This window comes from Shewanella sp. 10N.286.52.A9, assembly GCF_041468985.1.
Classification (GTDB): domain Bacteria; phylum Pseudomonadota; class Gammaproteobacteria; order Enterobacterales; family Shewanellaceae; genus Shewanella; species Shewanella japonica.
On record NZ_JBFRJQ010000014.1, the window covers coordinates 1 to 94,033 of the forward strand.

Here is a 94,033-nt window from a genome sequence, read left to right on the forward strand (position 1 = left end):
ATTAAAGTTTTTTGAGACTAGGTCTCGGCTCAATGAATTCTGATTACATTATGCAGACTCGGAAGAATCTACATCCTGTTTGTTACATATTGCTATGAACACTCATCGTTACATTGATAATAATTTTGATTGCTGCATTCTTTACAAGAAAGAAGTCAGCAATTTCGATTAACTCAACACCTGTGAGTGTCCACACAGATTTACTTGTTTGATTGTTAAAGAGCGTGATATCAATTTTTCAGATATCGCCGTAAGACGCTAGGTCGTTGGCTTGAGGAGGCGTATTCTACACTTCCCGTTGTTGGCGTCAAGCGTTTTTTAAACTAATTTAAAAACTCTTTTCTGCCCGTTAATTAGTAAGTTTAAAAACCGTTCCAATTAACCCTGATACGTTGAGCCTGTTGGCCTGTCGCCGTGTCAGTGGATGCGCATTATAGGGAGATTCTGAATCAGCGCAAGGGCTTTTTTAAAGATTATTCACTTTTACTGTTCGCTTGCTGAGAATTTAAACTAATCAGCTATTTTTTATGCTTTTTTAGCAGCAAACATGGCCTTTTAGCCCTTATACTTAAGCTAATTACATTTATTAGGGATTTTTATATGTTTAGCTCAATTCGTTCTTACCAAGGAATCCACCCTAAATTGGCAGATAATGTCTATATAGATAGTGCAGCTGTTATCGTTGGTGATATTACTCTCGATCATGATGCGAGTATTTGGCCAATGGTCGCCGCGCGTGGTGATGTGAATATAATTAAAATAGGTAAGCGTAGTAATGTTCAAGATGGCAGTGTTTTACATGTAACGCGAAAATCACCAACAAACCCGGAAGGTAATCCACTGTTAATAGGTGATGATGTCACTATTGGTCATAAAGCAATGCTTCATGGTTGTACCGTTGGAAACCGTGTGCTGGTAGGAATGGGAGCTATTATTCTTGATGGAGCCATCATTGAGGATGATGTGATATTAGGTGCTGGGTCATTAGTTCCACCAGGTAAAGTATTACAAAGTGGCTTTTTATATGTTGGCAGTCCTTGTAAACAGGTACGCCCATTAACTGAAAAAGAATTGGCATTCTTACCACAGTCAGCAGATAACTATGTCAGATTGAAAAATGAATACTTGGTCGATTTACAACAATCGAGTTAAACAGATTCTATGTTCATGTCATTATAGTTGAATCATACCTTGCTCATCGAATGCTTCAGATTCGATGAGCTCTTCTGCTAAATCTTCAATGTCGAATCTGATTTGCTCGAAAGCAGCAAGCGCTTGCTGGCTATTTTCAATCTTTATTGCTGCCAGTTTCTCAATGGTTTCAGCCTTAATCATACAAGTAACATTCATACCTTGTACCTGTGCCACAAGTGATAATTTCTGTTGTGCATCGTGCCAGTCAACAATATCAGTAAAGAGGATACTTTGATTCATCGTTATCAGCCTTATGATAATTGAGTCCGCAAAACTTGATGCACAGCTTGAGTCGATGGCATCACGCCGCGCCAAATATTAAAACTGTGTGCAGCTTGTCCAACTAACATACCGAGACCATCTGCTACTTTATTTGCACCTTGAGATAGCGCCCAGTGATTAAAGAGCGTCACCTCAGCACCATAAGACATGTCATAGCATTGAGTGTTAGAGTCTATAATGCATGACGGTAACTTGATTAGCTCTCCGGCGAGTCCCGCTGAAGTTGAATTAATAATTAGATCAAAGGATGTGGCTAACTCTTCAATCGGTTTAGCATTAACATTTCCAAACAAATTAAATAAGTCTGCTAGTTTTTGAGCTTTACTATATGTACGGTTACATATCGTTAATCTGACACCTGCTTGTAATAAAGGCTTTATGCAACCTCTCGCTGCGCCACCTGCACCGACAAGCAAAACCTGCTGATTGGCAATATCACCAAAGTGCTGAATAACATCAGTCACTAACCCAACCCCATCTGTATTATCGCCTCGTATTTTGCCGCTGGGTAAATAGATGAGTGTATTGACTGCACCTGCAAGTTTGGCTAACTCACTTAATTCATCACAAGCAGCATAAGCTTGCTCTTTAAAAGGTGCGGTAACATTCGCACCTTTACCGCCATTAGCAAAAAAAGCCATTAATGATTGAGAGAATTGATCGACAGGTGCAAGAATGGCTTGATAGCTAATTGCTTGCTGAGTTTGTTTTGCAAACTCAGTATGTATAAATGGCGACTTACTTTGTGCGATTGGATTGCCAAATACAGCATACTTATCGATCATTAATATTCTCTCTTTCATTAACTCGTTTGGTTTATCTCATGTACCACTACTTAGTATAAGCTTGTGGCATTGAGGATTTTGTCATATAGCGATCACGCAATACATCTTGACGGCTTTCAGTACTTTGCTCTTCACCGCCAATCCACATTTTTTCAATATGGCTACTGTATTCAAACGGATCGCCGCTCCAAAGCACCATGTCAGCAGGCATACCGACAGCAATACGCCCCGCTTCTAAGTGGAATGTATCTGCAACATTACTGGTTATCGCTGCCATAGCATCATCGTAATTCATGCCATTAGCAACCGCATTACCTGCGCTGTAACGTAATGCATAGTTATTGTGAGCATCACCCGGAGTGGCTAACACGACTTTGACGCCAGCTTTACTCAATTTGCCAGCGTTATCCAGTGAATTATGCAAAGAATCAAAACTTTCAGGTAAGTTTCGCATTGCATCCATAACCACAGGGATTTTGGCTTTAGCAATTTCATCTGCAAGTAACACAGCGTCAGCTGCTTGCAGTAATACTAAATCGATATTAAAACGCTGCTTGAGTTTAATCAGCTGCAAAATATCACTACCGCGATCGGCATAAGCAATAACAGGTTTGTCACCACTTAACACTGCATTGATGATTAACGCTTCTTTGCTTGGGGTTTTATCGGCGTCTTTATCAGATTTAGCGAGCGCTTTCTGACCTTCTTCTAATTTATTAATCAGATTCTGCATACCAATGATACGAGAGCCTTCGTGTTTTGCGCCTAATGACACAAACAAGGCTTGTTCAGTAGCGACAACACTGTCCCACTCACCGGTGAGAGTGACTTCAATTGTTTGCCCAGAAAATATGGTTTCACCGCCACCAGGAGCGACGATATTACGTGTTATGCCACCTTTTCGGGCGAATGGAATTGCAACACTTTTAGGGTTAAACGCTAAACTTGGATCAAACGTCATGTCAGCCGCTTTGTCATTAGTGTCTCGGGTCATTTTTTCCTGACCCACTTCGACTAAACCAAGCGGGTTCATCGCTCCAATAAAGCCAGGGGTTAAGATACCGCCTTTGGCATCGATAATAATATCTGCATTTACCACATCTGGGTTTAACTGGATGATTTTACCATCTTCTATAATGACAGAGGCATTGCTAAGCACACCCTGCTCAGTTGAGGTATAAATCTTGGCGTTGGTCACGGCAAGGGTATCGGCTTGTACTAACGCAGGCAGTAATCCAGCAAGCATTGAGATAGCAACGAGTGAATAATTAAAATGTTTCAATGTTTTGCTCCTTATTGTTGGCCTAGCATAAAGTCACTTTTTGCACGGTACGCATCATCTTGACGGTCAAATACCTTGGCGCCATCGATAAATACTTTATCGGCTTGAGCGTAAACACTGAATGGATTGCCATTCCAAATGACAACATCGGCATTTTTGCCGGCTTCCAGTGAACCGGTTTTATCTGCAATTCCTAATGATTTAGCCGCATTTGAGGTGATCCAGCTAATAACATGCTCTTCTGTTAAGTTGAAACCATGCTGATTGGCGCTATACATGATTTTCGCTGTCTCTTGATTAAGACGTTGAATAGTGGTGCTTGAGTCAGAGTGCACTACCGCACACGAATTTTTGACAGCATCGACCATGGCAACGTTTTCAACGATCATGTCGTTAGCTTCCATTTTAAAGCCCCACCAATCAGGCCACATCGCAGCACAGTTACCATTCTCTGCCAGTAAATCGGCAATCTTGTAACCTTCAATTGCATGATGGAATGTACCTGAGTGGTAGTTAAATTCTTTACCTAAATCCACCATCATTGCCATTTCTTCTGCTTTATAACAATGGTTATGGATTAGGATTTCTCCTTCTAACACGCCTTTTAACGTGTCATAAGTTAAATCACGTTCAGGGGCTTTAGGGTTTAAACCTGCAGCATAATCGGCTTCGTATTTATCCCATGCTAGCTTATATTCAGTCGCCTCAATAAAGGCTTGGCGGTAACCAGCCATATTGCCCATACGCGTCATTGGTGCAACAGTTTGCTTTCTGCCGTACGCGCCTTTGGGGTTTTCGCCACAAGCCATTTTTAAACCATAAGGAGCATCAGGAAACTTCATTCCTTGCATCGTGGTAGATGGCGTGTTTTTAAGTGTCACCCCACGACCACCAATTAAGTTCGCTGAGCCGGGTAAAATCTGAAGCGTGGTCACACCGCCTTCCCGAGCACGGTTAAAGGCAGGGTCTTGCGGCCAAACGCTGTGCTCAGCCCAAACTTCTGCAGTATTAGGGTTAGTCACCTCATTGCCATCACTATGAGCGTCGGCACTTGGGCTTGGGTATACCCCTAAATGTGAATGCACATCAATAATACCTGGGGTAATCCACATATCGGTTGCATCAATAACAGTTGCGCCAGCAACTAACTCATCGGCAATGTTAGTACCAACAGCTTTAATCTTACCATCCACCATTAATACATTTGCTTGTTCAAGCTTTTCGCCTTTACCTGTTAATACTGTCGCATTAGTGAGTAACGTGGCACTGCGGGGCAAGGTTTGATATGTGCTTGGGTATGGATTTTTGTTAATCGTGACTTGAGGATCTTGCTTTTGGGTTTGATTACACCCAAGTAAAGCAACTGACACTGCAATGACCGTCATGGACGGCGCAAATTTGGACATGTTTTACTCCCTGTTATTATTGTTATTAACCGACAGGGTATAATTTAACGAGGTTAAGCAGGGAAATACAGCCAATGCTTGATAAGATTTGTAGCAAAACATTAACAAAGTGTTACTTTTCGAATCATTCATACATACTGTCAGGTAAGAAATCTCGCTATAATCCAAAACTACTTTACTTAGCAAAGCTTAATAATGAATTGGTTTAAAAAACTTTTTGCCAGCAAACCACAAGCTGGTGATAGAGAACCATCGCAGTCGAATGCCTACGATCTTATTGGCGGCGAAAAAACAATCCGCTTGATTGCCCATTATTTTTATCAACAAATGCAGCAACGACCAGATACTCAGTCATTGCTGAGCATCCATCACGCACCTATTGCTGATTCAGAACAAAAACTATTTGAGTTTCTCAGCGGCTGGTTAGGCGGACCTCAGTTATATCAACAAAAGTACGGTCACCCAGCGTTAAGAGCTAGGCACATGCCGTTTGCCATTGATCAAGCGATGGTTGAACAATGGCTTACCTGTATGGAACAAGCCATTATCAAGGCAATAAAAAAGCCTGAACATCAACAAGTGATATTTCAGGCTATTTCAACTCTAGCTAACAACATGCGTAATAAAAACTAACTTTCGAGTTGTAACCAATCTTGTGGTTTAAGGTAGCGTTCGTACAATTCAGCCTCTTGCGAATCTTCTTCTGGCGTAAAGCCATACTCCCAACGCACCAGTGGTGGCATCGACATCAATATCGATTCGGTGCGACCACCAGTTTGCAAACCAAACAAGGTACCTCGGTCATATACTAAATTGAACTCAACATAGCGCCCACGGCGGTATAGCTGAAACTGGCGTTCATCATCGTTATATTCAAGTTCTTTATTTCGCTCGACAATAGGCGCATAAGCCGTTAAGAAACCACTGCCTACCGCTTGCATAAAGTCAAAGCTCTTTTCAAAGCCAGGCTCGTTTAGATCATCAAAAAATAATCCGCCAACACCGCGAGTTTCATTTCGGTGTGGTAAGAAAAAGTACTCGTCACACCATTTCTTATATTTTGGATAGACATCTTCACCAAATGGTGCGCAGATATCTGCCGCTGCTTGATGCCAAGAAACCACATCTTCTTCAAATGGGTAATATGGTGTTAAATCAAATCCTCCACCAAACCACCAAACAGGATCGGCACCTTCTTTATGGGCAATAAAGAAACGTACATTTGCATGCGTCGTCGGAATAAACGGATTATTAGGGTGAATGACTAACGATACCCCCATGGCCTCAAAACTGCGTCCAGCTAACTCAGGGCGATGTGCTGTCGCTGAAGCAGGCATGGCCGCTCCCATAACATGAGAGAAGTTTACTCCAGCTTGCTCAAACACTTTACCTTTAATTAATACTCTACTGGTGCCGCCACCGCCTTCAGCACGCTCCCATGACTCGGCTTGAAAAGTTGCTTTACCATCCAAGGCTTCAAGGCCTTCACAAATGCTTGCTTGAAGTGATAATAAATAATGTTTTACTACTGAGGCATCAGGTAGTGCCATATCAAAATCCTTATTGTCCATTACGTAATATTTTACCACTACGGGCATCAATAATTGTCGAAGGCTGGCGTTGTGAACCTAATTCACCCACGACCAGCGCTGTAATATCGTTAGAGAAAGTATGCTCAATTTCAGCAGCTGACATCGCAGGATCATGACCTGCAATATTGGCACTGCTTGATACAAAAGGCTTGTTAACGGTATCGCATAAAGCTCTGACTACTGGGTGCGAAGAAACACGAACAGCAATGGAATCAAATTGACCGCAAAGTAATTTACTAACGCCTGGCTTTATTGGCATCACAAAGGTAAATGGCCCAGGCCATTTACTGAAAGCAAACTCTAGTTGGGCAGTGGTTAACTGTGACTCATCGATATAAGGTGCTAACTGTTGAAAGTCACTGGCAACCAGAATCAAGCCTTTTTGCCAAGGACGCTGTTTAATATCGAGGAGCTTTTGAATGGCATTAAGATTATCAGGATCGCAACCTAAGCCGTAAACAGCTTCTGTTGGATAGGCAATAACCCCACCTTGGGTATACACTTCAGCGACTTCAGATGCGTTCAACAGCTGCATAAAAAACCTTTAACCTATATAAATTAAAGACAAATTATACAGACTCTGCAGATATGAACAATTGCTGATATACGATTATGGTGAAGCAACGAGTTTACTTATGGCAACCCCAAAAGAGACTTCCCGCCGTTATATAGGCCGTTTATATTTACAACTTTTTTGTGGACATTCTAATCGGCTACCTGCGGCGCCTTTGCGCTCAACAAGTATTCCAAAGTCACACTCTGGACAGGTTTCATTATGAGGAGGATAGTTCACTAGGTATTTGCATTTAGGGTACGTATTACAAGCAAAGAAGGTTTTACCATAACGACTTGTTCGAGACTCTAAGTGACCTTTTTTACAATGAGGACAGCTAATCACTTCCGCTTCTGCATCATGATCATGTTTTTCGATATGTTTACACTCAGGGTAATTAGTACAACCGATAAAAATCCCGAATCGACCTGATTTGACAGCAAGTTCACAGCCACACTCAGGGCATTCTGAACCTTCGATGACCTGAGTTTCAATAGATTCATGTTGCACTAATGGTCGAGTAAAATCACATGTCGGATAATTATTACAACCAACAAAGCCACCATGTTTACTGTTTTTAACTGATAATTCGCAGCCACACTTAGGGCAGAGTTCAAACTCTTTTTCTAAAGCATGTTCATGCACAGTAAATAATTGTTGATCAATTTTAGACATGTCGCTCTCAACTCAAACCATAACTGCAAAAGAAAACTGCAGTCATAAGGCTATGATATAAATAACTCTCAAGACTAGTGTAGCAAATATCAAGATCAAAAAAGGAGGCTATGCCTCCCTTTTCATCACTTGGTCAAAACAATCGACTATTTAAGAGTGTAATCGGCCATCTGGCTGCTCAAAAATAAGATCTTCCATTTGCTCATAAGCGGATTCATTCCCAGGCACATTAAATAGCACCATCAGAACAACCCATTTTAAATCTTCTAAAATCAAGCTCGTTTCATCAAGCGCCATCACTCGGTCAATCACCATCTCACGAGTCTCAACACTCAATACTTGGATTTGTTCTAAGAACAATAAAAAGCCTCGGCTTTCAACATCCAGTTTTGCCATTTCATCTTTTGTGTATATACGAAATGACTGTTGAGCATGATTACACAAGTAAGGCTTATCGCTTTCTTGCAAATCAGCTAAACGTTCTAACCACGATAAGGCTTTTAAAATATCAGCCTGATGGAACCCTGCTCGAGTTAGCTCTTTGGTAAGTTCATCTTCGTCAACTAATAGCTCAACTTCACTGTGAACATAGTTCTCAAAAAGATACATGAGGATATCAAACATGGTTATCTCCTCTCTAGTCTGACGTAACCACCAGGCACTTGCGCAACCCAGCCCTGCAATTCAAGTTCAAGCATTTCAACTAACACCAGATCTATCGACTTCCCGCTATGCTCAACTACCGAATCTAAACTGGTAGTCTCATAACCTACACTAGCTAACAGCGTAGAAAATGGCAAATTTGTTGTATTATCTTCTATATGGTGACGATTAGCGACATCTTCAAGGTGAAAGCTGATCATTGTGGACAATTCTTCAACAACATCAGCCGCACATTCAACCAATTTAGCCCCATTCTTTAACAAATCATGACAACCTTGACTGTATCCACCAGCCACTGAGCCTGGCACTGCAAACACTTCTCGGTTCTGCTCCATCGCCAGCCTAGCGGTAATAAGTGAGCCACTTTTACGCGTTGCCTCAACCACAATTGACCCTAATGATAAACCACTAATAATTCGATTACGTTTAGGAAAGTTTCCTGCAAACGGACCTATATTTGGCCAATACTCACTTATTACACAACCAGAATCTTGTATTTGGTGATACAAATTACTGTGCCTTTTGGGGTAAATGCATTCTACCCCAGTGCCCAATACAGCCACCGTTACGCCTTGATGCCCTAGCGCCGCTTTATGAGCGGCGCCATCAATCCCTGTTGCCATACCGCTTGTAATAGAAAAGCCTAGACTTACAAGCTCACCAGCAAGTGAATTGGCAATGTTTAATCCACCTACTGATGCATTTCGACTGCCAACCATGCCAATAGATGGCAACAGCAAACTTTCTAACTGACCTTTCACAAAAAGCACTGAGGGAGGATCTGAGATTTGCTTCAGTAATGCAGGATATTCCGGATCGGAAAGACACAGGATATGGTGGTTGGAGGATTGTTGCTGCCAATCCAGCGCGGCATCAACTTTATCAAAGTCTATCTGACATTGTGAAAGCAGCTTTGCCGATAGCGGCAAAGACTGCTTTTCGAACTCTAAACGTTGTCTTAATTCCTCAACATCCATTTGAGTTAATAATTGTTGAATCCGGGCGGGTCCTAGCCCGGATACTGCACAAACAACTAGCCAATCGACCAGCTTTTCAGAGATTTATTCGCCTCGTAAATCCGTTGTTTTTGGTGTAATTAACTTGTCGTCAATGCGAATAGGACGTTCATTTGCAACAATAATAGCCATACTGGTTTTTTCAAACACTTTGAAAACCATTAATTTGCCGTGGTAAACATCTGGCATGGTGTAAACGTCTTCATCTGAAACTTTCGCTTTTAAACTATCGTATGCGCTACGCTCCAGCGTTGATACAGGTAAGCCATCACCATTAATGACGATTTGCTCGCCATTGCGATATATCGCAAACACATGGCCTGTTTCAATGCTGTCTTGCTCACCTTTGTCTAAGTAAACAATATCCAACTTTCCGACTTCACGAATGTCCTTTTCTATAGCAATGACATTTGCTGGTACACCTTCTGGCGCAGCCTTAGGAATAAAATAAGCAGACATCAAGGCTTCATCTTCTACAGGCGCAACTTTAAAGCCAGCTTTTGATTCACGAAAATTACTCAACAGCTGAACCTTAGAAATGTTGCCAGACTCAGTCACACGACCACTTGCCGTTAAAATGATTTCTTGGCCCAAAGTATCACTGGTTTCCTTATCAAGAAACTCACGCCCCTCTTGATATACAGCTAACTTTTGCCCTACGGGTAAATTCGCATTGATATATACAATATCATTCATCACATGGTGACGAGAATTTCTCTCACCATCTAAAATCATTGGTAAGCCTTCAAACCACTCAGGATCGACAACGCGGTTTTGTACCAAATAAGGTTGAATGAGTGAAAGGTCAATCGCAGGGATCGGGCCACCTTTTGAACTAATACGCCCTTCTGGACCTTTTTTGATATGCTGTTTATGTACCAAGCGAGGTTGACCATCGATAAAGACAAGAGTCAGTCGATCACCTGGATAAATAAGATGTGGGTTAGCAATCTGCGGGTTAGCGCCCCATAATTTAGGCCAGCGCCAAGGGTCCTCTAGGAAAAATGCCGAGATATCCCAAAGAGTGTCACCTTTCTTAACGATGTAAGAATCGGGGTGCCCAGATTTTAATGTTAATGTATCTGCATTAACAAACAGTGTACTAAGTAACAAAAACGCGAGTAAAAATATCCGTTTCATGGTTCATTCCATGTGTTTAGCTCTTTATTAGAGCTTTTGCTGTTATTGATGGTCAGTAAGGATTAAAATTAACCCATTAACTTAGCCAGTATAGCTAACTGGCTGAAATTTGACAGACTTGTTAAGAGTTTATATATGCCATTATTAAAAGTTTTACGTTTTCCAGATGAAAGATTACGCACTGTAGCCAAGCCTGTCACCGATTTTGGTGACGCTCTACAGACTCAAATAGATAACATGCTTGAAACAATGTACGAAGAAAAAGGCATTGGTTTAGCAGCAACCCAAGTTGATTTCCACCAGCAATTAATTGTGATGGATTTACAAGACGATGTTGAACGCCCAACCATTTTCATTAATCCTGAAATCGTAGCGAAAAGCGGCGACTTTACTAATGAAGAAGGCTGTTTATCGGTACCTGGTGTTTACGCCAAAGTTGACCGTGCTGAATTTGTAACATTAAAAGCATTAGATCGTCACGGTGAAGAGTTCACTGTTGAAGCTGATGACCTGTTCGCTATTTGTCTGCAACATGAAATGGATCACTTACAAGGCAAACTATTTGTAGATTACTTGTCTAAAATGAAACGTGATCGCATTAAGAAAAAGCTTGAAAAAGAAGCGCGTTTAGCAGCTAAAGAAGCATAGGACTCCATTTGAAACCGTTAAATATTATCTTTGCTGGTACGCCAGACTTTGCCGCATTGCATCTGCAAGCACTCATTAATTCTGAGCATAATGTCATTGCAGTCTATTCTCAGCCGGACAGACCTGCTGGGCGAGGGAAAAAGTTACAAGCAAGTCCTGTAAAACAGCTTGCCGTAGCTAACAACATTCCTGTTTTTCAACCAGCATCATTACGTAAAGAAGACGCTCAAGCAGAATTAGCGTCGCTTAACGCCGATATCATGGTCGTGGTTGCTTATGGTTTGATCTTACCCAAGATAGTATTAGATACGCCTAAACTAGGTTGTATTAACGTTCATGGCTCCATCCTACCTCGTTGGCGTGGTGCAGCACCTATTCAACGAGCTTTGTGGGCAGGTGACACTGAAACAGGTGTCACGATTATGCAGATGGACATCGGCTTAGATACGGGTGACATGTTATTAAAAACTTCGCTACCAATCGAAGATACTGACACTTCAGCCACTTTATACAGCAAACTTGCAGAGCAAGGTCCTCAAGCCTTAGTTCAAGCTTTAGTCGGTATCAGTGATGGTTCGATTACCGCTGAGAAACAAGATGAAGCATTAGCTAATTACGCAGAAAAGCTATCAAAAGAAGAAGCGCAGATTGATTGGCGTAAACCCGCCAAACAATTATGGCAAGAAATTCGTGCTTTTAACCCTTGGCCAGCAAGCCACTTCACTCATCAAGGCAATACGATAAAAGTTTGGCAGGCTCAATATACACTTGATAACGTTGCTGCAGAACCTGGCACCATTATCGACAGCACTAAACAAGGTATTACCGTTGCTACAGGTGAAGGAAGTCTGCAACTACAAGTCATGCAACTACCTGGGAAAAAACAAATGCCTGTCGCGGACATTTTAAATTCTCGTGCTGATTGGTTTAGCCAAGGCACTTGCTTTATTTGTCCTGAAGATAAAACAGAGGCAGCACAATAATGAATGTGAGAGCGCTAGCGGCAAAAGCCATTTTTAACGTACTAGAAAAAGGCATTTCATTATCGGTTGCCCTACCAGAGCAACAGCAGCATTTACAAAATGGCAAAGATAAAGCCTTATTGGCAGAACTTTGTTATGGCGTAATGCGCCAACTTCCTCAGCTAGATAAATGTGTTAGTGACTGCTTAAGTAAACCCTTTAAGGGAAAACAGCGTGTATTGCACCAGCTGTTATTGGTTGGTTGTTACCAGCTTTACTTTACTCGTATTCCTGCTCATGCAGCCATTTCAGAAACCGCTGAAGCCTGTCGTCAAATGAAGTTTGATGGTCTGGTTAAAGTCATTAATGGCGTGTTACGTAATATTCAGCGTAAAGAGGCACCCTTAAATACAGATAACGACACATTAAAGTACAACACGCCAGCATGGTTTATTAAGCGCCTTAAAAGTGCCTACCCAGATAATTGGGCGGATATTATTGAGCAAAGCCACCAGCGCCCACCTATGTGGCTTCGCAATAACCAATTATCTCAAACTCGTGAAGAATATTTAGCACGATTAGCAGAGCAAGATATTGAAGCAACAGCTGGTGATAGTGATGACGCCATTTTGCTAGCAAGTCCAAAAGATGTCATGCAACTACCGAACTTTGCTGATGGCGCTGCATCGGTGCAAGACGGCGCAGCACAGTGGGCAGCAACCTTACTCGCACCAAAAGCCAATGAACTCATTCTTGATGCTTGTGCAGCCCCTGGCGGTAAAACCTGTCATACCCTAGAGTGCGAACCAAGTATTTCTATGGTTGCCGTCGACTTTGACGCAAAACGTCTCGAGCGAGTGCAACAAAATCTAGACAGACTGCAATTAAAAGCGCAAGTTATTCATGGTGATGCTGCAAATATTGACAGTTGGTGGTCAGGTGAGAAGTTTGATCGTATTTTATTAGATGCCCCTTGCTCAGCAACAGGGGTTATCCGTCGTCATCCTGATATTAAGTGGCTACGTAAAAATGCAGATATTGAAGAATTAGCACTATTACAGCAACAGATTATTGATCATTGTTGGAAGTGGCTAAAACCTGGCGGCACCATGCTATATGCCACCTGCTCTATCTTGCCTCAAGAAAATCGTCAGCAAATAGAACAGTTTTTACAACGTACACCAGATGCAACGCTTGATCCGATTGCACAACAGCCATCTGCAGATGATATCGGCTGGCAGATTTTACCAGGACAAAACAATATGGACGGTTTTTATTACGCCCGTTTGATTAAAGCGATTTAAGCGTGTTATAGCAGGGATACCAGCACAGTAATGAAGATTATTATTTTAGGCGCAGGACAAGTCGGCGGTACCCTAGCCGAGAACCTTGTCGGTGAGAATAACGATATTACCCTTGTTGATAATGACCGTACTCGAGTTAAATATTTACAAGATAAGTTCGACTTACAAACGGTTATTGGCCACGGTGCTCACCCGAGCACCTTGAAAAAGGCCGGCGCAGAAGATGCTGATATGCTCATTGCTGTGACCAATAGTGATGAATGCAATATGGCAGCTTGTCATATTGCCTACAGCTTATTTGGTACCCCTACTAAAATCGCTCGTATCCGCTCAGAAGCCTATTTAGACCTTCAAGAAAAGCTCTTCATTAATACCGAAGTTAAAGGCAGTGATACCAAAACACGTGGTGGATTTGTCATTGATGAACTGATTGCACCAGAGCAACTCGTCACAGCTTATATTGAACGTTTGGTGCAGTACCCTGGAGCGCTACAAGTCCTTGAGTTTGCGAAAGGTAAGCTTAGCTTAGTTGCCGTAAAAGCCTATTACGGCGGTCCGTTAGTGGGGAATGCCCTTGCAGCTTTACGCGAACACATGCCGAATATTGATACCCGAGTTGCGGCTATTTTCCGCAAAGGCAAAGCGATCATGCCACGAGGTACCACGATTATCGAAGCCGATGACGAAGTGTTTTTTGTCGCCGACACTCGACATGTCCGTGCCGTGATGAGCGAAATGCAAAAGCTGGATAACTCTTACCGCAATATCATGATTGCTGGTGGCGGTAATATTGGTTTAGGCCTAGCTAAACGTTTACAAAAAAATCATTCGGTAAAACTGATTGAACACAGTCTAGAGCGAGCAGAAAGCTTATCCGAGAAACTTGAAAACTGCACAGTATTCAATGGTGATGCCTCTGATCAAGAGCTACTCCTTGAAGAACATATTGATCAAACCGATGTGTTTATTGCCGTCACCAATGATGATGAAGCCAATATCATGTCGGCACTATTAGCAAAACGAATGGGCGCCAAAAAAGTCATGGTGCTTATTCAGCGTGAAGCCTATGTTGATATCGTTCAAGAAGCGAATATCGATATTGCCATCTCGCCACAACAAACCACCATTTCAGCCTTACTAACCCATATTCGTCAAGGCGACATTTGTAATGTGTATTCATTACGCCGTGGTGCTGCAGAAGCAATTGAAGCAATTGCTCATGGTAACTCATCAACCTCTAAAGTTGTCGGCAAGCAAATCAGCGATATCAAACTGCCACCCGGAACGACCATTGGCGCGATTGTGCGTAATGATGAAGTGATCATGGGCCACGATAAAACCATCATTGAAGAAGGAGATCATGTGATTTTATTCTTAGTGAATAAAAAATTCATTGGCGATGTAGAAAAGCTATTCCAACCGAGTGCGTTTTTCTTTTAACAGCCCATGCTGAATATTAAGCCGCTACTCTTTGTTGTTGGCATATTCCTGTCGATTCTCACCGGCTTTATGCTGGTGCCAATGGCTTTTGCATTGTTTTATCATGAAGAAACCATCGGCGACTTTATGATGTCCGGGTTATTTACTGGCCTAATCGCCATTTTGTGTATTCAAAGTGGCCACAGTAAAAAAATCAACCTCAACATTCGTGATATGTTCTTTTTAACCACAGTCACATGGTTAATTGTCAGTTTGTTTGCCGCCTTACCTTTTACCCTTTATCACGGCATAAACTATACCGATGCCTTTTTTGAAACCATGTCAGGTATCACCACTACTGGCTCAACCGTATTATCCGGTCTTGATGACATGGACCACAGCATTTTAATTTGGCGTTCGCTCTTGCAGTGGCTTGGGGGGATAGGCTTTATTGTTATGGCGGTGGCCATTTTGCCGTTTTTAAATGTCGGTGGTATGCGATTATTTCGCACTGAATCATCAGACTGGGGCGATAAAGCGACACCCCGTACTCAACACATGGCAAAACACCTATTCAAGGTTTATCTTGTGCTCACCGTTATATGTGCAATGGCATATCACACATCAGGAATGCACTGGTTTGAAGCCATTAACCATGCCATGACAACGCTTTCTACTGGCGGCTATTCCACATCAGATAGTTCGATGTCTTCATTTTCAGCTTCCGCGCACTGGATTGCGGTGGTCTTTATGGCGGCTGGGGGGTTGCCTTTACTAATGTTTGTTCAATCCCTACAGCAACGGTCGATGAAAATTTGGGATGATGAACAAGTAAAAGGGTTCCTTAAATTTATTAGCTTTGTTTCTGTTAGCTTAGGTACTTGGCTTTGGTTTAGCGCCGATATGCCTTATTTAGATGCATTAAGATTAGCCAGCTTTAATGTGGTTTCAGTGGTCACCACAACGGGTTATGGGTTAACTGATTACCAAGCTTGGGGCGCCGTTGCCAGTTTAACTTTTTTGTTTTTAATGTTTGTCGGTAGTTGCTCAGGCTCCACCTCGGGCGGAATAAAAATATTTCGCTTTCAAATCTCTCTTAAAGTAATGTATCAACAGCTTACACAGCAGTTTCATCCTCAAGCAGTCATTAAAAAACGCTATAACAAACGCACCATAGATAACGATATTATTCGCTCTATTATGGCATTTATAATGTTGTTTTTTCTGGTAATACTCTTATTAGCGATTACATTAGTGCTTTCAGGGTTAGATGCCGTAACCAGTATTACAGGCGCAATCACAGCAGTCACTAATGTCGGCCCAGGCCTTGGCCCTGTTATTGGGCCTGCGGGTAACTTTTCAAGCCTACCAGATATCGCTAAGTGGGCATTAGCATTTGGCATGCTTTTAGGCCGTTTAGAAATTATCACGGTAGCAGTGTTATTCGCCCCTAAGTTTTGGCGCTACTGATTAGTGTAAAGCCAATAAAAAACTTAATCTTTATTGAGGCTTTAAAGTCACGGTTGCCGTGTTATTCGCTCCTGAGTTTGGCGCGACTGATTAATATAGAAGCCAATAAAAACAACTTAGTCTCCATTAAGACTTTAAGTCACGGTTGCCGTGTTATTCGCTCCTGAGTTTGGCGCTACTGATTAGTGTTAAGCCAATAAAAAGAACTTAATCTTTATTGAGGCTTTAAAGTCACAGTTGCCGTGTTATTCGCTCCTGATTTTTGGCGCTTCTCATTAGTATAAAGCCAATAAAAAAGCCTTAATTTTCATTAAGGCTTTAGAGTTTCATGACTCAATGTTAACTGACCGCCTCGCTAGCAATCAAACTGACAATATGGTCACCATAGACTTTGACATCATCCCAATCTGTATAATCAATCACACTTGTCGGATCTGTTGGTCCATCGGTCATCTTCATGATTAGGCGAATCGCCAAACTGTCGTACCAAGTCCATGAAGGGTAATTGACTTTGCCAGGGATGATTTTCACATCTTGTGGTTTCCAAGGTGAAAGTTCCATGAACTTTTGTAGGTATTTGTTGTTTTCAGGAATGCGTTTTTCAGGCTTACGCGCCACTACGTTTACACAGAAAAAACTGTTCGGCTTGCTACTTAGCTCAGTTTGATAACGACTAACAAATTCAAATACCGACTTATGATATGAACCATAAAGCACACAAGCACCAAGTGCGATTGCATCATAGCTATTCCAATCAATATCAGCATGATTATTATCAAGAATATTAACGACATCGCACTGATGACCACTCAGAACAATTTGCTCAGCTATCGCGCGACTGATTTGGGCTGTATGCCCGCCTCTTGAGTAATAAATCACTAATGTTTTTGCCATTTGCACACCGATTGTTGCTCTATTGGAATATTATTGTGGCAAAAAAAGGCGATTCAATCGTGCTCTTTGATCACAAATTAGAAACGTCTCATATAATTGAATGATAAAATTGAGATCTCGGTTAGCCAGCAGTATGATGCTAATGGTGTATCCATTTTACAAAAACATATGTGAGTAGCAGGTAGATAAATGTCTGAAAATATTGATGTAGATTCAATGCTAGGCAATGCCGAGATGGCAGCTAAATGGCTTAAAGCAATTGCCAATCCATATCGTTTAATGATTTTGTGTTTGTTGCTGGATAAAGAGTTAAGCGTGACAGAGCTTAATGAAACCGTGCCACTAAGCCAATCAGCCTTATCACAGCATTTAGCCGTCATTCGGGCTCAAGACTTAGTCAACACACGCAAAAGCTCTCAAAATGTCTATTACACTCTAAAAAACGCTGAAGTTACTGAGGTGATTTCCATTTTACACCGCTTGTATTGCGCCAAATAACACAACTCACAATGCAGGCTATTTCGGCACGCTTACTTGAGTGCTAAAAAGCCTTTTGCGAACTCATCGACCTTATTCCAATCCGTAAATTCATAGGTGCCAGAGGTATCTGTGGGGCCTTTGGTCATCCACATGATGAACCGAATCATAACTCTATCGATAGTGCGGTATTTAGGGTAATCGATTTTCCCAGCAAATACCTCTAACAACTTAGGCTGCCATTTGGTAAGCGTTAGGAATTTTTGCATATAAGGATTGGTGTCAGGAGTATTTTTTTCAGGTTTACGCGCCACAAAATTGACCGTGAAAAAGCCACTTTTAGCTTGCTCAAGTTCGGTTTGATACTGAGTAATAAATTCAAATAACTGCGGGCGATGCTTACCATAGCGAATACTCGCCCCAATTAATATCTTGTCAAAATCAGCGAGTCTGCCAGCCTGAGAAAGCGCATTGGCTTGAGCTAATGATACAAGTTCAACCTGTTCCCCAGCATTAACGACAACAGCCTTGATCGCTTCACAAATAGCACGAGTTTGACCGTCCACAGTGGAATAGATTATCAGATTGTTCGACATGTTTTTCCCTGTCATTGGTGCGGTAAACCTAGTTCTTCCAGAATGTAGGCGTAAATAAGACTAGTAAAGTAAACACTTCCAGCCGCCCAAATAGCATTGCTAAAACCAATACCCATTTAGCGCCATCGGTAACACTCGCATAGTTACTCGCCACATCCCCCAAACCAGGTCCCAAATTATTGATACTCGCTGCCGTTGCACTAAATGCAGTAATGGCGTCCATATCCATTGCCATCAACAACACCATACAAATAACAAACACCAACGCATAAGCAGAGAAGAATCCCCACACCGCATCGACTACCCTATCAGGTAATGCTGACTTTCCTATTCGAATTGAATACATTGCCTTTGGGTGGATTAAGCGCTTCATTTCACGAGATCCCTGAAGCAACAATAAAACAAAACGAATGACTTTCATCCCGCCACCAGTAGAACCGGCACATCCGCCAATAAAGCTTGAGAAGATTAATAAGATAGGCAGAAATAAAGGCCAGGAATGAAAGCTCTCAGTGCCAAACCCTGCTGTGGTCGAGATAGACACCACTTGGAAGAAGGCATAATCTAAGGTTTGTTCTGGCGTGTCATAAATGCCAGAGCTATATAAGGTAGCAAAACAAATTGCTGTTAGTGTCAGCTGAATACCAATTAACGCTTTAAACTCAGCATCTCGAAAATAAACTTTAAAATTAATCCCTCGCCAGCTAAAAGCGGCAAAGTGCAAACTAAAGTTCACTGCAGCAATCAATAAGAAAACAGCACAAATTACGTTAATTAATGGGCTATCAAAGTAGCCAATACTGGCATCGTGAGTTGAGAACCCGCCAATCGCAATGGTCGAAAATGAATGACAAATGGCATCAAACGCCCCCATACCAGCAAAATAAAATGCTGTTGCACAAGCAACGGTAAGCAGCAGGTAGATGTACCATAATGCTTTAGCTGTTTCTGCAATTCTGGGTTTCATTTTACTGTCTTTTACAGGGCCTGGAATTTCAGCTTTATACAGCTGCATCCCACCAATTCCGAGTAAGGGCAAAATCGCGACAGCCAGTACAATGATACCCATGCCGCCCATCCATTGTAGTAGGTGCCGGTAGAATAAAATGGCTTTAGGCAAGTCATCAAGTCCCACAATCACGGTGGCACCTGTTGTTGTTAGTGCAGAAAAAGACTCAAAGAAGCTATCAGTCCAACTAAGATTAGGTTCGGTTGAAAATATAAAGGGCAGCGCCCCAATTGACCCCAGTACCGTCCAAAACATCACAACAATCAAAAAGCCTTCACGAGTACGCAAATCCCCTTTTTGTCTGCGGTTGGGGTACCACAATAAAAACCCGAGAAATAAACTCACGCAAAATGCCTGAATAAAAGCAGTACCGCCACCATCTTTATAAAGAATGGCAACCAATGCTGGCGGCAACATAGTGATAGAAAATAATCCCATCAATAGGCCGGTTATTCTAATAATTGTTTTATATTGCATGGATTACTTTTGCACTAGTTTGCATAGTATTGGTTCTTAATTGCACTTATTATTCTGCTGGTAACGTTATATTCTGGCATACTTTTTAGCCCCATCAAACGTTAAACTTTGCTTTAAGCTGACCTTGGGTTTGTGTCGCTAATTCGCGATTAAACTCTTGATGAAAAACTTTGGCGATTTCAAACTCAATTTCAATCTCTGCCAAAAATGATTTATTGATGATCACCCCATCAAATTGATTTATCAGGTATTCAATATTATTGAGTTGCGAGTAACTGCAGATTAATGATGACCGGTAACGAATGTATTTGGTTTCGGTAGTTAGCTGGGTTAACCCCGATTTAATGCCGGAAGAATAAGCTCTAACCAATCCACCAACACCTAGCTTGGTTCCACCAAAATACCGAATAACAACCGCGCCTATTTCACCAATATCTGAACCTTGAAGCGTTGCTAACATAGGTCTACCAGCACTGCCTGCAGGTTCACCGTCATCACTACTGCCAATAGCAATGCTGTTAGAAGGATCAGCTGCCACATACGCATAACAATAATGGTTAGCACCAGGGTATTGCGCCCTGAGGTTAGTGAGTGCACACTTAAGCGCTATTTCACTACTGCAATGAAATAGTACAGTAATGAAACGGCTATGCTTTATATCTTCTTCAATCGTTAATGTTTGATTGGGAATTAAGTATTGTTCAGTCAACCAGTCCAAGCTCTCGAGTCATATTTTCATTACGGTCTTGGTGAACAATAACATTATCTTCAATTCGAATACCGCCGAATGGTCGCAATTCATCAATCGTATTCCAATTTACATGAGTATGGCGTTGATCGTTTTTTAGCTCCGCCAATAATGAATCAATAATGTAGATCCCCGGTTCAATGGTGAATACTTGGTTCGCTGCAATCTCACGAGTACAACGCAAAAATGGATGGCCTTCGGGAGTAGGAATATGAGTGCCACGCTCATCATGGGAAAAGCCGCCCATATCATGAACTTGAAGCCCTAACATATGCCCCAATCCATGAGGGAAAAACACATTGGTTATGCCTTGTTCCACAAGACCTTGAGCGTCACCCGATGCAATATCAAATTGCAGCATTAATTCAGCTAATTTGGCATGCGTGGTTAAATGAAGGTCGGTGTACTTAACCCCCGGCTTCATCATATCGACAATGGCTAACTGCATCTTATTCATTTCTACTATCAATTCGTAAAAGCGGTTTTTCTCAAATGAATAAGTACGCGTAATATCTGACGCATAACCATTATAGTTAGCACCCGCATCAATTAAAAAAGACAACCTAGGCGATGGAATTTGATGCTCAAGCGCAGTGTAATGCAAAATCGCAGCATTTTGGTTTAGCGCGACAATATTGCTATAAGGCACTTCATTTTCAGTTTGGCCAATCGCAGACAAATATTGCTGCTGGATTTCAAACTCACTACCGCCATTATAAAAAGCATTTTTTGCCGCTAAATGCCCTTTTACTGCAATCTGGTTAGCACGGCGTAAACACTCCAATTCATACTGGGTTTTATCGGCACGGTGGTAATGCAGATAATTAAGTACAGAATCAGGATTACGACGACTCATCCCCAACACTTCAGCTACATCAAGATGCTCGCCTAAATAGGCCCAGTCAGCAATATTGTTTGGCAATAACTCAGCAACCCTATCGGCTTTGGTTAATAATTTAATATCAAAATGCTCTGCCCAAAAATCAGTCGGCTCGTCACTTACTTTGTGCCAAAAATCCACGGGGCGATAAAAAATCAGCGTTGGTTTATCTATGCCATTGGCCACAACCCAACAGTTAGGATTATCTAAAATGGGCACCCAAGCCTTAAATTGTGGGTTCACTTTAAACGGGTAGCTTAAGTCATCTAAAAACTGACGATGAGCTTGGCCAGAATGTATCACTAACCCCGCGAGGTTTTCGCGACTAACAATCTCGGCAACCCGACGATTTAATTCTGCAATGTGAGCATGATAAAAATTAGCTAGCTGATCCATTTTGGCTATCCCTGTGATGTTATTTTTCTTGTTTGACAACTTGTGAAGTGTATCACAAAGGACAAAATGGCCTCTAGCAGATAAATATTTAAACGGACGTTTAAATTGGGTGTTGTAATTTATTTCATTTCGTCGCACACTGTTTGGCAACTGGTCAAATGATGGCCGTCGCTGCTGTGAAACAAAGCTAGATAACAACACAGTAATTGTGATGTGGAAGTCGCTTTTAGCAAAAAGGAAGCAAGCAATGATCTACCAAAGTCCTACAATTCAAGTAGAGTTATTAGAGGATAACATTGCCAAGTTGTGCTTTAACGCACCAGGCTCGGTAAACAAATTCGATAAAGAAACTCTTTCTTCATTAGATGCAGCTCTTGAGAGCATTAAACAAGATGCTAGCATCCAAGGTTTATTACTCACATCAGGTAAAAGTACCTTTATTGTCGGTGCAGATATCACTGAGTTTTTAGGGTTATTCAAACTGGATGACGCCACATTACTTAGCTGGGTTGAACAAGCCAGTGCCGTGTTTGATAAACTAGAAGATCTACCGTTCCCAACAGCATCTGCAGTTAACGGGTTTGCACTTGGTGGTGGTTGTGAAGCCATACTTGCTACTGATTTGCGTATTGCTGACACCAATGCTCGTATTGGTTTACCAGAAACCAAACTTGGGTTAATTCCTGGCTTTGGTGGCACTGTGCGCTTACCACGTGTAATCGGTGCAGATAACGCTCTTGAGTGGATCACCACAGGTAAAGATCAACGCCCAGACGCAGCTTTGAAAGTTGGCGCCGTTGACGCCGTTGTAGCACCCGAGAATTTAGAGGCAGCAGCGCTTCAAATGCTAAAAGACGCTATTGCCGAAAAGTTAGATTGGCAGTCTCGTCGTAACCGCAAACTAAAACCACTGACCTTACCAAAAGTTGAAGCGATGATGTCATTCGCAACAGCAAAAGGCATGGTATTTAAAGTGGCAGGTAAACACTATCCTGCACCTATGATGGCTGTTAGTGTCATAGAGCAAGCTGCAACACTTTATCGCGCAGAAGCATTGAAGGTTGAAAACCAAGCCTTTATCAAGCTAGCGAAAACTGAAGTAGCCACTGCGTTAATTGGTATATTCTTAAATGACCAGTTAGTTAAAGGCAAAGCAAAGAAAGCAGGCAAACTGGCTAAAAACGTCGACAGTGCCGCTGTACTTGGCGCTGGTATTATGGGCGGTGGTATTGCTTACCAAAGTGCCAGTAAAGGTACGCCTATCGTCATGAAAGATATTGCCCAACCTGCACTTGATTTAGGACTCGGCGAAGCCGCTAAATTGTTAACTGCTCAGGTTAAACGTGGCCGCTCTACTCCAGCTAAAATGGCTGCAGTATTAAACAACATCACTCCAGCTTTAGATTACGCACCAATTAAAGATGCTGACGTCGTTGTTGAAGCTGTTGTTGAACATCCAAAAGTAAAAGCGTCAGTATTAGCAGAAGTAGAAGGACACGTAGCAGACGATGCCATCATCGCCTCAAACACTTCTACAATTTCAATAAACTTACTGGCTAAAAGCATGAAGAAACCTGAACGTTTCTGTGGCATGCACTTCTTCAACCCTGTGCACAAAATGCCATTGGTTGAAGTTATTCGTGGTGAAAACAGCTCTGAAGAAACCATTGCTTCTGTCGTCGCTTACGCCAGCAAAATGGGTAAAACCCCGATTGTCGTTAATGACTGCCCAGGTTTCTTCGTTAACCGTGTGTTATTCCCTTACTTTGCAGGGTTCAGTGGCTTACTCGCTGACGGTGCTGACTTTGCCAAAGTAGATAAAGTCATGGAGAAACAGTTTGGCTGGCCAATGGGCCCTGCTTACTTGCTTGACGTTGTCGGTTTAGATACAGGACATCATGCACAAGCAGTCATGGCTGAAGGCTTCCCAGATCGCATGGGTAAGAATGGTAAAGATGCTATCGATATCATGTTTGAAAGCCAACGTTTTGGCCAGAAGAACACTAAAGGTTTCTACTCTTACTCTGTTGACCGTCGCGGAAAACCGAAAAAAGATTTAGATCCAACAAGCTACGAGTTGCTTGGTAAAGAATTTGGTGAACTAAAAGACTTTGAAACTGATGAGATTATCGCACGCTGTATGATCCCAATGGTTATCGAAACGGTTCGCTGTTTAGAAGAAGGCATTATTGCTTCTCCAGCTGAAGGCGATATGGGCTTAGTTTACGGTATTGGTTTCCCACCATTCAGAGGTGGTGTATTCCGTTACTTAGACACAATGGGTGTTGCTAATTTTGTTGCTATGGCAGATAAATTTGCGCACTTAGGTGGCCTATATCAAGTGACTGATGCAATGCGTGAGCTTGCAGCCAATAACGGCACTTACTACCCAGCAGCCTAATAAGCAGTAAAGGAATATCATCATGAAAAACGCTGTAATCGTCGACTGCATTCGTACTCCAATGGGCCGTTCAAAGGCTGGAGTATTCAGGAATGTACGTGCAGAAACCCTTTCTGCAGAACTAATGAAATCACTATTAAGCCGCAACAGCCAGCTTGACCCGAACGAGATCGAAGATGTCATTTGGGGTTGTGTGCAACAAACATTGGAGCAAGGCTTCAATATTGCACGTAATGCTGCCTTATTAGCTGGCATACCTAAAACAGCAGGAGCTGTAACGGTGAATCGTTTATGTGGTTCATCAATGGATGCGCTACATCAAGCTGCACGTGCCATCATGACGGGCCAAGGCGATACCTTTATCGTAGGTGGTGTTGAGCATATGGGTCACGTACCAATGAACCACGGTGTTGACTTCCATCCTGGCCTTGCGAGCAATGTAGCTAAAGCCTCAGGCATGATGGGCTTAACAGCTGAAATGCTTGGCAAAATGCATGGAATTACTCGTGAGCAACAAGATGCATTTGCTGTGCGTTCACATCAACGTGCACACGCAGCAACGGTTGAAGGTCGATTTGACAATGAAATTGTGCCAATTGAAGGTCATGATGCTAATGGCGCTTTGATTAAAGTAAGCCACGATGAAGTCATCCGTCCAGAAACTTCACTTGAGTCCTTATCAGGTTTACGCCCAGCTTTTGATCCAGCTAACGGAACAGTAACAGCGGGTACTTCTTCAGCCTTATCTGATGGCGCTTCTGCAATGTTAGTTATGGAAGAAGAAAAAGCTAAAGCGTTAGGTTTGCCTATTCGTGCTCGTATCCGTTCAATGGCTGTTGCAGGTTGTGATGCAGCAATCATGGGTTACGGTCCTGTTCCTGCAACTAAAAAAGCGCTTAAGCGTGCAGGTTTGACTGTAGATGATATGGATGTAATTGAGCTAAATGAAGCATTCGCTGCTCAGTCTCTTCCATGTGTTAAAGACTTAGGTCTAACCGATGTGGTTGACGAGAAAGTTAACTTAAACGGCGGCGCAATTGCATTAGGTCACCCATTAGGTTGTTCAGGTACTCGTATCTCAACGACTTTGATTAACTTGATGGAAGCTAAAGATGCGAAATATGGTCTTGCAACTATGTGTATTGGTTTAGGCCAAGGCATCGCAACAATTTTTGAGCGCGTTGAAAGCTAACCTCTGCTGATATAATAATTGTGTAAAAAGCCGTACTTTGAACAGAAGTACGGCTTTTTTTATTGCCAGCACGACACGTGTTCCACGTGGAACAATGGGTACTAGTTCACGATTTACTAATAAAGCTAAGGTTAAGCCCTTGCAACAGTAACTCAGCAGAGTAAAATTAGCGCAATTATTGTTAGTCTGTCGTATATAAGAGTGGGTATGAGCGAAATATTTTCAACAGCGCAGCATCATTTAGATGCGTTAGGTTTACGTTGTCCTGAGCCTGTCATGATGATCCGTAAGACAGTCCGTAAAATGGCTGAAGGTGAAACATTACTTATTACCGCTGACGACCCAGCAACAACCAGAGATATTCCAAGTTTTTGTGAGTTTATGGATCACACTCTTATTGCAAGTGACACAAATCAGACACCTTATAAATATATGATCAGAAAAGGACTTTAATCATGTCTACACTACAAGCTATCGCATACAAAACAGTAAAAAAAGGCCCAATGAAGCCCGTTTTTTGCGCAAATGTGAGTTTGCTTCGTGGTGTAGAGAATGATGTCTTTGGTCGGCCAAGCAAGCGCCAAGTAACTGTAATGTCGATAGAGCAATGGAAAACGGCATGCCAAGAAATCAACGTTAATTTAGACTGGCTTACCCGTCGAGCTAATCTATTAATTGATGGTCATGAATTTAGTGCTGCCGATGTAGGTAAAACCATTTCGATTGGTGAGCACGTTTCTCTAGTTATAACTGGTGAAACCGATCCATGCGCTAAAATGGAAATAGCTCAGCCCGGTTTAGAACAAGCCTTGTCACCACACTGGCGCGGCGGAGTAACTTGCAAGGTCGTTACGGAAGGATTAATTCAAACAGAAGATCCTGTGGTCATTGCTTAACGGGTTCAGCTGTAATGTATTTTTGATAATTGGTACATGATCACCGCACTTAACCTGCGGTTTTCGATTTTATAAAAAACCAAAATCATATTAACCAGTTTAGTAAGCTTACTTATACTTATTCCCCTCCATTTATTCTTTATACATAATGAGTTAACTAACCGTATTCAAACATGTTTACGCAAATTCGTTTTGTTACTCTTTAAACATTTTTTTACCGTTATCACCATTAATACCCCCGACTTTCTGCAAACTTATTTCAATCAAATACTCAGCTTTTTCTGTCATCAATTGAAACAGAATAAATGTTTAGTTCTTGCTTAATTTATGCGATAAATATCATCAGTTTTATAACTCGCAAACAACACTTGATTGATAAAAGTGTAACTCCGATCAATAACGATAATCATAATAATGGATTGTGCATGTTTACCTCAAAAATAAAACCATTGTATACCGCTATTGCAATTAGTCTGGCCAGTGCATCACTTGCAGTTAATGCATCAGAAGATACAGCTAAATGGCAAGTTAATGCGCCAGAAAATGCCCCGCTTGAAAAAGTAAAAATTGATGTTACTGAAGGTACTTGGATGAACGTCAGTGTGTCTCCTGACGGAAAAACCATCGTGTTCGATTTACTTGGCGATATTTATCAAATGCCAATTTCTGGTGGAGAAGCCAAGAAAATAGTTTCAGGTATCGCTTGGCAAATGCAGCCAGTGTATAGCCCTGATGGTAAATCAATTGCCTTTACATCTGATGAAGATGGTGGTGACAACATTTGGGTAATGGATGCAGACGGTAGTAATCCACGCCCTGTTACGTCAGAAACCTTTCGTTTATTAAACAGCCCAGCATGGAGCCCTGACTCGCAATATTTAGTTGCTCGAAAGCACTTTACCGCTAGTCGTAGTTTGGGGGCCGGTGAAGTATGGATGTACCACGTTGCCGGTGGTGAAGGTGTTAAGTTAACTGAACGCCCTAATGATCAAAAAGACTTAGGCGAGCCAGCATACTCTCCTGATGGTCGCTATATCTATTTCAGTCAAGATGCTACCCCAGGCAAAACATTCCACTACTCAAAAGATTCGGTAAAGGGCATTTATAAAATTAAGCGCTACGATACTCAAACCGGTGATATTGAAGTATTAATTGAAGGCACTGGTGGCGCAATTAGACCGACTCCAAGCCCAGATGGTACCAAACTGGCTTACATTAAGCGTGACGGTTTTCAATCTACATTATATTTATTAGATTTAAAGTCAGGTGAGCACACTAAGTTATACGACAATCTCGATCGTGATATGCAAGAAACTTGGGCAATTCATGGTGTTTACCCAACAATGTCATGGACTCAAGATAATGAAGAAATCGTATTCTGGGCTAAAGGTAAAATCAATAAACTGAGCATTGATGATAAGGAAGTAAAGAATATTCCTTTTACGGTCAAAACTGAATTAGATGTTCAGCCTTCAGTTCGTTTTACACAAAACTTAGACCAAGACAATTTCGACGTAAAAATGTTACGAATGGCACAAGTTTCTCCTAATGGTGAGAAAGTGGTGTTCGAAGCTTTAGGGAAATTGTGGATCCGTGATATTGAAGACGGTAAACAAAAACGCTTAACTCGCCTAGACGACGATATTAATGAGTTATTCCCGCAGTGGTCAAGAGATGGCAAAAATATCGTGTTTACCACTTGGAATGATCAAGACCAAGGAACGGTGAGCATTGTCAGCGCTAAAGGCGGAAGAAGTAAAACGCTGACAAAAGAGCCTGGTAAGTATGTTGAACCGACCTTTTCTCCAGATGGTAAAGTCGTTGTGTACCGCAAAGCTAAAGGTGGTTATGTCACGCCTCGTACTTGGTCTCAAGAGCCAGGCTTGTATAAAGTCGACTTAAAGAAAAAGAATAATGTTAAAATTACAGCTAATGGGTACCAACCACAATTTGGCAGCGATAATAATCGTGTATTCTTTATGGATCACGGTGAAACACCTGAATTCGCATCAATCAGCTTAGATGGTTTCGAAAAACGTACCCATTACACCAGTGAGCATGCAACAGAATTTAGAGTATCGCCTAACGGCGAACACTTAGCATTTGCAGAACGTTTTCGTGTATATGTCACCCCTTTTGCAAAACACGGTGAAACAGTACGTATTAGCCCTAAAGCGACTAACTTACCTGTCACACAACTTAGTACTCGGGCTGGTGAAAGTATCAGTTGGAACGCAGATAATAGTGAACTTTATTGGACTCTTGGCCCTGAACTTTATCAAGCAAAAGTCGATACCCAATACGCCAAAACTGATGATGAAAGCAAACCAACTGTAACCTCAATTGGTTTCACTCAAAAAGCAGATGTTCCACGTGGAACAGTCGCTTTTGTCGGTGGCAAAATTATCACTATGGAAAATGATGAAGTCATAGACAATGGCGTTGTTATCGTTAAAGACAACAAAATTGTGACTGTTGGTGATGCAAAGACAAATATTCCAAGTGGCGCTCAAGTGATCGATATTAAGGGCAAAACATTAATGCCTGGCTTATTTGATGCTCACGCTCACGGTTCTCAAGCTGATGATGAAATCATTCCACAACAAAACTGGCAACTTTACTCAGGTCTTTCGCTAGGTGTCACCGCAATACATGACCCATCGAATGACACAACAGAAATATTTGCTGCATCTGAACAACAAAAAGCAGGCAATATTGTAGGGCCACGAATTTTCTCTACAGGTACTATTTTATATGGTGCAAATGCACCAGGTTATACCTCGCACGTAGACTCGTTAGATGATGCGAAATTTCATTTAGAGCGTCTGAAAAAAGTTGGCGCTTTCAGTGTTAAAAGCTATAACCAACCTCGTCGTAATCAACGTCAGCAAGTAATCCAAGCTGCACGTGAATTAGAAATGATGGTGGTGCCTGAAGGTGGTAGTTTATTACAGCATAACTTATCGATGATTGCTGATGGTCACACAACGATTGAACATTCATTACCAACAGGTTCAATTTACAGTGACATCAAGCAATTCTGGGGGCAAACAGAAGTGGCTTATACCCCGACACTTGTTGTTGCTTACGGCGGAATATCAGGTGAACATTACTGGTATGACAAAACTGACGTATGGGCTCATCCCCGTCTAAGTATGTATGTACCTAGTGATATTTTGAATGCTCGATCTATGCGACGCACCAAGGCACCAGATGCGCATTACAATCATTTCAATGTTGCTCGCGTAGCAAATGAGCTAAATGATATTGGTATCCAGCCAAATATTGGAGCACACGGTCAACGCGAAGGTTTAGCTGCACATTGGGAAATGTGGATGTTCGCTCAAGGCGGTATGAGCAATATGGATGTACTTAAAACAGCAACCATCAACCCTGCCAAAACCTTTGGAATGGATCATCAACTTGGTTCGATTAAAGCCGGTAAATTGGCAGATATCATCGTTATTGATGGCGACCCTTTAACCGACATTAGAGTCACAGACAAAGTCACTTATACCATGGCGAATGGCAAGCTTTACAACTCAGAAACCATGAATCTGTTAAATGGTGATGAACAAGAACGTAAACCGTTTTTCTTTGAAGACACAAAGTAAGTACGTTATGTCATAAAAAAGGGATGTTCCACGTGGAACATCCCTTTTTAATTTCGGCAACAACAATAATTAGTTATTTTCCATAACGAAAACAATCTGTTGTATGGTCGCTGACCATTCCTACCGCTTGCATGAAAGCATAACAAATTGTTGGGCCAACAAAGTTAAAGCCTAATTTTTTTAATGCTTTTGACATAGCTTCTGATTCTGGCGTTTGCGCAGGCACGTCTGACATAGATCTAAAATGATTCACTTTAGGTTGTCCACCGACAAAGTCCCATAGGAATGTTGAAAAATCATTGCCAGATTCGACGAAAGCTAAATAGGCTTTAGCATTTCGAATAATTGAATTTACTTTTAAACGATTTCTAACAATCCCTGGATTTAACAGCAGTTGTTCTACTTTCTCGTCGTCAAAAGTAGCAATAATCTTAGGGTCAAAATTGGCAAATAATACTTGGTAATTATGCTGTTTTTTTAAAATAGTGATCCAAGATAACCCTGCCTGTTGACCATCAAGACATAGCTTTTCAAAAAGCTCAATAGGATCATAAACAGGCCTTCCCCAAACATTGTCGTGATAGTCAACATAAAGCGGATCATCACTCAACCAAGCACAACGTTTTAAATCCATTTATAAGGCCCTTTTAAATTTTTAATCTCTACGTTAAAAAATAACCTACATATGCCTTAATCTACAAGGTATAATCAAAACCATTTTCTATTTTTAGCCTCAACCAGTAGATAAGCGGACATGACGACGAAACACGACGTAAAGACATTCCAGGGCTTCATTATGACCCTGCAGGAATACTGGGCGCAGCAAGGTTGCGCAATCGTTCAACCATTGGACATGGAAGTGGGTGCCGGAACATTCCACCCAATGACATTTTTACGTTCATTAGGCCCAGAGCCAATGAGCAGTGCTTATGTGCAACCATGTCGCCGACCTACCGATGGCCGTTACGGTGAAAACCCTAACCGTCTGCAGCATTATTACCAATACCAAGTCGTGCTAAAGCCTTCTCCGAGTAATATCCAAGAATTATACCTTGGCTCTTTAGAAGCTCTAGGCGTTGATATGGGCGTTCATGACGTTCGTTTTGTTGAAGATAACTGGGAATCACCAACTCTTGGTGCTTGGGGCCTTGGTTGGGAAGTATGGCTAAACGGCATGGAAGTATCACAATTTACTTACTTCCAGCAAGTAGGCGGCCTAGAGTGTAAACCTGTCACGGGCGAAATTACTTACGGTTTAGAACGTCTAGCAATGTACATTCAAGAAGTAGACAGTGTTTACGATCTTGTTTGGACTGACGGCCCTATGGGCAAAGTCATGTACGGCGATATCTTCCACCAAAATGAAGTTGAACAATCTACATATAACTTCGAACATGCTGATGTTGAAGTCTTATTTAAGCAGTTTGAAGATTGTGAAGCGGCTTGCCAGAAATTATTAGCATTAGAAAAGCCACTACCGCTACCTGCTTATGAACAAGTGATGAAGGCCTCACACGCATTTAACTTACTTGATGCTCGCCACGCTATCTCAGTAACTGAACGCCAACGTTATATTTTGCGTGTTCGTACTATGGCTAAAGGTGTTGCAGAATCTTATTATCAAGCACGTGAAGCGCTTGGTTTCCCAATGTGTAAGTAGAGGTAGAATAATGAACGTTGAAAACTTACTCATTGAAGTGGGTACAGAAGAATTACCACCAAAGGCATTACGTAAATTAGCAGAGTCATTTCTCGCTAATTTCACCGAGGAACTAACCAAGGCAGAGTTAGCGTTTACCAATGCAACTTGGTATGCAGCCCCTCGCCGTTTGGCAATTAGTGTTGAACAACTTGCTGTTGCGCAAGCTGACAAAGTGGTTGAGAAACGCGGCCCTGCCGTCGCTCAAGCATTTGATGCTGAAGGAAACCCAACGAAAGCCGCTATGGGGTGGGCTCGTGGTAACGGCATTACTGTTGAACAAGCTGACCGTCTTAAAACAGACAAAGGCGAATGGTTATTACACCAAGCTAAAGTGGTTGGTGTTGAAACCAAGTCTTTAATTGCTGCAATGGCACAAAAGTCATTAGATAAATTACCTATCCCTAAGCCAATGCGTTGGGGTAGTAATACAACACAATTTATCCGCCCAGTTCATACTGTCACCATGCTGTTAGGTGATGAACTCGTTCCAGGTGAATTGTTAGGTATCGAATCAGCTCGCACTATTCGTGGTCATCGTTTCATGGGTGTTGATACTTTTGAGCTAGAACACGCTGATAACTACCTCACGCAATTAGAAACTGAAGGTAAAGTCTTAGCTGATTACCAACGTCGTAAGGATATCATCAAGCTAAATGCTGAAGCTGCCGCAAAAGAGATTGGCGGTATTGCTGAACTTGAAGATGATTTACTTGAAGAAGTCACCGCATTGGTTGAATGGCCTGTTGTGTTAACAGCAAGCTTTGAAGAAAAATTCTTAGATGTCCCAGCTGAAGCCTTGGTTTACACCATGAAAGGCGACCAGAAATACTTCCCAGTATTTGATGATGCAGGTCAGTTGTTGCCTAACTTTATCTTCGTAACTAACATCGAATCTAAAGATCCTCAGCAGATTATTTCAGGTAACGAAAAAGTAGTTCGTCCTCGCCTTGCTGATGCAGAGTTCTTCTTTGAAACAGATAAAAAAGAGTCATTAGAAACGCGTTTAGCCAGCTTAGAGTCTGTTGTTTTCCAAAAACAATTAGGCACGATTAAAGCCCGTGTTGAGCGTATTTCTGCAATGGCTGGCTATATTGCCACCAGCATAGGTGCAAACAGTGAAGAGGCCGCTCGCGCAGGTCTACTATCAAAGTCTGACTTGATGACGAACATGGTAATGGAGTTTACCGACCTTCAAGGCACTATGGGCATGCATTACGCCCGCTTAGATGGCGAAACAGAAGCTGTCGCAGTTGCCTTAGCAGAGCAATACAAGCCTAAGTTCTCTGGCGATACTGTACCAACGGCACCGATTTCAATCTGTGTTGCGCTGGCAGAAAAGCTAGATACGCTAGTCGGTATTTTTGGTATTGGCCAAGCACCGAAAGGCGCAGCGGATCCATTTGCACTTCGTCGTGCTGCTATTGGTATTTTACGTCTTTGCTTAGAGAACAACTTACCGTTAGATTTAGTTGACTTGATTGCTAAAGCTAAAGAGTTACACGGTGAAAACCTCACTAATGACAAGGTATCAGAGCAGGTTCTTGAGTTCTTTATGGGCCGTTTCCGTGCATGGTATCAAGATCAAGGCGTGAGTGTTGACGTGATCCTAGCTGTTCTCGCACGTAAACCAACCGCACCGGCAGATTTTGAAAGTCGCATCAAAGCTGTGGCTCACTTTAGAACCCTAGAGCAAGCGTCAGCGCTTGCGGCAGCGAACAAGCGTGTATCGAATATCTTGGCTAAGGTTGAAGGAGAAATCCCAACCAATATCGATTCAAGCCTATTAGTCGAAAGTGCTGAAAAAGCATTAGCTGATAAACTGACTGAGCTTCAGCCACAGCTGGCACCATTATTTGCAGCAGCAAACTACCAAGAAGCGCTCGCATTATTGGCGAGTCTACGTGAAAGCGTTGATACCTTCTTCGAAGATGTAATGGTTATGGCAGATGATGCAGCACTTAAGAATAACCGTTTAGCACTTCTTAATAGTCTACGTGAGCAATTCTTACATGCCGCTGATATTTCATTATTACAATAATGATATCTGAGTCATCACAAAAAAACGCGCCTTAAGGCGCGTTTTTTTGTGGCTAACGTCAGTGTAGATTAAACGAAAATCCAACTAAAGTTACATTATAGAGTGATTAACTTTTGATGCAGTAACTCAAACTCATCATGGCTAATAGCGACTTGAGAAAGCAACTGCGACTGCGCCTGCTCTGTCAGCTTATCCACCTGTTTAAGCATCGAACATTCACTAATGATATTGGCACGCCATATAATCAAAGCCATGCTATCTGTTGGCTTGTGATGACAGTTAGCCAATTGGGTTAACGGCACTTCAAATTCAGCGGGTAATTGCCAATATTTAACAAGCAATGCGCTGAGTCCTAATGACTTGGTCGTCATGACTTGTTTGAACAATACCGAACTAGGCTGCTCACCAGGTTCAGCTTGTCGAAACGCTTCAATCATCATTTTAAAAATAGCTATTTTGCCAACATCATGTAGTAAGCCTAAAAAGAATGCCGTATCACCATCATGTTCTGCAAGTTCATTAGCCAAAAATGCAACCTGCATAGAGTGGCGCCAAATTTCAGCGCCAAAGCGTCTGAAATAAATAGGCTTAATGTTAATCATTTCCTTCATTAAGCTTGTTCGTACAAATAGTTGTAATTGGCTTAAACCAATCTGCACAACAGCTTGTTGCAAGCTGGTGATTTGCTTATCAGAGCGTTTGAAAGCACTCGAATTACACAGCTTCAATACTTCAATACTCAATACCGGATCTTGCTCTATCAGCAGAAGCAAAGCCTTGGTATCGACATCTGATTGGGCTATTTGTCTGTCTACTTCTGATAATCGACTAGGCAGTTTAAGCACCTTTTCAGCAATCGCTTGCGGCGCTGTAAAAGCCTGTTCAATTTTAGCCAGCACACTGCGTTCTAAGTCATTTGCCATTGCACCAGTATCTTGGCTACTTGATGGAAATAACAAACTATAAAACAGTGCACTAGCATCAAGAACACTTGTCGGCACGGCAACGGAGACTTGCTCAGAAGTTTGCTGATGACGAGCTTGTTTTGGCCTAGACGCAACTTGGGCATTAGCTGAACGTTTTAATAATACAGATTGTTGACTGTCTAATGATTTAGCCGCATTAACCTCTTGGGCCGGACGAACATTAAACAACTTATAAAATAGCTTTTTAAACATAACAAAATACCACTTAGACAGGTAACAACATTGGAAAAAGCAGATTTAAAAGGGTTAAAACTAAAAATGGGTGCCACTTGGCACCCATTTAATTTAACACAGACGCATTATACGTCTAGGTTAGCAACGTTTAATGCGTTGGTTTCAATAAAGTCACGACGAGGCTCAACTTGATCGCCCATCAAGGTCGTAAATAATTGATCCGCACCGACAGCATCTTCAATAGTCACTCGTAGCATACGACGAGTTTCAGGATCCATTGTGGTTTCCCACAACTGCTCAGGGTTCATCTCACCCAATCCTTTATAACGTTGAATGTATAAACCACGTTTCGCTTCAGACATCGTCCAATCAAGCGCTTCAATGAAGCTCTCAACTTCTTTCATGCGTTCACCACGCTTGATGTAACCACCTTCTTCAATCATACCGTCTAACGCTTTGCCTAATTTGGCAATAAGTGCGTAATCGTTAGATTGGAAGAAGTCGTAACTAAATAGGTAGTTAGTATCAATACCATGCTTACGGATCGTTAAGCTTGGTAAGTAAACTTGACGTTCTGGATCTAATACAGGTTCAATACTGTAAATCACACCGTCAGATTCAATTTCAATTAAGTCAGCGACGAATGCATCACACCACAGCTTCATTTGCCCTTCATCAGCAAGCATTTCATTACTAATGCCAGGATGATGGATCATACGATTGGTAATTGACTCTGGGTAGCGCTTAGCAAGACGCTCAATAATCGCTTCAACTTCACGGTACTGACTTACTAAACGCTCTAATGGTTCACCAGACATACCTGGCGCACCTGGCGCTGGATAAATATGAGTACCATCTAACGCTTGAGTCGTTAAATATTCTGTCAACGCAGGTTCATCTTTCAGGTATTGCTCTTGCTTACCTTTTTTCACTTTGAATAAAGGTGGTTGAGCAATGTAAATGTAACCACGTTCAATAAGCTCAGGCATTTGACGGAAGAAGAAGGTCAACAACAGCGTACGAATGTGCGAGCCGTCGACGTCAGCATCGGTCATGATGATGATGTTATGGTAGCGTGTTTTCTCAGGGTCATAATCGTCACGGCCAATACCACAACCTAATGCAGTAATCAGTGTGGCAACTTCCTGTGAAGATAACATTTTATCAAAGCGCGCTTTTTCAACGTTTAAGATTTTACCTTTAAGCGGAAGAATCGCTTGGTTTTTACGGTTACGTCCCTGCTTGGCTGAACCGCCAGCAGAGTCCCCTTCCACTATGTATATTTCAGAAAGACCAGGGTCTTTCTCTTGGCAATCTGCAAGTTTACCTGGCAGGCCACCTAAATCTAATGCGCCTTTACGACGAGTCATTTCACGGGCTTTACGAGCGGCTTCACGAGCTCGCGCGGCATCAACGATTTTGCCTACAATTAACTTAGCATCGACAGGGTTTTCTAATAGGTAGTCATTTAGCTGCTCACCCATTGTTTGTTCTACCGCGCCTTTCACTTCACTAGAAACCAACTTGTCTTTGGTTTGCGAGCTAAATTTAGGATCTGGCACTTTAACTGAAATAACCGCAGTCAAACCTTCACGAGCATCGTCACCCGTAGCATTGGTTTTGCCTTTTTTATTGAAGCCTTCTCGCTCCATGTAGTTATTTAAGTTACGTGTTAGTGCACCACGGAAACCCGCTAAGTGAGTACCACCATCACGTTGTGGAATGTTATTTGTGAAACAGAAAATGCTTTCTTGGTAACCATCGTTCCATTGCATTGCCACTTCAACAGTGATGCCATCTTCACGTTCTTGGGTAAAGTGGAAAACATCTTTGTTGATTGGGGTTTTGTTACGGTTTAGGTAATCAACGAATGCGCTGATACCACCATCGTATTTGAAGAACTCATTTCGCTCATCGCGTTCATCAACAAGACGAATACCAACACCTGAGTTTAAGAATGATAATTCACGCACACGTTTGGCAAGAATATCAAAATGGAACAGGGTATCAGAGAAGGTTTCTGGGCTAGGCCAAAAACGGATAGAGGTACCCGTTTTATCTGAATCACCGACAGGTGTGATAGGAGTTTCAGGTACGCCCATTGTATAAAACTGTTCGTAAATCTTACCATTACGACGAATGGTCATTTGCAGTTTTTCAGACAGTGCGTTTACTACCGACACACCTACACCGTGCAAGCCGCCTGATACTTTATAAGAGTTATCATCAAACTTACCACCAGCATGCAGTACCGTCATGATAACTTCAGCAGCAGAAACACCCTCTTCTTCATGAACCTCAACAGGAATACCACGGCCATCATCCTGTACTGACACAGAGCCATCAGCATGAATGGTAATAGTAATGTCATTACAGTGGCCAGCTAAGGCTTCATCGATAGAGTTATCGACCACTTCGAATACCATGTGATGAAGACCTGTACCATCGTCTGTATCACCGATGTACATCCCTGGTCTCTTACGAACTGCATCAAGGCCTTTTAATACCTTAATACTCGAAGAATCATAACTATTCTCTGACATATTTCTCTCTCGTTTTTATTCAACTACCGTGACTTGCCCATGTTCCACATGAAACATCTTACTTGGCGGGCTTGCCAGCGAATCGACTATTGCTACAGGATCAATCGCTGTGACAAAAATTTGTGCACCGGTTTCGGTTAACTGTTTTAGCAATAGTTGCCTATGTTGTGCATCCAACTCAGATGGAAGATCATCCACAAGGTAAATACTATGCTTGTTCTGTTGTTCTTGAAGCAACTTGCCTTGTGCAATGCGCAGTGCACAGACTAATAATTTTAACTGTCCTCGGGATAATGCATCCTGCACAGGTAAGTTGCCTACACGCAATCTCAAGTCCGCTTTATGCGGTCCACTACCCGTATTTCCCGAAGATAAATCTCTGTGATATTGAGTTTCGAGTAACTCAGCAAAATCCGTTTTGCTATCCCAGCCACGAGTAAAAGAAACCTTAATATCAACTCGTGGTAAAAACTCTCCGATTATACCCTTAAGTAGCTCATTTAACGAGTCTACATATTGATTTCGTATCGAAGTAACTTGTTCAGCATACCGCACCAATTCCTTATCCCAAAATTGAATTGTTGCATAAGAAGAACCATCTCTAAGGAGTTGATTTCTTTGCTTTAAAATCCGTCTTGTATTCACCCATGCTTGATAGAAACTCGCATCAGAGTGAAACGCGCCCCAATCGATAAATTGTCGACGAGCTTTTGGCCCTTCAAAAAGTAATGAAAAACTTTCTGGCGTGATAACTTGAATCGGTAAAGTTTCTGCCAAAACAGATAAACGCTTCACTTTATCGCCATCTAATTTGACATCAATTTCGCCATTGCGAAATCGTCTTAAGCCTAATTTCGCTTCACCGGTTTGCATCTCAAGTTGTGCAAATAAAGTAAGGTTATCCTGTTCAATATTGATCACTCTTTGAGATAAGTGACTACGAAACGAACGCCCCATGCCTAAAAAATAAATCGCCTCCAATATACTGGTTTTTCCACTGCCGTTTTCTCCATAAATCAAGTTTAATCCTGATTCAGGTTGCAATGACGCAGAAAGGATATTGCGAAAGTTGGCAATATTAAGACGGGCTAAACTCATGGGTGCTAATTTCTCAAACCTATGGTGATGCAGTAAAACTAAAAAAGGTGCCTTAATCTAGCACCTTTTTGGGTTCTAAAACGTCGTGAAACGTTATCTTACATTATAAACGCATAGGCATAACCACATACATTGAATCTTCTTCGACGTGGTTTTCTATTAATGCGCTTGAGTTTCCATCAATCAGCGTGATTCTGACATCATCACTGGCTAAATTGTTCAATACATCGAGTAAATAACTCACGTTAAATCCTATTTCTAGGTTGTCAGCATTGTATTCAACATCAATGATCTCTTCCGCTTCTTCTTGCTCTGGGTTATTCGCAGTTATACGTAATAATCCTGGTTCAAGCTGAATACGCACGCCACGAAACTTTTCATTGGATAAAATCGATGCACGTGTGAGCGCTTGTTTTAAATGATTACGGCTCGCCACCACAATTTTATCGCCGCCTTTTGGTAATACTCGGCGGTAATCAGGGAAACGTCCATCAACAAGCTTACTGGTAAATACAGCATTTTGCGTTGTTGCACGAATGGCGCTGTCACCAATAGCAATGGTAATTTCACTGTCTTCACTTTCAAGTAAGCGAGACATTTCAACCACACCTTTACGTGGCACGATGACTTGCTTTTCAGGAAGGCTAATGTCGATATTACGATGACTTAATGCTAGACGGTGTCCATCTGTCGCAATCGCTTTTAACGAGTTACCCGCAGTTTCAAAAAGTAAGCCATTTAAATAGTATCGAACATCTTGGTTCGCCATTGAGAACTGGGTCGAATCAATAATCGACTTCAATGTACCTTGTTTAAGACTAAACTCGATATCGGCTTCAAAGGCTTCAACATTGGGGTAATCACTTGCAGGTAAAGTCGCCAGTGAAAAACGACTACGACCAGAACGTAATAGCCACTTGTTATCTTGCTGCTCAATTTTGATTTCGACTTGTTCAGGAAGTGACTTGACGATATCGAGTAGCTTTTTAGCTGGCACGGTTGTTCGGCCAGTTTCAACTTCACCTTGAATAGCCGCTTGGCCAACAAGTTCTACTTCTAAATCAGTACCTGTAAGCTTAAGTGAGGACTCACTAACTTCGACAAGTAAATTTGATAAAATAGGTAAATTGTGGCGTCTTTCTACTGCACCACACACTAATTGAAGTGGTTTTAATAGGGCATCCCTATCAATTGAAAATTTCATTCGTCTCAATTTCCTGATATTAAGAAGATAATGTACGTATCAAGTTAGCATAATCTTCTTTAATGTCATGACTTTCTTCACGCAATTGGGCAATTTTTCTGCATGCGTGTAATACGGTAGTATGATCACGACCCCCAAAGGCGTCACCAATTTCAGGTAAACTTTGGTTTGTTAACTCTTTTGATAATGCCATAGCGACTTGACGAGGTCTCGCTACACTGCGAGAGCGACGTTTAGATAGCATATCAGCCATTTTAATTTTGTAATATTCAGCAACCGTTTTTTGAATATTATCTATGGTCACTAACTTTTCTTGTAGCGCGAGTAAATCACGTAATGCTTCACGGACAAAATCAATCGTAATTGGTCGGCCGGTGAAGTTAGCATTCGCAATAACACGATTTAACGCCCCTTCTAATTCACGCACATTTGAACGTAAACGTTTGGCAATGAAGAATGCCACTTCATCAGGCAAATTAATGCCGCTTTCCTGCGCTTTACGCATTAAAATCGCGACACGAGTTTCAAGCTCAGGTGGTTCGATAGCAACTGTTAAACCCCAACCAAAGCGTGATTTTAAGCGATCTTCAACCCCATCAATTTCTTTCGGGTATTTATCCGAAGTCAAAATGATCTGATGGTTACCCTCTAATAGTGCATTGAAGGTATGAAAGAATTCTTCTTGTGAACGATCTTTATTGGCAAAGAATTGAATATCATCAATAAAAAGCGCATCAACACTACGGTAATAACGTTTAAAGTCTTCAATAGCATTATTTTGTAGCGCTTTAACCATGTCTTGCACAAAGCGTTCTGAATGCATGTAGACCACTTTTGCATTGGGATTGTTTTTGATAATCCCGTTGCCTACAGCATGTAATAAATGGGTTTTACCTAAACCGGTGCCGCCATATAAAAATAACGGGTTATAAGCACCACCAGGATTTTCTGCCACTTGCAGTGCAGCAGCTTTACCTAATTGGTTTGATTTACCTTCAACGAAATTATCAAACTGATAAGTAGGATTGATATTACTGCGGTGGTTAGCATGCTCAACGGGTTCCGCTTGAGTGTTAAACGCAGTGCTAACACGTTGCTTAGTTTGTGTGCTTTGTGTTGGCCTAACTTCTGCTTTTACAGGCTCAGGCGCTCTCACTGCAGACGGGCGGCTACCAATATCAAAGCGCAGTTTAGGGGCGTTACCACCTAACTGTTCGGTAAAAAATTGATTAATGATATTGATGTACTTATCTCGAACCCAATCAAGTACAAAACGATTAGGTGCATAAAGTACCAAGGTATCGCCATCCATTTCAGCCTGTAACGGACGGATCCACATACTGAATTGCTGCGCAGAAAGTTCGTCTTGCAGCCTGCCGATACATTGTTGCCAAAGTGAAACCGCCACTTAATATTCCTTAATATCGTTTGTTGAAGGAGGGCTATTCTATCGTTAGATCTCAATGATCGCTATCGATAAAAAAAATTTTATCCCCAAGCAGATCATTGTATGTGGATATCTGTGATCTTTAAAGATCAAAAACGATCCAATTAATGTGATTTGTTCACAGATCCTGCTTTATTAACCGATCACTCTTGATCTATAATAGCCGCGCTTTGATCTGGTTAAACAGCCTTTGATCCACTACATATAGTGTTGGTACACAGAGTTATCCACACAGTATAGTGCATTTTTGATGTTTGCCTCAAAGTTAATTAGGTAAAAATTGTTCATATAGCCACTTTCCTTGTTGACGGTAGTGATTAAAGTGATTACAATTCGGCCTCTTTTTTGCCCTTACCTCTTATTTTAAGAATGTAAGGTTTATTAACTACTAAATATACGGATTGCCAAAATGAGTAAACGTACTTTTCAACCAAGCAACCTGAAGCGTAAGCGTTCTCACGGCTTCCGCGCACGTATGGCCACTGTAGGCGGCCGTAAAGTGATTGCACGTCGTCGTGCAAAAGGTCGCGCTCGTTTATCTGCTTAATCAGTAGATAACCATAGTGACTAGCTATGCTTTTACGCGGGAGTTACGTCTGTTAACTCCCGCGCAATTTAAATCTGTATTCTCAAATCCTATCAAAGCATCTTCTGCTGAAATAACTCTGCTCGCTGTACCTAATTCTGAACAACATCCTCGTATTGGATTAACAGTTGCAAAACGTTTTGTTAAAAATGCCAGTGATCGCAACCGAATTAAGCGAATAATCAGAACAAATTTCCGTTTAAATCAGCACGACATTCCAAATCTTGATATTGTTGTCTTGGTTAGAAATGGTGTGGTCGATATGGAAAATGCAGAATTACACAAGTTAACAGAGAAGTTATGGCGCAAGCTCAGTCGCCGTTACAATGGCTAGCCATTAAGGCTGTTCGTGGTTACCAACTTCTTATCAGCCCCATGCTGGGTCCTCGCTGTAGATTCAACCCAACGTGCTCTTATTATGCGATTGACGCAATAAAAACGCATGGAACAGTGAAAGGTTGTTGGCTTGCAGCGAAACGCATACTAAAATGTCACCCTTTACATCCCGGCGGAAGTGATCCCGTCCCCCCTAAAAATGACAGGTGTAACAAATAGGCTATGGAATCTCAACGCAATTTAATGCTTATCGCACTACTGTTTGTCAGTTTTTTACTTTGGCAAGCATGGCAAGACGATAAAGCACCGCAACCAGTCGCGACACAAACTACGGTTGCTCAAACGAATGATGTACCATCGCACAGCAATAGCGATGTACCCGATGCAGATTCAAGTATGCCTGTTCAATTACCGGCAACTCAAAATCTGATTGAAGTTAAAACCGATCAGTTAGACATTAAAATTGACCCAGTCGGCGGTGATATTGTTTATGCTGCTTTGGTTGACCATAAAGTTGAAATTGATAGTAATGACCCATTTGTTCTTTTAGAGCAAAATGGCGCATTCAACTATATTTCTCAAAGTGGTTTAATCGGTCGTGATGGTATTGATAGCAGTACTCACGGACGTGCACACTTCTCTGCAGAGTCAGAACTTTATCAACTAGCTGATGGTCAAGATACGTTATCTGTACCATTAAGTTATGTGGATGCAAATGGCGCAAGCTATACCAAAGTATTTACTTTCACCCGTGGCCAATTTGATGTGACTGTTGATTACAACGTAAACAACACCACTTCAGCGCCGCTTCAAATGCAAATGTACGGTCAAATTAAACAAACGGTACAAGCATCTGAAAGTAGCATGATGATGCCAACATACCGTGGTGCAGCATTCTCGACTCAAAGTGTACGCTATGAAAAATATGACTTTGAAGATATTGCTAAGAGTAACCTAAACCAACAAACATTAGGTGGTTGGGCAGCGATGCTTCAACATTACTTCGTGTCAGCTTGGGTACCACCAGCAAACGATTCAAATACTATCTTCTCTAGCATGAGTGCGGGTGGCCAAGCTAATATTGGTTTCCGCGGCGCAGTACATGATATTGCTCCTGGTGCACAACAAACGATTAGTGCTCAGTTCTTCGTTGGTCCTAAAGACCAAAAAGCACTTTCAGACATTTCTGAAACATTAAACTTAGTTGTTGATTACGGCTTCCTTTGGTGGTTAGCAATTCCTATCTACAAACTATTGATGTTCTTCCAGTCGATTGTCACTAACTGGGGTGTTGCAATTATCCTAATTACGCTTTCTGTACGTGGTATTTTATACCCACTTACAAAAGCGCAATACACTTCAATGGCTAAGATGCGTAACTTGCAGCCTAAGCTTGCAGAGTTAAAAGAACGCTTTGGTGATGACCGTCAGAAGATGGGTCAAGCAATGATGGAGTTGTACAAGAAAGAGAAAGTTAACCCGATGGGCGGCTGTCTTCCAATCTTGCTACAAATGCCAATTTTCATTGCACTATACTGGGTATTACTAGAAAGTTATGAGTTACGCCATGCGCCATTCATGCTTTGGATTGACGATTTATCGGTTCAAGATCCTTACTACGTATTGCCACTACTAATGGGTGTGTCTATGTGGTTAATGCAAAAAATGCAGCCAATGGCACCAACCATGGATCCAATGCAAGTAAAAATGATGCAATGGATGCCAGTTATCTTTACAGTATTCTTCCTATGGTTCCCATCAGGTCTAGTACTTTACTGGTTAGTCGGTAACTTAGTCGCAATCACACAACAAAAGATTATTTATGCAGGTCTTGAGAAAAAAGGCTTAAAATAAGTCATAGCTCAAACTGATATAATCTTTAAAGGCGGCTATTGAGCCGCCTTTTCATTTATTAAATTAAACAAAGGTTTTCCTCAATGACAGACACTATCGTGGCACAAGCAACCGCACCAGGTCGTGGCGGTGTAGGTATCATTCGTATTTCGGGTGATAAAGCCGCTGATGTAGCACAGCAGGTGTTAGGCCATTTACCTAAAACCCGTTATGCCGATTATTGCGATTTTAAAAATGCTGCTGGTGATGTTATTGACCAAGGAATTGCTTTGTTCTTTAAAGGGCCTAACTCCTTTACTGGTGAAGATGTATTAGAACTTCAAGGCCATGGTGGCCAAATCGTTTTAGACATGCTCATAAAGCGTGTAATGGAAGTGGATGGTCTTCGCATTGCTAAACCTGGTGAGTTTAGTGAGCAAGCCTTTATGAATGACAAGCTTGATTTAACCCAAGCTGAAGCTATCGCTGACTTAATTGATGCCACCAGCGAACAAGCCGCTAAAAGCGCCTTAAACTCGCTCCAAGGTGAGTTCTCAGATGAAGTACACCAACTTGTCGAACAAGTCACTAACTTGCGTTTATACGTCGAAGCAGCGATTGACTTCCCTGATGAAGAAGTCGACTTCTTATCTGATGGTAAAATTGCTAATTCACTTTATAACATCATCGACAAACTGGATTCAGTTCAAGCCAGTGCTAAACAAGGCTCGATTATCCGTGAAGGAATGAAAGTTGTCATTGCAGGACGTCCTAATGCGGGTAAATCTAGTCTGTTAAATGCTCTTGCTGGTAAAGAATCAGCCATTGTAACCGAAATTGCGGGTACCACACGTGATGTACTGCGTGAGCATATCCACTTAGATGGCATGCCATTGCATATTATCGATACTGCAGGCTTACGTGATACAGCCGATACGGTTGAAAAAATAGGTATCGAACGTGCTTGGGATGAAATAGCCACAGCAGACCGAGTGCTATTTATGGTTGATGGCACCACAACCACAGACGTAAATCCACATGAAATCTGGCCAGATTTTATCGACCGCCTCCCCGCTAAACTTGGCGTTACTGTGGTGCGAAATAAAGCCGACTTAACTGGTGAGCCTGTCATGACAACTGATGAGCACGGCTACAATGTTTACCGTATTTCAGCTAAGACAGGTTTAGGCGTTGAAGAACTTAAACAACACCTAAAATCCTTAATGGGTTATCAAAGTAACCTTGAAGGTGGTTTTATTGCCCGTCGTCGTCATTTAGAGGCATTAGATCTCGCTTCAAGCCATTTGCAATTAGGTAAAGAACAACTTGAAGTTTACTTGGCAGGCGAGTTACTTGCAGAAGAACTCCGTATGGCGCAAATGGCCTTATCAGAAATCACAGGTAAATTTACCTCCGATGATCTACTCGGTAAAATCTTCAGTTCATTCTGTATTGGTAAGTAACACAATATGTCAGCAAATAATGTCGTCGTTCTTGATTTCGAAACCACAGGTTTATCACCCGATAATGGTGATAGAGCCATTGAAATTGGTGCAGTAAAATTAGTAGATGGTGTCGTGGTTGACTCATTTCAAGAACTGATGAACCCAGGCCGACGGATAAATAGTTTCATTGAAAACTACACAGGAATTAGCAATCAAATGCTACAAACTGCTGATGATTGCGAAACGGTCATGGCACGCTTTGCAGACTTTATGGGCGACTTTAATCTCGTTGCCCATAACGCCAGCTTTGATAAGAAATTTTTAGACGCAGAGTTCAATAGGATAAATCATCAATACTCAGGTCAATTTGCTTGTTCTTTACTCTTGTCTCGTAGGATCAATCAAGATGCACCTAATCATAAACTGGGGACATTGGTTGATTATCATCAATTGCCAAATGATGGTGTTTTTCACCGAGCATTAGCAGATGCAACCATGACTGGTCATTTATGGCTCCATCAACTTGAAACTATCAAGCAATATAAACCTCAACAAGCGATCTCTTTTGAGCATATCCAGATGATAACAGGCATGCCAAAAGCTAAAGTTATCGCTTTTCTTAGCCAATAAAATAGTTATGCCGCAGATTGTTGTTGCGGCATTTTACTTAGCCAATCTTTAAATACAGTAAGCTTAGGTAATCGCTTGTCTGAATGGCCGAGCAATTGGGTAATAGCGTAGCAATATTGATAATATAAATTAGGATCAAGACCATCTTTACCCGCATCGTCAGTATTGATGATGGCGCCACGTAAATAATGAGTCACCAGTTCAGCTCGATTAAAACCAACAATCTTACCTATCTTATCAATCACATGGTGAAACCAAGCAAAATACTCATCATAGCGCTGCTGATACGCTTGCTGATATACCTCACTTGCATGGGATAAAATATCTTCATTTGGCATCACTCGTTCAATCACAAAACGTTGATTTACTAACGCATCATGTAAACGCCTGCATTGATGGAACAGAAACATATTGAGTGGATCTGCATAAGCTTGTTCATCAAGTTTTGCTTGGGCTAAGCAATGGTTTAAATCATCAATGGCCATAGCCACAATTAAATCAGCTTCATTGGGAAAATGGTTATACACAGTCCCTTTTGAAATTTGGCTAGCCTTTACTAAATGCGAACGACAAAGATCGAAGGTTTTATGTCCTTTTAAATAGCGCTGTGACACTTCAACTAAGTAATCACCTCGTTGTTGCCAGCTACTCATAATGCATCCCTTACTTTTCATCAATAATTTGTTATCACTTCACATTCGTACAATAACAAGCTTCTTACTTATTCGATATTAAGTAATACTGATACCACTATGAACAATTCCAATAGCCAATATTCCTAAAGATAATGCTAAAAATAGAATTGCTTGAAAGCTTTATTGCTGTGGCAGAAAATGGCAACTTATCAAAGGCTGCTGAACAAATTTGCCGCACTCAATCTGCATTAAGTTTGCAGATTAAAAAGCTTGAAGAAAGCGTTGGTCAACCACTGCTTATCCGTGATAACAAAGGGGTCACCTTGACAGAATCAGGTGTCACTTTGCTTAACTATGCTTATAAAATGATGCAGTTAAGTTCACAAGCTTTAGATGATTTAAAAGATGGCCAAAATCGAGAAATCATTCGATTAGGTGTTCCAACAGATTATATAAAACGATATTTAAGCAGCTGTTTATTAGAATTTATTCGTGAATTTACGCGAATTGAATTAGTGATTGATACTGACGTGAGCGGAAATTTATACAAACGCTTACAACAAGGTGAATTTGATGTCATCGTTGCAACTCATTGGCAAACACCGGCTAATGGAGAGTTGCTTTTTGAACGACGCTTTCATTGGGTAGCAGCCAAGAATGGTAATGCCCATAAACGCAGCGCTATTCCTATGGCACTGTACCCAGAAAATTGCCCAATTCGCGCACAAGTCTTTGCCAATCATCAATTAACAATGCGCTCGATCAATGTATTACTATCAACCCCGTCACCACAAGCATTGTGTATGGCCGTTGAAAACGATCTTACCATTGCCCCCATTGCTGAATTTCGGATCAGCGACAAAATGCAAATACTCGATCCCGTTGAGCATGGGCTGCCAATATTACCGGTATTCAACGAAGCACTTTATCTCAATCCTGATACCCAAACAGATGCTACCTTACAGTTAATTTCGTTGATTAAAGCCAATGTAGAAAACCTAGCACATCATAATGATGACAGTGAATAAGTGAACTCGCCTTGCTGAAGGTTCGATATCAAAGCATAAGTTGTACTTATTAATAAAACCTACAAATAAACCTCAATAAAAAACATAAAAAAAGCCCCTAAGATGATGAATTAGAGGCTTTGATTATCAGCAATTATCTTACCCAAAGGGGGAGGCAATTGATAAGCAACTGCTGACTTATCTGCTGTTATAAGTTAACTAAAACAATAAAGAACTACTCTTTATGTTTGTCGTATTTAAACGTGTGACAATCACTACAAATAGGCTTTTTCGCTTTATGTTCACCATGACACTCTTGACAAGGTAACTCTTTGCCATAATGCAAGTTATTATGTGGATTCTGCCACTTGTCTTCTTCACTACGCGCTGTTGTTTCAGCTAACTCATCAACATCATGACACTGCTGACAAGCTTGATCTGAAGGGAATTGTTTAATCCCCTGATCATGACAAGCTTTACAATCCTTACCAATCACTTCCTTATGATGGTCTCTGATTTCTACTGCTTGAACGCTGGCACTACTTAAACATAATAATCCCAATGCAAGCATTATCTTTAATGTGTTCATCAATAATTCCTCTTGTAAATTGGGTTACGCTTTCATCATGCTACGAGCAGCAGTCATTCCCATGACCATACACTCAGGAATAGAGCAACTTCCTAAGCGGCTTACACCATGGATACCACCACAGACTTCACCAGCAGCGTAAAGCCCTGGAATCGCAACACCCGTGAAGCTGTCTTTTACTTCTGCTTTGGTATTAATTTGAACGCCACCTTGGCAGTAATGCACTTTTGGCCATAAACGCACAACGGTAAAAGGCGCTTCAATATACTTACCTGCAGCCTTAGTCATATTTTTACCAAACTGCTTATCTTCACCAGATTTAACGTATTGGTTATATTCTTCAATTTGAGTTTTGAGTGCTTTTAGCGGCACATTAAAATGCGAAGCTAATTCCTCAACAGAGTCAAACTTCCACCCCACGTTGTACTTAATGACTTTTTTGGTATTAGGATGCTTTTTAGAATCTTTGTAGCTAGTGATTAAAATAGGTGGTAATGCATTTCCTTGTTCATCACGGCACGCAAGTTCAGCATCAGCTCGCGTTTTGCGGTCAGCAATTTCATCCATAAAACGTTGACCAGTTAAACGGTTAATCGCAATAGAATGAGGGAAGTTATAGATAGAATAGTTAGATACATAACCAAAACCACCTTCATCAGGTGACGCCCAAGGGCCAGACTGAATATGTGCTAAATGAACGGGGACGGCACCAAGGCGGAACATTTCATACATGCCTTCGCCTGTAGCACCTGGAGCATTGGTACAACCTACTTCAGAGGTTAACGTTGGATCTTGCGCCATACGCAGATTTACATTTTGAGCAAAACCTCCTGTCGCCATAATCACGCCACGTTTTGCACGGATATTAATCACTTTGCCTGGTTGATCTTCGCCAAAGTGATAGTTATCACGCATTTTAACGCCTAACACTTCACCTTTTTCGCCGACAAGGAAGCCTTCAAACTTAGAACGGTTATGGGTGTGCACACCCAATTCACGGCATTTATGTAACAAAGGTTGAGTAATACCAGCACCACAACTCACCGTTGTTTGGTAAGTTCGAGCAACCGAATGACCGCCGAGTTGCTGTAAATATGGATGATATTCAGACCCTGCATCAAAGGTCATTTGCAATGCTTCCATAGCATGCTCAGCAACATGGCGTAGTAAAGCTTCGTCAGCAATACCACGTCCAGCCGCTAATTGGTCTGCAACCATACGATCTACAGAATCATTAACGCCTTCTTTTGATTGCATTGGCGTACCTGGTGCAGCAAATAAACCACCATTAATGGCTGAGTTACCACCAAAATAGGACATTTTTTCAAAAATATGGACGTCCTTGGCACCCAATTTCGTCGCTTCAATTCCTGCTGCTAACCCTGCAAAGCCAGAACCAATAATGACGATTTCAATTTCTTTATCCCACTTAACACCGTCTGCTTTTTCAGAAACAGCCATCGCTGGAGCCACCATTGCAGCACCCGCTGCAACACCAAGCCCTGCGATAAATTTACGGCGTCCTAACAGATCTACATTACTCATAGGTCATCACCCTTTTTTTAAATTGACTCCTTCATCATAAAGATGGAATCAATTCCAAAAAGGGAATCAACCAAGGTTTACTTATATCTAAATAGGTAGATTTACAGAAATGAACCACAGCGCATATTTTAATCAAATATGGATGTGCGATAGCGATTTGGAATAGGTTCCAAATCGCTATCTCAAAGCAAGATGAATCAATAACACATTACAGATTACTGCTTAGGTAAACATTCAGTGAGTTTATCTACCAATAATCTGACTTTAGGAGATAGATGACGGTTTTGTGGATACAAAGCCCATATGCCTTCTTTTTCTTGTTGAAAAGATGCCAGTAGTACATTTAGCTTATTGTCAGCAATAGCCTGTTTAACGTAATAACCTGGTAATTGCACAATTCCCAGGCCTTTTAATGCCGCATCCAATAAACTAATACCGCTACTGCATTGCAGGTTCCCATGTACTTTTATACTTCTCGCCTTACCTAATTCATTAAAGTGCCAGTGAGATTGCGAGCCGATTAAACAATTATGCTGACTCAGTTCAGATAATGAATATGGCGCACCAAAGCGATTAATATACTCAGGTGCAGCACACACAAATTGCTCACGACTGGTTAGCCGCTTTGCCATCATACTAGAGTCAGGTAATCGGCCTAAGCGAATAGCCAAATCATAACCGCCCTCAACTAAATCTAATTGCCTGTTTGTTAATTCACAAATCACTTCGACATCAGGATATTGCTGCATATAGTCAGTCACAATCGGCATGATAAACTTCTCACCATAGGTCACTGGTGCAGTCAGCTTGATTAACCCTTGCGGTTTATTTTGCAGGCTACTGATGGCTCGCTCAGCTTCTTCGAGACCATCAATCACCTGCCTACAATGCCGATAAAAAACTTGCCCTTCTTCTGTCAGAGAGACTTTTCTGGTGGTACGGTAAAAAAGTTTAGTATTTAACCTATTTTCAATCTGACTAATTTGACGGCTAACTTGGGCTGTTGAAATAGACAAACGCTTACCAGCAGCAGTAAAACTGTCCGTTTCAGCTACTGCGACAAACTCATAAACCCCTTCCCATGGCAGCATTATTACTCACCTGTAAAAGTCATTTGTAATTTAAGCTTATTATCAACTGACAGAAAATAAATACAATAGATCTATCACTACAAAATCTCATCTACACTAAGTAGATTCAATTTAGTCGTTCATCTTTAATAAGGACAAACACAATGTCAGCACAATTTATTAAGTCTAAAGCCGCTGTTGCATGGGGACCAGGACAACCTTTATCAGTTGAAGAAGTTGATGTCATGTACCCAAAAGCGGGAGAAGTGATGGTAAAGATTATCGCTTCGGGTGTTTGTCATACTGACGCATTTACCCTATCAGGTGATGATCCAGAAGGTGTTTTCCCGGCAATTCTGGGCCATGAAGGTGGCGGGATTGTTGAAATGGTCGGTGAAGGAGTCACTAGCGTTAAAGTCGGTGACCATGTTATTCCTCTTTACACCGCTGAGTGTGGTAAATGTAAATTCTGTACATCAGGTAAAACCAACCTATGTAGCGCAGTACGTGAAACCCAAGGTAAAGGCTTAATGCCTGATGGTACTACTCGCTTTTATAAAGATGGTGAGCCAATTTTCCATTATATGGGTTGTTCAACATTCTCCGAGTACACCGTATTACCTGAAATCTCACTTGCAAAAGTGAATAAAGATGCGCCACTAGAAGAAGTCTGTTTATTAGGTTGTGGTGTCACTACAGGTATGGGCGCCGTACTTAATACCGCTAAGGTTCAAAAAGGCGATACCGTAGCCATATTTGGTTTAGGTGGCATTGGTTTATCAGCAATTATTGGCGCTACCATGGCTGGGGCTTCACGTATTATTGGTATTGACTTAAATGAATCTAAATTTGAGCTAGCTACTAAACTTGGCGCGACAGATTGCATTAACCCTAAAAACTACGATAAACCTATTCAAGATGTCATTGTAGAGCTAACCGACGGTGGTGTTGATTTCTCTTTCGAATGTATCGGTAACGTTAATGTGATGCGCAGTGCACTTGAGTGTTGTCATAAAGGTTGGGGAGAGTCTGTGATTATTGGTGTTGCTGGTGCAGGACAAGAAATCTCAACTCGTCCATTCCAGTTGGTGACAGGCCGAGTCTGGAAAGGCAGCGCATTTGGCGGTGTTAAAGGACGCAGTGAATTACCAGGCATTGTTGAGCAGTATCTAAATGGTGAGTTTAAATTAGATCACTTCATCACTCACACTATGGGGCTTGAAGGAATTAATGATGCTTTCGATTTAATGCACAGCGGAGAAAGTATTCGCTCTGTCATTCATTTCGACAAGTAAGCTCTGCGCAAATGTTATCCATTCAGAACGCTAACATATTCTGAATTGAACACCTTAAGACAACCATATGCCTTATCAGTTGATAAGGCATTTTCAAAAGAAGTGATAACAACATGACGTTAGAAAATGTCAGCAGTAATAAAGTTTTCGGTGGCTGGTTAAAGCAATATAACCATCATTCAGACACGGTAAATTGCCAAATGCGTTTTGCCATTTACTTACCACCACAAGCGGCAACTCAAAAAGTACCTGTGCTTTATTGGTTATCAGGTTTAACCTGCACCGATGAAAATGTTATGCAAAAATCAGGTATTCAACGAATAGCTGCGGAACTGGGTATTGCCATTGTGGCACCAGATACTAGCCCACGTGGTGAGAATATCGCAGACGACAGCGAAGGAGCTTATGATTTTGGTCTAGGCGCAGGTTTTTATGTCAATGCAACTCAAGCCCCTTTTAATACCCATTATCAAATGTATGACTACGTTGTGAACGAGTTGCCAGAACTCATTGAACAACACTTTCCTGTTTCTCAGCAGCGCAGCATAAGTGGTCACTCAATGGGCGGTCATGGTGCTATCAGTATCGGTCTTAAAAATCCGCAGCGTTATCAGTCAATCTCAGCATTCAGCCCGATTTGTAATCCTATTAATTGCCCTTGGGGACAAAAGGCTTTTACTGGTTATCTAGGTACAGATAAACAAGATTGGCTTGAATATGACAGCACGGAATTAATGAAGCTTACTCAAGCCGCTATTCCTATGCTGGTGGACCAAGGTAGCGATGATAATTTCTTAGCAGAGCAGTTAAAACCACAAGTATTAGTCGATGCAGCCAAAGAACAGGAATACCCTTTAACCCTGCGTATGCAAGAAGGCTACGATCATAGCTACTACTTCATTAGTAGTTTTATCGAAGACCATTTAAGGTTCCATGCAAAGTATTTATAAATAGAAAACGACAATGTTCAATGAGCCTTTACCTAAAAAAGAGGTCATTGTTCCATGTGAAACATAGTTAGAGTTTCAAAATAGAAATAACAGCCTTATAAAGATAGTAAAGCCTCAATGTGAATAACATTGAGGCTTTTATATAGGCAGTTACACGCATTGATAATGAAGAAAATAACTTGATAGAAAGACTAATTAACGCAATAACTCATCTTTGTCTCAGTCATTTTTCTGTTAAGTGCATTAGCCTTTAATGTCGCTAAAAGTGCAATAACCGAACATCCAAACATGATCAGCACCATGGGCCATAAAGCGTCTTTCAACAGTAATGCTGTTATACCACTAATAATTGCGCCGATGAAAAACTGCATAGCTCCCATTAACGCTGAAGCAGTACCTGCACTTCTACCAAAGTGCTTTAAAAAGCTTACACTTGCATTAGATATTGTCCCACCAGTCGCCGCCATACAGATAACAAAGCCAGAAACAGCAAACCATAGATTATTTGGCATAATCAAAATTGAACAGAACAAAACAAGTCCACCGAACACTTTTAACCCTAAAAATGCCAACAGCATTTGTTCAGCATCATAACGATTAAGCAAATAAGCATTTAAACGATTGATGATCACAACTCCCACAACATTAGCAATAAATAACCCTGAAAAGAGCGTTTCGCTAACACCAAACTTAACTAAATAAGCAAAAGGTGCATTGGTAATAAACGTGATTAATAGCGCATAAGAAAACACTTGTGCAATTAAATATCCCCGTGCAGGTTTGAACTTAAGAACACTTTTAAAGCTAGTACTAGGCATAGTATTACTAGCCTTTATATGCTTTGGCATAATAAAAAATGCACAGATTGCCACAAGGATTGCGAAAATTGCAGATGATAAGAAAATCCAATGCCAGCTGGATATTTTCATGATTAAGGTGCCAATGGCGGGAGCAATAGAAGGAGCTATCATCATAATTAGCATCACAAGTGAGAATACTTTCGCCGCTTCTTTTCCTTCTGCATTATCACGAATAGTTGCAGGAACAACAACAACAGCCATACCGCCACCAATTGATTGCAAGCAACGCCAAAGCCAAAAAAACGCCAGAGAATCGACTAAAGCCAACACTAAACTGCAAACACCAAACACCAGTAAACCTAATGACATAATTGGCTGACGGCCAAATTTATCAGATAGTGGTCCGCCAACTAACTGACCAATTGCCATCCCGAAAACATACATGCTGACGGTAATCGCAATCAAAGAAGTGTCGACATTGAAATCAGTTGCAATGATTGGAATCGCTGGCAGATAACTATCGATCGCGTATGGAGTCATCGCAAAAACAGCAGCAAGTAACAGAATTAAGCTTTTAGATATGGATTGTTGCATTTACACCTCTAAAGTACCTTTCCAGAAAGATACTAGCTAGATTTTACCTTTCTAGCAAGATATATTACTTGCAACACCCACTGATTAAATGAATAGATTTTGCCAAAACAGGAAAGTGTCGATAGCATTTTACAATCAACAAAAATTAATTGGCCTGAAGCATACGACCATATTTCTCCGTCGATTCTTAAATTGCTCAGAGCTCATCATCACATCAGAACAGATCTCGAAGAGCTATTAGGTCATTACCAAATACAAGGTGCAGACTTCGGTATTCTGGCAACCTTAAGAAGAAGTGGCGAGCCTTATTGTTTGTCACCAACCACCCTTTACCACTCTCTACTATTCAGTTCAGGCGGTTTAACAAAAGTCCTAAACAGGATGAAGCAAGCTGAGCTAATAGAAAGACTGGATAATCCTGACGACAAACGTAGTAAGCTGGTTAAGTTATCACCAATGGGAAAAGAACTGGTTGACGCTATCATCGTTGAACTTCATAAAAATGAACAAAAAAAATTAGCAATTTTGTCAGAAGATGAGATAAAACAGCTAGATATACTACTTAGTAAACTACTCTTGAGTTGGAATTAACACTCAACAGCAATAAAAAATGCCAGCTAAATGTTAGCTGGCATTTTATCTATTTCTATTCATTAATGATGATTTGTAGTCAATGACTTATTGGCAAGTTTAGCAAAGTAACGTTTAGATTCTGCCCTCACCTTTGGCGCAAGTAAAATAGCAGACGTCATCGTCGGAATAGCCATTAAGGCATATGCCGCATCAATAATATTAACAATTTCTTGAATACTTGCCGTTGCAGCAAATAAAATCGCACACAAGAAAAAGTACTGATATAAACGTAACCGTTGACGACCAAATAAAAATGCAAAGCACTGGCCACCATAAAATGCTTGAGTAAAAATGGTACTGATACTGAAGAACACCACACACAATATCAACAGATAAGGCCCTACTCCTGGCATTGTCATTTCAAAGGCTTGGGCAGATAAATTAACACCTTGTGCTTCACCTGTTTGCCAAACCCCAGAAATCAAAATTATCATTGCTGTTGCAGTACACACTAACAAAGTGTCAATGGCTGGACCAAGCATAGCGACAAGGCCTTCTTTAACAGGTTCATTGGTTCTCGCACTACCATGAGCCATTACTTCGGTACCAATACCCGCTTCATTTGAAAAAGCCGCACGACGAATGCCAATTAGCATAGTACCTAATATGCCGCCTCCAACTGAGTTTAATGAAAAAGCCTCTGTAAAAATTAATGCAAAGTAATGAGGTATTTCAGTTATATGAGTCGCAATAACATAAAAAGCACAGCTCATATAAATGAGGATCATCAATGGCACCACCTTTGATGCCACAGATGCAATACGTTTGATCCCGCCTAAAATAACGCTAGCAACAATCAGCATAACGACGATACCCAGTGATAAATCGATCCAAAAAGTAGATTCATTAGCTGGAAAATATCCTGGTTTTACAATTAGCCATTCACGAATAATCTGTACCAGTTGATTAGAGTTAAATAATGGAAAGTTACCCACTAGGCCTACAACACAAAAGAAAACTGCTAAAAAGTGCCACTTTTTAGATAACCCTTGAGTAATAATGTACATAGGGCCACCTTGTACATCGCCATTTTCATCTTTACCTCGATACATTATCGCTAAGGTACAAGTAAAAAATTTGGTCGCCATTCCAACAATGGCACTGATCCACATCCAAAAAATAGCGCCTGGACCACCCACCATGATTGCGACAGCGACACTGCCGATGTTGCCCATTCCAACGGTACCTGCCATTGCACTGGAGAGTGCACCAGCGTGACTAATATGCCCTTCTGCACCTTTATCTGGATGTTTACCCCTTACAATATTAATGGCATGACCAATATATCGAAACGGAATAAACCTCGAATAAATAAGGAAAAAAAGCCCTCCACCCACAAGTAATACCAACATATGTGGGCCCCAAGCTAAATCGGCTATTTGGGCAGTAATAGAAACAAGAGACATGAAAAGTTATATTTTTGTTAAATGTAACTATTGAAAATACGGACAAAAACCGCTTTGTGCAATGATAAATCAGCGTAAACTATGACAATTAACGGTTAATTCAAAGGCAATAATATGGCAAAAATCGAAATTTTAGTCGGTACAACGCAAGGTGGTACTGAATATGTAGCAGACGATATGGCTGCAGAATTAGACAAATTAGGCCACGAAACTCAAATACATCTCGCTCCTAATTTATCTGAATTAGATCCCAAATCCCTATGGATGATCGTCAGTTCTACACATGGAGCTGGTGATCTTCCCGACAATATAGCGCCTTTTTATCAACAATTGATCGCCACAAATGATGATCTTACAGAGCTAAAATATGCGTTATGCGCTATTGGTGATTCAAGTTACGATACTTTTTGCCAAGGCCCAGAAAAAATAATTTCAAGGTTAGATCAACTCGGTGCAATCTCATTTGTGAATAAGATCCAAATCGATGTTCAAATGGATCCAGTACCTGAAGATGCCGCGCTTGCTTGGTTAGCTCAATGGCAATCGTCGATCACTCCCACTAATTAAGTTAACATCTTCATTTATACTCACAAAATTAGCCAACCTTATCCACAATAAGTTAATTTACAAGATAACTATGTGGATAAGGTATTATTTTATCCGATCATAACTTTGTATTGATCCACACCTGATCTGGTTAAAGATCCCCCCTGTGGATAAGTAGCCGATCTATCCCCAACTTATATTGAATTAGATCGCAGTTAGATCACAAGATCGTTTATCTATTACCCATTGAATATAAAGAAAAATTAGGCTTACCCACAGAAAAGCACGATCCTAATAATAAACATAACAAAGAGATCTTTAAAAAGATCTTAAGATCTATTAAGCAAACCTCCTCTGATCGAAAGACGAAAATTGATCATTCCCGAAAAGCAAACCAGGTGCTAAAATACTCGGCTCAGAGAGTCTTTCGTTTAAAGATCTAAATTAGAAATTTATTTTATCCAAGGTTACAAAATGCATTTTCATGAACGGTTTGATGTAATTGTTGTTGGTGGTGGTCATGCCGGAACCGAAGCAGCCTTAGCTGCTGCCAGAATGGGATCAAAAACCCTATTACTGACACACAATATTGATACCCTTGGACAAATGTCTTGTAATCCAGCCATTGGTGGGATTGGCAAAGGCCATTTGGTAAAAGAAATTGATGCCTTAGGCGGTGCAATGGCAACCGCAACTGACTTTGCAGGTATCCAATTTAGAACATTAAATTCAAGCAAAGGCCCAGCTGTTAGAGCGACTCGTGCACAAGCTGATAGAGCTTTGTATCGTCAAAAAATACAACAAATTTTACAACATCAACCCAATCTACGTATTTTTCAACAAGCTGTAGACGATTTAGTTGTTGAAAACAATAAAGTTTTAGGTGTTGTTACTCAAATGGGCTTAGCATTTGAAGCCCCAAGCGTTGTATTAACAACCGGTACTTTCCTAAGTGGTAAAATTCATATTGGCTTAGAAAATTACAGCGGCGGAAGAGCAGGTGATCCACCTGCAATTGCACTCGCTAATAGACTAAAAGAATTACCAATTCGTGTTGGACGTCTAAAAACGGGCACGCCACCAAGAATTGATGCAAACACGATTGATTTCGATAAAATGCAAGAACAAAAAGGTGACAGTCCGTTACCTGTCATGTCATTCATTGGTGATGTTAGCCAGCATCCTGAACAAGTTTCTTGTTACATCACACATACCAATGAAAAAACTCACGATATTATTCGTGGAGGACTCGATCGTAGCCCAATGTACTCAGGTGTTATTGAAGGAATTGGTCCAAGATATTGCCCATCGATCGAAGATAAAATTAATCGTTTTGCAGACAAAAACTCCCATCAAATTTTTATTGAACCAGAAGGGTTAACCACTAATGAGATCTACCCTAATGGGATCTCAACAAGTCTACCTTTCGATGTACAATTAAATTTGGTTAGATCTATTCAAGGTATGGAAAATGCTGAGATCATTCGTCCTGGATACGCCATTGAATATGATTATTTTGATCCAAGAGATCTTAAAAACTCTTTAGAAACTAAAAATATTGATGGTTTATTCTTTGCTGGACAAATTAACGGCACAACCGGATATGAAGAAGCGGGTGCACAAGGTTTGTTAGCTGGAATGAATGCATCATTGCAAGTACAAGGCAAAGAAGTTTGGTGTCCAAGACGAGATCAGGCATACATTGGCGTATTGGTTGACGATTTATCAACACTTGGCACAAAAGAACCTTACCGCATGTTTACCAGTCGTGCTGAATACCGTTTGTTACTTCGTGAAGACAATGCTGATTTACGTCTCACTGAAAAAGGCCGTGAATTAGGCTTAGTTGATGATGAGCGCTGGCAGAAGTTTAGTGAAAAACAAGAGTTAATTGAAACTGAATTACAGCGTTTACGCAGTAATTGGGTTCATAAAAACTCACCGTTACTGGATGTATTGAATCCTGAATTAAATACACCTATTTCACGTGAAGCATCATTTGAAGATTTATTACGTCGTCCAGAAATGGATTACGGTAAATTAATGAGTTTAGAAGGTTTCGGCCCAGGTGTTGACGATCCGCGTGCTGCAGAGCAAGTTCAGATCCAAGTGAAATATTCAGGCTATATTCAAAGACAGCAAGGTGAAATTGACAAAGCAATCCGTCATGAAACGACAGTTTTACCATTGGATTTGGATTATCAAGAAGTGCAAGGTTTGTCGAATGAGGTCATTGCTAAGATGAATGAGCATAAACCTGAAACCATTGGCCAAGCTTCACGTATTTCTGGAATGACCCCAGCCGCAATTTCAATTTTACTGGTTCACCTTAAAAAACGTGGTTTATTACGTAAAAGCGCATAAATCGCAGTAAAAAGTTGTGTTTTAACCAATAAGGGAAGCATTGAGACTTCCCTTAGTCATTTCTGCCATTCATAATACCCGATGATTAACGATTCCCTTTGATTTAGAGGTCACTTAGCGTGTTAGCCGATCAACTTAAGATTTATCTTGCTGAAACTGGTATATCAGCAACAGAAACTCAACAACAACAGCTTGTTGGGTTTGTTACCATGCTAAACAAATGGAATAAAGCTTATAACTTAACTTCGGTTAGAGATCCTGAACAGATGTTAATCCGTCATGTTATGGACAGTTTAGTGGTTTCTCCTTATCTTAAAGGGCAGCGTTTTATTGATGTTGGGACTGGACCTGGTTTACCTGGGATCCCACTAGCAATTCTTAATCCCGATAAAGAGTTTGTGTTACTTGATAGTTTAGGAAAACGTATTCGTTTTCAAAAACAGGTTCAATTTGAATTAAAGATCAATAACATTACTTCAGTTGAAAGTCGTGTTGAGGCTTATGAGCCCGAGCAAAAATTTGATGGCGTAATTAGCCGTGCTTTTGCATCAATTGAAGACATGTTGACTTGGTGTCATCACTTACCAGCTGACAATGGCCAATTTTATGCGCTTAAAGGCCAACTTAGTGATGCAGAAATGGCCAGTATTCCTAACGAGTTTACAGTCACTGAAACCATTTCGTTAACAGTGCCAAAGCTCGATGAACAAAGACATCTGTTAAAACTGACCAAGAAATAATAGTCAGGAAAAAAATAAATATTATCGGACATCGTAAATAAGTCCTTAGGGTGAACACGTGGGTAAAATCATTGCCGTAGCCAACCAGAAAGGTGGCGTTGGAAAAACAACAACTTGTGTTAATTTAGCAGCATCACTTGCAGCCACAAAACGCAAAGTGCTGTTAATCGATCTTGATCCGCAAGGTAATGCCACTATGGGCAGCGGTGTCGACAAATATGAAGTTGAAAATACCGCATACGAATTGCTTGTTGAAGAAAAGCCGTTCGAAGAGATAGTGATCAAAGATACGACCGGTAAATATGATCTTATTGCGGGTAATGGTGATGTAACTGCAGCAGAAATTAAGCTGATGGAGTTTTTTGCAAGAGAAATTCGATTAAAAAATGCTTTGGCAGCAGTAAAAGATGATTATGATTTCATTTTTATTGACTGTCCGCCGTCGCTCAACATGTTGACGGTCAATGCGATGTCTGCCGCTGATTCTGTATTAGTGCCAATGCAGTGTGAATATTATGCATTAGAAGGATTAACTGCATTGATCGATACCATCACCAAATTAGGTGCGATGGTTAACCCTAATTTGAGCATCGAAGGGATCTTACGAACCATGTATGATCCTCGAAATCGTTTATCTAATGATGTGTCCGATCAGCTAAAACAACATTTTGGCGAAAAAGTATATCGCACCGTTATTCCAAGAAATATCCGTTTAGCTGAAGCGCCTAGTTTTGGTGCTCCTGCGATGTATTATGATAAATCAAGTGCTGGCGCCAAAGCCTATTTAGCTTTAGCGGGTGAAATTATTCGCCGTGCAGAGCAACAAACAGAATCAAAGTAAGCGTAAGGGAATAAAATGACGTTAAAAAAACGTGGTTTAGGTAAAGGTTTGGATGCATTACTAAGCAATAGTAGCGCTGCGAATAGAAAAACAGAACAGACTCAACCTAACATCAATATCGACCAAGCGCCGAAAGAAGATGGTTTATTAATGCTAGATGTGGATTTATTGCAATCTGGTAAATATCAGCCGCGTAAAGACATGTCACCAGAAGCACTGGATGAATTAGCTGAATCTATTAAGTCACAAGGTATCATTCAGCCTATTGTTGTTCGTAAAGTTGATGCTGAAAGATACGAAATCATTGCTGGCGAACGTCGTTGGAGAGCATCGCAAATTGCTCAATTAGAGCAAGTTCCTTGTATTGTTAAGCAAGTACCTGATGAATCCGCCGTAGCAATTGCCTTGATTGAAAATATCCAGCGTGAAGACCTTAATGCAATGGAAGAAGCCATTGCATTACAACGTTTACTTGAAGAATTTGAATTAACCCATCAACAAACGGCTGATGCTGTCGGAAAATCTAGAGCAAGTGTTTCTAACTTATTACGATTAAACAGTTTAAATGAGCCAGTAAAACGTTTATTAGAGTATGGCGATATTGATATGGGTCACGCTCGAGCATTATTGGCTATTGAAGGTGATGAGCAAACAAACCTTGCTCGATTAGTCGCTTCTAAAGAAATGACAGTTCGTGAAACTGAACGATTAGTGAATAAAGCCCTAAATCCTACCAAAGAAGCCGAAAAGCCAGCTAAAGATCATGATGTAACCCGCTTGGAGCAACAGTTAATTGAAAAATTAGGTGCTAAAGTGGCTATAAATCATGGCAGTAAAGGTAAAGGTAAAATTGTAATAAACTACCAAGATCTTGCTGAATTAGATGGAATACTTAGCAAAATTCACTAAATCCTCCAACAAAGTCATTTCAATAGTAACTTTGTAACAAGGCGTAAATTTGAGATTTTAGAAATTTAGTCTCAAATCACGCCTAATATCACTGTTTAACCTCTCATCAAAGTTGCAAACAAGGTGTGAAAAGGTATACTTTGCATGCTTTTTTTCCTGTCTGAGTTGTTAATGATCACATTAACCGCCCAGAAGAGAAATAAGCATTAATGCGGAGATTAAAAATTGAGTAAGGTTTTAGCGCGTCGTGGCCGGTGGTCAGCCTATAGAATAGTGTTGTTGCAGGCGGCGGTAGCTGGGGGAACTTCAATTTTATTTTTCGCTCTGTGGGGAGCTCAGTATGGCTTATCTGCTTTAGCAGGTGGTCTCATTGCTGTACTCCCTAATTTTGTATTCGCAACCCTTGCTTTCTCTCATGCGGGAGCTAAAGCGTCAGGAAAAGTCGTTTGGATGTTTTTCTTGGGGGAAGCGGTAAAGTTGCTGCTAACCATTGTGTTATTCGCCATTGCATTTGGCATGCTGAAAACGCCATTTATGCCGTTATTTAGCTGTTATTTGTTGGCGCTATTAATACCTTGGACAGCCCCTTTATACTTCAAGCAAAATTAAGTGAGATTAATCATGGCGACAACTGGTGAAGCATTAAATGCTTCCGAGTATATCCAGCATCACCTGACTAATGCGAAAATGTGTTCTGCTGATGGCGGAATTGCTTTTAACTATGCATGTCAAGATGCCGGGTTTTGGACTTGGCACATTGACTCACTTTTGTTTTCAGTAGGTCTTGGGGTTCTATTTTTGTGGGCATTCTTCAAAGTAGGACAAAAAGCAACAACTGGCGTTCCAGGTAAATTTCAATGTTTCGTTGAAATGTGCGTGGAAGGTGTAGATAAAATCGTTAAAGACTCATTTCATGGTCGTAACGCGGTTATCGCACCATTAGGTCTGACTATTTTTGTCTGGGTTTTCCTGATGAATTTAATGGACTTAATTCCGGTTGACTTTGTACCTGAAGCCGCAAACAGATTTTTAGGTGTTCCTTACCTTAAAATTGTACCAACAACTGACTTAAACGTAACTCTAGGTATGGCCTTGAGTGTGTTCGCGTTGATTGTTTTTTACAGTATTAAAGTTAAAGGATTTGGTGGTTTCACAAAAGAAATGACCTTACAACCTTTCAACCATTGGTCACTGATTCCAGTTAACTTGATTTTGGAAACAGTTACTTTGGTTGCGAAGCCGATTTCATTGTCGCTTCGTCTGTTTGGTAACCTGTATGCAGGTGAGTTGATCTTTATTCTGATAGCACTGATGCCTTGGTGGGCTCAGTTCGCATTATCAGTGCCTTGGGCTATTTTCCATATTTTGGTTATTGTGCTGCAGGCGTTTATCTTCATGATGCTTACGATTGTATATCTAAGCATGGCACATGAAGAACATTAATTTAATAAAATTAGTTATTTATCGGAGATAAAATGGAAACTGTAATTAGCTTTACAGCAATAGCTGTTGCAATCATGATTGGCTTAGCAGCGCTAGGTACTGGTATTGGCTTTGCTATCTTAGGTGGTAAGTTCTTAGAAGCTTCAGCTCGTCAACCAGAACTTGCTCCAGCATTACAAACTAAGATGTTCATCGTAGCTGGTCTACTTGATGCGATCTCAATGATTGCAGTTGGTGTTGCATTATTCTTCGTATTCGCTAACCCATTCTTAGGTCAATTAGCTGGCTAATCGCCCCCCTTAGAAGGAGTTGTCGTTATGAGTATTAACGCTACCCTGCTAGGCCAAGCGATTTCTTTTGCACTCTTCGTGTGGTTTTGCATGAAGTTTGTATGGCCGCCATTGATGAACGCTATCGAAGAACGCCAGAAGAAAATTGCCGATGGGCTAGCTGATGCAGGACGTGCTGCAAAAGATCTAGAGTTGGCTCAAGCGAAAGCTAATGAGCAACTAAAAGAAGCGAAGGCGACTGCTAATGAAATTATTGAGCAAGCTAATAAGCGCAAAGCTCAAATAGTTGAAGAAGCTAAAATTGAAGCTGATACCGAACGTGCGAAAATTATCGCTCAAGGTCAAGCTGAAATTGAAAACGAACGTAATCGCGTTAAAGATGACTTGCGTAAGCAAGTTGCTACTCTTGCCGTAACTGGTGCAGAGAAAATTCTTCAACGTTCGATTGATCCAGAAGCTCACAGTGACATAGTTAATAAACTTGTTGCTGAAATTTAATTAAGGAATCGGAGTTATGGCTGAAATAAGCACCATTGCTCGTCCTTATGCAAAGGCAGCTTTTGATTTTGCTGTTGAACACAAAGCAATTGAAGATTGGGCAGAAATGCTTAACTTCGCGGCATTGGTAAGTGAAAACGAATCAATTAAACCGTTGCTTGGTGGTTCATTGGCTAGTGCACAACTTGCCTCACTATTTATCGAAGTATGTGGTGAGCAAATGAATGCGCAAGGTCAGAACCTTATTAAGGTGATGGCTGAAAACGGTCGTTTAGAGATACTACCAACAGTATCTTTACTTTTTGCTGAATACCGCAATGAGTGGGCTAAAGAAGTTGAAGCAACTGTTGTTTCAGCGACTGAGCTGAGCTCTGAGCAACAAGAGCAAATTAGTGTTTCTCTTGAGAAACGTCTCGCACGCAAAGTTAAGCTGAATTGTAGTGTAGATGCATCGCTTATTGGCGGTGTAATTATTAAATCAGGCGACCTAGTCATCGATGGCTCGGTTAGCGGTAATTTATCGCGCTTGTCTGATAAGCTACAATCGTAATTGGGAGTTTGAGCATGCAACTGAATTCCACTGAAATCAGCGATCTGATTAAGCAGCGGATCGAGCAGTTCGACGTCGTTAGTGAAGCTCGCAACGAAGGTACAATCGTTGCAGTAAGTGACGGCATCATTCGCATTCACGGCCTTGCCGATGTAATGCAAGGTGAAATGATCGAACTGCCTGGTGGCCGTTTTGCAATCGCGTTGAACTTAGAACGTGATTCTGTCGGTGCCGTAGTAATGGGTCCTTATGCTAATTTAGCAGAAGGCGCAAAAGTTAAGACCACTGGTCGTATTCTTGAAGTACCAGTAGGTCGTGGTTTATTAGGCCGCGTAGTTAACACCCTTGGTGAGCCAATTGACGGTAAAGGACCAATCGATAACGATGGTTTCTCTCCTGTTGAAGTAATTGCTCCTGGTGTAATTGAGCGCCAATCAGTAGATCAACCAATCCAAACTGGTTATAAAGCCGTTGATTCTATGATCCCAATTGGTCGTGGACAACGTGAATTGATCATTGGTGACCGTCAGACTGGTAAAACAGCGATGGCTATCGATGCAATTATCAACCAGAAAGATTCAGGCATTAAATGTGTATACGTAGCTGTAGGCCAAAAGGCTTCTACAATTGCAAACGTAGTACGCAAGCTTGAAGAGCACGGTGCACTAGCTAACACTATCGTTGTAGTAGCAACAGCTTCTGAAGCTGCAGCATTACAATACTTAGCACCTTACTCAGGTTGTTCAATGGGTGAATACTTCCGTGACCGCGGTGAAGATTCTTTAATCGTATATGATGATCTATCTAAGCAAGCAGTTGCTTACCGTCAGATCTCTCTACTATTGAAGCGTCCACCAGGACGTGAAGCATACCCAGGTGATGTATTCTATCTACATTCTCGTTTATTAGAACGTGCTTCACGTGTAAACGAAATCTACGTAGATAAATTCACTAACGGTGAAGTAAAAGGTAAAACCGGTTCTTTAACTGCGTTACCGATTATTGAAACCCAAGCAGGTGATGTATCTGCATTCGTACCGACCAACGTAATTTCTATTACAGATGGTCAGATCTTCCTTGAGACTGACTTATTTAACTCTGGCTTACGTCCAGCTGTTAACCCTGGTATTTCTGTTTCTCGTGTTGGTGGTGCGGCTCAGACTAAGATCATCAAGAAACTGTCTGGTGGTATTCGTACCGCGTTAGCACAGTATCGAGAGCTTGCTGCGTTCTCACAATTTGCATCTGACTTAGATGATGCAACTCGTGCTCAACTTGAGCATGGTGAGCGTGTTACCGAACTTATGAAGCAAAAGCAATATGCTCCAATGAGCATCGCTGCCCAAGCTATCTCAATCTTCGCAGCTGAAAAAGGCTACTTGAAGACTGTTGAATTAAGTAAAATCGGTAGCTTCGAAGCTGCTCTGCTTTCATTCATGAACAGCGAACATGCTGAGCTTGTTAATACTATTAATGAAACTGGCGATTACAACGCAGACATTGAAAGTCAATTAAAAGCTGGCCTGGACAAGTTCATTGAAACCCAAACCTGGTAATAATTATCGAGGTGTCGTAAGGCGCCTCAGGTCCCAGATTGGAGAGTAGAAATGGCCGGCGCTAAAGAGATTAAAACCAAGATCGCGAGTGTTAAAAACACTCAAAAGATCACTTCTGCAATGGAAATGGTGGCTGCCAGCAAAATGCGCAAAGCGCAGGATCGCATGGAGTCGAGCCGTCCATATGCAGAGCATATGCGTAAGGTGATCGGTCACGTAGCGCAAGGTACTCTTGAATATAAACATCCATATTTGGAAGTTCGAGATGCCAAGCGGGTTGGTTACATTGTTGTGTCAACCGACCGTGGCCTTTGTGGTGGTCTGAACGTTAACCTTTTCAAAAAGGTTGTGTCAGATGTGAAGGATTGGAAAGACCAAGGGGCAGAAGTTGAATTTTGTCCAATTGGTGCACGAAGTGTGCAATTCTTCAATAGCTTTGGTGGAGAAATCTCTGCCCATGCCTCAGGTTTAGGCGATGCGCCTAAGTTAGCCGATTTAATCGGTACCGTGAGAGTTATGCTACAAGCTTACAACGAAGGCAAACTGGATCGTCTGTTTATCGTATTCAACAAATTTGTGAATACTATGACTCAGACTCCTGTGATCGAACAGCTGCTACCTTTACCTAAATCGGAAGAAGAAGTAGCTAAGTATCCTTGGGATTACATTTACGAGCCAGATCCAAAAGATATTTTGGAAGTATTGTTGACTCGTTATGTTGAGTCTCAAGTTTATCAAGGTGTTGTTGAGAATATTGCGTCTGAACAGGCTGCCCGTATGGTAGCAATGAAGGCTGCAACTGATAACGCTGGTGAGCTGATCGATGATCTGCAATTAGTCTATAACAAGGCACGACAAGCTGCGATTACGCAAGAATTGTCGGAGATTGTTTCAGGCGCTGCAGCGGTTTAGGTTAGGTAACTAATAAAGTTTAGAGGATTAATCATGAGCACAGGTACTGTTGTCCAAGTAATTGGCGCGGTTGTGGACGTAGAGTTTCCACAAGATTCTGTACCTCAGGTATATGACGCTCTGAAGATCACAGGTGAAGGCGACTGTAATGGCTTGGTGCTGGAAGTTCAGCAACAGCTAGGTGGTGGTGTAGTTCGTGCCATCGCTATGGGTTCTTCTGATGGTCTGCGTCGTGGTCTAGAGGTAGCAAACTCAGGTTCACCAATTTCTGTTCCGGTTGGGGTTGCAACCCTTGGCCGTATCATGAACGTATTGGGTGAGCCTATCGATGAAGCGGGTGACATTGGTGAAGAAGAGCGTTATGAAATTCACCGTGAAGCACCTTCATACGAAGATCAGTCAAACACAACTGAACTTTTAGAGACTGGTATCAAGGTTATCGACCTTGTTTGTCCATTCGCTAAGGGTGGTAAAGTTGGTTTATTTGGTGGTGCTGGTGTTGGTAAAACCGTCAACATGATGGAATTAATCAACAACATCGCAAAAGCACACTCAGGTCTTTCTGTATTCGCTGGTGTTGGTGAGCGTACTCGTGAGGGTAACGACTTCTACTACGAAATGAAAGATTCTGGCGTTCTCGACAAAGTAGCCATGGTATATGGTCAAATGAACGAGCCTCCAGGAAACCGTTTACGTGTAGCATTGTCTGGTTTGACAATGGCTGAAAAATTCCGTGACGAAGGTCGTGACGTACTGTTATTCGTTGATAACATCTACCGTTACACTTTGGCCGGTACTGAAGTATCTGCACTATTAGGCCGTATGCCTTCTGCAGTAGGTTACCAACCAACACTAGCTGAAGAAATGGGTGTTCTACAAGAACGTATTACTTCAACTAAGTCTGGTTCTATTACCTCTGTACAAGCGGTATATGTACCTGCGGATGACTTAACCGATCCGTCACCAGCAACAACCTTCGCTCACTTAGACGCGACTGTTGTACTGTCTCGTAACATTGCTTCGCTAGGTATTTACCCAGCGGTTGACCCATTGGATTCGACTTCTCGTCAATTAGATCCATTAGTTGTTGGTCAAGAGCATTACGATGTAGCAAACGGCGTACAAACTGTACTTCAACGCTACAAAGAGCTAAAAGACATTATTGCTATCTTGGGTATGGATGAATTATCTGATGAAGATAAAACAACTGTATTCCGCGCACGTAAGATTGAGAAATACTTATCTCAACCTTTCTTCGTAGCAGAAGTCTTTACAGGTTCTCCTGGTAAGTACGTTTCTCTTAAAGACACTATCCGTGGCTTCAAGGGTATCTTGAATGGTGAGTTTGATCACATTCCAGAGCAAGCGTTCTACATGGTTGGTTCAATCGACGAAGCTGTCGAGAAAGCTAACAAAAAGAAATAACTGAGCATTAGCTTAGTATTTTAGGAGATCTTGATGGCAGCCATGACAGTCAAACTTGATATAGTAAGTGCAGAGAACAGCATGTACAGCGGTGACGTGACCTTCTTAGAAGTGAGCGGTACTGAAGGTGAGTTAGGTATTATGCCTAACCATGCTCCTTTGCTAACTAAAATCAAACCTGGCATGGCGCGCATGATTAAGGAAGATGGAAGTGAAGATGTATTGTATTTATCAGGTGGTATCCTGGAAGTACAACCAACTTCAATTTCTGTACTTGCTGACGTCGCTATGCGTGCCGATGATATTGATGAGCAAGCTGCACTTGAAGCTAAGCAACGCGCAGAAGCGAGTATCGCTAATGCAGGCGCTGACTTTGATTACGAAGCTGCAACAATCGAATTAGCTAAATCTTTAGCTCAACTTCGTGTTGTTGAAACCATCAAAAAGAACATTGCCAGATAAAGGTTATTGTTTTAAAAAGGCGACCCAAGGGTCGCCTTTTTTGTGTCTGTTATTTAAATGTCCCTCACCAGGTGTGTCACTAACCATAGTTAATGAACCAGAATAAGCAGAGAACTGCACATTTCCATTTCTAACATTCAATATCTGCGATAAAATAAACGGCTACTAACTCAATTGTTGCTCAAGGAATCCTGATGTCATTAAATGTTGTCATTCTCGCTGCTGGTAAAGGAACACGGATGCGTTCAGACTTGCCAAAAGTACTACACCCCATTGCTCATAAAAGCATGGTACAACATGTTATTGATACCGCTAATTCGCTTGGTAGTAGTGCTATTCAGCTGGTTTATGGTTATGGCGCAGATAAACTTCAAACTGTTTTAGGTGAACAAGCTGTAAATTGGGTTCTACAAGCTGAGCAATTAGGTACTGGCCATGCTGTGGCTCAAGCTAATCCAAACATTAATGACGACGACACCGTGTTAATTCTTTATGGTGATGTGCCTCTAATACAGCTGTCGACCTTAGAAAAGTTATTAGCAGCAAGACCAGAAAACGGTATGGCTATTTTAACGGTCAATTTAGTTAACCCAACAGGTTATGGTCGAATTGTTCGCGAAGCGGGTAACGTGGTTGGTATTGTTGAGCAAAAAGACGCTAATGCTGAGCAGTTACTGATTCAAGAAGTAAACACCGGCATCATGGCGGTTCCTGGTAAACAACTTAAATCTTGGTTAGGTCGCTTATCAAATGCTAATGCTCAAGGTGAATACTATCTAACGGATATTGTTGCCATGGCAAAAGAAGATGGTGTGGCCATCGATACAGCCCAACCTGAATCAGCTGTAGAAGTTGAAGGGGCGAATAATCGCATTCAACTTGCACAACTTGAAAGAGCTTATCAGGCAAGAGCGGCTGAAAAATTAATGCTTGAAGGTGCAAACCTTCGTGATCCTGCTCGACTTGATATTCGCGGTGATGTCAGTGTCGGCATGGATGTAATGATTGATATCAATGTTATTTTCCAAGGAAAAGTGACGATTGGTAATAACGTGACGATTGGTGCTGGTGCCATTCTTATTGACTGTGAGATTGCTGATAACGCTGAAATTAAACCTTATTCAATAGTCGAAGGCGCCAAGCTAGGTAAAGCTGCTAGTGCTGGGCCATTTGCTCGTTTACGCACAGGTGCAGAACTCAAAGAAGATGCCCATATTGGTAACTTTGTTGAAATGAAAAAAGCGGTATTGGGTGAGGGGTCTAAAGCGGGTCATTTAGCTTACCTAGGTGATGCGAGTATTGGTCGCGGTGTAAATATTGGTGCTGGTACTATTACGTGTAATTACGATGGTGCAAATAAATTCCAAACGACTATTGAAGATGATGTGTTTGTCGGTAGCGACTCGCAACTTATTGCGCCAGTGACTATTGGGAAAGGCGCCACATTAGGTGCTGGTTCTACGATTGCTAAAGATGTCGGCGAGGGTGAGTTAGTTATTACTCGTGTTAAGCAGCGTCACATTAGTGGTTGGGCAAGACCAGTCAAAAAGCCTAAATCATAAAATTGAGCTTTAAAAACTGACATAAAATCAGTTTATTAATCAAATTTATAAACGGTCTGTTAAAACAGGCCGTTTTTTTATGCCTAATGAAACTGGATATTAATTGTTTGAAATATTGTCTAAAAAGTTTCGTTTGTTTATAATTATCTTTCGAATCGAAACTTATGGTTATTATGAACAAACGTAATACACAACAACGCAGACATAATATTATCAGTATTTTATCTCAACAAGGTGAGGTGAGTGTTGATGAGTTGGCGTTACGGTTTGAAACTTCTGAAGTCACAATCCGAAAGGACTTAGCGACATTAGAAGAAGCAGGATTATTGCTGCGTCGTTATGGTGGCGCAGTTGCGGTTCCTGATGAGGTTACTCAACAGTTTAGCTCCAAAATTGCTCCAAATAAGTTGTCTATTGCTAAAAAAGCTGCGCAACTTATTAAAGATCATAATCGCATTATTATTGATAGTGGCAGTACAACATCAGGTCTTATTCAGCAGCTTGATAATTTGCGGGGCTTATTAGTCATGACTAATTCCCTGCAATTAGCGAATGCTATTCATGAATTAGAAAATGAACCGACTTTATTGATGACCGGTGGTACTTGGGATCCGCATTCTGAGTCTTTCCAAGGACAAATTGCCGAACAAGTACTGCGCTCTTATAACTTTGATCAACTCTTCATTGGTGCTGATGGTATTGACCTTGAGCGTGGAACAACTACGTTTAATGAATTAACTGGTCTCAGTAAAGTGATGGCTGAAGTATCACGAGAGGTTATTGTGATGCTTGAATCAGATAAGTTTGGTCGCAGAATTCCCAACCTCGAGCTTGCCTGGGGAAACATCAGTGTTTTAGTGACTGATGACAGATTACCTGCGGATATGGTCAACAAAATTACTCAATATGGCGTTAAAGTCTTATTAGCGCCATATAAAAACAAATAAATCAGTTTTATAAATTAGGTATTAAATTATGTGTGGAATTGTAGGTGCAGTAGCGCAAAGGGATGTGGCAGAAATTTTAGTAGAAGGCTTAAAGCGTCTTGAGTATCGAGGTTATGATTCTGCAGGTGTTGCCATCATCAATCAAGGTGAATTAGGACGGACTCGTCGAGTCGGTAAGGTACAAGAACTAGATGATGCACTAGCAACTTCTCCTTTAGCAGGTGGAACGGGTATCGCTCATACTCGCTGGGCAACTCACGGTGAACCGAGTGAACGTAATGCACACCCTCATTTATCGGAAGGTGATATTGCGGTCGTGCACAATGGTATTATTGAAAACCACAACAAACTGCGTGAGATGTTAAAAGGCTTAGGTTATACCTTCGCATCAGATACTGACACAGAAGTGATTTGTCATTTAGTTCACCATGAATTAAAAAGCCATGACACGTTACTGGCTGCAGTTCAGGCCACAGTAAAACAGCTTGAAGGTGCATACGGAACAGTCGTTGTAGATCGTCGTGATAGCGAGCGTATGGTTGTTGCTCGCAGTGGTAGCCCATTGGTTGTCGGTTATGGCCTAGGCGAAAACTTTGTTGCTTCTGATCAGTTAGCCCTATTACCTGTAACACGTTCATTTGCTTTTTTAGAAGAAGGTGATGTCGCTGAAATTACTCGTCGTGAAGTCAGTATTTTTGATGTTGATGGTAATCCGGTTGAGCGTGAGGTAAAAGAATCTGAAGTGACTCATGATGCTGGCGATAAAGGCGAGTATCGTCATTACATGCTTAAAGAAATTTATGAGCAACCAACAGCAATTGCCCATACTCTTGAAGGCCGAATAGCTGCTGGTAAAGTGTTAGATTCAGCATTTGGTGAGAATGCGGCAGAATTTTTAAAAGACATAAAGCATGTGCAAATCATAGCATGTGGTACCAGTTATCATGCTGGTATGGCAGCCCGTTATTGGTTAGAAGACTGGGCTGGCGTATCGTGTAATGTTGAAATTGCGTCTGAGTTCCGTTACCGCAAATCACATATGTTCCCTAACAGCCTGTTAGTGACTATCTCTCAGTCTGGTGAGACTGCAGATACCTTAGCGGCGATGCGTTTAGCAAAAGAGATGGGCTATAAAGCGACCTTAACTATCTGTAATGCGCCGGGTTCTTCATTAGTTCGTGAGTCTGATATGGCTTATATGATGAAAGCCGGTGTTGAAATTGGTGTGGCATCGACGAAAGCCTTTACAGTACAACTTGCTGGTTTATTAATGCTAACCACTGCAATTGGTCGCCATAACGGCATGAACGAAGAGATGGAAGCTGAGATCACTCAAAGCTTACAATCTATGCCTGCTAAAGTAGAGCAAGCGTTAAGTTTAGATGATGCGATTGCTGAACTTGCAGAAGACTTTGCTGACAAGCACCATGCTTTATTCTTAGGTCGTGGTGATCAATATCCAATCGCGATGGAAGGTGCGCTTAAGTTAAAAGAGATTTCTTACATTCATGCTGAAGCGTATGCATCGGGTGAGCTAAAGCACGGCCCATTAGCACTGATTGATGCCGATATGCCGGTTATTGTTGTTGCGCCAAATAATGAATTGCTTGAAAAGCTTAAATCAAATGTTGAAGAAGTCCGTGCCCGTGGTGGCTTAATGTACGTCTTTGCTGATAAAGATGCAGAGTTCGAATCTGATGACACCATGAAGGTGATTCCGGTTCCACATTGCGATGAGTTTATGGCGCCGCTTATCTATACTATTCCATTACAGTTATTGTCATATCATGTGGCATTAATTAAAGGCACTGATGTGGATCAGCCACGTAACTTAGCGAAATCAGTCACGGTAGAATAATATTTTGGCGTGTTAGCAAAACACTCGTGCACAGTTAAAGTAAAACTCGCGCATCATAACTGTTATTAGTGCAGCCTTTAAACCTCCACGTAAGTCTTACTTATGTGGAGGTTTTTTATTTGTATTTATTAAGCGCGAAAATGCGCTATTTTTACTCAATTTAAAGTAGTTTAATTTCAGAATTGATATGCCAATAACACAATTAATAGAGCGAAATTTTGCTTTATTAAATATGGCTTCTCTACAGGGTGAAAAGTGAATGTTTACACATCTTATGGATTGATTTGGAAATGTTTGTTTTGTGATTTTTATGTGTTTTTCATATTTGTTAAATGCAGTATTTATTTTGGTTTTTTAGGTGCTATTTCGGCATTTTCTCCACATTCTTATCTTTTACTAAAATAGTTATTTTTGACGACAAACAAGGCTTGAGTCCGTTTATTTGCTCGATAAACTGCATGTATCAAATCGTTTCACGAGTCAAAAATGTATGGAAGTTTTCATCAGTTTACTAGGCATGTGTGCCTTGATTGGTTTAGCTATTTTATTGTCAGAAAAACGCAGTGCAATTAAGCCAAGAACGGTAATCGGTGCACTCGCATTTCAAATCGCATTTGGTGCATTTGTCATGTATTTACCGATGGGGCAAAGCATGTTGGATGGCGCATCTAGCGCAGTAATGCATGTGATCAACTATGGTAATGAAGGCTTAGCGTTTGTATTTGGTGATTTAGCTAAATTCAGTGTTGGTTTTATCTTTGTTATTAACGTCCTTTTTGTTGTGGTCTTTATCAGTGCGCTAATTGCTGTGCTGTATTACCTCGGCATTATGCAACTGATAATCGGCGTTATTGGTGGTGGGCTTTCTAAACTATTAGGCACTAGCCGTGCTGAATCATTATCAGCAACCGCCAATATTTTTGTCGGCCCAATTGAGGCGCCATCTATGGTGCGTCCATTTGTAAAACATATGACTCGCTCAGAATTGTTTGCTGTGATGACTGGTGGCCTCGCTTCTGTTGCTGGTGGCACCATGATTGGTTACATACAAATGGGCGTGGACATTAAATACGTTCTTACCGCAGCCTTTATGACGGCTCCTGCTGGATTACTCTTTGCTAAGTTAATGTGGCCTGAAACAGAAACGCCACGCAATGATATTAAGCAAGTCATGGATGAACAAGAAGACAAGCCTACCAATGTCTTGGATGCAGCAGCAAGCGGCGCAGCTATGGGGATGCAACAAGTGCTTGCGGTCTCAGCTCTGCTCATTGCCTTTGTTGGCTTAATAGCCATGGTTAATGGCTTAATTGGTGGTGTTGGTGGTTGGTTTGGTCATGGTGATATCACCATGCAAGCAATCTTAGGTTATTTTTTAGCACCATTAGCTTGGATAATGGGAGTGCCGTGGAGTGAGGCGACTCAAGCAGCTTCATTTATTGGCCAGAAAATGGTTATCAATGAGTTTGTTGCTTATATTGATTTCTTAAAAGTCGCCGAAGATTTGTCGCCTAAAACTCAAATTATCATCAGTTTTGCTTTATGTGGTTTTGCTAACCTTGGTTCATTAGCCATGGTGATTGGTGGACTGGCCGCTCTGTGCCCTGAGCGCCGCCATGATTTAAGTGAAATTGGTATGAAAGCATTGATTGCTGCAGCATTAGCTAACTTAATGAGCGGAACCATTGCAGGCTTATTATTTAGTTTAGCTAACTAGAACACTAATATTTTTATGCCAGCTAAGGTCTTAGTTGGCAACATTGGAGTAAGAGCATGACCCCACACATTAATGCCCCAGAGGGCGCTTTCGCTAAAACAGTATTAATGCCTGGCGATCCGTTACGTGCAAAGTACATTGCAGAAAACTTTTTAGATAACCCAAGACTTGTGACAGATGTACGTAATATGCTGGGTTACACCGGCGAATATAATGGTAAAACTATCTCTGTTATGGGCTCAGGCATGGGGATCCCTTCGATTTCTATTTATGCCAAAGAGCTTATTACCGAATACGGCGTAGAAAACATTATCCGTATTGGTTCTTGCGGCGCCGTTAGCGACAAAATCAAACTAATGGATGTGGTAATGGCAATGGGCGCGAGTACCGACTCTACCGTTAACCGCACTCGCTTTGCTAATACTGATTTTGCCATGATTGCTGATTTTGGTTTATTGCGCTTAGCAACTGATGCAGCAGAAAAACAAGGTACAAGTTATCACGTAGGTAATCTATATTCTTCGGATTTATTCTATTGTGAAGATGAAAGCCGATATGATTTGATGGAAAAATACGGCATTTTAGGTGTTGAAATGGAAGCGGCAGGTCTTTATGGCGTCGCAACAGAATATGGCGCTCGAGCACTTGCTATGATGACGGTGACCGATCATATTAGACAAGGTCTTCACTTAACAGCGGAAGAACGTCAACAAACATTAAATGAAATGATTAAACTGACTTTAGAGGCAGTTAGTCATATCGATTAACCGAGTTCATTCTGCTTGAACATAAGTATGCCGAACTTACTTCTGTCACGAAATAAGTTCGGCATTGTTGTTTCATCGGTGATTAAGCTGAATATTAAAAGCCGAATTTACCGTTACTGTTTTGCCACTCTGTTTGAGCGGGAATGGTTTCAATAGTGTCCCAATGTTCAACGATTTTGCCGTTATCTAAGCGAAATAAATCGTAAAAAGCAACGTGTTGATTCATAAAGGTTCCTTCACTAATCGATAATACAAAGTTACCTTCTCCGAGTATTTTATGGTTTTTACTGACCATCATAGGCATATTCGCAGCAGCAAGTTCACCTAACGCTTTACCTAACCCACTAAGGCCGTCTGCAATTGCTGGGTTGTGTTGAATATAAGCATTGTCATCATTATCAATAAATTGATTAATCTTACTCATATCACCTTTCATTAATATGGTTGCGACAAAATCAGCAACAATCGCTTTATTCGAATCAGTTTTATCTAAATCGGTTACTTCAGTCGCACCGTCGAGCTGCGTTCTACCACTTGGATTAGCGGGGGCGATTGCTTGCAGGTTATCCCAGTGCTCAACAATTTTACCTTCTTCAAAGCGAAATACATCAAAACCTACTTTGGGACCAAAAAAGTTATATTCTGTGTGAGTGAAGGTGTAATCACCATCTTGAAATGCACGTTTAACTTTGACTTTTGCACTTCCTTTTGGGAGTTGCTGCAGTACAGCCCCGAACCCTGCTAATCCGTCCGCAACAGCTAAGTTATGTTGGATATACTTTTCTGGATTGATGTAACCAATCGCTGTTTGCTCGCCCGTTTCGATACTTGATATAACCGCTACTGCTTTTTGCTTATTAGATAATGTTTGTGCGCTTGAGTCTGTCATAGTGATTACTTCCTGATTTGATGTGCATGCGATAAGGCTAAAAAGGCTGGCCGCTAAAAGTGAATGTTTAACAAGAATAGGTGTTGTCATTGTGTTGTCCTCAATTTGCTTGAGAACAATATTAGCGATCGCTGGAGTCACTTGGCAGAGTGTATTTGAGTGTAAAAATGGTGAATATCGAACCTAAAGCAGAATGTTTATTATTATCCAATCTGCTTTAAAAACTGACTTGGTGTGATATTAGTTTGATTTTTAAAGTACTTAACAAAATTGCTGGCATCGTCAAAACCAAAATCATAAGCAACTTGCTGAGAAGGCTTTTTACTGATGACTATATGTCGTTTTATCTCTATAACAGTAAAAGCATCAATCATTTGTTTGGCGGTTAATCCTGTTGCCAACTTACAAATGTGATTTAAGGTTTTATAAGTGGTATTAACTTGGTTGGCATACCAGCTTGCATCTCGAGTTTTCCGGAAGTGTTGCTGCATTAACTCAAAAAAGCGTGCAAGTTTTACATTTTGCTCTAATGACATGTTGTCATGTTTCGCAGCAGGCCTTAATCGATGTAGTATCAATGCCAGCGCTGAGAACAGATACATAACGATGAGATGATCAGTTTGTTGATGATTAAACTCAACAGTGATTTGCTCAAGCAATAAACGGGTTCGCTGGTAAGTTTGTTTATCAAGTTTTAATAGTGGTGAGTGCTGTTGATTAAGGTGTGTTGGGGTGTATTTAGGTAAGCGCATATTAGCATGGACTTGATCTAAAAATGCCTGTGTGAAAATAAGCACTTTACCTTGCGGCTTAGTAGAAAAATCAAATGCATGAACCTGTTCTCGCTGGACTAGTAAGACAGAGCCTGCACAAAAAGGGTAATCATTGAAATCAATCATGTGAACGCCTTCGCCTTGCTCAATATAAATGAGCATAAAGAAGTTCACTTTATGAGGGAGCCGTGGGTCGTGGTCGATATTGGCTCTTTGATATAATGATGCAAGATCAATTATCTCAAGCTCTTCCTCATCTGATTGCTGATGGTTAAAGCCAATATCGGGTATATTCAACGTTAAACTCCACTAGTTCAATCATAAAAGTGTAGTGGAATTAGACACTCCCTAGCAAGTCATGGGATGAAAGTTCATCATGATTAGGTTGTGCGATAATATGTGAATACTTAGGTAAATACTTAGGTGATAAAGTGATTACCTCATTCCTAAACTTGCGACAGTACTGTCTTGCGTGTAATTAATTGCATCCTGACATAATTGTACTTTCTTGGGCTCATCTGATGCTTTAAATTGAGCAATATAAAGATCTAATTCATCACTGGTCTGTTGCGTCATCATCATGTCTTCTATACCCGTTTTATATTGTTCTGTTACCAATTTTTTGATGATGGCAGCCTGTTGTGCAGACTCTTTAGTATCAATATCACTATAAAATACATCGCATATCATTAAGCCTGCCATACCAATTGCATCTTCTGTTGAAAGTTGTTTGGCTGCAAACACAGGACTAGTAAATAAAGTACTGACAATAGCTGCGGTTATTAGTTTTTTCATAATTTCAAACCTTTATTAATTGGATTGGTTTTTCATAAAAATAGATGTTGATAACGCAAAATGTTAATTAAAGAACGATACGGATTTTGTTAACAAGCTCCTTCTGCAGATTTTTTTAGGCTTTTTTATCTATTAAAATCCGCAAATGCGTATATTTTGAGCTTGTTTTATACGCAATGATTAATTCGCTATAGCGATTAAAGGACTGGGATCAGCGTATTTTTCAATAAGCTGTTCAATAAAAGGCTGCACATCTTTATTTCCCCAATCTAAATAACCTCTTAAAAAACCGACTAAATGGCCATTTCCATCAAATATATAGGTCGCTGGTACCACATTGATGGGCAGCATTTTGTTGGCATGTTGCTGGGGATCTATCAGAGTTGGGTAACCTTCAAGTTGATGACGCGTTAAAAAAGCGGCGACTTTTTCATGTTCTTCATCAATTGATACAGGCAAGACAACTAAGTTTCGATGTTTATTATCGACTCTTATTTTATCCATCATGGGGATTTCTTTGATACAGGGAGCGCACCACGTCGCCCATAAATTCATAATAACGAGATTACCTTGATGAGCTTGAAGTGAAACTTCATTACCTGAAAGATCAGTAAATGGCACATGTTCGACTTTACGTGCATGGGTCATTTCAATAAACCGAGACATTATCATCGGCTTTTCAATATTCTCACCCGTAGAATATATTTTCTCTTCAGGCATTGTCGCTTGAGAATAAGGTAAGTAACAGGCAATAACGACACCGAACGTTGCAAATAACTTATTCATTAGAAGACTCCATATTTTGATAATGCAGGGAATGTCGAGAGGTTTGATTAAGTCGAATAAACCAGGCCATCATGAATAAAACCAATAAAAGTGGAAGTAAAAATAACCCCGCAGTAGCCCATGAAAATATCGGCATGTAATGAATTTTTTCGCCGTATCTGTTGACCATGAATTCGATAATTTGTTGCTTCGTTTTACCTTGCTGTAATTGCAAAAAAATTTCGCCTTTGAGCTCATGAGCTATTTTAGTTTGGGACTCAAACAGACTTTGATTGGCTGAAACTGGGCAGCGCAAAGATTTAGCAATATCAAATGCAGTTGTTTTAATTTCTGCTTGGCTATTTGATTGAAAGTGTTCGGGAGTAATCTGCTCTGCCGCAATACTTGCTGCACTAAATAACATTAGCGTAAACATGAGAAGTTTAATCATGGCTTAACCTTATTAACCAGTAGTGATGGATGGGAGTTTTGCGGGTTATATGTTTTAACGAGTCTTTGTTGCCGATGGTGCACCACGCATGCAATTCCACCAGCTAACATCATCATAAAAGCACTTAACCACAAGCCATTTACGAAAGGTTTATAACTAATACGGATCAGGTATTCATCATCACTGAGTTGGGTTCCCATAGAAATGTACATGTCACTTAAAAAGCTGTGATAAATGCCTGCTGCAGAAAGTTCTACAGCATTGCTTTTAAAGGTTCTACGTTGAGGGGTGATGTAACTGATAAGTTTGCCGTCAAGATCTTCAACTGCAATAACGGCTTCAACAGCAGTAAATGCTCGAGTATCGACATGTCGAGTTTGTTGATAAATAAAATTATACCCAGCAACCTCTTTTCCTTGTCCGGGCCCCATTCGTAGCAGTTCATCTTGCTCAAAATAAGAAACAATAGTTCCCGCAGTAATGGCGACTAGAACACTTGTATGCCCTAATAACATGGCAACAACATTGAGGGTTAGTTTTTGAGTTTGTAAATATCGCTGAAGTAGCAATAAGCCAGTACAGGTGGTCATCCAAATAATACAAAAAACACCACATATAAAATTAAACTCGATTTGCTCTAGTAGATGGAGATTAACTGATATTGATAACAAAAATACGATAGCGCCAAGTACGAGCAGTACTTTTGAATTGCGTTTGTTTTCCTTTAACCAAGGTTGAAAGGGGGCTGCGCCCATGGCAATACTCATTAATGTTAATAATGGTACGAATACACTATTAAAATAAGGTGCGCCAACAGAAATAACTCGCCCGGTAACGGTCTCAAATAAAAGTGGATAGCAGGTGCCAAGCAACACCGTTAGCGCAGTGATTAATAGTAAGCAATTACCAATGACCATTAATGTACTCTTGGTCATTCCCTGGGTAGGCTTTATGCTGGCAATCACAGGGATTTTGGCAACTAATAACGTAAAGCCAAGCGTTGAGTAGATTAACATTAGCGATAATATTGAAGCACCTCGGGTAGGATCTGAGGCAAATGCATGCACTGATTGAACAACACCAGAGCGCACTAAAAATGTGCCAAGTAAGCAGACAAAGAAACCAAAAATACACAGGAACAAGCTGCTCAAATACGCTTGATTCGTTTTTTGATTTAACCTTAATGAGTGGATTAATGCGGTACAAACTATCCAAGGAATAAATGAAGCATTTTCCACAGGATCCCAGAACCACCAGCCACCCCATCCTAATTCGTTATATGCCCACCAAGAACCAAATGCATTACCGCCAGTTAAAGCTATCCAAGTGATTATTGCCCATGGTTGTATGCGTTTACAGTGCTCTTGAATATTCGATTTATGGCAAAGTAATGTGGCTATAGCCCCTGAAAAGCAAATTGATAAACCTACATAACCAATGAAAAGAAGGGGTGGATGAAAAACCAGTCCAATGTCTTGCAAAATAGGGTTTAAATCTCTTCCTTCTATCGGTATTTCCGGCAATAACCGTTCAAATGGATTTGAAGTAAAGAGTAAAAATAATAAGAAACCAAATAAGATGCTGGCTATGACGGCGTTAAAGTAATAAGCAAAGTGGTTCATTTTTGGGGTTCTGAAACAAGTAACACTCCCCCAAAGTGCAGTTACGACAATCCAAAATAGCATTGAGCCTTCATGTCCTCCCCATACTGCAGCAATTTTGAATATGTTGGCTAATTGCGTATTTGAATGGTTCGCCACATAAGTAAGAGAAAAGTCATTGACCCAAAAAGCATGCCCCAGAATCAATATCGACATGGTTAGAGCAAACGCATTGAGATGCACTAACGATGGGATGAGTTGGTTAGCTGATGCACATAAATGATGGCTTTTTTCAAATTGAGGGGCGATAAATCCTAGTGTGGCCACTAAGAATGATATTACTAAACTGATGATGAGTAATAGTAAGCCTATCTCTGCAGCCATAAAGTCACCTAATAGATTAATTATTAAAAAACAGTGTCATAAGCACTGCTTCATACTCTTCTGCTTTACGCTATCTGACGATAATTCAATTTCCTTAATCATTTTGTGAGCGGCCACAAGTTAACTTTATGGTGTTTTGTTGGTGGCAACTTTTTATTTCTTAAGTGGCTAATTGTTAAGTTTTGAGAGTTTAAAGTCATGCTTAAACGTTTCAAAAATCCACTGCTTGGTTGTTTATCTATCTGTTTTATATTGATTATTTGTTTTTGGTAACTTTTGATATTGGATCAATTTTTTGTTGTGCTCTAGGTCAAATTTTTAGCGGTTTTTTTATGAAGAATAAGCCTTGCTCAGTTGTAAAGAATCGTTTGATGGACGGTTAGGTTTAGTTAATCCAAGTGACTAATAGCGAAATGGATGAACTGTTAGTGACAGGTATTACAAATAAAAAAACCAAAAGAAATTTAGGAGTGAATGATGAAACAATGGAAATTCAAGGTGGCGTTAAGCGCGCTATGTTGTTTTGGTGCCATTGCCAATGTAAATGCTGCAGGTAAATACAATAGCATTCCAGAAATGGGAAAAACTGCAAAAAAATCATTAGCAAAGTATGAAGGTACAGAACAAATTAATGGTGTAAAAACACTTCAAGACTATATTGTTCAAGAAGCTGAGTTGTTTGATTTTCTTTTTGAAAATCATCCTATGTTTAAATATCAGCAAGCTGGGAATTTAGTTGGCGATTACCATATTAGTGACCGCGGTGAAGAGTATCTAGATACCGGCTACAGTCAAGACTACAGTAAGTTAGATGGTAAGCCTCGTGCTATTCAATACCGTTTAGGGGCTAAATCAATTCTTGATTACCCAAATAACTTTGTTGGCCCAGAAAAGTGTGCTGAATGTCATGCGCTGCAATATGAGAAATGGTCGCGCTCACGTCATGCGAAAACCATCCGTTTTCCAGGTGAACACCCTGAAGTGGATAATGACCTAAATAAAACCATGTATGACACCAAAGATACCTCAATATTGCCTGATGGTATTACCCCTGATGCAATCTATGCCACGGTGGGAACACCGCGAACAAAATATGGCTTTATTGATAGTTGGTTAGTGCGTGGTACTTATCATATTGAAGGTGGGCTACTTCGAGATGGCACTGGTAAAATGGTGGCAGGTGCAAACCAATTCTCACGTGGGTGGGCTGAGTGGCTTACACCAGAAATGTCTAAAAAAATTAATGATGTTATTCCTGAGTTTCCGCTCACAGTGGCGGACTTCGGTGCTTCAGGATCTCACCAACAAGGCATGAGTTCTTACGGTGCAAAATACCGTACAGAAATGTTGTTCCAACCGGCAAGTTCTTATTGTGAAGTCTGCCATACCTTTAAGTTTGACTTTAAATCTAAAGATGAGTTCTTTGATGCATTAGGTGATCCTAAAAAATTACAAGAACATACGATTTCACGAGGTATTGCTTGTGAAGAGTGTCATGGCGCTGGTGGTCACTTAGATGGTGGTACTGGTGGAATGCAGTCTAACTGTGAACGTTGTCATCAACGTTTTGAATATGATCCAACCATGACAGAGTATGCGGCAGAGCAAGGCAAACCTGAGCTTGCTTTTGGGGTGAAAATGAAATCCCTTTGTCCATCTTGTGGTACCGAAGGCTCACAAATGTTTGGTTCTAAGCATTATGAACAAGGTATGCGTTGTACAACATGTCATGACCCACATGAGGTGACTGATGGCAGTTGGATGTCAGGTGTAACCAAACCTAAGCTCAAAAAAGACTGTACAGACTGTCATGCTGCGCAAACATTAATTGCTAGCAATACCGACACTCACTCGCAGCAGACCTGTCAAAGTTGTCACATGCCTAACATGGGTAGTTGTGAAAACTTTAAAGCGATGCAATTCCCTGATCAAGCAGGCTTTGACGCCGTGCGTAAATCCCACATGTGGAAAATTGATGTTGACCCAGAACGTAAAACATTAAATCCACCAGAAGGTGAACCACGCATTCAAGGCCCTGAAGGAGGGAAAGGCTGGACAGTGGCTAAGAATGAAGAAGGACGCACTTATTTAGACTTAATGTGGTCTTGTGCGCGTACCGCAATCTCTGATCACGACGTGGTCGAAAATAAAGGTTGTCACAGTCAATTCCAGTCTGAACTCGATACGGGTCTTCACTACAAGGACCAAGTTCAAATCTACGGCGAAGTTCAAAAATGGCAGAAGCCAATTAAAGAAACGTTTGCTGAAGTTGAACAAGCACTGGTTCGCATCGATAAGCTACTAGAAGTCACTAAGTTATCAATCGAAGACAAAACTCAGGTCTTGTTATTGACTGAAAAAGCACAAGAAACGGTTGATCTAATTAAAGCCGATGGTTCTTGGGGGGTTCATGGTTTCCGTTATAGCCAAAAACGCCTTGATGCAGCACTGACTTACGTAACACAGGCACAGAAAATTATTGATAAAAACAGTATTTAAAACCCGTTTAATCAATATGGCTTAGCCAGTAGCTTCGGTGTTGCAGCGCACCGCAACACCGAGGCTCTTTAAGTCGCTTAGAAGGAGAGTGAGATGGTCAAATATATTGGCGTTGCTATCGCAGTCATGCTGGGAGTAACAGGCTTTAATGCGAATGCTGGCAGTGGTGGCGATTTTGGGCCTGCGCACCAATATGAACATACATTGCAAACCATTAGCTTAGCGCAAGGCGAAGCTTTGCTAGAGCAACCTGAAGTACTGTTTTTTGATGTGAATACCCTAGAGCTTTGGGGTGAGGGTTATATCCCTGGGGCAACCTATTTCAATGTGAGTAATTGGAAAGAACTTTTACCTGAAAACAAACAAACCTACATGGTTTTTTATTGTGCTAACCGCTTATGTAATGCCAGCGAAATCGCAGCACATGAAGTCATGAAGTTGGGCTATAGCAATGTCATGCAAATGCATGATGGTATTTATGGTTGGCGATTATCAGGTAGAGCCGTAGAGATGCCGTAAGCCATAAATAGTGCGTTGGTTAAAAAATTGAAGTCAATTAAGTGTAACTCAGAGAGAAATATGATGAAAACAATGATGAAGAAAACATGTAAAACCACCAGCGTTGCTTTGTTATGTAGCGTGGCATTTATGACTACAGCTGCTAGTAGTCAACAAGAAACTGAAAACGTCTCTTATGCCTTGGGAGCGTCAGTGGGTAAATATATTTCGAGTCGAATTTACGATCAAACGGAGTTAGGTGGAGATATTACCGTTGATACCGTTATTAAAGGTGTGGTGGATGCACTAAAAGATGAAACCTCAATGTCAGATGAAGATATTCTGACTCATTTAAATACCCGCGCTGAAATGCTCAATAAAGAAAAAGAAGCGCGTTTAGCTGCCCTTTCAAGTAAAAATTTAGCTGAAGGGCGTGCATTTTTAGCGAGCAATAAAACCAATGACAACATAAAGGTCACAGAATCTGGTTTGCAGTATGAAATCATTACGCAAGGTGAGGGAAAAGTCCCACTTGAATCAGATGTGGTCACTGTGCATTACAAAGGCCAGCTCATTGATGGCACTCAATTTGATAACTCATATGAACGTAATGAAACTAATCGTTTCCCATTACTTACCGTTATTGACGGTTGGAAAGAAGGCATTGGATTGATGCCGGAAGGCTCAACATATCGACTGACTATTCCCACAGAACTTGCTTACGGCAATGATACTGTTGGCATTATCCCGCCAAATTCAGTTCTGATTTTCGATGTTGAATTATTAAAAGTTGAGTCACCTAGCGAGTCTTCTCATGGTATGGGACTTAGCGGTATGGGCATGGGTGGAATGATGGGCTCTTCAAGCAATTAATTTCAATGAGTTTACCTATCTGTTTGTGGTATCAGCAGTCGAGATAAATATGAATAGTTTATTGATAGCGATCATTGGAACCTTGTGCTTTTTCATCACTATCGTATGGCGTTCTGTCCAATACGTTACTCCAAAAATGCAAGGTTCATCCGAGTCATCAGTTCCCCTTGCCAAGCAAGATGACAAGGTGCTGTTTGTTGTCTGTCTCATAATTCTGCTGGTACCCATCGTCATTTATAGCCAATTGGGGCGTTTTAATGATTGGAATACAGGATACGTAGCAGAGCACATTGATTACCTTATTGCTGCGGATATTAATAAAAATGCCCGAGCGGTTAATATCGACCCCAATAATCGCCTGGCATTAATTAACTTGGCGAATGCATATGCAGAAGGCGGTATGTATGACAAGTCGGTACAAACATTAAATGAATTACTGGAAATAAAGACAGATGCTGAAGTGTTAGGCATGAAAGCAAATGCGCTTTATTACCGTGATGGTCGAGACATGAGCTTGGAGGTCACTATCGTGTTATCTCAAGCGCTTGCAATTGACCCAAATGAAGTTCAATCGCTGTTACTCATTGCGACAGATGCATTTTTGAATAAGGACTTTCAAAAGGCAATTGAGCATTGGCATCAGTTATTGGATAGCAACAACCTAAGCGTTAACCGAACATCTATAAAAAATGCGATTTCTAGAGCTGAGCAAGAAATAGCTAACCAAGCCGTGACTGCATCTGAGTAGAGTCACCCAATAAAGGTTGCAATAAGTCAGCAATATGGCTGACAGATGGAGGATGTTGTGAGTGAAAATATAGAAAGAAGAAGGTTCCTAAAATGCTTAGGAGTGGGTTCATTGATACTTGCCCCCATGGGGTGTAGTTCAACCAAAGACAGTGATGCTGAGAATAAACCTCACTATGTCATGGTTTTTGACCAGAACAAGTGTGTCGGCTGTGGTGACTGTAAGTTAGCTTGTAATAAAGCTAACCATTTACCCGAAGGTGAAGCAAAGCTGAAAACGGAGCAGCAAAACGGCGGATTAGATGGGCAAAAATGTGCTCAGTGTGGTCAAGATAACTGTGAGTGTCAGCGTAAATATGTGCGGGTATCTTGCCAGCAATGTAAAAATGCCCCGTGTGTAGCAGTATGTCCGACAGGGGCTGCTCATCGCGATCCTGACACTGACATTGTCACCATGGATGATAGTAAGTGTGCGGGTTGTAAATACTGCATTGCTGCCTGTCCATATAATGCTCGTTTTATTAATAAAGATACTGATGTTGCCGACAATTGTGATTTTTGCTTGAACAGCCAATTAAGCAAAGGTGAACAACCAGCGTGTGTGCAGCAGTGTCGATATGATGCATTAATCTTTGGTGATGCCAATGATCCCACTTCATATGTAAGCCGGTTATTGAAGGTTAAGGACTCTGTGCGAATAAAGTCGCATTTAGGAACTGAACCCAGCTTACGTTATATCCCAATTGTTAAATTAGGAGTGTAGTCATGGATGGAACAATTGAGTTCTCAATGGGGTTATCTGAAGGGGTTGCATGGCCTTGGCCAATTGCTGTTTATTTGTTTTTTGCAGGGATTTCAGGTGGCGCATTAGCAGTTGCACTGTTTATTCGCTTTTATAAAAAACAAACTATCAATACGCCGTTTTTAAAAGCTGCTTCTTTGGTGTCATTTGTAACCATTGCGTTAGGCATGTTGTGTTTAGTCTTGGACTTAACCAATCCATTGTTTTTCTGGCGGATTTTGGTTTATTACAACTTGAACTCAGTGATGTCGGTCGGGGTGATTGCGTTGATGGCGTATATTCCACTGGTGGCATTAAATCTGTTGTTTGCCTTAGAAGAAGAAATTGCTGAATCATCAATGTTAGCGCCATTGATGCCATTAATTGAAAAACTACGTGGTATTCGTCGTCCTTGTGAAATGGCGATTTTGGCACTGGCGTTAGCCGTTTGTGCATACACAGGTTTTTTAATTTCGGCTTTAGTGCGATTCCCTATGATTAACACGTCAGTCTTACCGGCACTGTTTGTTGCTTCTGGCTTATCCGCTGGTGCAGCAGCTGCAAAAATGGTGGCTGTGAGTGTTTTTAAAGAAGACTTACATAGCCAAGATATGAAAGTGCTTCACGGTGCTGAATGGCCAATTATGTTTGCTGAAGCCTTGTTTCTATTCATGATTATTATGTCATTAGCGACAGGGAATGCAGGTGCTCAATATGCCTTTGATGCTTTTATAACAGGATCATGGGCTGCTGTTTTTTGGTTTGGTGTTGTAGGAATAGGTTTTGGTGGTCCACTTTTACTTAATTTTGCAACAGGCACAAAGTTTAGTCATTCGGCTAAAGCCTTCTACCTATCTGGCATCTGTGTTGTCAGCGGTATGATGTGCTTACGAATGTTCATCCTTTACGCTGGCCAAAACTTCGCTATTTAACGCAAAGCAAGTCCTCAACCAAATACTTTATCCTTTCTATGTTAAGCGGATAAGTTATCGGGTTGGGGGGTTGCTCTCATTTTCGGTGATTCTATGTATAACGTGTTTTCTCCAATGTTAGTTTCTGTTGTCATGTTGAGCATATTTTTAATGGGTTGTTTAAGTCCTAATGATGACAATTCTCATGCTTACCACCCTCATATTGGCGAACATGATCGCTGTCATATGTGTGGCATGATGATCACCAAGTACCCTGGCCCTAAAGGCGTGCTTGAGTTAGCCAATAGTTCTGTTAATCCGAAATTTTGTTCTACCAGAGATATGTTTAATTATGCTTTGCAGCCAGAAAATACTCGGCGAATAGTACAGATGTCTGTACATGATATTGAGCAAACAGATTGGGCAAAGCCAAGTAATCATCATTTCATATCTGCTAACTCTGCTTGGTATGTGTATGGGTCTAGCAAAGAAGCAGTTATGGGGACTGCTGTGGCAAGTTTTGCTTCTGAACAAGGGGCGAATCAGTTTGCTGCTAATTATGGTGGTAAGGTTATTCGTTTTGAGCAGATTGATTTAGCATTACTGGCTGAGGATTAATGGAATGTGCTCTGGTAATGCTGCGGTAATAAGTAAAGTATTCGTCTTTATTTGTTTGTTAGGAATGATGCAAACAAGCATGGCGGCACAAAAGGGCCAGTCTACAGTATATAAAGTGACGACTGCGACTGAATTAACCGATACATTGAAGCGGGTGGATCACGGTGACACCATTAATCTGGCTTCTGGTACTTATCGCGGCAACTTTTTGATTAACCATAGCATTTATTTAACTGGTGAAGGGGCAATTATAGAGGCCAATAGTCAAGGAAATGCGATTAGCATTTATGCTTCTAATGTTCATTTGAGCCATTTGCATTTGCAGAATTGGGGGGAGGATTTATATCAACACAATGCAGGGATTTTTATCGATAAAGGCCAAGAAAATATTGTTATCGAACACATTGTTCTATCAGGAGATGGATTTGGCATTTATGCCGAAGAAATAGAACATATTTTAATTCAACACAATCAGTTTATTGGTAATCATCAGTTAGCAATACTTGATCGCGGTGATGGTATTCACCTGAAAAAGAGCGAAAATGCCCAAATTCTCAATAACCAAATCATTAATGTCAGAGACGGTGTTTATCTCGAGTCGGGTGGCCATAGTGTAGTGAATTATAACCACTTCAAAGGGTTACAGTACGCTATTCATTATATGTATACCCAAGGAGATATGGCTAGCCAGAATATCGCCACCCAAGTTTTAGGTGGGTACGCATTAATGAGTGCGAATAATATTCAGCTAATTGACAATCAAGCCAGTCATGCAAGCGAATTTGGTGTGTTACTTAATCTGACCCAAGACTCCTTGGTAAAAAATAATGATGTACGCCATATACATTGGAAAGGTGGGGATCCGACAGATTTATTTGAGTCAGGTAAAGGGATATTTATTTATGGCTCTCAAGGAAATATTTTGCAGTCTAATCTGATAAGTGCTTGCGATATCGGTGTCGCTATGGCGTTAGGCGGAGAGTTAAATCGAGTTTTTTTAAATCACTTTATCAATAATCAAACTCAAGTGAGATATGTTGGCGACATACGCGTTGAGTGGAGCGAAAATAAACAAGGGAACTATTGGAGTGATTATCAAGGATGGGATATGACGGGTAATGGAATAGGCGAGCAGTTTCATTTACCTAATGATCGACTCGATAAGCTTTTTTGGCTTTATCCAGAGGCCCTCTTTTTGATGGAAAGCCCTGTAGTTATATTACTCAAATGGTTAGATAAGTTATTGATAGAAAGTGATTATAACGGGGTGATAGATAGTTACCCTTTAGTCTCTTCATTAGATTTGTCAATTAAGGATTAATCATGACCTATGCAATTGAACTAGATAAGGTAGGACATTCATTTTCTGGTAAACCTGTTTTGAAAAACATTCAGTGTTCGCTCGCTAGAGGCCAGTTGATGGCATTGCTTGGTCATAATGGGGCAGGCAAATCGACACTCATTAAAATTCTATTAGGCTTGATCGAACCACAGCAAGGAACGGTTAATATTCTAGGCTTGCCAATAAATCAATTATGTGGCGGAGTGGAAATTGGTTATTTGCCTGAAAATATTCAGTTTTATGACAATATGACAGGTAAACAAGTGTTGCAGTTTTTTGCTGACTTAAAAGGCGTGAATACTCAACTTGTTACTCGTACACTTGAAGAGTTTGGCCTTTTGGAAAGCCAGCATAAACAAGTCAAATATTACTCTAAAGGTATGAAGCAAAGACTGGGCTTTGCTCAAGCAATTATTGCCTCTCCTCAATTGCTCCTATTGGATGAACCTACTGTTGGTTTAGATCCACAAGCATCTCAATTTTTATATCAAAAAATAAATCAGTTAAGAGAGCAAGGATGCTCAGTGGTCATTTGTACTCATGAGTTAGCCTTGATTGAAGAACACATAGATGTCGCATTGATGTTAGGGCGTGGTGAGCAATTAGCTTATGGATCTATTAACGCCTTGGCGGCTCAAAGTGGCTGCATGGTGACGTTTATAGTGCCAAATATAGAGACTCTGGTGTTAAAAAAACCGGTATTGTCCCCATATTATTTTCAAGGAACTTTGCGTTGTTTTCCTGAAGATAAATCGATAGTTATTCAATTGCTTACTGAAATATGTTCAACATATGAATTTGATATTCAGTTACCTAGTTTGACTGATATTTATCATCACAAAATGAAGGTGCAGCGACTTACAACAGGCGGGTTGAGTTTTGCCAATCAGTCTTTTCAGCAGCAGGAGGTAAAAGATGTCATTGCATGTTGAAATGGTCAACATTCTTGCCAGAAAAGAACGTCAAGAATGCATACGTAACCATTGGAGCGTTGTACTATTTGTGTTGTTTGGCGGCTTATCATTTACGGTAACTTTAGCTGGGAGCGCTGTGAGTGGTGAACTGGCTGGTGGGACCCTTATTTCCACAATTAGTAGTTTAACCAGTTTATCGGTATTTATTATTCCACTCGTAGCAATACTAATTAGTTATGATGCTTTTGTCGGTGAAAGGGAGGCGGGTACCTTGTCCCTTTTACTCACCTATCCGATAAGCCAGATTGATATTTTATTGGGAAAATTTGTTGCTCACGGAGGTTTACTGATAATCGCGATTACACTGACCTATGGTGGTAGTGGACTATTATTTTGGTTGCTAAGTGAACAAGCGGATACAGCACTAGTTATTCGCTTTTACGGCCAATTGATTATCAGTAGCTGTTTACTTGCTTTAGTATTTATTTTACTGAGCTATCTCGTGAGTGTTCATGCTCAGCAAAAGGGGAAAGTGTTAGGTTTTTTATTTATGGTGTGGTTTGCTTTTGTTTTGGTATTTGATCTGTTGTTGCTTGCATTACTTGTTGCTGATTTTGGCCTGCAGGCACAGCGCTTCGTTAGTTTTATGATGCTTCTTAACCCTGCTGACATATATCGAGCGATTAATATGTTAGGAATAGATGCCAGTTTTGCTGATAAAGGAGCCTTAAGCCAAATACAGTTAACGGTTCCATTCTTGTTCGGCTTACTTTGTTTGTGGCTTGTTTTACTGTTATTTGCGTTGAAGCATTGTGTTACAAGTGTTGCATTTAAATCTAGTTAGTTAATTGATTTTGCAGTGTTTATTCTGCTTTTACTTAGTTATTTGAGTAAGTTGTCACAGTAATCGTATACCGTCTGAATTATGCTGATCCTATGTCATATTAACCATAAGACTATAGGCGAACAGTGATAAACATAACCTCTTATCTAAAGCTCGCGCCAGATGCGAAGCAACTCATTGATCGTACTAATAATCAGGTTATTGATTTAACATTTTCTGAATCTGCGGTATTAGCGCATTTATTGATTGAACCAGGTGCTATTTCTACTAAAGACTCACTTGTAAAACAGGGATGGCCTGGTCGCGTTGTATCCGATTCTTCATTAACTCAATGTATTAGTACGTTACGTAAAAAGCTTGAACCCTATTCTGAAGTTCAACTAAAGACCATTGCTCGACGTGGTTATCAAATACGTATTGTTGCTAAGTCTCATGTAACGATGTTGGCCGTTAACGATCCGCAATCCATTAAAGCTGCTTTATTTGATGTGTCATTGCTAATTAAGGTTGCGGGCGTAGTCTTCGCGATTATTATCATCGCCTATCAATGGTATTACAGTGACTACCATCAGGTTTTAAAAAGAGCCTCTAGCTGGGATGCTCACTCGAGTATTTCGTTAAATATTGGTGGGGTAAAAGAATCTGTTCCCGTTTTATACCCTAAGAATAAACCCCAGCCCCATGCGTCATCGTGGCAAAAACATTTAGCCCCAGAGAGCAATGAATCTGCTCATTTTGAGCAGTTTAAAGGCTTTGCTCTTGCTGATGATAATATTCATTCATTTGCCGTGTGTTTAGATTTTGAAGAGAATTGCATAAAAACCAATACGATGAATATTGCTGCTACAGATGAGACTCCAGCAGGCTTGAATATGGAGCATTTTTATCAACTGCGTGACAGTATGGAAAATCGTATCCGTGTGAATAGAGAAATACTGCCTGTCGATTATAGTGATGGTGAAATAGATAAACATCACTACTTTTCAGATGTTTATTTTCCCGTTGCCGATAAGTTATTGATTAGAGTCGATATGGGGCTTTCGATGATCTACGAAGCACCACTAAGTGGACAATTTTATTATTCGATTTGCTTAACAGACGAAGATTGTCGAACGACGCCGATAAAGTATAAATTGCGTGGCGACTTTGAGCAGTATCGGCAATCTATTGGTGACATTGAAGTTGATGTCTTTCAGGTGAAGGTAAAGCAAAAAAATATTATTTTACCTGAGCAAGTGAGTGAGTCTGCAATGAGCTTTTATCGTGGTATTCGCAAACATCATGTGAAAGATAAAGAGCTCTATTTTTATCGGCTTTATCATGACAATGGCACTGCGGTTTGGATAATCCCGCTATTTAAGAACATTATTACTTGGACTCGTTATGAAAAAGTCTCCTTATAATAAGACTTTTTCCTTTAACCAAAGGTGAACGGTTATTTCATCGTCACTTTGCCGCCAATTATTTTAAAAGCAGGCGTGCCGCGAACCAAGGTATCTCGAGCAAAAGGTGTTTCACACTGTGGACACACACAAGGGGTTTTAGTGTAGTCATCTACAATACGTTCTTTGAAGCATTTAACTAATGCACCTTTTCCGCCCTTGCGGTATTTAAATAGCTGGGTTTTACATTTAGCACAAAAAATATCGACGGTGCGGGTTGGTCCTTTAGCGTTTGGTTTAGCCAAAATAGCTCCTAATATGGTTAAGGATTAAATGGTAAATCAAACGCAGTAGAGTTGATAGTGACTAGAACCGATAACCAAAATTTGCGGTTAAAGTATTCGTATCAAACTTCTGATAGGTATAAACCAAAGAAAACTCGTAATTTGGTGCAAAATTATATTGCCAACCTAAGGATGTTAATGCTCCAACACCTTCATTATCAGTATCCACATGCTCATCATCATATCTTAAATTTGCAATGACATTATATTGGGCAATACCTAGTTTAAATAAGAAAGAAGATCGTTGTGATAATGGCTGCGAGTATACAGCCGCAAGACGAAAGCTAGATACTTTATCTATGTATGCACTGGTCAACGGGTTTAAAATAAGAGTGCCAGTTATTTTTTGATACATGTAACCGATTTCGCCTCCCCAACTAGGAGTGAATTGATAACGGTAAGCGACATCATAATGATGTTTTAAGTTTAATCTTTCTTCATCAAAACCATGTACCTCAGCCCAGCGAGATACTCCTAAGCCACCACCTAAACTGATAACGTGATGAGATTCGTCAATAAGTTCCTCTGCGGTGGTCAAAGCAGAAACTTGCAACATAATGATGAGGAATATGTATTTCACTTTAAGTGTCCTTGAACTATCAGCCTTAAAAATTGGCGTGTCTTTATATCAAGGTTAAAAGCCAGTTAGCATGTCATTGACGTTTTAGTTTTTGGGTGATGAAACTATTTGTTTGATTAAATAAAAAAGCCTTCAATA

Annotated in this window: 90 protein-coding genes; 55 read left to right on the forward strand and 35 right to left on the reverse strand. The window is 40.9% G+C overall.

The genetic code is table 11. From position 1 onward, the window contains the following. Positions 1 to 600 precede the first annotated feature (600 nt). Positions 601 to 1,152 (forward strand): gamma carbonic anhydrase family protein, encoded by a 552-nt coding sequence (locus AB4128_RS11990; protein ID WP_055025510.1) that lies wholly within the window; start codon positions 601 to 603, stop codon positions 1,150 to 1,152. Between the two features lie 21 nt (positions 1,153 to 1,173). On the opposite strand, the gene AB4128_RS11995 is transcribed toward AB4128_RS11990, so the two are convergent. The 4 genes from AB4128_RS11995 to AB4128_RS12010 are packed head-to-tail and all read right to left on the reverse strand — an operon-like array spanning position 1,174 to position 4,949. Next, positions 1,174 to 1,434: a DUF1488 domain-containing protein gene (locus tag AB4128_RS11995; RefSeq protein ID WP_065108784.1), complete on the reverse strand. Its 261-nt coding sequence runs from the start codon at positions 1,432 to 1,434 to the stop codon at positions 1,174 to 1,176. An 11-nt stretch (positions 1,435 to 1,445) separates the two neighbouring features. Continuing rightward, complete coding sequence (gene aroE, locus AB4128_RS12000; protein WP_372037778.1) at positions 1,446 to 2,261, reverse strand: shikimate dehydrogenase; 816 nt, start codon at positions 2,259 to 2,261, stop codon at positions 1,446 to 1,448. Positions 2,262 to 2,307: 46 nt separating this feature from the next. Then, on the reverse strand, positions 2,308 to 3,543 hold the full coding sequence (locus tag AB4128_RS12005; protein ID WP_372037780.1) for an amidohydrolase family protein: 1,236 nt from the start codon (positions 3,541 to 3,543) through the stop codon (positions 2,308 to 2,310). Positions 3,544 to 3,554: 11 nt separating this feature from the next. Continuing rightward, entirely contained in the window at positions 3,555 to 4,949 is a 1,395-nt protein-coding gene (locus tag AB4128_RS12010) for an amidohydrolase (RefSeq protein ID WP_372037782.1), read from the reverse strand. Positions 4,950 to 5,144: 195 nt separating this feature from the next. Here AB4128_RS12010 and AB4128_RS12015 point away from each other — a divergent pair, with 195 nt between their 5' ends. Further along, positions 5,145 to 5,582: a group II truncated hemoglobin gene (locus tag AB4128_RS12015; protein WP_372037784.1), complete on the forward strand. Its 438-nt coding sequence runs from the start codon at positions 5,145 to 5,147 to the stop codon at positions 5,580 to 5,582. On the opposite strand, the gene hemF is transcribed toward AB4128_RS12015, so the two are convergent. The 6 genes from hemF to AB4128_RS12045 all read right to left on the reverse strand — a co-directional run bounded on the left by hemF (position 5,579) and on the right by AB4128_RS12045 (position 10,588). Continuing rightward, a complete protein-coding gene (gene hemF, locus AB4128_RS12020) occupies positions 5,579 to 6,499 on the reverse strand; it encodes an oxygen-dependent coproporphyrinogen oxidase (RefSeq protein WP_372037785.1) in 921 nt (306 codons plus the stop codon). The genes AB4128_RS12015 and hemF overlap by 4 nt on opposite strands. Before the next feature lie 10 nt (positions 6,500 to 6,509). Further along, on the reverse strand, positions 6,510 to 7,076 hold the full coding sequence (locus AB4128_RS12025) for an L-threonylcarbamoyladenylate synthase (protein WP_080914504.1): 567 nt from the start codon (positions 7,074 to 7,076) through the stop codon (positions 6,510 to 6,512). Positions 7,077 to 7,205: 129 nt separating this feature from the next. After that, positions 7,206 to 7,769 carry a type I DNA topoisomerase gene (locus tag AB4128_RS12030; RefSeq protein ID WP_055025503.1) on the reverse strand — a complete coding sequence of 188 codons (564 nt, stop codon included), beginning with the start codon at positions 7,767 to 7,769 and terminating at the stop codon, positions 7,206 to 7,208. Between the two features lie 150 nt (positions 7,770 to 7,919). Then, positions 7,920 to 8,393, reverse strand: a complete 474-nt coding sequence (locus AB4128_RS12035; RefSeq protein WP_055025502.1) for a DUF494 family protein — start codon at positions 8,391 to 8,393, stop codon at positions 7,920 to 7,922. A gap of 2 nt (positions 8,394 to 8,395) precedes the next feature. Then, positions 8,396 to 9,409, reverse strand: a complete 1,014-nt coding sequence (gene dprA, locus AB4128_RS12040) for a DNA-processing protein DprA (RefSeq protein ID WP_372037788.1) — start codon at positions 9,407 to 9,409, stop codon at positions 8,396 to 8,398. 84 nt (positions 9,410 to 9,493) lie between these two features. Beyond that, complete coding sequence (locus AB4128_RS12045) at positions 9,494 to 10,588, reverse strand: LysM peptidoglycan-binding domain-containing protein (RefSeq protein WP_162928513.1); 1,095 nt, start codon at positions 10,586 to 10,588, stop codon at positions 9,494 to 9,496. A gap of 135 nt (positions 10,589 to 10,723) precedes the next feature. On the opposite strand from AB4128_RS12045, the gene def reads away from it, so the two are divergent. From def to AB4128_RS12070, 5 genes are read left to right on the forward strand one after another with little or no spacing between them, the layout of a single operon-like run. Then, entirely contained in the window at positions 10,724 to 11,236 is a 513-nt protein-coding gene (def, locus tag AB4128_RS12050; protein ID WP_055025499.1) for a peptide deformylase, read from the forward strand. A gap of 8 nt (positions 11,237 to 11,244) precedes the next feature. Further along, entirely contained in the window at positions 11,245 to 12,219 is a 975-nt protein-coding gene (gene fmt, locus AB4128_RS12055) for a methionyl-tRNA formyltransferase (RefSeq protein WP_055025498.1), read from the forward strand. Further along, positions 12,219 to 13,502, forward strand: coding sequence for a 16S rRNA (cytosine(967)-C(5))-methyltransferase RsmB (gene rsmB / locus AB4128_RS12060; protein WP_372037789.1), 1,284 nt, complete (start codon positions 12,219 to 12,221; stop codon positions 13,500 to 13,502). Before fmt ends, rsmB begins: the two co-directional genes overlap by 1 nt. A gap of 30 nt (positions 13,503 to 13,532) precedes the next feature. Next, positions 13,533 to 14,942, forward strand: a complete 1,410-nt coding sequence (trkA, locus tag AB4128_RS12065; protein WP_055025496.1) for a Trk system potassium transporter TrkA — start codon at positions 13,533 to 13,535, stop codon at positions 14,940 to 14,942. A gap of 6 nt (positions 14,943 to 14,948) precedes the next feature. Continuing rightward, positions 14,949 to 16,391 carry a TrkH family potassium uptake protein gene (locus tag AB4128_RS12070; RefSeq protein ID WP_372037790.1) on the forward strand — a complete coding sequence of 481 codons (1,443 nt, stop codon included), beginning with the start codon at positions 14,949 to 14,951 and terminating at the stop codon, positions 16,389 to 16,391. 339 nt (positions 16,392 to 16,730) lie between these two features. On the opposite strand, the gene hemG (AB4128_RS12075) is transcribed toward AB4128_RS12070, so the two are convergent. Continuing rightward, on the reverse strand, positions 16,731 to 17,285 hold the full coding sequence (hemG, locus tag AB4128_RS12075) for a menaquinone-dependent protoporphyrinogen IX dehydrogenase (RefSeq protein WP_080914499.1): 555 nt from the start codon (positions 17,283 to 17,285) through the stop codon (positions 16,731 to 16,733). A 189-nt stretch (positions 17,286 to 17,474) separates the two neighbouring features. Here hemG (AB4128_RS12075) and AB4128_RS12080 point away from each other — a divergent pair, with 189 nt between their 5' ends. Beyond that, complete coding sequence (locus AB4128_RS12080; protein WP_055025493.1) at positions 17,475 to 17,783, forward strand: metalloregulator ArsR/SmtB family transcription factor; 309 nt, start codon at positions 17,475 to 17,477, stop codon at positions 17,781 to 17,783. Positions 17,784 to 17,815: 32 nt separating this feature from the next. On the opposite strand, the gene hemG (AB4128_RS12085) is transcribed toward AB4128_RS12080, so the two are convergent. The 4 genes from hemG (AB4128_RS12085) to pepQ all read right to left on the reverse strand — a co-directional run bounded on the left by hemG (AB4128_RS12085) (position 17,816) and on the right by pepQ (position 21,868). Next, positions 17,816 to 18,358, reverse strand: a complete 543-nt coding sequence (gene hemG, locus AB4128_RS12085) for a menaquinone-dependent protoporphyrinogen IX dehydrogenase (RefSeq protein ID WP_372037791.1) — start codon at positions 18,356 to 18,358, stop codon at positions 17,816 to 17,818. Between the two features lie 28 nt (positions 18,359 to 18,386). After that, positions 18,387 to 19,844: a TrkH family potassium uptake protein gene (locus tag AB4128_RS12090; protein ID WP_055025491.1), complete on the reverse strand. Its 1,458-nt coding sequence runs from the start codon at positions 19,842 to 19,844 to the stop codon at positions 18,387 to 18,389. Between the two features lie 94 nt (positions 19,845 to 19,938). Further along, a complete protein-coding gene (locus AB4128_RS12095) occupies positions 19,939 to 20,553 on the reverse strand; it encodes a YigZ family protein (protein ID WP_080914497.1) in 615 nt (204 codons plus the stop codon). Next, a complete protein-coding gene (gene pepQ / locus AB4128_RS12100) occupies positions 20,546 to 21,868 on the reverse strand; it encodes a Xaa-Pro dipeptidase (protein WP_372037792.1) in 1,323 nt (440 codons plus the stop codon). Before pepQ ends, AB4128_RS12095 begins: the two co-directional genes overlap by 8 nt. Before the next feature lie 247 nt (positions 21,869 to 22,115). On the opposite strand from pepQ, the gene fadB reads away from it, so the two are divergent. From fadB to AB4128_RS12125, 5 genes are all read left to right on the forward strand, one after another. Beyond that, on the forward strand, positions 22,116 to 24,269 hold the full coding sequence (gene fadB, locus AB4128_RS12105) for a fatty acid oxidation complex subunit alpha FadB (protein WP_372037793.1): 2,154 nt from the start codon (positions 22,116 to 22,118) through the stop codon (positions 24,267 to 24,269). A gap of 22 nt (positions 24,270 to 24,291) precedes the next feature. After that, positions 24,292 to 25,461, forward strand: coding sequence for an acetyl-CoA C-acyltransferase FadA (gene fadA, locus AB4128_RS12110; protein ID WP_080914495.1), 1,170 nt, complete (start codon positions 24,292 to 24,294; stop codon positions 25,459 to 25,461). A 207-nt stretch (positions 25,462 to 25,668) separates the two neighbouring features. After that, positions 25,669 to 25,914: a sulfurtransferase TusA gene (gene tusA, locus AB4128_RS12115; RefSeq protein WP_055025486.1), complete on the forward strand. Its 246-nt coding sequence runs from the start codon at positions 25,669 to 25,671 to the stop codon at positions 25,912 to 25,914. A 2-nt stretch (positions 25,915 to 25,916) separates the two neighbouring features. Then, complete coding sequence (locus AB4128_RS12120; RefSeq protein ID WP_055025485.1) at positions 25,917 to 26,357, forward strand: MOSC domain-containing protein; 441 nt, start codon at positions 25,917 to 25,919, stop codon at positions 26,355 to 26,357. 425 nt (positions 26,358 to 26,782) lie between these two features. Then, the gene (locus AB4128_RS12125) at positions 26,783 to 29,971 is read left to right on the forward strand and encodes an amidohydrolase family protein (RefSeq protein ID WP_372037794.1); all 3,189 of its coding nucleotides are present in this window, start codon (positions 26,783 to 26,785) and stop codon (positions 29,969 to 29,971) included. A 73-nt stretch (positions 29,972 to 30,044) separates the two neighbouring features. Here AB4128_RS12125 and AB4128_RS12130 read toward each other — a convergent pair whose 3' ends face one another. Continuing rightward, positions 30,045 to 30,605 carry a DNA-3-methyladenine glycosylase I gene (locus tag AB4128_RS12130; protein ID WP_372037797.1) on the reverse strand — a complete coding sequence of 187 codons (561 nt, stop codon included), beginning with the start codon at positions 30,603 to 30,605 and terminating at the stop codon, positions 30,045 to 30,047. A gap of 120 nt (positions 30,606 to 30,725) precedes the next feature. On the opposite strand from AB4128_RS12130, the gene glyQ reads away from it, so the two are divergent. Together glyQ and glyS are read left to right on the forward strand one after the other, a co-directional pair. Further along, on the forward strand, positions 30,726 to 31,631 hold the full coding sequence (gene glyQ, locus AB4128_RS12135) for a glycine--tRNA ligase subunit alpha (RefSeq protein ID WP_055025482.1): 906 nt from the start codon (positions 30,726 to 30,728) through the stop codon (positions 31,629 to 31,631). Positions 31,632 to 31,641: 10 nt separating this feature from the next. Continuing rightward, a complete protein-coding gene (glyS, locus tag AB4128_RS12140) occupies positions 31,642 to 33,711 on the forward strand; it encodes a glycine--tRNA ligase subunit beta (protein ID WP_119969593.1) in 2,070 nt (689 codons plus the stop codon). 95 nt (positions 33,712 to 33,806) lie between these two features. On the opposite strand, the gene AB4128_RS12145 is transcribed toward glyS, so the two are convergent. From AB4128_RS12145 to dnaA, 5 genes are all read right to left on the reverse strand, one after another. Beyond that, on the reverse strand, positions 33,807 to 34,889 hold the full coding sequence (locus AB4128_RS12145) for an HDOD domain-containing protein (protein ID WP_372037800.1): 1,083 nt from the start codon (positions 34,887 to 34,889) through the stop codon (positions 33,807 to 33,809). A gap of 107 nt (positions 34,890 to 34,996) precedes the next feature. Further along, positions 34,997 to 37,414: a DNA topoisomerase (ATP-hydrolyzing) subunit B gene (gene gyrB, locus AB4128_RS12150; protein ID WP_372037802.1), complete on the reverse strand. Its 2,418-nt coding sequence runs from the start codon at positions 37,412 to 37,414 to the stop codon at positions 34,997 to 34,999. A 15-nt stretch (positions 37,415 to 37,429) separates the two neighbouring features. Continuing rightward, positions 37,430 to 38,512: a DNA replication/repair protein RecF gene (gene recF / locus AB4128_RS12155; RefSeq protein WP_055025478.1), complete on the reverse strand. Its 1,083-nt coding sequence runs from the start codon at positions 38,510 to 38,512 to the stop codon at positions 37,430 to 37,432. Positions 38,513 to 38,615: 103 nt separating this feature from the next. Next, entirely contained in the window at positions 38,616 to 39,716 is a 1,101-nt protein-coding gene (gene dnaN, locus AB4128_RS12160) for a DNA polymerase III subunit beta (protein ID WP_055025477.1), read from the reverse strand. A gap of 19 nt (positions 39,717 to 39,735) precedes the next feature. Next, complete coding sequence (gene dnaA, locus AB4128_RS12165) at positions 39,736 to 41,124, reverse strand: chromosomal replication initiator protein DnaA (protein ID WP_055025476.1); 1,389 nt, start codon at positions 41,122 to 41,124, stop codon at positions 39,736 to 39,738. A 448-nt stretch (positions 41,125 to 41,572) separates the two neighbouring features. Between dnaA and rpmH the strand changes: the two genes are divergently transcribed. The 6 genes from rpmH to AB4128_RS12195 all read left to right on the forward strand — a co-directional run bounded on the left by rpmH (position 41,573) and on the right by AB4128_RS12195 (position 45,993). Next, a complete protein-coding gene (rpmH, locus tag AB4128_RS12170) occupies positions 41,573 to 41,710 on the forward strand; it encodes a 50S ribosomal protein L34 (protein ID WP_011867659.1) in 138 nt (45 codons plus the stop codon). Positions 41,711 to 41,726: 16 nt separating this feature from the next. Then, positions 41,727 to 42,083, forward strand: coding sequence for a ribonuclease P protein component (gene rnpA / locus AB4128_RS12175; RefSeq protein WP_055025475.1), 357 nt, complete (start codon positions 41,727 to 41,729; stop codon positions 42,081 to 42,083). Further along, a complete protein-coding gene (gene yidD, locus AB4128_RS12180; protein WP_119969590.1) occupies positions 42,050 to 42,304 on the forward strand; it encodes a membrane protein insertion efficiency factor YidD in 255 nt (84 codons plus the stop codon). Before rnpA ends, yidD begins: the two co-directional genes overlap by 34 nt. Positions 42,305 to 42,307: 3 nt before the next feature. Continuing rightward, entirely contained in the window at positions 42,308 to 43,939 is a 1,632-nt protein-coding gene (gene yidC / locus AB4128_RS12185) for a membrane protein insertase YidC (protein WP_055025474.1), read from the forward strand. Between the two features lie 83 nt (positions 43,940 to 44,022). Beyond that, a complete protein-coding gene (gene mnmE, locus AB4128_RS12190; protein ID WP_211031318.1) occupies positions 44,023 to 45,381 on the forward strand; it encodes a tRNA uridine-5-carboxymethylaminomethyl(34) synthesis GTPase MnmE in 1,359 nt (452 codons plus the stop codon). A gap of 6 nt (positions 45,382 to 45,387) precedes the next feature. Beyond that, entirely contained in the window at positions 45,388 to 45,993 is a 606-nt protein-coding gene (locus AB4128_RS12195) for a PolC-type DNA polymerase III (protein ID WP_372037807.1), read from the forward strand. A 5-nt stretch (positions 45,994 to 45,998) separates the two neighbouring features. Here AB4128_RS12195 and AB4128_RS12200 read toward each other — a convergent pair whose 3' ends face one another. Further along, positions 45,999 to 46,646: a TetR/AcrR family transcriptional regulator gene (locus tag AB4128_RS12200; RefSeq protein WP_065108807.1), complete on the reverse strand. Its 648-nt coding sequence runs from the start codon at positions 46,644 to 46,646 to the stop codon at positions 45,999 to 46,001. 134 nt (positions 46,647 to 46,780) lie between these two features. On the opposite strand from AB4128_RS12200, the gene AB4128_RS12205 reads away from it, so the two are divergent. Further along, the gene (locus AB4128_RS12205; protein ID WP_055025470.1) at positions 46,781 to 47,656 is read left to right on the forward strand and encodes a LysR family transcriptional regulator; all 876 of its coding nucleotides are present in this window, start codon (positions 46,781 to 46,783) and stop codon (positions 47,654 to 47,656) included. Between the two features lie 214 nt (positions 47,657 to 47,870). Here AB4128_RS12205 and AB4128_RS12210 read toward each other — a convergent pair whose 3' ends face one another. The 3 genes from AB4128_RS12210 to AB4128_RS12220 form a co-directional block, all read right to left on the reverse strand. Next, positions 47,871 to 48,224: a cytochrome c3 family protein gene (locus tag AB4128_RS12210; protein WP_055025469.1), complete on the reverse strand. Its 354-nt coding sequence runs from the start codon at positions 48,222 to 48,224 to the stop codon at positions 47,871 to 47,873. 24 nt (positions 48,225 to 48,248) lie between these two features. After that, the gene (locus AB4128_RS12215) at positions 48,249 to 49,769 is read right to left on the reverse strand and encodes a flavocytochrome c (protein WP_055025468.1); all 1,521 of its coding nucleotides are present in this window, start codon (positions 49,767 to 49,769) and stop codon (positions 48,249 to 48,251) included. A gap of 215 nt (positions 49,770 to 49,984) precedes the next feature. Then, entirely contained in the window at positions 49,985 to 50,860 is an 876-nt protein-coding gene (locus AB4128_RS12220) for a LysR substrate-binding domain-containing protein (RefSeq protein ID WP_080917314.1), read from the reverse strand. 143 nt (positions 50,861 to 51,003) lie between these two features. Here AB4128_RS12220 and AB4128_RS12225 point away from each other — a divergent pair, with 143 nt between their 5' ends. Together AB4128_RS12225 and fghA are read left to right on the forward strand one after the other, a co-directional pair. Beyond that, a complete protein-coding gene (locus AB4128_RS12225; protein ID WP_055025466.1) occupies positions 51,004 to 52,134 on the forward strand; it encodes an S-(hydroxymethyl)glutathione dehydrogenase/class III alcohol dehydrogenase in 1,131 nt (376 codons plus the stop codon). Positions 52,135 to 52,247: 113 nt separating this feature from the next. Next, a complete protein-coding gene (gene fghA / locus AB4128_RS12230; RefSeq protein ID WP_372037811.1) occupies positions 52,248 to 53,084 on the forward strand; it encodes an S-formylglutathione hydrolase in 837 nt (278 codons plus the stop codon). Positions 53,085 to 53,275: 191 nt separating this feature from the next. On the opposite strand, the gene AB4128_RS12235 is transcribed toward fghA, so the two are convergent. Then, entirely contained in the window at positions 53,276 to 54,478 is a 1,203-nt protein-coding gene (locus tag AB4128_RS12235; RefSeq protein ID WP_080917311.1) for a multidrug effflux MFS transporter, read from the reverse strand. Between the two features lie 99 nt (positions 54,479 to 54,577). On the opposite strand from AB4128_RS12235, the gene AB4128_RS12240 reads away from it, so the two are divergent. Further along, complete coding sequence (locus AB4128_RS12240; RefSeq protein ID WP_372037813.1) at positions 54,578 to 55,069, forward strand: MarR family winged helix-turn-helix transcriptional regulator; 492 nt, start codon at positions 54,578 to 54,580, stop codon at positions 55,067 to 55,069. Positions 55,070 to 55,131: 62 nt separating this feature from the next. On the opposite strand, the gene AB4128_RS12245 is transcribed toward AB4128_RS12240, so the two are convergent. After that, complete coding sequence (locus tag AB4128_RS12245; protein WP_065108813.1) at positions 55,132 to 56,517, reverse strand: sodium:alanine symporter family protein; 1,386 nt, start codon at positions 56,515 to 56,517, stop codon at positions 55,132 to 55,134. Between the two features lie 114 nt (positions 56,518 to 56,631). Here AB4128_RS12245 and mioC point away from each other — a divergent pair, with 114 nt between their 5' ends. From mioC to deoD, 19 genes are all read left to right on the forward strand, one after another. Next, complete coding sequence (gene mioC, locus AB4128_RS12250; RefSeq protein ID WP_119969581.1) at positions 56,632 to 57,084, forward strand: FMN-binding protein MioC; 453 nt, start codon at positions 56,632 to 56,634, stop codon at positions 57,082 to 57,084. 453 nt (positions 57,085 to 57,537) lie between these two features. Beyond that, positions 57,538 to 59,427 (forward strand): tRNA uridine-5-carboxymethylaminomethyl(34) synthesis enzyme MnmG, encoded by a 1,890-nt coding sequence (gene mnmG / locus AB4128_RS12255; protein WP_065108815.1) that lies wholly within the window; start codon positions 57,538 to 57,540, stop codon positions 59,425 to 59,427. Between the two features lie 119 nt (positions 59,428 to 59,546). Further along, a complete protein-coding gene (rsmG, locus tag AB4128_RS12260) occupies positions 59,547 to 60,167 on the forward strand; it encodes a 16S rRNA (guanine(527)-N(7))-methyltransferase RsmG (protein ID WP_055025459.1) in 621 nt (206 codons plus the stop codon). Positions 60,168 to 60,225: 58 nt separating this feature from the next. After that, positions 60,226 to 61,008, forward strand: a complete 783-nt coding sequence (locus tag AB4128_RS12265) for a ParA family protein (protein WP_055025458.1) — start codon at positions 60,226 to 60,228, stop codon at positions 61,006 to 61,008. A gap of 15 nt (positions 61,009 to 61,023) precedes the next feature. Continuing rightward, positions 61,024 to 61,917, forward strand: coding sequence for a ParB/RepB/Spo0J family partition protein (locus AB4128_RS12270; RefSeq protein WP_055025457.1), 894 nt, complete (start codon positions 61,024 to 61,026; stop codon positions 61,915 to 61,917). A 225-nt stretch (positions 61,918 to 62,142) separates the two neighbouring features. Further along, a complete protein-coding gene (locus AB4128_RS12275; RefSeq protein WP_055025456.1) occupies positions 62,143 to 62,526 on the forward strand; it encodes an ATP synthase subunit I in 384 nt (127 codons plus the stop codon). Positions 62,527 to 62,538: 12 nt separating this feature from the next. After that, the gene (atpB, locus tag AB4128_RS12280) at positions 62,539 to 63,360 is read left to right on the forward strand and encodes a F0F1 ATP synthase subunit A (protein WP_055025455.1); all 822 of its coding nucleotides are present in this window, start codon (positions 62,539 to 62,541) and stop codon (positions 63,358 to 63,360) included. Positions 63,361 to 63,392: 32 nt separating this feature from the next. Further along, positions 63,393 to 63,650 (forward strand): F0F1 ATP synthase subunit C, encoded by a 258-nt coding sequence (gene atpE, locus AB4128_RS12285; RefSeq protein WP_012157432.1) that lies wholly within the window; start codon positions 63,393 to 63,395, stop codon positions 63,648 to 63,650. 27 nt (positions 63,651 to 63,677) lie between these two features. Next, entirely contained in the window at positions 63,678 to 64,148 is a 471-nt protein-coding gene (gene atpF / locus AB4128_RS12290) for a F0F1 ATP synthase subunit B (RefSeq protein ID WP_055025454.1), read from the forward strand. A 16-nt stretch (positions 64,149 to 64,164) separates the two neighbouring features. Then, positions 64,165 to 64,698 (forward strand): F0F1 ATP synthase subunit delta, encoded by a 534-nt coding sequence (gene atpH / locus AB4128_RS12295; protein WP_055025453.1) that lies wholly within the window; start codon positions 64,165 to 64,167, stop codon positions 64,696 to 64,698. Positions 64,699 to 64,712: 14 nt separating this feature from the next. Then, entirely contained in the window at positions 64,713 to 66,254 is a 1,542-nt protein-coding gene (gene atpA, locus AB4128_RS12300; protein ID WP_055025452.1) for a F0F1 ATP synthase subunit alpha, read from the forward strand. A gap of 51 nt (positions 66,255 to 66,305) precedes the next feature. Further along, a complete protein-coding gene (gene atpG / locus AB4128_RS12305; protein ID WP_055025451.1) occupies positions 66,306 to 67,166 on the forward strand; it encodes a F0F1 ATP synthase subunit gamma in 861 nt (286 codons plus the stop codon). 33 nt (positions 67,167 to 67,199) lie between these two features. Beyond that, positions 67,200 to 68,591, forward strand: a complete 1,392-nt coding sequence (gene atpD, locus AB4128_RS12310) for a F0F1 ATP synthase subunit beta (protein ID WP_055025450.1) — start codon at positions 67,200 to 67,202, stop codon at positions 68,589 to 68,591. A 33-nt stretch (positions 68,592 to 68,624) separates the two neighbouring features. Next, on the forward strand, positions 68,625 to 69,053 hold the full coding sequence (locus tag AB4128_RS12315; RefSeq protein ID WP_055025449.1) for a F0F1 ATP synthase subunit epsilon: 429 nt from the start codon (positions 68,625 to 68,627) through the stop codon (positions 69,051 to 69,053). Positions 69,054 to 69,247: 194 nt separating this feature from the next. Beyond that, positions 69,248 to 70,615, forward strand: a complete 1,368-nt coding sequence (glmU, locus tag AB4128_RS12320; RefSeq protein WP_372037817.1) for a bifunctional UDP-N-acetylglucosamine diphosphorylase/glucosamine-1-phosphate N-acetyltransferase GlmU — start codon at positions 69,248 to 69,250, stop codon at positions 70,613 to 70,615. Between the two features lie 173 nt (positions 70,616 to 70,788). Continuing rightward, positions 70,789 to 71,562, forward strand: coding sequence for a DeoR/GlpR family DNA-binding transcription regulator (locus AB4128_RS12325; protein ID WP_055025513.1), 774 nt, complete (start codon positions 70,789 to 70,791; stop codon positions 71,560 to 71,562). Positions 71,563 to 71,590: 28 nt separating this feature from the next. Further along, on the forward strand, positions 71,591 to 73,420 hold the full coding sequence (gene glmS, locus AB4128_RS12330) for a glutamine--fructose-6-phosphate transaminase (isomerizing) (protein WP_372037819.1): 1,830 nt from the start codon (positions 71,591 to 71,593) through the stop codon (positions 73,418 to 73,420). Positions 73,421 to 73,910: 490 nt separating this feature from the next. Next, positions 73,911 to 75,137: a NupC/NupG family nucleoside CNT transporter gene (locus AB4128_RS12335; RefSeq protein WP_055025446.1), complete on the forward strand. Its 1,227-nt coding sequence runs from the start codon at positions 73,911 to 73,913 to the stop codon at positions 75,135 to 75,137. Positions 75,138 to 75,193: 56 nt separating this feature from the next. Then, complete coding sequence (deoD, locus tag AB4128_RS12340; protein ID WP_372037821.1) at positions 75,194 to 75,904, forward strand: purine-nucleoside phosphorylase; 711 nt, start codon at positions 75,194 to 75,196, stop codon at positions 75,902 to 75,904. 94 nt (positions 75,905 to 75,998) lie between these two features. On the opposite strand, the gene AB4128_RS12345 is transcribed toward deoD, so the two are convergent. From AB4128_RS12345 to AB4128_RS12370, 6 genes are all read right to left on the reverse strand, one after another. Next, positions 75,999 to 76,883: a hypothetical protein gene (locus AB4128_RS12345; protein ID WP_408018367.1), complete on the reverse strand. Its 885-nt coding sequence runs from the start codon at positions 76,881 to 76,883 to the stop codon at positions 75,999 to 76,001. A 113-nt stretch (positions 76,884 to 76,996) separates the two neighbouring features. Further along, positions 76,997 to 77,863 (reverse strand): helix-turn-helix transcriptional regulator, encoded by an 867-nt coding sequence (locus tag AB4128_RS12350; protein WP_372037824.1) that lies wholly within the window; start codon positions 77,861 to 77,863, stop codon positions 76,997 to 76,999. A 138-nt stretch (positions 77,864 to 78,001) separates the two neighbouring features. Next, the gene (locus AB4128_RS12355; RefSeq protein WP_065108823.1) at positions 78,002 to 78,361 is read right to left on the reverse strand and encodes a hypothetical protein; all 360 of its coding nucleotides are present in this window, start codon (positions 78,359 to 78,361) and stop codon (positions 78,002 to 78,004) included. Positions 78,362 to 78,541: 180 nt separating this feature from the next. Further along, a complete protein-coding gene (locus AB4128_RS12360) occupies positions 78,542 to 79,147 on the reverse strand; it encodes a TlpA family protein disulfide reductase (protein WP_372037826.1) in 606 nt (201 codons plus the stop codon). Continuing rightward, complete coding sequence (locus tag AB4128_RS12365) at positions 79,140 to 79,577, reverse strand: cytochrome c-type biogenesis protein CcmH (protein ID WP_192021818.1); 438 nt, start codon at positions 79,575 to 79,577, stop codon at positions 79,140 to 79,142. The genes AB4128_RS12360 and AB4128_RS12365 overlap by 8 nt, the downstream gene beginning before the upstream one ends. Then, on the reverse strand, positions 79,574 to 81,562 hold the full coding sequence (locus AB4128_RS12370; RefSeq protein WP_372037828.1) for a heme lyase CcmF/NrfE family subunit: 1,989 nt from the start codon (positions 81,560 to 81,562) through the stop codon (positions 79,574 to 79,576). Before AB4128_RS12370 ends, AB4128_RS12365 begins: the two co-directional genes overlap by 4 nt. Positions 81,563 to 82,039: 477 nt before the next feature. On the opposite strand from AB4128_RS12370, the gene AB4128_RS12375 reads away from it, so the two are divergent. From AB4128_RS12375 to AB4128_RS12425, 11 genes are all read left to right on the forward strand, one after another. Further along, positions 82,040 to 84,061, forward strand: a complete 2,022-nt coding sequence (locus AB4128_RS12375; protein ID WP_055025438.1) for a cytochrome c3 family protein — start codon at positions 82,040 to 82,042, stop codon at positions 84,059 to 84,061. Positions 84,062 to 84,154: 93 nt separating this feature from the next. Beyond that, positions 84,155 to 84,580 (forward strand): rhodanese-like domain-containing protein, encoded by a 426-nt coding sequence (locus AB4128_RS12380; protein WP_055025437.1) that lies wholly within the window; start codon positions 84,155 to 84,157, stop codon positions 84,578 to 84,580. Between the two features lie 60 nt (positions 84,581 to 84,640). Then, positions 84,641 to 85,432 carry an FKBP-type peptidyl-prolyl cis-trans isomerase gene (locus tag AB4128_RS12385; protein WP_372037830.1) on the forward strand — a complete coding sequence of 264 codons (792 nt, stop codon included), beginning with the start codon at positions 84,641 to 84,643 and terminating at the stop codon, positions 85,430 to 85,432. A gap of 49 nt (positions 85,433 to 85,481) precedes the next feature. Beyond that, the gene (locus tag AB4128_RS12390; RefSeq protein WP_055025435.1) at positions 85,482 to 86,180 is read left to right on the forward strand and encodes a tetratricopeptide repeat protein; all 699 of its coding nucleotides are present in this window, start codon (positions 85,482 to 85,484) and stop codon (positions 86,178 to 86,180) included. Positions 86,181 to 86,237: 57 nt separating this feature from the next. After that, positions 86,238 to 86,942, forward strand: a complete 705-nt coding sequence (locus AB4128_RS12395; protein ID WP_372037832.1) for a 4Fe-4S dicluster domain-containing protein — start codon at positions 86,238 to 86,240, stop codon at positions 86,940 to 86,942. 2 nt (positions 86,943 to 86,944) lie between these two features. After that, complete coding sequence (gene nrfD / locus AB4128_RS12400) at positions 86,945 to 87,892, forward strand: NrfD/PsrC family molybdoenzyme membrane anchor subunit (protein ID WP_055025434.1); 948 nt, start codon at positions 86,945 to 86,947, stop codon at positions 87,890 to 87,892. A gap of 93 nt (positions 87,893 to 87,985) precedes the next feature. Then, a complete protein-coding gene (locus AB4128_RS12405) occupies positions 87,986 to 88,489 on the forward strand; it encodes a nitrous oxide reductase accessory protein NosL (protein WP_225442133.1) in 504 nt (167 codons plus the stop codon). Positions 88,490 to 88,493: 4 nt separating this feature from the next. Then, entirely contained in the window at positions 88,494 to 89,810 is a 1,317-nt protein-coding gene (nosD, locus tag AB4128_RS12410; RefSeq protein ID WP_372037835.1) for a nitrous oxide reductase family maturation protein NosD, read from the forward strand. A 2-nt stretch (positions 89,811 to 89,812) separates the two neighbouring features. Next, a complete protein-coding gene (locus AB4128_RS12415) occupies positions 89,813 to 90,763 on the forward strand; it encodes an ABC transporter ATP-binding protein (RefSeq protein WP_372037837.1) in 951 nt (316 codons plus the stop codon). After that, positions 90,747 to 91,589, forward strand: coding sequence for an ABC transporter permease (locus tag AB4128_RS12420; RefSeq protein ID WP_065108831.1), 843 nt, complete (start codon positions 90,747 to 90,749; stop codon positions 91,587 to 91,589). Before AB4128_RS12415 ends, AB4128_RS12420 begins: the two co-directional genes overlap by 17 nt. 125 nt (positions 91,590 to 91,714) lie before the next feature. Beyond that, positions 91,715 to 92,992 carry a winged helix-turn-helix domain-containing protein gene (locus AB4128_RS12425; protein WP_055025430.1) on the forward strand — a complete coding sequence of 426 codons (1,278 nt, stop codon included), beginning with the start codon at positions 91,715 to 91,717 and terminating at the stop codon, positions 92,990 to 92,992. A 32-nt stretch (positions 92,993 to 93,024) separates the two neighbouring features. Here AB4128_RS12425 and AB4128_RS12430 read toward each other — a convergent pair whose 3' ends face one another. Together AB4128_RS12430 and AB4128_RS12435 are read right to left on the reverse strand one after the other, a co-directional pair. After that, on the reverse strand, positions 93,025 to 93,276 hold the full coding sequence (locus AB4128_RS12430) for a hypothetical protein (protein ID WP_055025429.1): 252 nt from the start codon (positions 93,274 to 93,276) through the stop codon (positions 93,025 to 93,027). A 61-nt stretch (positions 93,277 to 93,337) separates the two neighbouring features. Further along, positions 93,338 to 93,895, reverse strand: a complete 558-nt coding sequence (locus tag AB4128_RS12435) for a porin family protein (RefSeq protein ID WP_144430201.1) — start codon at positions 93,893 to 93,895, stop codon at positions 93,338 to 93,340. Positions 93,896 to 94,033: the final 138 nt, after the last annotated feature.

Excerpts from the sequence above, each read along its gene's own strand:
- AB4128_RS12270 (WP_055025457.1), top strand. The coding sequence starts at position 61,024 with ATGACGTTAAAAAAACGTGGTTTAGGTAAAGGTTTGGATGCATTACTA.
- AB4128_RS12235 (WP_080917311.1), bottom strand. The coding sequence starts at position 54,478 with ATGCAACAATCCATATCTAAAAGCTTAATTCTGTTACTTGCTGCTGTT.
- atpD (WP_055025450.1), top strand. The coding sequence starts at position 67,200 with ATGAGCACAGGTACTGTTGTCCAAGTAATTGGCGCGGTTGTGGACGTA.
- mioC (WP_119969581.1), top strand. The coding sequence starts at position 56,632 with ATGGCAAAAATCGAAATTTTAGTCGGTACAACGCAAGGTGGTACTGAA.
- AB4128_RS12145 (WP_372037800.1), bottom strand. The coding sequence starts at position 34,889 with ATGTTTAAAAAGCTATTTTATAAGTTGTTTAATGTTCGTCCGGCCCAA.
- AB4128_RS12355 (WP_065108823.1), bottom strand. The coding sequence starts at position 78,361 with ATGAAAAAACTAATAACCGCAGCTATTGTCAGTACTTTATTTACTAGT.
- AB4128_RS12220 (WP_080917314.1), bottom strand. The coding sequence starts at position 50,860 with ATGCTGCCATGGGAAGGGGTTTATGAGTTTGTCGCAGTAGCTGAAACG.
- AB4128_RS12390 (WP_055025435.1), top strand. The coding sequence starts at position 85,482 with ATGAATAGTTTATTGATAGCGATCATTGGAACCTTGTGCTTTTTCATC.
- def (WP_055025499.1), top strand. The coding sequence starts at position 10,724 with ATGCCATTATTAAAAGTTTTACGTTTTCCAGATGAAAGATTACGCACT.
- AB4128_RS12360 (WP_372037826.1), bottom strand. The coding sequence starts at position 79,147 with ATGAATAAGTTATTTGCAACGTTCGGTGTCGTTATTGCCTGTTACTTA.
- atpF (WP_055025454.1), top strand. The coding sequence starts at position 63,678 with ATGAGTATTAACGCTACCCTGCTAGGCCAAGCGATTTCTTTTGCACTC.
- AB4128_RS12370 (WP_372037828.1), bottom strand. The coding sequence starts at position 81,562 with ATGGCTGCAGAGATAGGCTTACTATTACTCATCATCAGTTTAGTAATA.
- AB4128_RS12125 (WP_372037794.1), top strand. The coding sequence starts at position 26,783 with ATGTTTACCTCAAAAATAAAACCATTGTATACCGCTATTGCAATTAGT.
- pepQ (WP_372037792.1), bottom strand. The coding sequence starts at position 21,868 with ATGGATCAGCTAGCTAATTTTTATCATGCTCACATTGCAGAATTAAAT.
- atpG (WP_055025451.1), top strand. The coding sequence starts at position 66,306 with ATGGCCGGCGCTAAAGAGATTAAAACCAAGATCGCGAGTGTTAAAAAC.
- AB4128_RS12205 (WP_055025470.1), top strand. The coding sequence starts at position 46,781 with ATGCTAAAAATAGAATTGCTTGAAAGCTTTATTGCTGTGGCAGAAAAT.
- AB4128_RS12130 (WP_372037797.1), bottom strand. The coding sequence starts at position 30,605 with ATGGATTTAAAACGTTGTGCTTGGTTGAGTGATGATCCGCTTTATGTT.
- rsmB (WP_372037789.1), top strand. The coding sequence starts at position 12,219 with ATGAATGTGAGAGCGCTAGCGGCAAAAGCCATTTTTAACGTACTAGAA.
- AB4128_RS12365 (WP_192021818.1), bottom strand. The coding sequence starts at position 79,577 with ATGATTAAACTTCTCATGTTTACGCTAATGTTATTTAGTGCAGCAAGT.
- AB4128_RS12325 (WP_055025513.1), top strand. The coding sequence starts at position 70,789 with ATGAACAAACGTAATACACAACAACGCAGACATAATATTATCAGTATT.
- AB4128_RS12035 (WP_055025502.1), bottom strand. The coding sequence starts at position 8,393 with ATGTTTGATATCCTCATGTATCTTTTTGAGAACTATGTTCACAGTGAA.
- AB4128_RS12015 (WP_372037784.1), top strand. The coding sequence starts at position 5,145 with ATGAATTGGTTTAAAAAACTTTTTGCCAGCAAACCACAAGCTGGTGAT.
- deoD (WP_372037821.1), top strand. The coding sequence starts at position 75,194 with ATGACCCCACACATTAATGCCCCAGAGGGCGCTTTCGCTAAAACAGTA.
- AB4128_RS12375 (WP_055025438.1), top strand. The coding sequence starts at position 82,040 with ATGAAACAATGGAAATTCAAGGTGGCGTTAAGCGCGCTATGTTGTTTT.
- AB4128_RS12210 (WP_055025469.1), bottom strand. The coding sequence starts at position 48,224 with ATGAACACATTAAAGATAATGCTTGCATTGGGATTATTATGTTTAAGT.
- AB4128_RS12405 (WP_225442133.1), top strand. The coding sequence starts at position 87,986 with ATGTATAACGTGTTTTCTCCAATGTTAGTTTCTGTTGTCATGTTGAGC.
- dprA (WP_372037788.1), bottom strand. The coding sequence starts at position 9,409 with ATGGATGTTGAGGAATTAAGACAACGTTTAGAGTTCGAAAAGCAGTCT.
- AB4128_RS11990 (WP_055025510.1), top strand. The coding sequence starts at position 601 with ATGTTTAGCTCAATTCGTTCTTACCAAGGAATCCACCCTAAATTGGCA.
- fadB (WP_372037793.1), top strand. The coding sequence starts at position 22,116 with ATGATCTACCAAAGTCCTACAATTCAAGTAGAGTTATTAGAGGATAAC.
- AB4128_RS12010 (WP_372037782.1), bottom strand. The coding sequence starts at position 4,949 with ATGTCCAAATTTGCGCCGTCCATGACGGTCATTGCAGTGTCAGTTGCT.
- AB4128_RS11995 (WP_065108784.1), bottom strand. The coding sequence starts at position 1,434 with ATGAATCAAAGTATCCTCTTTACTGATATTGTTGACTGGCACGATGCA.
- dnaN (WP_055025477.1), bottom strand. The coding sequence starts at position 39,716 with ATGAAATTTTCAATTGATAGGGATGCCCTATTAAAACCACTTCAATTA.
- trkA (WP_055025496.1), top strand. The coding sequence starts at position 13,533 with ATGAAGATTATTATTTTAGGCGCAGGACAAGTCGGCGGTACCCTAGCC.
- AB4128_RS12245 (WP_065108813.1), bottom strand. The coding sequence starts at position 56,517 with ATGTCTCTTGTTTCTATTACTGCCCAAATAGCCGATTTAGCTTGGGGC.
- AB4128_RS12380 (WP_055025437.1), top strand. The coding sequence starts at position 84,155 with ATGGTCAAATATATTGGCGTTGCTATCGCAGTCATGCTGGGAGTAACA.
- glmU (WP_372037817.1), top strand. The coding sequence starts at position 69,248 with ATGTCATTAAATGTTGTCATTCTCGCTGCTGGTAAAGGAACACGGATG.
- rpmH (WP_011867659.1), top strand. The coding sequence starts at position 41,573 with ATGAGTAAACGTACTTTTCAACCAAGCAACCTGAAGCGTAAGCGTTCT.
- atpH (WP_055025453.1), top strand. The coding sequence starts at position 64,165 with ATGGCTGAAATAAGCACCATTGCTCGTCCTTATGCAAAGGCAGCTTTT.
- AB4128_RS12345 (WP_408018367.1), bottom strand. The coding sequence starts at position 76,883 with ATGACAACACCTATTCTTGTTAAACATTCACTTTTAGCGGCCAGCCTT.
- gyrB (WP_372037802.1), bottom strand. The coding sequence starts at position 37,414 with ATGTCAGAGAATAGTTATGATTCTTCGAGTATTAAGGTATTAAAAGGC.
- AB4128_RS12215 (WP_055025468.1), bottom strand. The coding sequence starts at position 49,769 with ATGAGTAATGTAGATCTGTTAGGACGCCGTAAATTTATCGCAGGGCTT.
- AB4128_RS12195 (WP_372037807.1), top strand. The coding sequence starts at position 45,388 with ATGTCAGCAAATAATGTCGTCGTTCTTGATTTCGAAACCACAGGTTTA.
- hemF (WP_372037785.1), bottom strand. The coding sequence starts at position 6,499 with ATGGCACTACCTGATGCCTCAGTAGTAAAACATTATTTATTATCACTT.
- hemG (WP_080914499.1), bottom strand. The coding sequence starts at position 17,285 with ATGGCAAAAACATTAGTGATTTATTACTCAAGAGGCGGGCATACAGCC.
- hemG (WP_372037791.1), bottom strand. The coding sequence starts at position 18,358 with ATGTCGAACAATCTGATAATCTATTCCACTGTGGACGGTCAAACTCGT.
- tusA (WP_055025486.1), top strand. The coding sequence starts at position 25,669 with ATGAGCGAAATATTTTCAACAGCGCAGCATCATTTAGATGCGTTAGGT.
- atpA (WP_055025452.1), top strand. The coding sequence starts at position 64,713 with ATGCAACTGAATTCCACTGAAATCAGCGATCTGATTAAGCAGCGGATC.
- AB4128_RS12045 (WP_162928513.1), bottom strand. The coding sequence starts at position 10,588 with ATGAAACGGATATTTTTACTCGCGTTTTTGTTACTTAGTACACTGTTT.
- atpE (WP_012157432.1), top strand. The coding sequence starts at position 63,393 with ATGGAAACTGTAATTAGCTTTACAGCAATAGCTGTTGCAATCATGATT.
- mnmG (WP_065108815.1), top strand. The coding sequence starts at position 57,538 with ATGCATTTTCATGAACGGTTTGATGTAATTGTTGTTGGTGGTGGTCAT.
- AB4128_RS12080 (WP_055025493.1), top strand. The coding sequence starts at position 17,475 with ATGTCTGAAAATATTGATGTAGATTCAATGCTAGGCAATGCCGAGATG.
- mnmE (WP_211031318.1), top strand. The coding sequence starts at position 44,023 with ATGACAGACACTATCGTGGCACAAGCAACCGCACCAGGTCGTGGCGGT.
- glmS (WP_372037819.1), top strand. The coding sequence starts at position 71,591 with ATGTGTGGAATTGTAGGTGCAGTAGCGCAAAGGGATGTGGCAGAAATT.
- AB4128_RS12200 (WP_065108807.1), bottom strand. The coding sequence starts at position 46,646 with ATGAGTAGCTGGCAACAACGAGGTGATTACTTAGTTGAAGTGTCACAG.
- fadA (WP_080914495.1), top strand. The coding sequence starts at position 24,292 with ATGAAAAACGCTGTAATCGTCGACTGCATTCGTACTCCAATGGGCCGT.
- atpB (WP_055025455.1), top strand. The coding sequence starts at position 62,539 with ATGGCGACAACTGGTGAAGCATTAAATGCTTCCGAGTATATCCAGCAT.
- AB4128_RS12090 (WP_055025491.1), bottom strand. The coding sequence starts at position 19,844 with ATGCAATATAAAACAATTATTAGAATAACCGGCCTATTGATGGGATTA.
- aroE (WP_372037778.1), bottom strand. The coding sequence starts at position 2,261 with ATGATCGATAAGTATGCTGTATTTGGCAATCCAATCGCACAAAGTAAG.
- AB4128_RS12335 (WP_055025446.1), top strand. The coding sequence starts at position 73,911 with ATGGAAGTTTTCATCAGTTTACTAGGCATGTGTGCCTTGATTGGTTTA.
- AB4128_RS12025 (WP_080914504.1), bottom strand. The coding sequence starts at position 7,076 with ATGCAGCTGTTGAACGCATCTGAAGTCGCTGAAGTGTATACCCAAGGT.
- yidC (WP_055025474.1), top strand. The coding sequence starts at position 42,308 with ATGGAATCTCAACGCAATTTAATGCTTATCGCACTACTGTTTGTCAGT.
- AB4128_RS12420 (WP_065108831.1), top strand. The coding sequence starts at position 90,747 with ATGTCATTGCATGTTGAAATGGTCAACATTCTTGCCAGAAAAGAACGT.
- nosD (WP_372037835.1), top strand. The coding sequence starts at position 88,494 with ATGTGCTCTGGTAATGCTGCGGTAATAAGTAAAGTATTCGTCTTTATT.
- glyQ (WP_055025482.1), top strand. The coding sequence starts at position 30,726 with ATGACGACGAAACACGACGTAAAGACATTCCAGGGCTTCATTATGACC.
- AB4128_RS12385 (WP_372037830.1), top strand. The coding sequence starts at position 84,641 with ATGATGAAAACAATGATGAAGAAAACATGTAAAACCACCAGCGTTGCT.
- yidD (WP_119969590.1), top strand. The coding sequence starts at position 42,050 with ATGGCGCAAGCTCAGTCGCCGTTACAATGGCTAGCCATTAAGGCTGTT.
- AB4128_RS12415 (WP_372037837.1), top strand. The coding sequence starts at position 89,813 with ATGACCTATGCAATTGAACTAGATAAGGTAGGACATTCATTTTCTGGT.
- AB4128_RS12225 (WP_055025466.1), top strand. The coding sequence starts at position 51,004 with ATGTCAGCACAATTTATTAAGTCTAAAGCCGCTGTTGCATGGGGACCA.
- AB4128_RS12070 (WP_372037790.1), top strand. The coding sequence starts at position 14,949 with ATGCTGAATATTAAGCCGCTACTCTTTGTTGTTGGCATATTCCTGTCG.
- glyS (WP_119969593.1), top strand. The coding sequence starts at position 31,642 with ATGAACGTTGAAAACTTACTCATTGAAGTGGGTACAGAAGAATTACCA.
- nrfD (WP_055025434.1), top strand. The coding sequence starts at position 86,945 with ATGGATGGAACAATTGAGTTCTCAATGGGGTTATCTGAAGGGGTTGCA.
- fghA (WP_372037811.1), top strand. The coding sequence starts at position 52,248 with ATGACGTTAGAAAATGTCAGCAGTAATAAAGTTTTCGGTGGCTGGTTA.
- AB4128_RS12030 (WP_055025503.1), bottom strand. The coding sequence starts at position 7,769 with ATGTCTAAAATTGATCAACAATTATTTACTGTGCATGAACATGCTTTA.
- AB4128_RS12315 (WP_055025449.1), top strand. The coding sequence starts at position 68,625 with ATGGCAGCCATGACAGTCAAACTTGATATAGTAAGTGCAGAGAACAGC.
- AB4128_RS12120 (WP_055025485.1), top strand. The coding sequence starts at position 25,917 with ATGTCTACACTACAAGCTATCGCATACAAAACAGTAAAAAAAGGCCCA.
- recF (WP_055025478.1), bottom strand. The coding sequence starts at position 38,512 with ATGAGTTTAGCCCGTCTTAATATTGCCAACTTTCGCAATATCCTTTCT.